The organism is Streptomyces sp. NPDC002403 (genome assembly GCF_053593015.1).
Genome location: NZ_JBSFBQ010000010.1, coordinates 1 through 111,064, shown reverse-complemented (window position 1 = coordinate 111,064; position 111,064 = coordinate 1). Strand labels below are relative to the sequence as shown.

General features: G+C 71.3%; 99 protein-coding genes, 2 tRNA genes and 2 pseudogenes (1 of these 103 cut by a window edge). 56 read left to right on the top strand and 47 right to left on the bottom strand.

What is annotated here, in order from left to right:
- Window positions 1-886, bottom strand: the 5' portion of a protein-coding gene (locus ACWCPY_RS14635; protein ID WP_451264802.1) for a flavin-containing monooxygenase. 638 nt of this gene lie to the left of the window's left edge; only the first 886 of its 1,524 coding nucleotides appear in the window; its start codon is at window positions 884-886; the stop codon falls past the left edge of the window.
- Window positions 887-1,216: 330 nt separating this feature from the next.
- Here ACWCPY_RS14635 and ACWCPY_RS14630 point away from each other — a divergent pair, with 330 nt between their 5' ends.
- Window positions 1,217-1,867 carry a MerR family transcriptional regulator gene (locus ACWCPY_RS14630; RefSeq protein ID WP_451264944.1) on the top strand — a complete coding sequence of 217 codons (651 nt, stop codon included), beginning with the start codon at window positions 1,217-1,219 and terminating at the stop codon, window positions 1,865-1,867.
- 97 nt (window positions 1,868-1,964) lie between these two features.
- On the opposite strand, the gene ACWCPY_RS14625 is transcribed toward ACWCPY_RS14630, so the two are convergent.
- Entirely contained in the window at window positions 1,965-2,780 is an 816-nt protein-coding gene (locus ACWCPY_RS14625; protein ID WP_451264800.1) for an exodeoxyribonuclease III, read from the bottom strand.
- Between the two features lie 50 nt (window positions 2,781-2,830).
- Here ACWCPY_RS14625 and ACWCPY_RS14620 point away from each other — a divergent pair, with 50 nt between their 5' ends.
- On the top strand, window positions 2,831-3,310 hold the full coding sequence (locus tag ACWCPY_RS14620; protein ID WP_451264799.1) for a GNAT family N-acetyltransferase: 480 nt from the start codon (window positions 2,831-2,833) through the stop codon (window positions 3,308-3,310).
- Between the two features lie 12 nt (window positions 3,311-3,322).
- On the opposite strand, the gene ACWCPY_RS14615 is transcribed toward ACWCPY_RS14620, so the two are convergent.
- Complete coding sequence (locus ACWCPY_RS14615; RefSeq protein WP_451264797.1) at window positions 3,323-4,483, bottom strand: serine hydrolase domain-containing protein; 1,161 nt, start codon at window positions 4,481-4,483, stop codon at window positions 3,323-3,325.
- Between the two features lie 70 nt (window positions 4,484-4,553).
- The gene (locus ACWCPY_RS14610) at window positions 4,554-5,369 is read right to left on the bottom strand and encodes an SAM-dependent methyltransferase (protein ID WP_451264942.1); all 816 of its coding nucleotides are present in this window, start codon (window positions 5,367-5,369) and stop codon (window positions 4,554-4,556) included.
- A 169-nt stretch (window positions 5,370-5,538) separates the two neighbouring features.
- On the opposite strand from ACWCPY_RS14610, the gene ACWCPY_RS14605 reads away from it, so the two are divergent.
- Window positions 5,539-8,304 (top strand): BTAD domain-containing putative transcriptional regulator, encoded by a 2,766-nt coding sequence (locus tag ACWCPY_RS14605; protein ID WP_451264795.1) that lies wholly within the window; start codon window positions 5,539-5,541, stop codon window positions 8,302-8,304.
- 115 nt (window positions 8,305-8,419) lie between these two features.
- On the opposite strand, the gene ACWCPY_RS14600 is transcribed toward ACWCPY_RS14605, so the two are convergent.
- Window positions 8,420-9,550, bottom strand: a complete 1,131-nt coding sequence (locus ACWCPY_RS14600; protein ID WP_451264793.1) for a hypothetical protein — start codon at window positions 9,548-9,550, stop codon at window positions 8,420-8,422.
- Window positions 9,551-9,745: 195 nt separating this feature from the next.
- Here ACWCPY_RS14600 and ACWCPY_RS14595 point away from each other — a divergent pair, with 195 nt between their 5' ends.
- The 4 genes from ACWCPY_RS14595 to ACWCPY_RS14580 all read left to right on the top strand — a co-directional run bounded on the left by ACWCPY_RS14595 (window position 9,746) and on the right by ACWCPY_RS14580 (window position 13,603).
- Window positions 9,746-9,919 (top strand): hypothetical protein, encoded by a 174-nt coding sequence (locus tag ACWCPY_RS14595; RefSeq protein WP_451264791.1) that lies wholly within the window; start codon window positions 9,746-9,748, stop codon window positions 9,917-9,919.
- A 50-nt stretch (window positions 9,920-9,969) separates the two neighbouring features.
- A complete protein-coding gene (gene lanL / locus ACWCPY_RS14590) occupies window positions 9,970-12,792 on the top strand; it encodes a class IV lanthionine synthetase LanL (protein WP_451264789.1) in 2,823 nt (940 codons plus the stop codon).
- 76 nt (window positions 12,793-12,868) lie between these two features.
- Window positions 12,869-12,994, top strand: a complete 126-nt coding sequence (locus ACWCPY_RS14585) for an ALQxL family class IV lanthipeptide (RefSeq protein ID WP_218172452.1) — start codon at window positions 12,869-12,871, stop codon at window positions 12,992-12,994.
- A gap of 168 nt (window positions 12,995-13,162) precedes the next feature.
- Window positions 13,163-13,603 carry a hypothetical protein gene (locus tag ACWCPY_RS14580; RefSeq protein ID WP_451264787.1) on the top strand — a complete coding sequence of 147 codons (441 nt, stop codon included), beginning with the start codon at window positions 13,163-13,165 and terminating at the stop codon, window positions 13,601-13,603.
- Window positions 13,604-13,746: 143 nt separating this feature from the next.
- Here the strand turns inward: ACWCPY_RS14580 and ACWCPY_RS14575 are convergent.
- From ACWCPY_RS14575 to galU, 7 genes are all read right to left on the bottom strand, one after another.
- A tRNA-Ala gene (locus ACWCPY_RS14575) sits at window positions 13,747-13,820 on the bottom strand.
- Between the two features lie 97 nt (window positions 13,821-13,917).
- The gene (gene sepX, locus ACWCPY_RS14570) at window positions 13,918-15,072 is read right to left on the bottom strand and encodes a divisome protein SepX/GlpR (RefSeq protein WP_451264786.1); all 1,155 of its coding nucleotides are present in this window, start codon (window positions 15,070-15,072) and stop codon (window positions 13,918-13,920) included.
- Window positions 15,073-15,230: 158 nt separating this feature from the next.
- Complete coding sequence (locus ACWCPY_RS14565; protein WP_451264785.1) at window positions 15,231-15,842, bottom strand: GNAT family N-acetyltransferase; 612 nt, start codon at window positions 15,840-15,842, stop codon at window positions 15,231-15,233.
- 17 nt (window positions 15,843-15,859) lie between these two features.
- Window positions 15,860-16,384: a MogA/MoaB family molybdenum cofactor biosynthesis protein gene (locus ACWCPY_RS14560; RefSeq protein WP_451264783.1), complete on the bottom strand. Its 525-nt coding sequence runs from the start codon at window positions 16,382-16,384 to the stop codon at window positions 15,860-15,862.
- Window positions 16,381-16,881 carry a cyclic pyranopterin monophosphate synthase MoaC gene (moaC, locus tag ACWCPY_RS14555; protein ID WP_451264781.1) on the bottom strand — a complete coding sequence of 167 codons (501 nt, stop codon included), beginning with the start codon at window positions 16,879-16,881 and terminating at the stop codon, window positions 16,381-16,383. The genes ACWCPY_RS14560 and moaC overlap by 4 nt, the downstream gene beginning before the upstream one ends.
- 123 nt (window positions 16,882-17,004) lie before the next feature.
- Entirely contained in the window at window positions 17,005-18,315 is a 1,311-nt protein-coding gene (gene glp / locus ACWCPY_RS14550; protein WP_451264779.1) for a molybdotransferase-like divisome protein Glp, read from the bottom strand.
- A gap of 4 nt (window positions 18,316-18,319) precedes the next feature.
- The gene (gene galU, locus ACWCPY_RS14545; RefSeq protein WP_362453958.1) at window positions 18,320-19,222 is read right to left on the bottom strand and encodes a UTP--glucose-1-phosphate uridylyltransferase GalU; all 903 of its coding nucleotides are present in this window, start codon (window positions 19,220-19,222) and stop codon (window positions 18,320-18,322) included.
- Window positions 19,223-19,328: 106 nt separating this feature from the next.
- On the opposite strand from galU, the gene ACWCPY_RS14540 reads away from it, so the two are divergent.
- The gene (locus tag ACWCPY_RS14540; protein WP_451264940.1) at window positions 19,329-19,913 is read left to right on the top strand and encodes a 5-formyltetrahydrofolate cyclo-ligase; all 585 of its coding nucleotides are present in this window, start codon (window positions 19,329-19,331) and stop codon (window positions 19,911-19,913) included.
- 61 nt (window positions 19,914-19,974) lie between these two features.
- Here ACWCPY_RS14540 and ACWCPY_RS14535 read toward each other — a convergent pair whose 3' ends face one another.
- Window positions 19,975-22,722, bottom strand: a complete 2,748-nt coding sequence (locus tag ACWCPY_RS14535) for a penicillin acylase family protein (protein WP_451264777.1) — start codon at window positions 22,720-22,722, stop codon at window positions 19,975-19,977.
- A gap of 292 nt (window positions 22,723-23,014) precedes the next feature.
- Between ACWCPY_RS14535 and ACWCPY_RS14530 the strand changes: the two genes are divergently transcribed.
- The 6 genes and pseudogenes from ACWCPY_RS14530 to ACWCPY_RS14505 form a co-directional block, all read left to right on the top strand.
- Window positions 23,015-24,568: a potassium/proton antiporter gene (locus ACWCPY_RS14530; RefSeq protein ID WP_451264775.1), complete on the top strand. Its 1,554-nt coding sequence runs from the start codon at window positions 23,015-23,017 to the stop codon at window positions 24,566-24,568.
- Window positions 24,569-24,955: 387 nt separating this feature from the next.
- The gene (locus ACWCPY_RS14525; RefSeq protein WP_451264773.1) at window positions 24,956-26,239 is read left to right on the top strand and encodes an MFS transporter; all 1,284 of its coding nucleotides are present in this window, start codon (window positions 24,956-24,958) and stop codon (window positions 26,237-26,239) included.
- A 66-nt stretch (window positions 26,240-26,305) separates the two neighbouring features.
- Window positions 26,306-26,665, top strand: coding sequence for an FmdB family zinc ribbon protein (locus ACWCPY_RS14520; RefSeq protein WP_451264771.1), 360 nt, complete (start codon window positions 26,306-26,308; stop codon window positions 26,663-26,665).
- Between the two features lie 89 nt (window positions 26,666-26,754).
- Window positions 26,755-27,588 carry an S-methyl-5'-thioadenosine phosphorylase gene (locus tag ACWCPY_RS14515; protein ID WP_451264769.1) on the top strand — a complete coding sequence of 278 codons (834 nt, stop codon included), beginning with the start codon at window positions 26,755-26,757 and terminating at the stop codon, window positions 27,586-27,588.
- Window positions 27,589-27,753: 165 nt separating this feature from the next.
- Window positions 27,754-28,356 (top strand): hypothetical protein, encoded by a 603-nt coding sequence (locus ACWCPY_RS14510; RefSeq protein WP_451264938.1) that lies wholly within the window; start codon window positions 27,754-27,756, stop codon window positions 28,354-28,356.
- Window positions 28,357-28,452: 96 nt separating this feature from the next.
- A pseudogene (locus ACWCPY_RS14505) lies at window positions 28,453-28,860 on the top strand (MscL family protein); the annotation flags it as partial.
- Window positions 28,861-29,048: 188 nt separating this feature from the next.
- Here ACWCPY_RS14505 and ACWCPY_RS14500 read toward each other — a convergent pair.
- Genes ACWCPY_RS14500 through ACWCPY_RS14475 form a run of 6 tightly spaced genes read right to left on the bottom strand, consistent with a single transcriptional unit; the run spans window position 29,049 to window position 34,470 of the window.
- Complete coding sequence (locus ACWCPY_RS14500; RefSeq protein ID WP_072487377.1) at window positions 29,049-29,258, bottom strand: hypothetical protein; 210 nt, start codon at window positions 29,256-29,258, stop codon at window positions 29,049-29,051.
- A 21-nt stretch (window positions 29,259-29,279) separates the two neighbouring features.
- Entirely contained in the window at window positions 29,280-29,675 is a 396-nt protein-coding gene (locus tag ACWCPY_RS14495; protein WP_451264767.1) for a hypothetical protein, read from the bottom strand.
- On the bottom strand, window positions 29,672-30,343 hold the full coding sequence (locus ACWCPY_RS14490; protein WP_451264765.1) for a QcrA and Rieske domain-containing protein: 672 nt from the start codon (window positions 30,341-30,343) through the stop codon (window positions 29,672-29,674). Before ACWCPY_RS14490 ends, ACWCPY_RS14495 begins: the two co-directional genes overlap by 4 nt.
- Complete coding sequence (locus tag ACWCPY_RS14485; protein WP_451264763.1) at window positions 30,340-30,942, bottom strand: 4Fe-4S dicluster domain-containing protein; 603 nt, start codon at window positions 30,940-30,942, stop codon at window positions 30,340-30,342. Before ACWCPY_RS14485 ends, ACWCPY_RS14490 begins: the two co-directional genes overlap by 4 nt.
- Window positions 30,943-30,949: 7 nt before the next feature.
- Complete coding sequence (locus ACWCPY_RS14480; RefSeq protein ID WP_451264761.1) at window positions 30,950-33,319, bottom strand: molybdopterin oxidoreductase family protein; 2,370 nt, start codon at window positions 33,317-33,319, stop codon at window positions 30,950-30,952.
- On the bottom strand, window positions 33,316-34,470 hold the full coding sequence (locus ACWCPY_RS14475; protein WP_451264759.1) for an MFS transporter: 1,155 nt from the start codon (window positions 34,468-34,470) through the stop codon (window positions 33,316-33,318). Before ACWCPY_RS14475 ends, ACWCPY_RS14480 begins: the two co-directional genes overlap by 4 nt.
- A gap of 133 nt (window positions 34,471-34,603) precedes the next feature.
- Here ACWCPY_RS14475 and ACWCPY_RS14470 point away from each other — a divergent pair, with 133 nt between their 5' ends.
- The 3 genes from ACWCPY_RS14470 to ACWCPY_RS14460 all read left to right on the top strand — a co-directional run bounded on the left by ACWCPY_RS14470 (window position 34,604) and on the right by ACWCPY_RS14460 (window position 37,915).
- Complete coding sequence (locus ACWCPY_RS14470) at window positions 34,604-35,752, top strand: low temperature requirement protein A (RefSeq protein WP_451264757.1); 1,149 nt, start codon at window positions 34,604-34,606, stop codon at window positions 35,750-35,752.
- A 46-nt stretch (window positions 35,753-35,798) separates the two neighbouring features.
- Complete coding sequence (locus tag ACWCPY_RS14465) at window positions 35,799-37,010, top strand: P1 family peptidase (protein WP_451264755.1); 1,212 nt, start codon at window positions 35,799-35,801, stop codon at window positions 37,008-37,010.
- Window positions 37,011-37,144: 134 nt separating this feature from the next.
- Entirely contained in the window at window positions 37,145-37,915 is a 771-nt protein-coding gene (locus ACWCPY_RS14460) for a DUF6227 family protein (RefSeq protein ID WP_451264753.1), read from the top strand.
- Window positions 37,916-38,046: 131 nt separating this feature from the next.
- Here ACWCPY_RS14460 and ACWCPY_RS14455 read toward each other — a convergent pair whose 3' ends face one another.
- Window positions 38,047-39,639 carry an MFS transporter gene (locus ACWCPY_RS14455; protein ID WP_451264751.1) on the bottom strand — a complete coding sequence of 531 codons (1,593 nt, stop codon included), beginning with the start codon at window positions 39,637-39,639 and terminating at the stop codon, window positions 38,047-38,049.
- A gap of 91 nt (window positions 39,640-39,730) precedes the next feature.
- On the opposite strand from ACWCPY_RS14455, the gene ACWCPY_RS14450 reads away from it, so the two are divergent.
- Entirely contained in the window at window positions 39,731-40,693 is a 963-nt protein-coding gene (locus tag ACWCPY_RS14450) for a helix-turn-helix transcriptional regulator (protein ID WP_451264749.1), read from the top strand.
- Between the two features lie 163 nt (window positions 40,694-40,856).
- Here the strand turns inward: ACWCPY_RS14450 and ACWCPY_RS14445 are convergent, their stop codons facing one another.
- Window positions 40,857-41,855, bottom strand: a complete 999-nt coding sequence (locus ACWCPY_RS14445) for a sigma-70 family RNA polymerase sigma factor (protein WP_362453973.1) — start codon at window positions 41,853-41,855, stop codon at window positions 40,857-40,859.
- Window positions 41,856-42,003: 148 nt separating this feature from the next.
- On the opposite strand from ACWCPY_RS14445, the gene ACWCPY_RS14440 reads away from it, so the two are divergent.
- Window positions 42,004-42,543, top strand: a complete 540-nt coding sequence (locus tag ACWCPY_RS14440) for an N-acetyltransferase family protein (protein ID WP_451264746.1) — start codon at window positions 42,004-42,006, stop codon at window positions 42,541-42,543.
- Between the two features lie 72 nt (window positions 42,544-42,615).
- Window positions 42,616-43,650 carry a questin oxidase family protein gene (locus tag ACWCPY_RS14435; protein WP_451264744.1) on the top strand — a complete coding sequence of 345 codons (1,035 nt, stop codon included), beginning with the start codon at window positions 42,616-42,618 and terminating at the stop codon, window positions 43,648-43,650.
- Between the two features lie 36 nt (window positions 43,651-43,686).
- Here ACWCPY_RS14435 and ACWCPY_RS14430 read toward each other — a convergent pair whose 3' ends face one another.
- The gene (locus tag ACWCPY_RS14430; protein ID WP_451264742.1) at window positions 43,687-44,469 is read right to left on the bottom strand and encodes a dioxygenase family protein; all 783 of its coding nucleotides are present in this window, start codon (window positions 44,467-44,469) and stop codon (window positions 43,687-43,689) included.
- A gap of 139 nt (window positions 44,470-44,608) precedes the next feature.
- Between ACWCPY_RS14430 and ACWCPY_RS14425 the strand changes: the two genes are divergently transcribed.
- Window positions 44,609-45,121, top strand: coding sequence for a MarR family winged helix-turn-helix transcriptional regulator (locus tag ACWCPY_RS14425; RefSeq protein ID WP_451264740.1), 513 nt, complete (start codon window positions 44,609-44,611; stop codon window positions 45,119-45,121).
- A gap of 135 nt (window positions 45,122-45,256) precedes the next feature.
- Here the strand turns inward: ACWCPY_RS14425 and ACWCPY_RS14420 are convergent, their stop codons facing one another.
- A complete protein-coding gene (locus ACWCPY_RS14420; RefSeq protein ID WP_451264738.1) occupies window positions 45,257-46,789 on the bottom strand; it encodes an MFS transporter in 1,533 nt (510 codons plus the stop codon).
- 219 nt (window positions 46,790-47,008) lie between these two features.
- A complete protein-coding gene (locus ACWCPY_RS14415; RefSeq protein ID WP_451264736.1) occupies window positions 47,009-47,671 on the bottom strand; it encodes a TetR/AcrR family transcriptional regulator in 663 nt (220 codons plus the stop codon).
- A gap of 294 nt (window positions 47,672-47,965) precedes the next feature.
- On the opposite strand from ACWCPY_RS14415, the gene ACWCPY_RS14410 reads away from it, so the two are divergent.
- On the top strand, window positions 47,966-49,243 hold the full coding sequence (locus tag ACWCPY_RS14410) for a M6 family metalloprotease domain-containing protein (protein ID WP_451264734.1): 1,278 nt from the start codon (window positions 47,966-47,968) through the stop codon (window positions 49,241-49,243).
- A 25-nt stretch (window positions 49,244-49,268) separates the two neighbouring features.
- Here ACWCPY_RS14410 and ACWCPY_RS14405 read toward each other — a convergent pair whose 3' ends face one another.
- Both ACWCPY_RS14405 and ACWCPY_RS14400 read right to left on the bottom strand, forming a co-directional pair.
- A complete protein-coding gene (locus ACWCPY_RS14405) occupies window positions 49,269-51,017 on the bottom strand; it encodes a class I adenylate-forming enzyme family protein (RefSeq protein WP_451264732.1) in 1,749 nt (582 codons plus the stop codon).
- 95 nt (window positions 51,018-51,112) lie between these two features.
- Window positions 51,113-51,700 carry a TlpA family protein disulfide reductase gene (locus tag ACWCPY_RS14400; RefSeq protein WP_451264730.1) on the bottom strand — a complete coding sequence of 196 codons (588 nt, stop codon included), beginning with the start codon at window positions 51,698-51,700 and terminating at the stop codon, window positions 51,113-51,115.
- A gap of 444 nt (window positions 51,701-52,144) precedes the next feature.
- On the opposite strand from ACWCPY_RS14400, the gene ACWCPY_RS14395 reads away from it, so the two are divergent.
- Window positions 52,145-52,948, top strand: a complete 804-nt coding sequence (locus ACWCPY_RS14395) for a S1 family peptidase (protein WP_451264728.1) — start codon at window positions 52,145-52,147, stop codon at window positions 52,946-52,948.
- Window positions 52,949-53,279: 331 nt separating this feature from the next.
- On the opposite strand, the gene ACWCPY_RS14390 is transcribed toward ACWCPY_RS14395, so the two are convergent.
- From ACWCPY_RS14390 to ACWCPY_RS14375, 4 genes are all read right to left on the bottom strand, one after another.
- Window positions 53,280-54,932, bottom strand: a complete 1,653-nt coding sequence (locus ACWCPY_RS14390) for an amidase (RefSeq protein WP_451264726.1) — start codon at window positions 54,930-54,932, stop codon at window positions 53,280-53,282.
- Window positions 54,933-55,183: 251 nt separating this feature from the next.
- Complete coding sequence (locus ACWCPY_RS14385; protein ID WP_165484671.1) at window positions 55,184-55,351, bottom strand: hypothetical protein; 168 nt, start codon at window positions 55,349-55,351, stop codon at window positions 55,184-55,186.
- Between the two features lie 191 nt (window positions 55,352-55,542).
- Window positions 55,543-56,178 carry a response regulator transcription factor gene (locus ACWCPY_RS14380; protein ID WP_361178173.1) on the bottom strand — a complete coding sequence of 212 codons (636 nt, stop codon included), beginning with the start codon at window positions 56,176-56,178 and terminating at the stop codon, window positions 55,543-55,545.
- Complete coding sequence (locus tag ACWCPY_RS14375) at window positions 56,166-57,398, bottom strand: sensor histidine kinase (RefSeq protein ID WP_451264723.1); 1,233 nt, start codon at window positions 57,396-57,398, stop codon at window positions 56,166-56,168. The genes ACWCPY_RS14380 and ACWCPY_RS14375 overlap by 13 nt, the downstream gene beginning before the upstream one ends.
- A 169-nt stretch (window positions 57,399-57,567) precedes the next feature.
- Here ACWCPY_RS14375 and ACWCPY_RS14370 point away from each other — a divergent pair, with 169 nt between their 5' ends.
- The 8 genes from ACWCPY_RS14370 to ACWCPY_RS14335 all read left to right on the top strand — a co-directional run bounded on the left by ACWCPY_RS14370 (window position 57,568) and on the right by ACWCPY_RS14335 (window position 65,899).
- The gene (locus ACWCPY_RS14370; RefSeq protein WP_451264721.1) at window positions 57,568-58,299 is read left to right on the top strand and encodes an ABC transporter ATP-binding protein; all 732 of its coding nucleotides are present in this window, start codon (window positions 57,568-57,570) and stop codon (window positions 58,297-58,299) included.
- Window positions 58,296-60,713, top strand: coding sequence for an FtsX-like permease family protein (locus ACWCPY_RS14365; protein WP_451264719.1), 2,418 nt, complete (start codon window positions 58,296-58,298; stop codon window positions 60,711-60,713). The genes ACWCPY_RS14370 and ACWCPY_RS14365 overlap by 4 nt, the downstream gene beginning before the upstream one ends.
- 180 nt (window positions 60,714-60,893) lie before the next feature.
- A complete protein-coding gene (locus ACWCPY_RS14360) occupies window positions 60,894-62,057 on the top strand; it encodes a serine hydrolase domain-containing protein (RefSeq protein ID WP_451264717.1) in 1,164 nt (387 codons plus the stop codon).
- Between the two features lie 330 nt (window positions 62,058-62,387).
- Window positions 62,388-63,563, top strand: coding sequence for a serine hydrolase domain-containing protein (locus tag ACWCPY_RS14355; protein WP_451264715.1), 1,176 nt, complete (start codon window positions 62,388-62,390; stop codon window positions 63,561-63,563).
- Window positions 63,564-64,139: 576 nt separating this feature from the next.
- Window positions 64,140-64,328: a hypothetical protein gene (locus ACWCPY_RS14350; protein WP_451264713.1), complete on the top strand. Its 189-nt coding sequence runs from the start codon at window positions 64,140-64,142 to the stop codon at window positions 64,326-64,328.
- A 525-nt stretch (window positions 64,329-64,853) separates the two neighbouring features.
- Window positions 64,854-64,926: transfer RNA gene (locus ACWCPY_RS14345), tRNA-Arg, on the top strand.
- 108 nt (window positions 64,927-65,034) lie between these two features.
- Window positions 65,035-65,232 (top strand): hypothetical protein, encoded by a 198-nt coding sequence (locus ACWCPY_RS14340; protein ID WP_451264711.1) that lies wholly within the window; start codon window positions 65,035-65,037, stop codon window positions 65,230-65,232.
- 82 nt (window positions 65,233-65,314) lie between these two features.
- Entirely contained in the window at window positions 65,315-65,899 is a 585-nt protein-coding gene (locus ACWCPY_RS14335; protein WP_451264709.1) for a hypothetical protein, read from the top strand.
- Between the two features lie 64 nt (window positions 65,900-65,963).
- On the opposite strand, the gene ACWCPY_RS14330 is transcribed toward ACWCPY_RS14335, so the two are convergent.
- The 3 genes from ACWCPY_RS14330 to ACWCPY_RS14320 are packed head-to-tail and all read right to left on the bottom strand — an operon-like array spanning window position 65,964 to window position 68,847.
- Window positions 65,964-66,785 carry an ABC transporter ATP-binding protein gene (locus ACWCPY_RS14330; protein ID WP_451264707.1) on the bottom strand — a complete coding sequence of 274 codons (822 nt, stop codon included), beginning with the start codon at window positions 66,783-66,785 and terminating at the stop codon, window positions 65,964-65,966.
- A complete protein-coding gene (locus ACWCPY_RS14325) occupies window positions 66,782-67,756 on the bottom strand; it encodes a FecCD family ABC transporter permease (RefSeq protein ID WP_451264936.1) in 975 nt (324 codons plus the stop codon). Before ACWCPY_RS14325 ends, ACWCPY_RS14330 begins: the two co-directional genes overlap by 4 nt.
- A gap of 47 nt (window positions 67,757-67,803) precedes the next feature.
- A complete protein-coding gene (locus ACWCPY_RS14320; RefSeq protein ID WP_451264705.1) occupies window positions 67,804-68,847 on the bottom strand; it encodes an ABC transporter substrate-binding protein in 1,044 nt (347 codons plus the stop codon).
- Between the two features lie 426 nt (window positions 68,848-69,273).
- Between ACWCPY_RS14320 and ACWCPY_RS14315 the strand changes: the two genes are divergently transcribed.
- The 7 genes from ACWCPY_RS14315 to ACWCPY_RS14285 all read left to right on the top strand — a co-directional run bounded on the left by ACWCPY_RS14315 (window position 69,274) and on the right by ACWCPY_RS14285 (window position 76,592).
- The gene (locus ACWCPY_RS14315; RefSeq protein ID WP_451264703.1) at window positions 69,274-70,767 is read left to right on the top strand and encodes a PepSY-associated TM helix domain-containing protein; all 1,494 of its coding nucleotides are present in this window, start codon (window positions 69,274-69,276) and stop codon (window positions 70,765-70,767) included.
- Window positions 70,764-71,441, top strand: coding sequence for a DUF5134 domain-containing protein (locus tag ACWCPY_RS14310; RefSeq protein ID WP_451264701.1), 678 nt, complete (start codon window positions 70,764-70,766; stop codon window positions 71,439-71,441). Before ACWCPY_RS14315 ends, ACWCPY_RS14310 begins: the two co-directional genes overlap by 4 nt.
- Window positions 71,442-71,630: 189 nt before the next feature.
- A complete protein-coding gene (locus tag ACWCPY_RS14305; RefSeq protein ID WP_451264699.1) occupies window positions 71,631-71,852 on the top strand; it encodes a hypothetical protein in 222 nt (73 codons plus the stop codon).
- Window positions 71,852-74,131 carry a heavy metal translocating P-type ATPase gene (locus ACWCPY_RS14300; RefSeq protein ID WP_451264697.1) on the top strand — a complete coding sequence of 760 codons (2,280 nt, stop codon included), beginning with the start codon at window positions 71,852-71,854 and terminating at the stop codon, window positions 74,129-74,131. Before ACWCPY_RS14305 ends, ACWCPY_RS14300 begins: the two co-directional genes overlap by 1 nt.
- Before the next feature lie 91 nt (window positions 74,132-74,222).
- Entirely contained in the window at window positions 74,223-74,726 is a 504-nt protein-coding gene (locus ACWCPY_RS14295; RefSeq protein WP_451264695.1) for a copper chaperone PCu(A)C, read from the top strand.
- Window positions 74,727-74,894: 168 nt separating this feature from the next.
- On the top strand, window positions 74,895-75,698 hold the full coding sequence (locus tag ACWCPY_RS14290) for a hypothetical protein (protein ID WP_451264693.1): 804 nt from the start codon (window positions 74,895-74,897) through the stop codon (window positions 75,696-75,698).
- 255 nt (window positions 75,699-75,953) lie between these two features.
- Complete coding sequence (locus ACWCPY_RS14285) at window positions 75,954-76,592, top strand: sigma-70 family RNA polymerase sigma factor (RefSeq protein WP_451264691.1); 639 nt, start codon at window positions 75,954-75,956, stop codon at window positions 76,590-76,592.
- Window positions 76,593-76,718: 126 nt separating this feature from the next.
- Here ACWCPY_RS14285 and ACWCPY_RS14280 read toward each other — a convergent pair whose 3' ends face one another.
- Entirely contained in the window at window positions 76,719-78,620 is a 1,902-nt protein-coding gene (locus tag ACWCPY_RS14280) for an alkyl/aryl-sulfatase (RefSeq protein WP_451264689.1), read from the bottom strand.
- Between the two features lie 230 nt (window positions 78,621-78,850).
- Here ACWCPY_RS14280 and ACWCPY_RS14275 point away from each other — a divergent pair, with 230 nt between their 5' ends.
- Complete coding sequence (locus ACWCPY_RS14275; RefSeq protein WP_451264687.1) at window positions 78,851-79,681, top strand: YhjD/YihY/BrkB family envelope integrity protein; 831 nt, start codon at window positions 78,851-78,853, stop codon at window positions 79,679-79,681.
- Between the two features lie 53 nt (window positions 79,682-79,734).
- Here the strand turns inward: ACWCPY_RS14275 and ACWCPY_RS14270 are convergent, their stop codons facing one another.
- From ACWCPY_RS14270 to ACWCPY_RS14255, 4 genes are all read right to left on the bottom strand, one after another.
- A complete protein-coding gene (locus ACWCPY_RS14270) occupies window positions 79,735-80,565 on the bottom strand; it encodes a hypothetical protein (protein WP_451264685.1) in 831 nt (276 codons plus the stop codon).
- Between the two features lie 172 nt (window positions 80,566-80,737).
- Window positions 80,738-81,184 carry a hypothetical protein gene (locus tag ACWCPY_RS14265; RefSeq protein ID WP_451264934.1) on the bottom strand — a complete coding sequence of 149 codons (447 nt, stop codon included), beginning with the start codon at window positions 81,182-81,184 and terminating at the stop codon, window positions 80,738-80,740.
- 248 nt (window positions 81,185-81,432) lie between these two features.
- A complete protein-coding gene (locus ACWCPY_RS14260) occupies window positions 81,433-83,304 on the bottom strand; it encodes an MFS transporter (protein WP_451264683.1) in 1,872 nt (623 codons plus the stop codon).
- 195 nt (window positions 83,305-83,499) lie between these two features.
- Window positions 83,500-86,028 (bottom strand): D-alanyl-D-alanine carboxypeptidase, encoded by a 2,529-nt coding sequence (locus ACWCPY_RS14255; protein ID WP_451264681.1) that lies wholly within the window; start codon window positions 86,026-86,028, stop codon window positions 83,500-83,502.
- Between the two features lie 180 nt (window positions 86,029-86,208).
- Between ACWCPY_RS14255 and ACWCPY_RS14250 the strand changes: the two genes are divergently transcribed.
- The 3 genes from ACWCPY_RS14250 (at window position 86,209) to ACWCPY_RS14240 (ending at window position 88,583) form a co-directional block, all read left to right on the top strand.
- Complete coding sequence (locus ACWCPY_RS14250; protein ID WP_362453991.1) at window positions 86,209-86,931, top strand: GOLPH3/VPS74 family protein; 723 nt, start codon at window positions 86,209-86,211, stop codon at window positions 86,929-86,931.
- 279 nt (window positions 86,932-87,210) lie between these two features.
- On the top strand, window positions 87,211-88,080 hold the full coding sequence (locus tag ACWCPY_RS14245; RefSeq protein ID WP_451264679.1) for a helix-turn-helix domain-containing protein: 870 nt from the start codon (window positions 87,211-87,213) through the stop codon (window positions 88,078-88,080).
- A gap of 296 nt (window positions 88,081-88,376) precedes the next feature.
- Entirely contained in the window at window positions 88,377-88,583 is a 207-nt protein-coding gene (locus ACWCPY_RS14240) for a DUF397 domain-containing protein (protein ID WP_451264677.1), read from the top strand.
- Between the two features lie 143 nt (window positions 88,584-88,726).
- Here ACWCPY_RS14240 and ACWCPY_RS14235 read toward each other — a convergent pair whose 3' ends face one another.
- On the bottom strand, window positions 88,727-89,566 hold the full coding sequence (locus ACWCPY_RS14235) for a hypothetical protein (RefSeq protein WP_451264675.1): 840 nt from the start codon (window positions 89,564-89,566) through the stop codon (window positions 88,727-88,729).
- Window positions 89,567-89,646: 80 nt separating this feature from the next.
- Here ACWCPY_RS14235 and ACWCPY_RS14230 point away from each other — a divergent pair, with 80 nt between their 5' ends.
- On the top strand, window positions 89,647-90,429 hold the full coding sequence (locus ACWCPY_RS14230; protein WP_451264673.1) for an SDR family oxidoreductase: 783 nt from the start codon (window positions 89,647-89,649) through the stop codon (window positions 90,427-90,429).
- A gap of 327 nt (window positions 90,430-90,756) precedes the next feature.
- Entirely contained in the window at window positions 90,757-92,364 is a 1,608-nt protein-coding gene (locus ACWCPY_RS14225) for a sodium:solute symporter family protein (protein WP_451264671.1), read from the top strand.
- A gap of 49 nt (window positions 92,365-92,413) precedes the next feature.
- On the opposite strand, the gene ACWCPY_RS14220 is transcribed toward ACWCPY_RS14225, so the two are convergent.
- Window positions 92,414-93,529, bottom strand: a complete 1,116-nt coding sequence (locus ACWCPY_RS14220) for an ADP-ribosylglycohydrolase family protein (RefSeq protein WP_451264669.1) — start codon at window positions 93,527-93,529, stop codon at window positions 92,414-92,416.
- Window positions 93,530-93,742: 213 nt separating this feature from the next.
- Here ACWCPY_RS14220 and ACWCPY_RS14215 point away from each other — a divergent pair, with 213 nt between their 5' ends.
- Entirely contained in the window at window positions 93,743-94,387 is a 645-nt protein-coding gene (locus tag ACWCPY_RS14215) for a dihydrofolate reductase family protein (protein ID WP_451264667.1), read from the top strand.
- 190 nt (window positions 94,388-94,577) lie between these two features.
- Here the strand turns inward: ACWCPY_RS14215 and ACWCPY_RS14210 are convergent, their stop codons facing one another.
- Window positions 94,578-95,870: an MFS transporter gene (locus ACWCPY_RS14210; RefSeq protein WP_451264665.1), complete on the bottom strand. Its 1,293-nt coding sequence runs from the start codon at window positions 95,868-95,870 to the stop codon at window positions 94,578-94,580.
- 93 nt (window positions 95,871-95,963) lie between these two features.
- Here ACWCPY_RS14210 and ACWCPY_RS14205 point away from each other — a divergent pair, with 93 nt between their 5' ends.
- A complete protein-coding gene (locus ACWCPY_RS14205) occupies window positions 95,964-96,530 on the top strand; it encodes a helix-turn-helix domain-containing protein (protein ID WP_451264663.1) in 567 nt (188 codons plus the stop codon).
- On the opposite strand, the gene ACWCPY_RS14200 is transcribed toward ACWCPY_RS14205, so the two are convergent.
- Entirely contained in the window at window positions 96,503-97,606 is a 1,104-nt protein-coding gene (locus tag ACWCPY_RS14200) for an alkene reductase (protein WP_451264661.1), read from the bottom strand. The genes ACWCPY_RS14205 and ACWCPY_RS14200 overlap by 28 nt on opposite strands.
- Before the next feature lie 58 nt (window positions 97,607-97,664).
- Here ACWCPY_RS14200 and ACWCPY_RS14195 point away from each other — a divergent pair, with 58 nt between their 5' ends.
- On the top strand, window positions 97,665-98,039 hold the full coding sequence (locus ACWCPY_RS14195) for a MerR family transcriptional regulator (protein WP_451264659.1): 375 nt from the start codon (window positions 97,665-97,667) through the stop codon (window positions 98,037-98,039).
- A gap of 63 nt (window positions 98,040-98,102) precedes the next feature.
- On the opposite strand, the gene ACWCPY_RS14190 is transcribed toward ACWCPY_RS14195, so the two are convergent.
- Entirely contained in the window at window positions 98,103-100,685 is a 2,583-nt protein-coding gene (locus ACWCPY_RS14190; RefSeq protein WP_451264657.1) for a bifunctional FO biosynthesis protein CofGH, read from the bottom strand.
- Window positions 100,686-100,795: 110 nt separating this feature from the next.
- Window positions 100,796-101,128: a DUF6191 domain-containing protein gene (locus tag ACWCPY_RS14185; protein ID WP_385543721.1), complete on the bottom strand. Its 333-nt coding sequence runs from the start codon at window positions 101,126-101,128 to the stop codon at window positions 100,796-100,798.
- Between the two features lie 113 nt (window positions 101,129-101,241).
- Here ACWCPY_RS14185 and ACWCPY_RS14180 point away from each other — a divergent pair, with 113 nt between their 5' ends.
- From ACWCPY_RS14180 to ACWCPY_RS14170, 3 genes are all read left to right on the top strand, one after another.
- Entirely contained in the window at window positions 101,242-101,778 is a 537-nt protein-coding gene (locus ACWCPY_RS14180; RefSeq protein ID WP_451264655.1) for a VOC family protein, read from the top strand.
- Window positions 101,771-102,574 (top strand): MerR family transcriptional regulator, encoded by an 804-nt coding sequence (locus ACWCPY_RS14175; protein WP_451264653.1) that lies wholly within the window; start codon window positions 101,771-101,773, stop codon window positions 102,572-102,574. Before ACWCPY_RS14180 ends, ACWCPY_RS14175 begins: the two co-directional genes overlap by 8 nt.
- A 238-nt stretch (window positions 102,575-102,812) precedes the next feature.
- Entirely contained in the window at window positions 102,813-104,507 is a 1,695-nt protein-coding gene (locus ACWCPY_RS14170; protein ID WP_451264651.1) for a CocE/NonD family hydrolase, read from the top strand.
- 77 nt (window positions 104,508-104,584) lie between these two features.
- On the opposite strand, the gene aac(6') is transcribed toward ACWCPY_RS14170, so the two are convergent.
- Complete coding sequence (gene aac(6'), locus ACWCPY_RS14165) at window positions 104,585-105,058, bottom strand: aminoglycoside 6'-N-acetyltransferase (protein ID WP_451264932.1); 474 nt, start codon at window positions 105,056-105,058, stop codon at window positions 104,585-104,587.
- Window positions 105,059-105,497: 439 nt separating this feature from the next.
- On the opposite strand from aac(6'), the gene ACWCPY_RS14160 reads away from it, so the two are divergent.
- Together ACWCPY_RS14160 and ACWCPY_RS14155 are read left to right on the top strand one after the other, a co-directional pair.
- Window positions 105,498-106,088: a TlpA family protein disulfide reductase gene (locus tag ACWCPY_RS14160; protein WP_451264650.1), complete on the top strand. Its 591-nt coding sequence runs from the start codon at window positions 105,498-105,500 to the stop codon at window positions 106,086-106,088.
- A gap of 44 nt (window positions 106,089-106,132) precedes the next feature.
- Window positions 106,133-106,285, top strand: a pseudogene (locus ACWCPY_RS14155) (type II toxin-antitoxin system RelE family toxin); the annotation flags it as partial.
- A gap of 26 nt (window positions 106,286-106,311) precedes the next feature.
- Here ACWCPY_RS14155 and ACWCPY_RS14150 read toward each other — a convergent pair.
- A complete protein-coding gene (locus tag ACWCPY_RS14150; protein WP_451264648.1) occupies window positions 106,312-106,731 on the bottom strand; it encodes an ATP-binding protein in 420 nt (139 codons plus the stop codon).
- Between the two features lie 134 nt (window positions 106,732-106,865).
- On the opposite strand from ACWCPY_RS14150, the gene ACWCPY_RS14145 reads away from it, so the two are divergent.
- From ACWCPY_RS14145 to ACWCPY_RS14130, 4 genes are all read left to right on the top strand, one after another.
- Window positions 106,866-107,732 carry a helix-turn-helix domain-containing protein gene (locus ACWCPY_RS14145; RefSeq protein ID WP_451264930.1) on the top strand — a complete coding sequence of 289 codons (867 nt, stop codon included), beginning with the start codon at window positions 106,866-106,868 and terminating at the stop codon, window positions 107,730-107,732.
- Window positions 107,729-107,974, top strand: a complete 246-nt coding sequence (locus tag ACWCPY_RS14140) for a DUF397 domain-containing protein (RefSeq protein ID WP_451264646.1) — start codon at window positions 107,729-107,731, stop codon at window positions 107,972-107,974. Before ACWCPY_RS14145 ends, ACWCPY_RS14140 begins: the two co-directional genes overlap by 4 nt.
- A 335-nt stretch (window positions 107,975-108,309) precedes the next feature.
- Window positions 108,310-109,215: a helix-turn-helix domain-containing protein gene (locus ACWCPY_RS14135; protein ID WP_451264644.1), complete on the top strand. Its 906-nt coding sequence runs from the start codon at window positions 108,310-108,312 to the stop codon at window positions 109,213-109,215.
- A complete protein-coding gene (locus ACWCPY_RS14130) occupies window positions 109,212-109,859 on the top strand; it encodes an HAD family hydrolase (protein WP_451264642.1) in 648 nt (215 codons plus the stop codon). Before ACWCPY_RS14135 ends, ACWCPY_RS14130 begins: the two co-directional genes overlap by 4 nt.
- A 46-nt stretch (window positions 109,860-109,905) precedes the next feature.
- Here ACWCPY_RS14130 and ACWCPY_RS14125 read toward each other — a convergent pair whose 3' ends face one another.
- Window positions 109,906-110,610: a hypothetical protein gene (locus ACWCPY_RS14125; protein ID WP_451264640.1), complete on the bottom strand. Its 705-nt coding sequence runs from the start codon at window positions 110,608-110,610 to the stop codon at window positions 109,906-109,908.
- Window positions 110,611-111,064 lie beyond the last annotated feature (454 nt).

Genomic DNA, 111,064 nt, shown 5'->3' with positions numbered 1-111,064 from the left:
TGCTGGAGAGCAGGATGCGCTTGCAGCCGATGCGGTACGAGGGGGTCAGCTTGGCCCGCAGCACGGGGTCCTTGATCGCCTTCGCCATGTTGGCCTTGGCTATCCTCTCGACCAGGCCCAGTTCGTTCGGGTGCTTGGTGAAGGCACTGACCTGCAACTCCCGTATGCCCCACAGCAGTCCGCGGCGCGCGGTGCCGGTGACGGGCAGGGCGCGGTGCAGCCAGCGCTCGGCGCCGCTGATCTTCCGGTCCATGCGCGGCATGACCCAGGGCGGGGTGCGCTGGAAGAGCGCCAGGGCGGCGACCTTCGGCTGGATCGCGGGCACGATCTGGATGGCGGAGGCGCCGGTGCCGATCACGGCGACGCGCTTGCCGGTCAGGTCGGCGTCGTGGTCCCAGCGGGCCGAGTGGAAGACCTTGCCGGGGAAGCCGGCGAGACCGGGGATGTCCGGCGTCTTCGGGTCGGAGAGCGGACCGGTCGCGGAGACGACGAAGTCGGCGGTGAAGGAAGCCCCGTTGGCGGTCTCGATGGCCCAGTGGAGCTCCTCGCGGTCCCAGCGCATGACCGTCACTTCATGGCCCAGCCTCAGGTGCGGCCGCAGTCCGAAGGTGTCCGCGACATGCTCCAGGTAGGCGCGGATGTGCTCCTGACCGGAGAAGGTGCGCGGCCACTCGGGGTTGGGCGCGAAGGAGAACGAGTAGAGGTGGGACGGTACGTCGCAGGCGCAGCCGGGATAGCTGTTGTCGCGCCAGGTGCCTCCGACGGAATCGGCCCGCTCCAGGACGACGAAGTCCGTGATGCCTTCGCGGCGCAGCCGGACGGCGGCGCCGAGGCCCCCGAATCCGGATCCGATCACCGCCACTCGTACGTGCTTGTGCTGGGCCATGCTGCCGCCTCCCGCGGTACGTCACACGACTCTGCCAGCAATCACTGGCATTGTTGGGAGACTAGAACAGCTCCGTACCGATGGGTAGGGGTACGGCGAGGGAAAGTTACCGGTGGTACAACATGCGGCCTCCCCCGCGGCCTGGAGCGGATGGCGAGCGGCGTCATGCGGCTTCGATCGCAAGGCGGAGGGGGGAGACGACGCGGAGCGTCGCTGACCGACGACAACGCCGCAAGCGGAGTCGCAGGGCGTCGGGAGCCCGCTCCCGGCCTCGGGGGAGGCCGATAGGGTGCGGGTGTGGCTGAAGGACGCGAGCACCGCGAATACCGCATGGAGGAGCTGGCCAAGGAGGCCGGCATCCCCGTGCGGACCGTGCGTTTCTACCGGGAGCGCGGACTGATCTCGCCGCCCCGCCGCGAGGGGCGCATCGCCTGGTACGACGACCACCATCTGGCCCGGCTGCGCACCATCACCGGCCTGCTGGAGCGCGGGCACACCCTCACCGGCATCGCCGATCTCGCCCGCACCTTCGAGAGCGGCCGCGACGTCGCCGAGGTGCTGGGGCTGGGCGAGCCGAGCGAGGAGACCCCGGTCCGCCTCACGCCCGAACAGCTCGCGGACTACTTCGAGGGCGAGACCAGCGCGGAGAATCTGGCCGCCGCCCTCGATCTGGGGTATCTGGCCACCGACGGCGACGAGATCGTCCACATCAGCCGCCGCCTGCTGGAGGTCTCGTCCCAGCTGGTACGGGAGGGAGTGCCGCTCGCCACCGTGCTGGAGACCGGCCGCCGGGTCCGCGAGCACGCCGACGCGCTCGCCGAACTCTTCGTGGGTGCCCTGAAGAGCCACGGCGACGAGGCCGAATCCCCCCGACTGCGGCCGCTGGCCCGCGCGGTGGTGGACGCCGAGCTCTCCATGGCCCTGGACCGCCGCCTGCGCCGCGAGAACACCGGCGGTCCGCCGCGCACCCCCGCCCCCTGACGGGCGGTCGCACGGCGGCCGCCCGGCCGGCACTCTCGATCGCACGCCGGGATCCTGCCCGGCCCCGACCGCCCCGCACTCCCCCCGTTCGCACGCTCTACTGTTCGAAGACCACCGTCACCGGTGCGTGGTCGCTCCACCGCTCGGCGTGCGTCGCGGCCCGCTCGACCCAGCCCTTCACCGCGCGCCCGCCCAGTCCCGGCGTCGCCACCTGGTAGTCGATCCGCCAGCCGGTGTCGTTGTCGAAGGCCCGCCCGCGGTAGGACCACCACGAGTACGGCCCCTCCTCGCCGGGATGCAGCGCCCGTACGACGTCGACGTACTCGGCCTCGTCGAAGACCCGGGTCAGCCACTCCCGCTCCTCGGGGAGGAAGCCGGAGTTCTTCTTGTTGGCCTTCCAGTTCTTCAGGTCGGCCTCCTGGTGGGCGATGTTCCAGTCGCCGCAGACCACGACCTCGCGGCCCTCGGCCGCGGCCCGCTTCTTCAGGCCCTTCAGATACGGGAGGAACGCGGCCATGAACCGCTCCTTCTCGTCCTGCTTCTCGGTCCCCACCTCACCGGAGGGCAGATACAGGCTCGCGACCGTGACACCCGGCAGATCGATCTCGGCGTAGCGCCCGCTCGCGTCGAACTCCTCGCTCCCCGGGTCCCCGAAGGCACCGAACCCGATCTGCACGCGCTCCGGCGCACGCCGCGAGTAGAGGGAGACCCCGGCCCGCCCCTTGGCGGCGGCCGGCGCGTGCACCGTGTGCCAGCCCTCCGGGTCGCGCACCTCCTCGGGCAGCTGCTGCGGCTCGGCCCGCACTTCCTGGAGGCAGATCACATCGGCTTCGGTCCGGGCCAGCCATTCGACGAAGCCCTTCTTGGCGGCGGCACGGAGCCCGTTTACGTTGACGGAGGTCACAGTGAGCATTCCGGCACGATACCGACACCGAATGCCCGCATACATGTACCATTCTCCGCATGAATATCCACTCTCGGCCCTTCGACCACCCCGACGCCGTCGAACTCAACGACCAGGTGCAGCTCGAATACGCCGAGCGGTACGGGGACGAGGGCGATGTCACACCGCTCGCCCCCTCGATGTTCGAGCCGCCGCACGGGCTGTATCTGCTCGCCTACGACGCGCGGGACCGCCCCGTCGCCACCGGCGGCTGGCGCACCCAGGACCGGAACGACGAGGGCTACTCGGACGGCGACGCCGAGCTCAAGCGGATGTTCGTGATACCCGAGGGCCGCGGCAACGGACTGGCCCGCCGCATCCTGGCCGCCCTGGAGGCCGACGCGCGGGCGGCGGGCCGGGTCCGCATGGTGCTGGAGACCGGGGACAGGCAGCCCGAGGCGATCGCGCTCTACGAATCCAGCGGCTACGCCCCGTGCGAGAAGTTCGGCCACTACCGCATGTACGAGAGCAGCCGCTGCTTCGCGAAGCCCCTGCGGTAGCGGTCGCGCACCTCAGGCCCCGGCCGCGTACCGCCAGAACTCCCGCATCAGCGCGGGCGGTGTCGGTCCGGTCATCTCCAGCTGGGTCAGCAGGACGGTGACCGCGCCGGTGGCGGGCGTGAGGTGCCCCGCCGTTCCCGTGCCGCCCACCCAGCCGTAGCGTCCCGGCACGTTCCACGGCTCGATGGCCTCGACGTCGACCGAACCGCCGTAGCCCCAGCCCTGGCCCTCCAGGAACAGCGTGCTGTGCTCCCGCTGCGCCCGCGTCAGATGGTCGGTGGTCATCAGCCGCACCGATTCGGCGGACAGCAGCCGGCGCCCGCCGGGGCTCCCTTCCGGGTTCCCCTCCGCGAGCAGCATCCGGGCGAAGGCGTACCAGTCGTCCGCGGTGGAGACCAGTCCGCCGGTGCCGGAGGGGAAGGCGGGGACGGTGCTCCACTGCCCGTCCGGGGCGTCGACCAGTTGGAGGCCGTCCGCCGGGGTGGTGCGGTAGTAGCTGGTGAACCGGCCGGCCTCGGAGGCCGGTGCGGCGAATCCGGTGTCGGGCATGCCCAGCGGCTCGAACAGCCGCTCCGCCAGGAACTCGGGCAGCGGCCGGTCCGAGACCCGGGCGATCAGCACCCCGAGGATGTCCGAGCAGGTGTTGTACAGCCACTCCTCGCCCGGCTGGTGGAGCAGCGGGATACGGGAGAGCGTGGCCATCCACGCGTCCGGCTCCTCGATGGCCTGCGGTTGCAGCGTTCCCTGCTTCAGCTCGCTGAACAGCAGCCGGACCGCGGGCAGCGAGAAGTCCGACGGGAAGCCGTACCCGGCCCGGAAGGTGAGCAGGTCGGCCACGGTGATGACCTTGTCGGCGGGCACCACGTCGTCGGCCGGGGAGGCCGGCGTACGGACCACCATCGGCGCCGCCAGCTCCGGCAGCCACTGCCGCACCGGTTCGTCCAGCGCGATCCGGCCCTCCTCCACCAGCATCATGGTCGCCGCGGCGGTGACCGGCTTGGTCATCGAGGCGATGCGGAAGATCGAGTCCCGGGCCATCGGGACCGTACCGCCCGCGTCCGCGGAGCCGACCGCCGCCACCTCGACGCGGTCGCCGCGGGCCACCAGGCCCACGGCCCCCGGCGCCGCCCCGTCGCCGACATGCTTCTTCAGGACATCGTTCAGATCGGTCATCGGTCCACCTTCCCGTTCATCCGCTCGGAAAGCCGGACCGCCGCACCGCCCGGAACTCATCGGTCCCGATTCAGCGCACCCGGCCGACGCCCACGTAGAAGCCGCTGCGCTCCCGCACCGGCGCGGGCTCCTCGCGGTACCACTCGGTGGCGAAGACCAGTCCCGGTTCGACGAGGTCCAGCCCGTCGAAGAAGGGCTCGACCTCGCTCCGGGTGCGCATCCGCAGCGGGATCGCCCCCTTCTTGTACGCGCTCTCGGTCTCCTGCTTCAGCTCCGGGTGCTGGTCGGCGGTGCCGTGCGAGAGCACCAGGAAGCTGCCCGGGGGCAACGCGTCGACCAGCGTGCGGGTGAGGCCGTACGGGTCCTGGTCGTCCGGCAGGAAGTGCATCAGCGCGATGAGGGAGAGCGCGACGGGCCGGTCGAAGTCGAGCAGTTCACGGGCGTGGTCGAGGATCGCCCCGGGCCGTCGCACATCCGCGTGGATGTAGTCGGTCATCCCCTCCGGCCTGCTGACCAGCAGCGCCTCCGCGTGCCGCAGCACGATCGGGTCGTTGTCCGCGTAGACGATCCGGGCGGACGGGGTGATCTCCTGGACGACCTGGTGCAGATTGGGCTCGGTGGGGATGCCGGTGCCGATGTCGAGGAACTGATCGACCCCGTTGCGGGCCAGCCAGGCGGAGGCCCGGTGCATGAAGGCCCGGTTCCGCGCGGCGTTGCCCCGCGCCTCCTCGGGCAGCTTCTCCGCCACCTGCTGGTCGACCGGATAGTTGTCCTTGCCACCCAGCAGCCAGTCGTAGACGCGCGCGGGGTGGGGCTTGCTGGTGTCGATCCGGGGCTCGGGCAGGTCGACCGGCACGGGGCGCTCCTCGCGGTACGGAGAATCCATGAGCGTGGAGTCGCGGGGAATCCACGAGCGTGCGAACACGCCCAGCGTAGGCGACGCGGCTCCCGGGGGCGGTGGCAGGGCTCGTAAGATCATCGGTCCGGGGTACGGCCTCCGGGCGCGGCCCGGCGGCCCAGACGCTGAGCGTTCTCGCATCGATGGGGAGGCGGCGATGGATTTCCGGTTGCTCGGCAGAGTGGGCGCTGCCACCGGGACGGGAGAGCTCCAGCTGGGCCCCGCCAAACGCCGCAGTGTGCTCGCCGCGCTGCTCCTCAAGGCCAACTCGGCCGTCCCGGTGGAGCAGTTGATCGACGCGCTCTGGGACGAGGAGCCACCCGCCCACGCCCGTACGGTCGTTCAGGGCCATGTGTCGCGGCTGCGGGCCCTGCTGGCGTCGGCCGGTGCCGGGGAGCACGGGGTGAGCCTGATGACCCGGGGCCGGTCGTACGTGTTCGAGGTGGACCGGACGCTGCTCGACACCTACCGCTTCGACCGGCTCGCCCGGCGCGGCAGGTCCCGGCAGCGGCCCGCCGACGCGGTGGCCGACCTCGGCGAGGCCCTCGCGCTGTGGCACGGCCCGGCCCTCGACGGCACCGCCCCGAGCGCCTCGCTGCGGGCCGCCGCGCAGGCGCTGGAGGAGGCCCGGCTGGAGGTGGTGGAGAGCCTGGCGGGGGCGTACGAGCGGCTCGGGGACCATGCCGGTGCGGTGGCGGTGCTCCAGGCGGAGGCTGCGGCGCACCCGCTGCGCGAGTCGCTGGCCGAGGCGTTGGTCCTGGCGCTGTACCGGGCGGGGCGCCGGTCGGACGCGCTCGACCGGTACCACCGCGTCCGCTGCCTGCTCGCCGACGAACTGGGCGTCGGTCCGGGACCGGGGCTGCGCGGCGCCCACGAGAGGATCCTGCGCGGCGAACGCGTGGATGCGGCCGGTTCCGGCCCGGTGGACCTGCGGCCCGCACCGGGGACCGGGCCCGCTCCCGTGCCGGGGCCGGATACGCCGTACGAGGCAGCCGCTCGGGCCCCCGCGCCGCGGCTGCTGCCGCGCGGGGTGCGGGGATTCCTGGGCCGGGACACGGAACTGGCCGCGCTGGACCGGATCACCGGGGCCGGGGCCGTCGCGCTGGTGACCGGCCCCGCCGGGGTGGGCAAGACCGCGCTCGCGCTCCAGTGGGCGCACAGCAGGCAGGCCCGCTACCCGGACGGCACGCTCTTCGCCGATCTGCGCGGCTTCGGCGGCGTACCGGTCGAACCGGCCGAGACCGTACGGGAGTTCCTGCTCGCGCTGGGAGTGCCGGCGCGCGATCTCCCCGAATCCGCGGCGGCGGCCGCCGCCCTGTACCGCGAGCTGACCGGGGAGCGCGCGCTCCTGGTCGTCCTCGACAACGTGCGCGGCGCCGACCGGGCCCGCTCGCTGCTGCCCTCCGGAACCCACTCGGCCATCCTGGTCACCTCGCGCATCCGGCTCAGCGGGCTGATCGTCGAGGAGCTGGCCCGGCCGGTGCCGCTCGACGTCCTCGGCCCCGTACCCGCCGCCGAACTGCTCGCCGCGGCGGTCGGCGAGGAGCGGGTGGCGGCCGAGCCCGAGGCGGCGGACCGGCTCGCCCGGCTGTGCGACGGCCTGCCCCTCGCGCTGCGCATCACGGCGGCGCAGCTGGCGGCCAGACCGCACTGGCGGCTCGCCGATCTGGCGGCCGAACTCGCCGACGAGCAGCGCAGACTGGCCCTGCTCTCGCTCGACGACGCGGAGGAGTCGGGGGTCGCGGCGGCGCTGCGCATCACGGTGCAGGGGCTGCCGCCGGAGGCGGTGCGGCTCTTCGCCCTGCTCGGGGTGGTTCCCGGGCCGGATCTGGAGCGGTACGCCGCCGCCGCGCTGCTCGGCCGCGATCCCGCCGTGGCGGCCGAGGCGCTGGACCGGCTCGCGGGGGCCCATCTGGTGACCGAGTGCACGCCCGGCCGCTACTCCATGCACGATCTGGTACGGCTGTACGCACGCGGACTCAGCACCGACGAGGGGGCGCTGCTGCGGCTGCTGGACAGCTACACGGCCACCGCGCTCGCCGCGTCCCTCGCCGCCGAGCCGGGCGAGAAACCCTGCTGCGCACTGCCCCGGGAGGCCCCCGCCGACTCCCCGGCACGGAAGTTCACCGACCGCGACGCCGCCCTGCGGTGGTACGCGGCGGAGCGCGAGAACCTGGCCGCCGCGGTCACCGCCGCCCGCGCGGCGGGCCACGACGACCGGGCCTGGCGCCTGGCCGTGCTGCAGTGGCCGTACGTGGTGTGGAGCGTCCGGGACGGCTGGGCGCCGCTGCTCGAACAGGCCCTGGAGGCGAGCCGGCGGCTCGGCGACCCGGACGCGGAGTCCCGGGTTCGGGCGCTGCTCGGCTGGGTGCTGACCCGGGAGGAGCGGCTGTCCGAGGCGCTCGTCCAGCTGGAGCTCGCGCCCGCCCTCGCGGCCCGCGCGCACGACCCGTCGAGCGAGGCCATCGCCCTGGTCAACCTGGCGGTCGCACTGGACGCGGACGGGATCACCGACACCTCGCTGCACCATGTCACCCGCGCGGTCCGGCTCGCCCGAGAGGCGCACGACGTGCTCACCGAACTCCTCGCGCTCCAGCACCGGACGCAGCAGCTCCTGGCCCGGGGCGACATCGCGGCGGCGGAGCGCTGCACGGCGTACGCGCTGGCGCTCGACGACCACGGGGTGACGACGGGCCTGGGCGTACTGCGCAGGGCCGCGCTGCGGCTGAGCCGGGGGGAGGCGCTGCTCGCACTGGGCGAGCGGGACGCGGCGGAGAGCTGCGTCCGCCAGGCGCTCGCGGAGGCCGCGAGCCAGGGCTTCCAGGAGGGCGTGGACCGGGCCAGGTCCCAACTGGATTCCCTGGTGCGGCCGGTGGAGCTCCCGGCGCCGGAGGGCGACGGCCGGTCCGTTCCGTCCCCCTGACCGGACGGGCCGCGCGGCGCACGGGATGGTCGCAGCGGCCACCAACGCTTCGCTGAGCATCGCCTAACGCGCCGGGCCCCCGGCGTTAGGGCCTTTCGTCCGGATCGGGGCGGGGTCAGGGCGCGGCGTGGTCCGCGACGGGCGCGGCGGGCGCACCGTGCTCGTCGGGTGCGTCATCGTGCGAACCGGGTACACCGTCGTGCGGGCCCGGGGCGCCGGGCGCGGCGGGTGCCGTGAGGCCCGCGCGTTCGGCGAGGGCGCCGCCCTGGAAGCGGCTTGTGGCACCCAGCTCCTCCAGCAGCTCCGCGATGTGCCGCCGGCAGGTACGCAGCGACATGCCCATCCGCCGGGCGATCACCTCGTCCTTGGCTCCCTCGGCCAACAGCCCCACCAGCGCGCGGCGCATGCTGCCGCCGACCTCCTTGTAGGCGGCCTCGCTGGTGCCGCGGAACGGCGTCGCGCCGGACCAGTGCTGCTCGAAGGACCGGCAGAGGTACGCCACCACGTCGGGGTCCCTGACCAGCACCGCGCCCTCGCCCGAGCCGCCGTTCGCGCGCCGGGGCAGAAAGGCCACGGAACGGTCGAACACCACGGCCCGGTCCGGGAGTTCGGCGGCCGTGCGGTACTCGGCACCGGCCTCGGTGAGCCGTTCCACGTACCCCTGGGTGGCCAGGCTGGTACGGGCCGAGTGCTGGTAGAGGGTGCGCATCCGCACGCCCCGGCCGAGCATCGCCAGGTCCCGGTCGATGGCGCCCCGGAGACGGTGCGGGGAGCGTCCGCCGCCGGGCTGGACGGTGAACACCTCGTCCCAGCAGCGGGCCGACTCCTCGGTGAGCATCGCCGAGGCGGCCGCCAGGTCGGGCAGCACGGTGACGCCCTCCTCGCCGCTCCGCGCCCGCCGGGCGGCCCGGTACTGCGGCATCAGGGACTGCAACTCGTCGCGCACCGACTGGATGTGCGCCGCCGCCCGCGCCAGCTCCGCCTCCCGGGGGCCGACCACCTCGGCCGCGGCGGCGTCCGGGCTGACCGGGATCAGCTGGTCGGGGTTGCCCGGTGCCGGTCTGAGCAGGCGCAGCGCCAGCAGGGCGCGGCAGGCCCGCTCGACGTCCTTTGGGGCCAGGCCGAGGCCGGGCGGCACGTCGGGCCGCCGCCGCCCGACACTGCCCAGCGACAGCGCGTGCTCGAAGACCGCGACGGCCGTCGGGTCGAGGCGTGGCAGTTCACCGTGATTTGTGCCTGTAGTCATGTTCTTCCCCGCAATGCGGCCCTGCTACTTCCGTGCCATGCAGGGTATTGCCAGCCCGGAGCGCTGGACCAAGAGGGCGTTGGAGGATGAACTTTGGTCGTCCGGCCGAAACCCCCTCAGCCGCGACATCTGGCGGCGAACCCCGTCCCGCGCGGTGCTCGTCGCCCTCCCCACTCCCGACCCAGGAGCTGCGCCATGCCCTCAGCCGTCCGCCGCCTACTCGTCCTCACGGTCCTGCTGTCCGCCGGCGCCGCCGCCGTCGCGGCGGTCCCCGCGGCGTACGGGCCGGGCACGGGCTCGGCCGGCACGGTCGCGGCATCCCTCCTCGACACCAGCTGGGGCGACGACTACACCCCGCACCAGCAGTAGACCCAGCGGCCCCGGAGTTCCCACCCCCACGAGATACGAGGTCGACCAGCGTGTCAGCACTGCCCGAGACCGCCTCACCGTCAGGGCCGCGACGCCCCCGCGCCGAGCGCCCGGCGGACCTCGCGCTGCTGCCCGATCTCGTGCGTGCCGCCATCGCCCGGCACGCACCGGGGGCGGAGCACGAATGGAGCGTCGACCAGGCGGAGTTCTGGTGCCATGTGGCCCCCGAGGGGGCGATCCGGCGGGCCCAGGGCTGGAAGCTCCATGTGTCGGCCACCCCGCTCGCCGCGCCCCTGACCCTGGCCAGGGCCGCCGAGGTGCTGGTCGCCCACCGGTGCCGGTTCAAGTTCGCGGGGAGCCCCGCACGGGTCACCGAGCTGGTCTCGGGGCGCTTCGCGCGGGGCGGGTCCGGCAAGTTCATCACCGTGTACCCGGCGGACGACGACCAGTTCAGGCTGCTCGCCGAGGAGTTGCACCGGGCCACCGCCGGGCTGCCGGGGCCCGCCGTACTCTCCGACCGGCGCTACCGCCCGGACAGCCAGGTCTTCTACCGGTACGGGGTGTTCTCCGGCGTCCGCCGGCTGATGCCCGACGGCGGGTACGTCGCGTCCCTCACCGACCCCGAGGGGCGGCCGGTCCCCGACGAGCGCAACGCCTGGTTCAGCCCGCCCGCCTGGGCGGGCGACCCGTTCCCCGGCCGCCCGGCCGCCCCGGCCCGCAGCACCGCCACGGCCAAGCCCGTGCTGCTGAACGGGCGCTATCTCGTGCGGGGCGCGATCCAGCACTCCAACAAGGGCGGGGTGTTCCGGGCCGAGGACTCCGAGACCGGGCAGCAGGTCGTCGTCAAGCAGGCGCGGGCCCATGTGGGCGCGGGGCCGGAGGGGCTCGACGTACGGGACCTGCTGCGCCGGGAGGCGGCGCTGCTGGGACGCTTCGGCGGGGCCCGCCCGGACCACCCGGTCGTCCCGCGCGTCGTCGAGGTGTTCGAGCAGCAGGGCAGCGTCCTCATGGCCGTGGAGTCGGTGCCCGGCGCCACCCTGCGCCGCACCGTCGCCCAGCGCCTGGCCGAGGACGGCACCGCCTGCCCCGACGAGAGGACGGCCGCGTCCCTGGTCGGGCAGCTCGTCGAACTGGTCGCCGCCGCCCACGGACTGGGCCTCACCCTGCACGACTTCAACCCGAACAACATCATGGTCACCCCGGACGGCCGGCTGCTCCTGATCGACCTGGAGATGGCGGCCCCGCAGGGCGAGCGCTGGGTGCTCGGCGCGACCCCCGGCTACACCGCACCGGAGCTGCGCGCCGCCGACCAGGTGGCGCCCGCGCTGCCGCCCTCCGTCGACCTGTTCGCCCTGGGCGCGACCGTGCTGCACGCGCTGAGCGGCGCCGACCCGCTGTTCGCACCGGACCTGCCGGATGCCGCGGCCCGCCCCGGCGAGGAGCGCCTGGCCCGGCTCGTGGAACTCCTCTCCCGCGACCGGCCCCTGGTACGCGGCTACGCACCGCTGGTCCTGGGGCTGATGCGCGACGAGCCCGCCGGGCGCTGGACCCTGGAGAAGGCCCGGAACTTCCGCCCGGCCGCCGCCGGGACCGACCGCACCGGCCCGGCCGGCCGCGCGGACCGGGCCGGGGACACCCGCGAACGCCTGCTGCACGACGGCATCGCCCACCTGCTCGCCACCATGCGGCCCGGCGACCCGGAACGGCTCTGGCCCTCGGACAGCTTCGGCGAGACCTGCGACCCGGTCACCCTCCAGCACGGCTCGGCGGGCGGGGTGGCGGTGCTCGCGCGGGCGCTGCGCGAGTGGGACGGCCTGTCCGCCGAAGCGCCTTCGTCCCTCTCCGCCGAGGCGCTGCGCGAGGGGCTGCGGGCCGCCGCGCACTGGACCGCCGACCGGCAGGACGCGCTGCCCTGGGACCTGCCGGGCCTGCACTTCGGCCGCTCGGGCACGGCCTGGGCCCTGCTCGACGCCGCTCGGGCGCTGGACGACCCCGACCTCGCCGAACGCGCCGCGAAGACAGCCCTGGAGCTGCCCGTACGGTGGCCCAACCCCGATGTGACGCACGGCGCCGCCGGTTCGGGCCTGACCCAGTTGCACTTCTGGCACGGCACCGGGGACGCCCGCTTCCTCGAACGTGCCGCCGAGGCCGCGGAGGGGCTGCTCACCGCGGCACGGCACACCCCCGAGGGCGTGTTCTGGCCGATACCCGAGGACTTCGGTTCGGCGCTGGCGGGCGCCTGGCACTACGGCTTCGCGCACGGCGTCGCCGGAGTCGGCACCTTCCTGCTGCTGGCTGCCGGGGCCACCGGTGACGAGCGCTTCCGCGCCGCGGCCGTCGCTGCGGGCGAGACCCTGACGACCGCCGCCCGCAGCGGTCCGGCGGGAGCGCTCTGGCCCGTCGACCGCGCCCGCCACCTCTCCGACTCGCCGGACCTGGCACGGCACTGGTGCAGCGGCTCGTCCGGCGCGGGCACCTTCCTGGTCCGGCTGTGGGCGGCCGGCGGCGCCGGGGACTCCGGGGACGACGCCCTGCGTGCCCTGGTGGAGGGCGCGGCCGACGCGGTCAAGGCCGGCCGGGTGACGGACTCGCCCGCCACCTGCCACGGACTGGCCGGCAACGCCGAACTCCTCCTGGACGTGGCCGAACTGACCGGCGACCACCACCGCCGCGCCGACGCGGAACTGCTCGTCGAGCACCTGGCGGCCCAGGCGGTCCTGCGCGACGGCCGTCTCCTGGTGCCGGACGAGAACCGGCGCACCGTCCTCGCCGAATACGCCACCGGTCTCTCCGGAAGCCTCTCGCTGCTGCTGCGCATGCGGTTCGGCGGCCCCCGCGCCTGGCTCCCCGAGGGCGATCGCACCACCCCCTGAGTCGTCCGGTGGCCACCGGCCGCCGGCAGCCGGTCCGCACCCGGACCGGCATCACTTCCGACCGAAGGAGACCGAAATGATGGAGCACGACATCGACGCCCTGCAGCTGCTGCCCGAGGACCTCCGCACCGAGGACGCCCGTGGCGAGGAGCACGCCGCCGCGCTGATCACCGCCTGCCGCTGGACCACCAGCGGCTGCTGACAGCCCGTACACACCGCAGGGGACCGGCGACACCGCCGGTCCCCTGCGGTGTCGTTGCCGGCCCGAGGCGAGGCGTCCGGCACGTCACGCGGCACCTGCGCGAACCACGTACCGAAGGGCAGGCAGACTCTGGATCACCAGGAACCAGAAGCTCGTGAGGAGCAACGTATGGGCCGCCTTCTCAGGCACCGGGTCGCACCGGCACTGCTGATCGCTCAGATCGCCTACATCGCCTTCATCGGGCTGCTGTTGTCCGGCCCGGACACCGCCGAAATCGATCACAACGCGCCCTCCGTCGCGGGTGACGTCCTGTTCACGGCACTTCTGCTCCTGGTGGTACTGGTGATGGGAGGAGGCGCTGCGCTGCGGGGCTGGAAGGAGGCCCGGGCATGGGCTCCGCCCGCCGCACGGGGAGCATGGCTCGGGCTGCTCGGGCTCGGCGAGATCGCCATCGCGGCGGCCTTCCTGAACGCGGCCCGCCAGGAGTCCTTCGGCCCGGACACCGTGGTCGCCGCGCTGGCCGTCACCGTCAGCGCGGCCATCGCAGCGGCCTGCGCCGGTGAGGCCCGGCAGGCGCTCCGCAGCCCGGAGCCCGCGCCGCAGGGCTGAGCACCGAAGCAGCCGCCGCAAAGGCGTCCGGACACGTCCCGCCCGCACCCCGAAGGCGCCGGCGGGACAAGCTCCGCGCCTCACCGGTGAACGACGGAGATCCCGTCCGATCTTTCGATCGGACGGGATCTCCGTGTGTGCGGTGGACCTGTGGGGATTTGAACCCCAGACCCCCTCGATGCGAACGAGGTGCGCTACCAGACTGCGCCACAGGCCCTTGCAACGAGTGAAACTCTAGCACCCCGAACGGGGTGCTCGGAAATCCGGTCCGTGCTGGTCAGCCGAGGCGGCGGCGCGGCGGGCCCGGGGCGGGCTCACTCATTGGCGGCTCTGGGGCGCTCCCCGTCCTCGTACTGGTCGAAGAGCGGGGTCCGGCCCCGGTCGCGGCTGCGGCGGGACTGGTTGGTGCGCTGGCGCGGCGCCGGGTCGACCGGGGGCGCGACGGGGTGCGAGGTGCCGGTGGGCTCGGCGGCGCTGGAGCGGGCCGCGCTCCAGGTCTCCGGGTTGCCGACCTCGACGCCGCCCGTGGCGCGCGGGGCGACCGGGGCGGTGACGTAGGTGGGCAGCGGGACCGGGACCGGCTCCCAGCTGTCGCCCTGGGCCCGGCCGCGCTCGCGCTGCTGGTCGACCCATTCCGCGTGGTCCGTCTGCTCGACCAGGGCGCGGCGGCCGGCCTCCTGCGGGGAGACCGCGGGCGCGGGCTCCGGCTCGGGGCGGCGCGCTTCGGGCTCCTCGTCGGGCTCGGCGGGGGCCGCCGCGGCCGGCTGGTGCCTGCGGGTGCGGCTCTCGCGCAGGTGCTGCGCCGCCACCTCGGCCCGGCGCCGGTCCATGGTGAAGGCGAACCGGCGCCGCTCCTGGGCCCGCAGATGCACGATGTACGTGCTCAGCAGCACGGCCGGAACCGCGGGCGCCCAGAGGAAGTGGAGGCCGCCGACCGCCGCGACGACCGCGCCGAGGGTGAAGGCCAGGAAGAGGACGACGGTGGTACGCCGACGGCGCGCGAGGACCTGCAGGCGCTGGGCCCGCCGGACGCGCTCGGCGTCCGTTCCGCCGGGGCGCTGGCGTGCGCGCCGTGCGGAAGCCGGTGCCTTCGCCCGGGGCTTCGCCTGTGCCTGCGCCTTTGCCTTTGCCGGTTCGGGGCGCCCTTCGGGGGTGCGCGCCGGGTCGTGCACCCGGGCTTCGGTGTGCGCGTCGGGCGCGGCGAAGGCCCGGACGTCCACGGAATCCATTCGGTCCGTGTCGACGTCCGGGTCCGCGTCGGGCTCCGCCTCCTCGCCGATGCGCTCCCGCAGGTCCTTGGCGTACCGACGCTCCATCGCCGCCCGTCCGGACAGCAGCCGGATGGCGGTGCTGAAGCGTTCCGTCGGACGGGCTTCGTTGAGCTCGTCCTGCCTGCGGAGCCACATCGGCACCAAGTAGGCGGCCCAGGCCCCGACGATGACTGCGTAGATGAGGCCGCTGCTGCTCACGCCTCACACCGTAGAGGGGTTTGCACGGGGACATCCGCCAATTGGCCCGGTGTGTCGCACGATCCGGCTGATATCACGGACTTTTTTTGTGATTGTTCAGATCAGCCATGGATGTTTGTACGTTCGACATCGGTCAACTGCCGATCAATATCGAACATTTATTTTATTTCCCGTGGCGTTCCGGGTCGTGACCGGTGCCAGCGCCGGAGCAGCCCGTCGGGCACTTCCTCCGCGGTGAGCGCATAGATGAGGTGGTCCCGCCAGGCGCCGTCGATGTGGAGATAGCGCGGGCGCAGGCCTTCCTCACGGAATCCCAGTTTCTCCACGACCCTTCTGCTGGGCCCGTTCTCCGGCCGAATGCACACCTCGATGCGGTGCAGTCCGACCGTGCGGAAGCAGTGGTCGACGGCGAGCGCGACCGCGGTCGGCATCACTCCCCGGCCGGCCACCGCCTGGTCGACCCAGTAGCCGACATGACCCGAGCACATCGAGCCCCAGGTGATCCCGGCGACCGTCAGCTGACCGACCAGCCGGCCGTCGTACTCGATGGCGAAGGGCAGCATCCGGCCCGCGTTGGCCTCGGCGCGCAGGTGACGGATCATCTGACGGTACGTGGGGCGCTGGGCCACCGGTCCGCCCGGGGCGGGCGGCGGCACGGTCGCCTCCCAGGGGCGCAGCCAGTCGCGGTTGCGCCGGTTGACCTCGCGCCACATGCGCTGGTCGCGCAGTTTGATCGGCCGGAGCACGATCTCGCCGTCGCTGAGGACCACCGGCCAGGTCGAGACGTTCAGCTCGGGCTCCCCGGTCGGGGGTGATCGCCGCCGCGCAACTGGTCGACGGCGTGCACCAGGAGACGGGCGAGGACGGCGAGTCCGTCGCGCACCCCGCCGGTGGAGCCCGGCAGGTTCACGATGAGGGTGCGGCCCGCGACGCCCGCGAGGCCCCTGGAGAGCGCGGCGGTGGGGACCTGGTCGCGGCCCTCGGCGCGGATCGCCTCCGGGATGCCGGGGATCTCGCGGTCCAGGACTCGGCGGGTGGCCTCGGGCGTGCGGTCGGTGGGCGAGATGCCCGTACCGCCGGTCGTGACGATGACGTCGTACCCGGCGGCCGCTCCGGCGCGCAGGGCCTGTTCGACGGGGTCGCCGTCGGGGACGACCTGCGGGCCGTCGACGGCGAAGCCGAGCTGCGTGAGCGCCTCGGAGATCAGGGGGCCGCCCTTGTCGGCGTAGACGCCGGCCGAAGCGCGGTTGGAGGCGGTGACGACCAGGGCACGGTAGGGAGGCGGGGCCGGTGACGCCCCGGGAGCCGTCACGCCCCCGCTCCGTCCGCCTCGGTGCGCCGGTAGTCGCCGGACTTGCCACCGGACTTCGACTCGACCCGTACGTCCGTGATGACCGCCGTCTTGTCGACCGCCTTGACCATGTCGATCACGGTGAGCGCGGCGACGGAGACCGCGGTCAGGGCCTCCATCTCGACGCCGGTGCGGTCCGTGGTCTTCACGGTGGCCGTGATCTCCACCGCGTCGTCGGTGACGCTCAGGTCGACCTCGACGCCGGAGACGGCCAGCGGGTGGCAGAGCGGGATCAGGTCCGGGGTGCGCTTGGCGCCCATGATCCCGGCGATCCGGGCGGTCGCGAGGGCGTCGCCCTTGGGGACTCCCTCGCCGCGGAGCAGCTCGACGACGCGCGGCGAGACGAGGACCCGGCCGCCGGCCCGGGCCACCCGCGCGGTGACGTCCTTCTCCGAGACGTCGACCATGCGGGCCGCGCCCGCCTCGTCGATGTGCGTCAGCCTGTTCTGCGTACTCAACTAACTCCGCCTCGCGGTAGGGCGCCGGTTGCCCGCTCGGCCCGCACCTGGGTGCGGGCCGGGGGCCCGGGGGTGTCCCCGGGAAGGCACAGCGCCAGACACCGTACCGCCACCGCCCGGCAATCAGCGGAGCAGGATCACCTCGGTGTCCGTGCCGGGCTCGGCGCAGGTGACGTCCTCGGGCAGCACGATCAGCGCGTCCGCCCGCGCGAGTGCGCCGATCAGATGCGATCCGGCGCCGCCGACTGGGGTGACCGTGCCGGCCTCCGCGTCGTACGTACCGCGCAGGAACTGGCGTCTGCCGGACGGCGAGGTGAGGGCCTTGTCGGTGTCCAGCACGGCCCGGACGGCGGGGCGGTTCACGTCCGGCAGCCCCATCAGGGCGCGGATCGCCGGCCGTACGAACAGCTCGAAGGAGATGTACGAGGAGACGGGGTTGCCCGGCAGTGCCAGCAGCGGTGTGTGGTCGGGGCCGATCGAGCCGAAGCCCTGCGGCTTGCCCGGCTGCATGGCGAGCTTGCGGAAGTCGATGCCGCTGCCCGGCTCGTCCGCGTCGCCCACCGAGGAGAGGGCTTCCTTCACGACGTCGTACGCGCCGACGCTGACGCCTCCGGTGGTGACGACGATGTCGGCGCGGATCAGCTGGTCCTCGATCGTGGCGCGGAGCGTGTCGGCGTCGTCGGTGACGGCCCCGACGCGGTAGGCGATCGCTCCGGCGTCCTTGGCCGCGGCCGTGAGCGCGAAGCTGTTCGAGTCGTAGATCCGGCCGCCGGTCAGTTCCTCGCCGGGCTGGACCAGTTCGCTGCCGGTGGAGATGACGACGACGCGCGGCCGGGGCCGCACCTTCACCGTCGAGCGGCCGATCGCGGCGAGCAGGCCGATCTGCGGCGGGCCGACGACCGATCCCGCGCTCAGCGCCAGATCGCCCGGCTTGACGTCACTGCCGCGGGCACGGACATGGGCGCGGGCCTCGACGGGGCGGTGCACCCGGACCTCGCCGCCCGCCCCCTCCGGGGCGTCGCTCAGGGAACGCATGGTGTCGGCGGGGCCGCCGCCCGTGCCGCCGTCGGTCCACTCGACCGGGACCACGGCCTCGGCACCGGCCGGCAGCGGGGCACCGGTCATGATCCGGGCGGCCTCGCCGGGGCCGACGGCCCGGTCGCCGGGCAGGCCGTCGCTGCCCGCCGCGACATCACCGATGACCGTGAGTACCGCGGGGAACTCCTCGTCGGCGCCCTCGATGTCGGCGACGCGGACCGCGTAACCGTCCATCGAGCTGTTGTCGAAGGGCGGCAGGGCGATCTCCACCATGACGTCCTCGACGAGGACGCAGCCCTGGGCATCGTGCAGTTGCAGCTCGATGGGTTCGAGCGGGCGCACCGCTTCGAGAATGTCTGCCAGGTGCTCGTCCACCGACCACATCGTGCTGCTCAAAGTGCTACATCTCCTCGGTGACGTAACTGCGGAGCCAGGTCTTGAAGTCCGGGCCCAGGTCTTCACGTTCGCACGCGAGTCTGACAATGGCACGGAGGTAGTCGCTCCGGTCACCGGTGTCATAGCGGCGGCCCTTGAAGACGACACCGTGGACGGGGCCGCCCGCCTTCTCGTCCTCGGCGAGGAGCTGGAGCGCGTCGGTGAGCTGGATCTCGCCGCCGCGGCCCGGTTCGGTCCTGCGCAGTATCCCGAAGACGGCGGGGTCCAGGACGTAGCGGCCGATGATGGCGAGGTTGCTGGGGGCCTCGTCCGCCTCGGGCTTCTCGACGAGGCCGGTGATGCGCACCACATCGCCCTCGGCGGTGGGCTCGACGGCCGCGCAGCCGTACTGGTGGATCTGCTCCGGCGCGACCTCCATCAGCGCGATGACACTGCCGCCCTCGCGCTCCTGGATCTCGACCATGCGGGCCAGCAGCGGGTCGCGCGGGTCGATCAGGTCGTCGCCGAGGAGGACCGCGAAGGGCTGGTCGCCGACGTGCGGCGCGGCGCACAGCACGGCGTGGCCGAGGCCGCGCGGGTCGCCCTGCCGGACGTAGTGCATGGTGGCCAGGTCGCTCGACTCCTGGACCTTCTTGAGCCGTGCGGCGTCTCCCTTGCGGGTGAGCGCGGACTCCAGCTCGTAATTGCGGTCGAAGTGGTCCTCCAGCGGACGCTTGTTGCGCCCGGTGATCATCAGTACGTCGGAGAGGCCGGCGGTCACCGCCTCCTCGACGACGTACTGGATCGCGGGCTTGTCGACCACAGGCAGCATCTCCTTGGGAGTGGCTTTGGTGGCCGGCAGGAAGCGGGTACCGAGCCCCGCGGCCGGGATGACAGCCTTGCTGATCCTGGGGTGCGACTGAGTCATGCGCAGAACCATAACCGGTGCGTATGTGAGGAAGATGAGGCTCCGGTTAACTTTGTACGGCTATACGCAGATATGAGAGATCCAGGGGTGCCCGTTGAGCACTGAGATGTCCCGAAAGGCGCTGCTCCGGCGTGAACTGCTGGCCGCGCGGCGCCTTCTGACCAGGGAAGACGTGGAAAACGCCGCGGTGGTTCTGTCCCGGGGCGCACTGGATCTCCCGGAGCTGTCCGGAGCCCGTACCGTCGCCGCGTACGTCTCGGTGGGCAGCGAGCCAGGCACCCGGGTGCTGCTGGAGGCCCTGCGCGCCCGGGGCGTGCGGGTGCTGCTGCCGGTGCTCCTCGCGGACAACGATCTGGACTGGGCGCCGTACGAGGGGGCGGACCGTCTCGTCCGGGCCGGCCGCGGGCTGCTGGAGCCGGACGGCGCGCGGCTCGGCCCCGAAGCGGTCCTGGAGGCCGACGCGGTGCTGCTGCCGGGCCTCGCGGTGGACGGGCGCGGGATGCGGCTCGGCCGGGGCGGCGGCAGCTACGACCGGGTGCTGGCCAGGCTCGCCGCGGCCGGGGCGCATCCCGCGCTGATCGTCCTGCTCTACGACGACGAGGTGGTCGCGCGGGTCCCGGAGGAACCGCACGACCACCCCGTGGACGTGGTGGTGACACCGGCCGCGAGCCGCCGGACGGACAGACCCTGAGGGCCTCCCGTCCGGATCGTGCCGGGCTCGCGTGCCCCGGCCCGATCCGGACGGAAAGACCCTAGGGCTTGAGGGTCAGCGTGTCGGTCGTCGACTTGGCGACGGCGTTCGTACCGAAGGACCAGTCGAGCAGATCACCGTTGACCCACTTGTCAGTCTGATCGGTGTAGTGCGCGCTGAACGCGTGCCCGGAGGCGCCGGTGAGGTTGATCCAGCGGGACTTGTCCCAGTCCCCCACGTTGACCACCATCCGCATCGACGGGACCCAGACGACGTCGTAGCCGCCCGCCGCGTTCCAGCCGGTGGCGTTGACCGCGGCCTCGCCGCCGCCGAGGTTCCACGGGCCGCGGTTGAGGGCCCGCTGGAGCAGTCCGGGGCCCTCGGTGCCGAGGGTCTGGTTCTTCAGGGTCAGCTGGTGCAGCCGGCCCCAGCTCCAGGTGGTGATGTCCTTGCCGAGCTTGGCGGTCAGCTCCCAGCGGGCGTCCTCCATGGCGCGGGCGAAGAGCTGGTCGCGGTTCTCGGTCGGCTCGTCCCGGCCGCTCCTCGGCGCCTTCCACCAGTCGCTGTTCCGGTCGTCCATCAGCTGGGCGACCACCTGGTACCAGCGGTCACCGCCGTCGGGCTGGGCGGAGTCCGCGTCGCGCCGGCCGCACTCGCGCACCAGCCTGTCCTGCTCGTCGACCGGGCCCGAACCGCCGGCCCGGGGCACGTTGAGGCACTCGCCCTCGACCCGCAGCTCCTTGGGCAGCTTGTTGCCGAAGGCCAGCTTGAGGATGTTGCGCCAGACCGCGTTGAAGTACGCGGCCGCGGCCGAGTCGGGCTCCTGGGTGTAGTCCCAGCCCTCCAGGAGCTTCTGTGCCTCGCGGACGCTCTTGTCCGAGACATTGATCTTCATCAGCTCGGGCACCAGCAGCGCGGCGATCTCGCTGGTGTTGTCCATCTGCATCTTCTGCATGTCTTCGGTCGAGATCTTCCCGCCGCCCTTGATCTTCGACTGGATGAGGTCGTCGATCCGCTGACTGCGGCTGCCGTAGCCCCAGTCCTTGGTCAGCAGGTGCGGGTACTTCTCGTCGACGACGGCCTGGTTGGCGGTGACGATGTAGCCGCGCTTCGGGTTGTACTCGTAGGGCAGCTCGCCGAACGGGATCGGGTCCTTCTCCCAGCCGTACTTCGAGGACCAGCCGGGGCTGGGCATCGTGCCGTCGCCCTTGAGGCGGACCGGGATCTTCCCGGGCGCCTGGTAGCCGATGTTGCCCTCGGTGTCGGCGTAGATCAGGTTCTGCGAGGGGACCTCGAAGTGCTCGGCCGCCGCCTGGAAGGTCTTGAAGTCCTTGGCCCGGTTCAGCTCGAAGACGGCGTCCATGGACTTGCCGGGGTCCAGCGCGGTCCACTTCAGGGCGACCGCGTAGCCGTCGGCCCGGTCCGGGGCCGCGTTGGTGACGGGCGCCTTCTGGCCGACCGTCTCCAGTTCGCTGCTGCGGTCGGAGACCAGCGGACCGTTGTTGGTCTCGCGGACAGTGATCTTCCGGTCCTTGCCGCCCGCGACCTTGATGGTCTCCTCACGGGTGGTGAAGGGCTTGACCTTGCCGTCGTACAGGTAGCCGTCGCCGGAGACCTTCTCCAGGAAGAGGTCGGTGACGTCCGCGCCGAGGTTGGTGAAGCCCCAGGCGATGTCCTGGTTGTGACCGATTATCACGCCCGGCATGCCGGCGAAGGTGTAGCCCGCGGTGTCGTACTGGCACTTCGCCGTGATCTCGCGGCAGTGCAGGCCCATCTGGTACCAGAGCGAGGGCAGCTGCGGCGCCAGGTGCGGGTCGTTGGCGAGCAGCGGCTTGCCGGTCGTCGTGTAGTCGCCGGAGACCACCCAGGAGTTGGACCCGATGCCGTTGCCGTTCGGGCCGAGCAGCGCCGGGATCTGGTCGAGGGTGTCGGAGAGCGCGGAGAGCTGGGTGTTCAGGCCCTCGGTGGCGCCCTGCGCGGTGTTCGAGCCGGTGGTGTCGGACGGGGTCGCGTCCGGGTCGAACTTCCCGGTGACCGGGGAGACCGCCCCCTGGTCGACGATCGGCCGGTGCTTCTCGTACGGGTACGCCGGGTAGAGGTCCTCGATCTGCTTCGCGTCGAGCCTGCTGGTCATCAGCGAGCGGTCGATCTCGTCCTGCATGTTGCCGCGCAGGTCCCAGGCCATGGCCTTGAGCCAGGCGACCGAGTCGACCGGGGTCCACTCGGCGGGCTTGTAGTCGTTGGTGAAGCCGAGGGCCGCGTACTCGACGGAGATGTCCTTGCCGTCGCGGCCCTTGAGGTAGGCGTTGACGCCGTCCGCGTACGCCTGGAGGTTCTTCTTGGTGTCCTCGGACAGGACGTTGTCGTACTCCTCCTGCGCGACCTTGCGCCAGCCGAGCGTGCGCAGGAAGGAGTCCGTCTCGACCTGTCCGGAGCCGAACATCTCGGAGAGCCGGCCGGCCGTCATGTGACGGCGGACGTCCATCTCCCAGAAGCGGTCCTGCGCCTGGACGAAGCCCTGGGCGCGGAAGAGATCGGTATCGGAGTCCGCGTACAGCTGCGGGATCCCGTAGCTGTCGCGTTTGACGTCGACGCTGCCGTCGAGGCCGTCGAGCTTCGTCGACCCGGTCGTCTGCGGGTACGAGGCCCGCACGGTGGATACGGACCAGAACGTCCCGTAACCGATACCCGCGACGAGCGCCAGCACCAGAACGATCACGATCAGGCGGGCACGTCGCCCCTTCTTCCTGCCGGTCTTCGCACCGGGGGCACCGGAGGAGGCGGAAGAGGCGGTTGAGTTGGCGGGCATCGCTGTCCTTCGAGGGGCAGGTGGTCCTGGGAGTGCAGGAGCAACCATAGGCGCAGCGCCGGGACAGCTCTGACGCGGTATCGGGATGATTCGAATTGCGTAGCGATCGTACGAATGCTCGAACGCGTCAAGAAAGCGTTAAAGATTAGGTAAGGTAACGAAGTACCGGCCGCCATCGGTCGATGCCGAAGGTCGATCGACCCGGCAGGCGTACGCGGGGAAGGAACGGCCACTGTCTGTCCACACGCTCAACGAACTCCTGCTCGTCTGCTCGCTCGTACTGCTCGTCGCGGTGGCGGCGGTACGCATCTCGTCGCGCAGCGGGCTCCCCAGCCTGCTCCTGTACCTCGGCATCGGGATCGCCATAGGGCAGGACGGCATCTTCGACGTCAAGTTCAACAACGCGGAACTGACCCAGGTCATCGGCTACGCCGCACTGGTCGTGATCCTCGCCGAGGGCGGCCTGGGCACGAAGTGGAAAGAGATCAGACCGGCGCTGCCCGCCGCGGTGATGCTCTCGCTGGTCGGTGTCGCGGTGAGCGTGGGCGTCACGGCGGCCGGGGCGCACTACCTGGTCGGCCTGGACTGGCGGCAGTCGCTGATCATCGGCGCGGTCGTCTCGTCGACGGACGCAGCCGCCGTCTTCTCCGTGCTGCGCAAGGTGCCGCTGCCCGCCCGGGTCACCGGCGTGCTGGAGGCCGAGTCCGGCTTCAACGACGCCCCCGTGGTGATCCTGGTGGTCGCCTTCTCGACCACGGGAGCGGTGGACAGCTGGTACGTACTGATCGGCGAAATAGCCCTGGAGCTCGCCATCGGTGCGGCCATGGGGATCGCCGTCGGCTGGCTCGGCTCGTTCGGACTGCGTCGTGTGGCGCTGCCCGCCTCCGGCCTCTACCCGATCGCCGTGATGGCGATCGCGGTGTCCGCGTACGCGGCCGGCGCCCTGGTCCACGGCAGTGGTTTCCTCGCCGTGTATCTGGCCGCGATGATCCTCGGCAACGCCAAGCTGCCGCACTGGCCCGCCACCCGCGGCTTCGCCGACGGGCTCGGCTGGCTGGCCCAGATCGGCATGTTCGTGCTGCTCGGGCTCCTGGTCACCCCGCACGACCTGCTCGACGACTTCTGGCCCGCGGTCGTGGTGGGCCTGGTGCTGACCGTGGTGGCGCGTCCGCTGGAGGTCTTCATCTCGCTGGCGCCGTTCCGGCTGCCCTGGCAGGAGAAGGCACTGATGTCCTGGGCGGGGCTGCGCGGCGCCGTGCCCATCATCCTGGCGACCATCCCGATGGTCGCCGGGGTCGAGGGCTCCACCCGTGTCTTCAACATCGTCTTCGTACTCGTGATCGTCTACACCCTCATCCAGGGGCCCACGCTGCCCTGGCTGGCGAAGGCCCTGAAGATCGCCGACGACCCGGCCGAGGCCGCCGACCTGGGGATCGAGTCGGCACCGCTGGAGCGGCTGCGCGGGCATCTGCTCTCGGTGGCGATCCCGGCCCGCTCGAAGATGCACGGCGTGGAGGTCGGGGAGCTTCGGCTGCCCGCCGGGGCCGCCGTCACCCTCGTCGTACGGGACGGCAAGAGCTTCGTACCGGCGCCCTCGACGGTGCTGCGGCGCGGCGACGAGCTGCTGGTGGTCGCCACCGATCCGGTGCGCGACGCGGCGGAGGAACGGCTGCGCGCGGTCGGCGAGAACGGCAAGCTCGCGGGCTGGCTGGGGTCCGGCGGCAGAAGCGGTGGCGAGAGTCCTGCGGGGTCCCATCCGGGGCACGACGTGGTGCACGACGTGACACATGCGCTGAAGGCCGTGAAGCGGCTGGGGAAGACCGACGGACCGAAGACGCACCACTGAGGGCGTCGATGTCCGGTGCGGTTCCGGCCTCTGCGGCTTCTGCGCCCTTGTGGTCGCGTGGCCTTGCGGGTGCAGGCCTGGCAGGGTTCCTTGCGCACAATCACAGGGGCGCGAGGAACCCTGCCTGTATCATGAAGGGAATCGACCGCCCCCGCGACGGGGCCGGTCGACCCGATCGACCGATCAGAACGACCAACTCTGCCTGATGCAGAGCTGGCGCGACCGTATGGCGGTCGTGGCGTCCTCCGCCTCTGCTGAGCGCCCGGCATCTACCGCAGTCCCGCGCGAAGAGGACAGCTCTCGGCAGCACCCGCACGAACGGCCCGCACCCCACGGTGCCGGCCGCCCGCGGGAGCCCGGCCACCAGGCGGCAGAAAGGCATGGACCGTGGCGTCCACGGTCACCGACCGCCCCGGATACGGGCAGTTGCTGCGCACCCCGGGTGCGTGGACATTTCTCCTCCCGGGCTTCGCCGCACGGCAGCCCTTCGCGATGCTGACCATCGGCATCGTGCTCCTGGTCCAGCACACCACCGGTTCGTACGGCAGCGCGGGCGCCGTCGCCGCCGTGACCGGTGTCTCCATGGCCCTGTTCGCCCCGCAGACTGGCAAGCTCGCCGACCGCTTCGGCCAGCGTGCCGTGCTGCTGCCCGGGGTCCTGGTGCACGCCGCGTCCGTATCGGTGCTGACGGCGCTCGCACTGGCGGACGCGCCCCTGTGGGCGCTGTTCGTTGCGGCCGTGCCGACGGGTGCGTCCGTCCCGCAGGTCGGGCCGATGGTGCGGGCCCGCTGGGCGGCCGTGCTCGGCGCGACACCGGACCGCGAGGCCTCGCCGCTGATGTCCACCGCGGCCGCCTTCGAATCGGTGACGGACGAGTTCACCTTCGTCATCGGCCCGGTGCTCGCCACCGCGCTGTGCACAGGGGTCCACCCGGCGGCCGGCCTGATCACGGAGGCCGCGCTGACCCTGGTCGGCGGGCTGCTCTTCGCCGCGCAGAGCCGCACCCAGCCCGCGGTCCGCAACGCCGCCTCCGGCACCTCCCGGCGGCACGCCTCCGCGCTGTCCGTACCGGGCGTACGGGTGCTCGCGATCTCCTTCCTCGGGATCGGCGCGGTCTTCGGCGGCATGCAGGTCTCGCTGACCGCCTTCGCCGAGGAAATCGGCCGCCCGGGAGCCAACGGCCTGATGTACGGCGTCTTCGCGGCGGGCAACATGCTCGCCGGGATCGCCTGCGGTGCCATCGCCTGGAAGAGCGGTCCCCGACGGCGGCTGATCGTCGGGTACGCGGCACTGACCCTGACCGCGTCCGGACTGTGGGCGGTGCACTCGGTGCCTCTGCTGGCCGGGCTCGGGCTCCTGGTCGGCCTCTCCATCGCCCCGGCCCTGATCAGCGGCTACACACTGGTCGAGGCCCTGGTGCCGGGGTCCGCCCGGACCGAGGCGTTCACCTGGCTGACGGGTTCGGTCGCGCTCGGCCAGGCCGCGGCGGTGACGGTCGCCGGACGGCTCGCGGACGCCCACGGGGCCAGCACCGGATTCCTGGTGCCGTTGGCCGGGACCGTACTGGCCCTGATCACCCTGGTGGGACTGCGTTCGAGGCTCGTGCCCGCCGCCCCGGGACGGACCGTGGCACGTGGTGTCGGTCACCGGAAGCCGGTCACGGTGGACTGATGCTGCGGAATACGTCAGTATGGAGCGTCGTTAGCACTCATTGAGTCAGAGTGCCAGGAGGAGCAAGTGCCGACCTATCAGTACCAGTGCACCGAATGTGGCGAGGGCCTCGAGGCGGTGCAGAAGTTCACCGATGACGCACTCACCGTGTGCCCGAGCTGCGACGGACGCCTGAAGAAGGTGTTCTCGGCGGTCGGCATCGTCTTCAAGGGTTCCGGTTTCTACCGGAACGACAGCCGAGGCTCCTCGTCGAGCAGCACGCCGGCTTCGTCCTCGGCGAAGACGTCCGGTTCCGCTTCGGCGTCCGACTCCTCGTCGTCCGCGTCCTCGGCGTCGGCTTCGACGGGATCCGACTCGAAGTCGTCCGCGTCCTCTTCCCCGGCCTCCGCCTCCTCTTCCTCGAAGAGCGGCTCGTCGGCCGCCTGAGTCGCACACCGCACCGCGCTTCCGCCGGGAGCCCCGTCGATACGTTCGGCGGGGCTCCCGGCGTTTTTCCGCGCCGCTACTGTGATCACATGGTGAACGCAGAGATCGGTGTCATCGGCGGCTCGGGCTTGTACTCCTTCCTGGAGGACGTCACGGAGGTGCGTGTGGACACCCCGTACGGACCGCCGAGCGACTCCCTCTTCCTCGGCGAGGTCGGCGGCCGCCGGGTCGCCTTCCTCCCCCGCCACGGACGCGGCCACCACCTGCCGCCGCACCGCATCAACTACCGGGCCAACCTGTGGGCGCTGCGCTCCGTCGGCGTACGTCAGGTGCTCGGCCCGTGCGCGGTGGGCGGCCTGCGCCCGGAGTACGGACCGGGCACCCTGCTCGTGCCCGACCAGCTGGTGGACCGCACCAAGGCCCGGACGCAGACGTACTACGACGGGGAGGTCCGGGCCGACGGGGCGGAGCCGAACGTCCTGCATCTGGGCTTCGCCGATCCGTACTGCCCCGAGGGGCGCCGGGCCGCGCTGGCGGCGGCGCGGGCGAAGGGCTGGGAGCCGGTGGACGGCGGGACGCTGGTGGTCGTCGAGGGGCCGCGCTTCTCGACCCGGGCGGAGTCGCGGTGGCATGCGGCCATGGGGTGGTCGGTGGTCGGGATGACCGGTCACCCGGAGGCCGTCCTCGCCCGTGAACTGGGCCTCTGCTACACGACGACGACCCTGGTGACGGACCTGGACGCGGGTGCGGAGGCCGGCGAGGGCGTCTCGCACGGCGAGGTACTGAAGGTGTTCGCCGCCAATGTGGACCGGCTGCGCTCGGTGCTCTTCGACGTGGTGGCCGCACTGCCGGCGGAGGCGGACCGGGACTGCCCGTGCTCGCATGCGCTGGACGGTCTGGAGACGGGGATCGAGCTGCCTTAGCGCGTGGGGGCGGGATGGTTGTGGCGTGTGTGGGTGACGGAGTTGTCCACAACGCCGTGGCCGTCCACAGGCTTCGGCGGGGATCTCGCGGACGGTGGATCGTGAGGGGTGTTCGTCCGGAACTCCTCATGTCAGGTGGTGTCGGCCATGTTCCCGTCGTCCGTCATGCCGTCCGTGTCGTCCGCTTCATCCGCGTTCCCGTCGTCCTTGTCCTCCTCGTCGTCCCCGTTGCCGTCCGCGTCACCGGCGCCGCCGCCCTGTGGGGTGCCCGTTTTCGAACCCTTGCGGGTGCGCGGGGGTGGTGGGCGCCGGCTGCGGCGGGCGCTGTGGCGGCAGCGCCGCGCCCTGGCCGCCGGGCTGGCCCTGACGGCCGCCGCGCTCGCCGTCACGGGGCTGGGCGGTGGCGGCGCGGGCGGTGGCGGCGATGCGGCCTACGGGGCGGGGGCCGGGGGTGAGGCAGGCCCGGCGCCGTCCGAGGCCCGGCGAACGGCTCGGCCGGTGTCCGCTCCGGTCCGGATCGCGGATGCGGGGGCGGTTCGTTTATTGCGGCCGGGTGACCGCGTCGACGTGATCGCCTCCGGGGAGGGCGGAACCGGGGCCGGGGCCCGGGTGCTGGCGAGGGGCGCGCGGGTGGCGGAGGTGCCGCAGGGCCCGGCAGAGGTTTCCGCCCAGGACGGAGCGCTGATCGTGCTCTCCGTTCCCCGGGACACGGCCACCGCGCTGGCCGGCGCGGGCATCTCGTCCCAACTGGCGGTGACCCTGTGCTGATTCGCACGGCCGATCGGTCAAGCCGCCTTGCCAAACGCTCGGATCGGGCGGTTCTCATGCGTACTGCCGCAATTTGCGGAGGAGTTCGCTCCGCCTATGGCACATGCGAAGGAAGGCTCATTCCCGAGCGGGAAGAAGGTCGGTCTGCGGGAAGGGTTCAGAGCCTTCCTGACGCGCCGCAATGGCATCGATCCGGCGGTCGCCGTCGTCATCGGCGCAGCGCTCACCCGGATCGTGAACTCGATCGTCAAGGGAGTCATCGACCCGCTGGTCGGTGCTTTCGGCACCGAGGACCTGGAGGGTCACAGCTCCTGCCTCAAGGGCCCCTGCGTCACGGACCCGAAGACGGGCGAGGCGACCGAGGGCATCCGGGTCCGGTGGGGTTCGGTGCCCGGCGCCACCCTCAGCTTTCTGATCACGGCCGCCGTCGTCCACTTCCTGACGGTCCTGCCGATGGCCAAGTACCTCGCCAGGCGGGCTGCGATGCAGGCCGCGAAGGAAGGGGGGCGGGAGAAGCTGGAGGTGAGCGAGCTGGAGGTGCTGAAGGAGATCCGCTACGCCCTCGTCCCGCAACGCGGCGGCCCGGCGGGCAAAACCCCCGGCCGGCACCCGGGCCGGGGTCACGACCAGGAGCACGACACGCGACTCAAGAACCGGCGGCACCGCCGCCGGACCACCACGGAGCAGGGGGATCAGATGTGGTGGGGCGGCTTCTCGTCGAGGAAGCGCGCCAGATCGGCGGCGCTGCCACCGGCCGGGGCCCGCTCGCCCCACCCTCGGTCCGTATCGTCCGAGGACTGCTGGTCCAGCGGATCGTCGAAGATCAGAGCCGGTTTCGGTTTCGGCCGCTCCGACTGGGAGGGCTTCGAATCGCGCGGGCCGGGGGCGGGGGCGGTGCTCATACGTCAAGGGTACGGCGGTGGTCAGCGGTCCCTCGGGTCGATCAGCCAGAGCCCGAGGACGACGAGGAACGACAGGCAGAGGAAGCCGGCACCCCACCAGGCCGTGCCGGTGTGCCCCTCCATCCATGCGTCGATGACGACGGTCAGACCCCAGAGCTGTCCGACGACCACCGTCATGGCGAGGGCCAGCCGGGCCGTCAGCTTCGAGGACCGCTCGGGCTCCTGGTCGGTGCCCGCCCCCGGTCCGGGGCCGGTGTGGCGGACCCGGGGGTCGCCGTAGCCGCTGGTGGCACGGATCTGCGGATAGCGCTCGTGGACGGGGCGATTGAGTTCGGGGCGAGCACTTCCCGGGCGGTACTCCGGGTATGCCCCGGACTCCGGGGGCTCCTGGTTCCCGGACTGCCGGGCGCCGGTCATGGCCGCCTGCCGGAGGTTTCGGCCCCGGCCCCGTGCGACGGGGCCTCCGCGCCGCCGCCCTTGACGGCGGGACAGCCGATACGGGAGGCGAGGTCCGGGCGGTCCCGGTCGAGCTGTCGGCACAGGCCGTGCTCGATGCTCTCGCCCGAGCGTGTCGTGCCGACCGCCCAGATGCTGCCGTCGGACTGTTCGGTGAGCACCACCCTGGGCAGCGCGCGGGGCGGTGGCCCGGCGGTGACCTCACCGGTGCGGGCGTCGAAGACGCCCTCGTGGCAGGGGCAGTACAGCTCCCCCTCGGCACCTCGGTCCTTGCGCCAGAGCACGGCACAGGCGAGATGGGTGCAGATCGCGGAGTAGCCGACGAGGGTGCCGTCGTCCAGCCGTACGGCTACCGCCCGGTCCTCTTCGTCCGGGTAGTGGAAGGCGAGGGACTCTCCGGGCAGGAGCTGAGCGGCGATCCGCTTCGGCGCCGGTGCCTTGGCGTCGTCGGGCTCGCCGTGGCGCGGCAGGATTCCGCCCGCCACCCCGAGGCCGCCGACGGCGAGCCCGCCGGAGACGGTCGCCACGATCCGGAGGTAGTCGCGCCGGGTGGTGAGGGAGTCGGCGGCGATCCGGTCGTGCAGGGCTTCGCGCGGATCGCCGGAGGGCGGCTGGTCGGTGACGCTCATCGGCGGACGTCCTTCCCGTTGATCTCGACGACAGGAAGGCCGCCGGGCACCGGCCACCGCACCCGGTCGGCGGGGACGACCATGGCCACGCCGGTGCGTACCTCGCTCCGGCCGAAGGTGAAGGTGTCGGCGACCTGGACGCCGGGGCGCTCGGCCTGGAGTTCCTCGACGGTCCCGTAGAACAGCGCCCCGGTCGGGCAGACGGTCGCGCACATGGGGGCGAGGCCGTAGGCGGTGCGGTCGTAGCAGAGGTTGCATTTCATCTGCAGCTTCGCCCGGAGGTCGATCTTCGGGACACCGAAGGGGCAGGCGTTGACGCAGTTGGCGCAGCCGATGCAGCGGGTGGTGTCGGCCTGCTGCACCACACCGTCGGCGGTCACCAGGATCGCGTCGGCGGGACAGACCTCGGCGCACGGGGCGACCGGGTCCTCGCAGTGCATGCAGACCGTGGGAAGGGAGGCCACGGACTGGCCCTCGTCGGTGTAGTCGAGGTGGATCATCGACTTGCCGCGGTGCGAGTCGCACTCCCGGCAGGCGGAGACGCAGGCCTGGCAGCCGATGCAGCGACCCGGATCGATGAAGATCGTTCTGCCCATCATGCGGCGGTCAGCTCCTCTCCGAGGTGCCACGCCCCTGGGGGGCCGTGGGCGGCAGGGGGTCGGTACGGGAGACCTGGGTCTCCGGGTAAGCGACGTGGCCGGGTGCGACGGGAGGCGCGGGGACTTCGTCGATCGTCCCGGCGTGCTCGATACGGCAGGCGCACACCTTGTACTCAGGGATCTTGGAGCGGGGATCGAGGGCATCGATGGTGAGGGCGTTGGCCGAGGTGGGGACGGGCCAGTGGTACGGGATGAAGACGGTGTCGGGTCGGATCGCCTCGGTGACCAGCGCGGGGAAGACCGCGCTGCCGCGCCGGGTGACGACGCGGACCGGTTCACCGTTGCGGAAGCCGTGGGAGGGATGGAGCTCGGCCCAGGGGCGCGGGGTCTGTTCGACGAGGGCGCCCAGACGGCGGGTCTGGTTGCCGGAGAGGAAGTGGGCGACGGTCCGTCCGGTGGTGAGCGACATGGGGTGCTCGTCGTCGTACGGGTCCATCGGCGGGTGCCACTCGACGACCTGCAGATGGATCTTGCCGTCGGGGTGGTAGGTCCTGCCGTCCTCGAAGAGCCGCGGGGTGCCGGGGTGGTCGGTGGAGGGGCAGGGCCAGGCGATCCCGCCGGTCTCCTCCAGCCGTTCGTAGGTGATGCCGTAGTAGTCGTTGACGGTGCCGGCGGAGGCGGTCCGCAGTTCGTCGAAGACGGCCCGGGAGTCGGCGAAGGCGAATTTGTCGCCGGCGCCGAGGCGCCTGGCCAGTTCGCACATCACCCAGGTGTCGGTCCGTACGCCGGGCGGCGGGTCCTGCGCCTTGTTGTGCTTGACGACCCGGGCCTCGGCGTTGGCCATCACCCCCTCGTCCTCGGCCCAGGTGGTGACGGGAAAGACGACATGTGCGTTGGCGGCGGTCTCGGAAAGGAAGAAGTCGAATTGGGCGTGGAACTCTGTGGCGTCGTACCCCTCCTTGACCACCTTGTAGTGGGGAAGGGAGACGAAGGGGTTGTTGCAGATGCCGATGAGGCCGCGGATCTCGCGGCGCTGCATCTGCCAGACCATTTCCATCATCGAGGTTCCGGCGGGCGGGAGTTCGGACTCCTCGATGCCCCAGATCTCGCAGATCTGCCTACGGTGCTCCTCGTTCGTGATCGAGCGGCCGCCGGGCAGGAGGTCGGACTTCTGGCCGTGCTCGCGGCCGCCCTGCCCGTTGCCCTGCCCGGTGATGGTGCCGTAGCCGGCACCGGGCCTGCCGATGTGGCCGGTGGCGGTGCAGAGGTTGATCACGCTGAGGCAGTTCTCGACGCCCTGCGAGTGGTGCTCGATGCCCCGGGCGTGCCAGGCCATGGCCCTGGGCGCGCGGGCGAAGGCGCGGGCGACCTGGACGATCTGTTCGGCGGGGACACCGCAGATCCCGGCGGCCCTGGCCGGCGGGTACTCGGCGACCTTGGCCTTCACCTCCTCCCAGCCGGTGGCATGGGCGGCGAGATAGGCCTCGTCGGTCAGTCCCTCCTCGACGACCACGTTCAGCACGGAGTTGAAGAAGGCCGAATCGGTGCCGGGCTTGAGGGCGACGTGGATGTCGGCGGTCCGGGCGATGGCCGTCTCGCGCGGGTCGACGACGATCAGGCTCGCGCCGCGATCCCGGGCTCCCCACACGTACTGGGTCATCACGGGGAAGCATTCGCCGACGTTGGAGCCCGCGATCAGCAGGCAGTCGGTGAGCAGGATGTCGGAGAAGGGGTTGCCGGCGCGGTCGATGCCGAAGGCGAGTTTGTTGGCGCCCGCGGCGCTGACCATGCAGAGCCGGCCGTTGTAGTCGACGTGCCGGGACTTGAGGGCGACCCGGGCGAACTTGCCGACCAGATAGGTCTTTTCGGAGAAGAGACTGGCCCCGCCGAGCAGCCCGAAGGCGTCGTTCCCGTAGCTCTGCTGGATACGGTTGATCTCGGCGACGGTGAAGTCGAGGGCCTCGTCCCAGGAAACCTCGCGGAAGTCCTCGTCACGGGAACGGCGCATCAGCGGGGCGGTGAGCCGGTCGGGGTGGTTGACCTGCTGGTACGCGTTGATTCCCTTGGGGCACAGCCGCATCCGGTTGATGTCGTGGTTGCGGGGCTCGACGCCGAAGACCTTGCCGCCGCGGTCGACGCGCAGATACATCCCGCACTGGACCCCGCAGAAGCAGCAGTGGGTGGGGACGAGCGTCTCGCCCTCCTGGTCGGCGCGCCACCGGTCGGCGGGGATACCGCCCGCGTCCCGGAAGGCCCGGGTGCCGGGCGGAGCGAGGGAGGGGTCGAGAGGAACGGTCGCACGGGGGTCGGTCGCACGGGGGTCGGCCGTACGGGGGGCGGTCCTGCCGGGGTCGGCCGCACGCGGGTCCGCGGTCACTTGAAGCCCTTCTTCACCTGGGAGAGATAGGCGCTGCCGCGCAGTACCCGCTTGCAGCGCGGGCAGTATTCGGCCCACTCGTCGAAGCCGAGGCCGAGGTCGCGCATGGTGCCCCGGAGGTTCTCGACGTACGGGCCGGTGTCGATGGGCTCCTCGCAGCGGCGGCAGCCGAGCACCTCCTGGTCCTGCCGGGCGGTGTACTTGAACAGCTGCATGCCGACCGCGGCCGGGCGCTGGACGATGTGGAAGAACTTCCCGAACGGGATGTAGATGAGGGTGAAGACCACCGACACCATGTGGAGGACCGCCAGGAACTCGTATCCGCCGCCGTGCAGGAAGATCGACGAGAAGGTGAGCAGCAGACCGGTCACCGAGATGACGATGAGAGCGATCAGCGGCACCAGGTCGTAGGCGAAGCGCTGGCCGGTGATGGCTCCGCGGTCCTTCATCCGGCGCCACAGGAAGTACGCGGCGCCGGGGATGACGAGCACGGCGGCGATGTCCAGGCCGTGGAACATCAGCCAGCCCAGGATGTCCAGGGAGTCGAAGCCGATGATCCTGAAGCCCCAGATACGCATCTCGTAGCCGGGCCCCGAGCCGCTGTTCGAGGTGAAGGTGAACCAGCCCCAGGTCAGCGGGAAGGTGATCAGGGCGGCGAGGACGCAGCCCCAGAAGATCAGCTGGTGGGCGGCCCAGCGGGCGTGCGAGCGGGCGCCGAGGAATTTCTGGAAGCCCAGGTACGTGGCGATCATCCGGGGCAGTGCGGTGGGGGCCTTGCGGAAGTTGGCCATCGAGAAGAAGCTCCGCCACCCCTGCTTGAACAGCCGCCGGGCGCCGGGCGCGGAGACCCAGACCGTGTAGCGGTAGGCGACGCCGAAGGCGAGGAAGACGGTGGCGACGGCGTACGGGAGGAGGGCGGAGTCGAAGTTCTCCAGCAGCCGGCTGCCGAATACGATCGCGAGGATCAGCAGGGCGGAGACGATGACACCGGCCGCGGTCGCGCGGCCGGTGACGGAGCGGCGCCCGGCGACCGGCCCCGCGGCGGTCCGGGGTCCGGCGGGCGGTGGCGTGCCCGGTGCTCCCGCGGAGCCGGTGCGGGCAACGGGGGCGGGCTGCGCGGCTGCGGCGGAGGGCTCGGGCGGCTCTGTCACCCCGTCACCGTAGGGGCGTACATGACGGTTGGTCCTGTTTTACGGCTCAGCCGGGTGAGCCCCGCCGCTCGTCCGGGGCGTGCCCCCTCCGGCATGGCCGAGCCCGTCTGGTGTGCTGGCTCCCATGCCCGTAATGACGGCTCGCAGCCGCACCGAGAAACATCGCGCCTCGACCCCGCTGGAACTCTTCTTCGACCTCTGTTTCGTGGTCGCCGTGGCCCAGGCGGGCGCGCGGCTGGTCCATGCCGTCGCCGAAGGGCACGCCCTCACCGGAATCGGCAGCTACGCGGCCGTCTTCTTCGCGATCTGGTGGGCCTGGGTCAACTTCAGCTGGTTCGCCTCGGCCTACGACACCGACGACCCGCTGTACCGCGTCGTCACGCTCGTCCAGATCACCGGTGTGCTCGTCCTCGCCGCCGGGGTGCCGCGCGCCTTCGACGCGGGCGACTGGACGATCGTCGTCATCGGGTACGTGGTGATGCGGCTCGCGCTGACCAGCCAGTGGCTGCGCGCCGCGCACTGCACCCGGGACGGGGAGCGGCGCGTCGCGCTGCGGTACGCCGTCGGGATCTCGGTGGTGCAGCTGGGCTGGATCGCCATGCTGCTGGTACCCGCCGAGTCGCGCGGAGCCCGTACCGCCGTCTTCGTCGTGCTGGTGCTGGCGGAGCTGGCCGTTCCGGCGCTCGCCGAGCGCGTCCGCTCCACGAGCTGGCATCCGCACCACATCGGTGAGCGGTACGGGCTGTTCACGATCATCGTGCTGGGCGAGACCATCGCGGCGGCCACGGTCGCGGTCCAGGAGGCGGTGTACGAGCACGACGCGCTCGGCGAACTGCTGCCGATCGCCGCGGGCGGGCTGCTGATCGTCTTCTCCGCGTGGTGGATCTATTTCGCCGTGCCGATCCATGACTACCTGCGCGGCAGCAGGGAAGCGTTCATCTGGGGATACGGGCACTTCCTGATCTTCGGTTCCGCGGCCGCCATCGGCGCGGGCATCGAAGTCGCGGTGGAGGAGGCCGTGGGCAAGGCCCATGTCCCGGACACCGTGGCCGCCGCCGCGGTGACCATTCCCTCCGCGCTCTTCCTGCTCACGGTGTGGGCGCTGCACGCCCGCCACTTCAAGCGCGACCTCGCGGAGCAACTGCCCCTCCCCGTGGCCGCGCTGGCGATCCTGGCCTGCACGTTCGCCGGCGGGTGGGCGGTGTTCGCCGCCGGTCTGGTGGCCGCGACGACCGTGGCCGCGGGGGAGCTGCTGTCCCGGCGGCCCGCCGCGGCCGGGTGAGCACACATGGACGGCCGGCGACGGCTCACGCAGTGAGGAGCACGCGATGACGGAAGAACCCCGAAGGCCGACGACCCCCATCGCCCCGCAGAACACGTCCGGTCCGGACGCGTCGGGCCCGGACGCGTCCGGTCCGCTCGCCGCCACGGGCCCGGACGCCGCCGGTCCGCTCGACGCGCTGACCGATGTCGCGGGGCTGCGCGTCGGCCACGCGCAGGTGCCGGGCGAGGGCGCGCTGAGCGGCACCACCGTGGTCCTCGCCCCCGAGGGCGGTGCGGTCGCGGCCGTCGACGTACGCGGTGGCGGCCCCGGCACCCGGGAGACCGATGCGCTCGATCCCCGCAATCTGGTGCAGCGCATCGACGCCGTGGTGCTGACGGGCGGCAGCGCGTACGGCCTGGACGCGGCGTCCGGTGTGATGGCCTGGCTGGAGGAGCGGGGGCGCGGCGTGCGGGTCGGCCCCGATCCGGCGCAGGTGGTGCCGGTGGTCCCCGCCGCCTGCGTCTTCGACCTGGGGCGCGGCGGCGACTGGCGGGCCCGCCCCGACGCCTCGACGGGCCGCGCGGCGGTGGAGGACGCGGCGGCCTCGGAGCCGGGGGCTCCGGTGGCCGAGGGGGCCGTGGGCGCCGGCACGGGCGCGGTCGCCGGCCGGCTCAAGGGCGGCGTGGGCACCGCGAGCATCCGGCTCGCCTCCGGGATCACGGTGGGCGCGCTCGTCGTGGTGAACGCGGCGGGCTCGGTGGTCGATCCGCGTACCGGGGTGCTGTACGGGGAGTACGGCGCCGCGGAACCTCCCGTGCGCCCGGCGCCCGAGGTCCTGCGCGCGGCGGAGCGGCGCCTCGCCGAGGCGCGGGAGGCGGAGGCACGGCCCCCGCTCAACACCACGCTCGCCGTCGTCGCCACGGACGCCGAACTCACGCGGGCCCAGGCGCAGAAGCTCGCGGGTACGGCGCACGACGGACTGGCGCGCGCCGTCCGTCCCGTACATCTGCTCACCGACGGGGACACGGTTTTCGCGCTGGCCACCGGCGCCCGGCCGCTCGATCCGCAGAATCCGATCGCGCTCAACGAGCTGCTGGCAGCCGGCGCGGACGTGCTCACGCGCGCCATCGTGAAGGCCGTCCGGGCAGCTCGGAGCGTGGACGGCCGCCCCGAAGGCGGCTGCTACCCCTCGTACGGCGACCTCTACGGCAGCCGCCCCGACCCCCAGGAGCCGTCGGCGGACGATCACCCGGATCCCGACTCGCCCGCGGGGTAGGGAAGTTCGGACGAATCAACAGGAACCATCTGCGTGCGTCATACGTTTTCCTGAACCCCGGTCACGATGTCGGACCCAGGGACTACGTTATGCACGCAGCAAGTAACACGCGGCAACGGCCTGGAGACAGCACCTTGAGCGATCCGTACGAGACAACCGAGCAGCACCTCGAGCGACTCCTGCGACGGGCACTCAACTCTTTCGACCTGCCCGACAGCACGGTCGAGAGACTCGGTACCGCGCTCGCCCACAGCAGTTCCCTGCACTCCTCGCACCACAGTTCCGTGCTCCACCGCGAGACCTACCAGCACACGTATCTGCTGTCCGACGGCACCCCTCTCATCCTGTGGGAGCTGGTGTACGGAGGTCCGCGGAGTGCGACGGACCCGCGGTTCCGCACGGAACCCGACCTCATGCACCACGAGTTGTACGACGACGAGACCGATGCCCATGTCGCGGCCGCCCGGCTGACCGGCAGCTTCGGCGAGGTCCCGGTGTTCGGGGACGACGGGCCCCAGGCCGACCTGGAGATACTGACGGTCCTGATGGCGGCTCCCCCGGCCCCGCTGCCCCGGATGTACGCCCCGGACAACTCCGCCGACCACGCCCGCCGCGTCCTGCGCCGCGCGGAGAACAGCGACGGTCCCGGCGAGGAGACCGCCCGGCTGCTGCGCGCCGCCTTCGCCCACCACATCACCCAGGTCTTCGGACGGCAGTGCCGGGTGGACGGGCGGGACGCCGGATTCACCCTGTACGAGCACGCCTTCCTGCTCCTGGACGGCAGCGAGACGAGCCTGTGGGAGGTCGAGCACACGGCCACGCCGGACGGCCGCCACATGTGCGAGGTGTACGGCGACGAGGACACCGCACGCGGAGCCATGGAGAGCCGTACGCGCATCTGCTGACCCCGAGGATCCGGGGCTCCGGGCTCCGGGCCCCTGAGCCGGCACAGACGCGGAAACGGCGGTGCCCGCACCCTCCCGGGGTGCGGGCACCGTCCTGCTCATCCCTCGTCGCTCATCCCGGCGGAGGTCGGTCAGGGCGTCAGCGCGGGCTCCTTGGCACTCCCGGAGCCGCCCGTCGGGTCCTCGGCACCCGCCGTGTCCGCCGCGTCCACGACACCCGCCGCGTCCACGGCCCCGTCGCCGCCCTCCACGTGCTGCCGCGACCGCGCGGGCAGCGCGAACATCACCAGGAAGATCACCGCGAGCACACCGGCCACCCACCACAGCGAGTGCCGGAACGCCTCCGCGAACGCCGGGCCCACGTCCTGCGGCGCCAGCCGGTCACCGATCGCGCCGAGGAAGACCACCGAGACCAGTCCGAGCCCGAGCGCATTGCCCATCTGCTGCACGGTGTTGATCAGCCCGGAGGCCGAACCGGAGTGCTCCTTGGGCACCTCGGAGAGCACCGCGTCCGTCAGCGGCGCCACGATCAGCCCCATCCCGAGGCCCATGACCACCAGCGGCAGCGCCATCTGCCAGGACGTGATGCCCATGCCGTACCGGTCGGACTCCCAGATGTAGAGGAGCAGGCCGGCGATCATCAGCAGCGCGCCCGTCTGGAGGACCTTGCGGCCGAAGCGGGGCACCAGCTTCTGTACGGAGATCCCGGCGGCGAGCGACACGGCGATCGAGAACGGGATACCCGTCGTACCGGCCCGCAGCGCGCTCCAGCCGAGGCCCATCTGCATGTAGAGCGTCCAGACCAGGAAGAAGATGCCGAGCCCGATACCGAAGGTCAGCTGCACGGCGATGCCCGCCGCGAAGCTCTTGACCCGGAACAGCGACAGCTCGACCAGCGGCGAACCGTCCCTGCGCGCCTTCGCCCGCTCGAACAGCACCAGGAACAGGAACACCAGCAGGCTGCCCACCATGGACATGTGGCCCCACAGCGGCCAGCCCAGCTCGTGGCCCCGGGTCAGCGGGTAGATCAGCATCAGCATCCCCAGGGTCACCAGGGCGACGCCGACCAGGTCGAGCCGGAGTGCCTTCGGGGCCTTGGACTCCGTGATGAACTTCCGGCCGAGGATCAGCCCCGCGATGCCGACGGGCAGGTTGATCAGGAAGATCGGGCGCCATTCGAGACCGGCGATGTTCCACTCGGTGAGCAGCGCACCCAGCAGCGGCCCGAGCACGGCGCCGAGGCCGACGATCGCGCCGAAGAGACCGAAGACCTTGCCCCGCTCGTGCGCCGGGAAGGTGGCGTGCACGATCGACAGCACCTGCGGAACCATCAGCGCGGCGGTGCCGCCCTGGAGGATCCGGGAGGCGACCAGCATCTCCGGACTCGCGGCGAAGCCGCAGAGCGCGGAGGCCAGGGTGAAGCCGCCTATACCGATGAGGAACAGCCGCTTGCGGCCGTAGATGTCACCCAGCCGGCCACCGGTGATCAGACCGGCCGCGAACGCCAGCGAGTAGCCGGCGGTGATCCACTGGATCGAGCTGAACGAGGCGCCGGTGTCCTCGCGGATGCTCGGGATGGCGATATTGACGATCGTGACGTCGACCAGGTCCATGAAGGCCGCGGTCATCACGATGGCGAGCGCGAACCAGCGTCGCCGGTCCGACGGGTCCGAGGACACCGCGGGCCCGGATGCCGTGGACGGCAGAGATGAGGAAGAAGTCATGGGAAGAAGTTAGACAGTCATTAGGTCGGTCCATGACCTAATAGGTGCGCATCCTGGTGAGACGACCGACACCCCGGCAGAAGGCGAGTCCATGACCGACACCCCGGCACGACTGCTGAATCTGCTGTCGCTCCTCCAGACCCCCCGCGAATGGCCGGGCAGCGAGCTCGCCGAGCGGCTCGACGTCAGCCCGCGCACCATCCGCCGCGACATCGACCGGCTCCGCGAGCTGGGCTATCCGGTCGAGGCCTCGCGCGGGTCCGTCGGCGGCTACCGGCTCGTCGCGGGCACCGCGATGCCGCCGCTGCTCCTCGACGACGAGGAGGCGGTGGCCATCGCCGTGGGCCTGCGGGCGGGGGCCGGGCATGCCATCGAGGGGGTGGACGAGGCGTCCGTAAGGGCGTTGGCGAAGCTGGAGCAGGTGCTGCCCTCGCGGCTGCGGCACCGGGTCTCGACCCTGCAGAACGCGACGATGCCGCTGACCCGGGGCGACGGCTCGACCATCGACCCGCGGACGCTGACCGTGATCGCGTCGGCGGTCACCGGACAGGAGCGGCTGCGCTTCGCCTACCGCGCGGGCGACGGAGCCGAGACCAGGCGGGAGGCCGAGCCGTACCGGCTGGTGAGCACGGGATGGCGCTGGTATCTCGTCGCGTACGACCTGGGGCGCGGGGCCTGGCGTACGTTCCGGGTCGACCGGGTGAGCGAGCCGTTCGCGACCGGGGCCCGGTTCGCACCGCGCGAGCTGCCCGCGGGTGACGCGTCGCAGTTCCTCGCCGGCTCCATCGCCCGGCGGCAGCCGGAGCTGGCGGTCGACGTGAGCTTCGCGGCCCCGGCGGACTTCGTGTCCGCGCGGCTGCCCGCGTCGATCGGCCCGTTGGAGCCGACCGGCGAGAACAGCTGCCGGCTGCGGGCGGTGCTCGCGGACTCGCTGGAGTGGGTGGCGCTCAGGCTGGCGCTGGTGGACTGCGAGTTCACCGCGCACGAGCCGCCGCAGCTGGTGGACTACCTGGGCGATCTGGGAGCCCGCCTGTCCCGCGCGGCAGCCGGCTGACCCGACCTCCGGGGCGCACCGGTCCTGACAGCAGCACACCGGTCAGCAGCACACCGTCGGTCCTGAAAAGGATGAGCCCCGGCGCCAGGGGGGGGTGGGCGCCGGGACTCAGCTCAGGGGGGTCACGCGAAGCGACCCAATTCGGATGTTACTGGACGAAGGCTCACGCCGCAGCGTCAAAACCCGTGTCGTGGGCCATTCGCTTCAGTTCGAGCAGCGCGTGCTTCTCGATCTGGCGGATCCGCTCCCGGGTCAGGCCGTGCTGCTTGCCGACCTCCGTGAGGGTCCGCTCGCGGCCGTCCTCGATGCCGTACCTCATACGGATGATGGAGGCGGTGCGGTTGTCGAGCTTGCCGATCAGGTCCTCGAGCTCCTCGCTGCGCAGCAGCGTCATCACCGACTGCTCGGGCGACACCGCGGAGGTGTCCTCCAGCAGATCGCCGAACTGGGTCTCGCCCTCGTCGTCCACGGACATGTTGAGGCTGACCGGGTCACGGGCCCAGTCCAGGACGTCGCCCACACGCTCCGGCGTGGAGTCCAGCTCGGCCGCGATCTCCGTGTGCTCCGGCTCACGGCCGTGCTCACGGTTGAACTCGCGCTGCACCCGGCGGATCCGGCCGAGCTCCTCCACCAGGTGGACGGGGAGCCGGATCGTACGGGACTGGTCGGCTATGGAGCGGGTGATGGCCTGACGGATCCACCACGTCGCGTACGTGGAGAACTTGAAGCCCTTGGCGTAGTCGAACTTCTCGACCGCGCGCACCAGGCCCGCGTTGCCCTCCTGGATCAGGTCGAGCAGGGGCAGCCCGGCCCGCGGGTAGCGGCGGGCGACGGCAACGACGAGCCGGAGGTTGGAGCGGATGAATATGTCCTTGGCGCGCTCGCCCTCGGCGACCAGCGCCTCCAGCTCCTCGCGCGTGGCTCCGCCGGCTTCGCTGTCCACCGAGCCGTCGAGTACCTGCCGGGCGTAGACACCCGCCTCGACGGTCTGCGACAGCTCGACCTCCTTGGCGGCGTCGAGCAGCGGCGTACGCGCGATCTCGTCCAGGTACATGCCGACCAGGTCGCGATCGGCGATCTCTCCGCCCGAGGCGCGAACACTGCTTGCCCGGCTGGTCCCACCGGTGGCGGACGAACGACGGGCGACGGCACGGGTTGCCATGCGTGCTCCCTTGCTGAGTAGGTCGCGACACCCTTCCGGGTGCCCTGCATCCGATGGAAACAACGACTGGAATCCGGACAGAATTCCCACGCCTGGCATTCATTTTCTCGATCATGCAGTACCCTGTGCCGCCGCGAAGGAGGTGCGCATGCCGGAGGGGCCCACAGAAGTGCAGGTCAGGCCGGGCGTCGAGGGTGATTTGGTGGCGCTCGCGGACATCTACAACCATTACGTGCGTGAGACCGCGCTCACATTCGACACGACCCCCTTCACCCCCGAACAGCGGCTGCCCTGGTTGCGTTCCCACCCTGAAGACGGCCCGCACCGTCTTCTGGTTGCTCAGGATGTCCGGGTTGTCGGCCCCGCTTCGGTCCTGGGGTACGCCACCAGCAGCGCTTTCCGCCCCAAGGCGGCCTACGCGACCTCGGTCGAGGTGAGCGTGTACTGCGCCCCGTGGGCCACCGGCCGCGGCATCGGCACACTGCTCTACACGTCCCTGTTCGAGGCGCTCGCGGGCGAGGACCTGCATCGGGCGTACGCGGGCGTCGCCCAGCCCAACGACGCCTCCGGCCGGCTCCACGAGCGCTTCGGTTTCCGCCATGTCGGTACCTACGCGGAAGTGGGCCTGAAGTTCGGCAGGTACTGGGACGTGGCCTGGTACGAGAAGCGACTGGGGCCACAGCCCTAGTCCCCGGGCAGGTGCCGATCCGGGTCCCCGGTCCGTTACGCCGCACGGGTCCCGCGCCTAGCGTGCTCGCGTATGGACGACACGAGGAACACCGCGGACGACACCACCGGAACGCTCGACGAGGCGCTGGAGCGCCTCCACTCCTCGGGCCCCGAACGCGACGGCTGGCTGAGCAATCACGCCCCGATGGCCGTCGAGGCGCTGGTCCGGCACGGCCAGGCGCCGACCGTGCACCGCTGGCTCGACCACTACCGCCACAAGCTGGAGGACATGCCGGACACCTCGGCCCGGGTGACGGCGGAGAACTGGCGCGAGGCCCTCGGCGACCCGCGCCGGATCGCCGACTGGACGGCGTACTTCGAGCGGGAGACCACCGAGCGCCCCTGGCGGGGCGTCCTCGCCGAGTGGTGGCCGCGGCTGCTGCCCGGCATCGCGGCGGGCGCGACCCACCCCGTGATCCGGGTCGGCCACTCCGTACGCACCCTGCTCGTCGGCGAGGCGACCGCGCCCCGGATCGCCGAGCTGGCCCACGGCCTCGGCTACTGGGCCGCCCGCCACCAGCCGCTGCCCGCACTGGCCCCGCTGGCGCCCGCGTCCACCGCCGCGGCCGCGCTGGACGCCGTACCGCCGGTGCCCGAGCAGGACGGCGGCATCCGGGACCGGCTGGCGCAGCTCACCGCGTTCCCGGTGTGGCCGCCGCGGTTCACCGGCGACCCGGACGAGGCGCGGGCCCGGCTGACGGAGCTGGTGCGGGCCGCGACCCACCGGTTCGCCACGCACGGGCACGGCGAGCCGATCATGCTGGTGCACGCCGCGACCGCGCCCAATGCCGTGCTGCGTGCCCTGCCCGCGCTGCCCCGCGCGCTGTGGGCGCCGAGCCTGGAGGCCGCGTGGGCGGCGAGCGCCGCGGTCACCGCCGCGTACAGCCCGGCCGAGGCCGCCCCTTACGCACCGGCGGGCGCGTCCGCCGGTGAACTGTTCGCGCGGGCGGCGGCGCACGGCGACGACCACACCATCAAGTTCACCGACACCGCGCTGGACGTCGGCGACGAGACAGCCCTCGCCGCCGCACTCCGCTCGATCGAACTGAACCCGCCGGCCCTGTGACCGGGGCCTGAACCGGCGCCCGGGCAGGGACCGGGCTCAGCCGAACTGCACGGACCGCTTCGCGAGTCCCATCCAGAACCCGTCGATGACGCTGCGCCCCCGGTCCAGCTCGCCCTCCGAGGCGCCGAGCGTCACGAAGAGCGGCGCGAAGTGCTCGGTGCGCGGGTGGGCCAGGCGGCCGGCCGGGGACTTGTGCTCGAAGTCGAGGAGCGCGTCGATGTCCTGCGCCTGGAGCGCCCGGCTCCCCCAGTCGTCGAACTCCGCCGACCAGCCGGGGACGCCGCCGCCCGCGTGCCGCAGGGCGGCCAGGTTGTGGGTGAAGAAGCCGCTGCCGACGATCAGCACGCCCTCGTCGCGCAGCGGCGCGAGCCTGCGCCCGATGTCCATCAGCTTCTGCGGGTCCAGCGTCGGCATGGAGATCTGGAGTACGGGGATGTCGGCGTCCGGGAACATCTCCACGAGCGGGACGTACGCCCCGTGGTCGAGCCCGCGGTCCGGGATGTCCTGGACCGGCGTACCGGCGCCGCGCAGCAGCTTGCGCACGTTCTCCGCCAGTTCCGGCGCGCCCGGGGCGGCGTACCGCACCCGGTAGTAGTGCTCGGGGAAGCCCCAGAAGTCGTAGACGAGCGGGACCGTCTCCGTGGCCCCGAGGGCCAGCGGGGCCTCCTCCCAGTGCGCGGAGACCATCAGGATCGCGCGGGGGCGGGGCAGCCCGGCGGACCAGGCGGCCAGTTCACCGGGCCAGAGCGGGTCGTCGGCCAGCGGCGGGGCGCCGTGGGAGAGATAGAGGGCGGGCATGCGCTCCGCGGTGACTGTCATGGCACTCCCCATCCACTGCTGATCCGGGTAAGTCTTCTACAGGCGTCTTTTTGAGAAGGAAGGGTTCTTTAATGTTCAAGCTTCCCTCTTCCGGAGACCTTAGCTCTATCTAGTTCAACTTTCAAGAAAAGGTCGTACAGTGGAGTACATGACCACGGCATCCACCGGTGAGCCCCACTGGCTCTCCGACGAAGAGCAGAGCGTCTGGCGCGCGTACCTCCACGCCACCACGCTCATGGAGGACCACCTCGACCGCCAGTTGCAGCGCGATGCCGGCATGCCGCACATCTATTACGGACTGCTCGTCCAGCTCTCCCAGGCCCCCCGCCGCCAGAAGCGGATGACGGAGCTGGCCAAGGACGCCAAGATCACCCGCTCGCGGCTCTCGCACGCCGTCGCGCGGCTGGAGAAGAGCGGGTGGGTGCGTCGCGAGGACTGCCCCTCCGACAAGCGGGGCCAGAACGCGGTCCTGACCGACGAAGGCTTCGAGATGCTGCGCCGGTCCGCTCCGGGCCATGTCGACGCCGTACGCCAGGCGATGTTCGACCGGCTCACGCCCGAGCAGGTGCGCTCGCTGGGCGAGATCATGCAGGTCGTCGCCGCCGGGCTGCAGCCGGAGGGCACGGACGCGGATCTGCCCTGGCTGCGCTGAGCCGGACACGTACCGACACGGCTGTGCCCCGGTTCCGTCCGAGCCTTCGAACAGGAGCCGGGGCACAGCCGCGTTCACTTCACCTTCGTGTCACATCGCACCCCATGTGTCACGTCGCGCGTCACGCGTCGGCGCTCAGTGGGCGACGACCGGGACCCTGAACTCGTCCTCGACGCCGTCCGCGCTCCCCGAACCGGAGGCTCCGGTCGCCGGGCCCGCCGAGGGACGCCCGGCGTTGATGAAGGTCACCGCGATCGCGGAGGCCACCACCAGGATGCCGACGGCCCACCAGATGGCGCCGGTGAAGCCGTGCACCATCGACTGGAGCTTCAGCAGTTCCGGGTTCCTGGCGCCGAGCGCGGCGTGCGAGGAGGCGTACGCCGTCGCGGCCGACGCGGCGATGGTGTTCAGCAGCGCCGTACCGATCGCACCGCCCACCTGCTGCGAGGTGTTGACCATCGCGGACGCGACGCCCGAGTCCCGGGGCTCGACACCGTGCGTGGCCAGCGACATCGCCGGCATGAACGCCGTGCCCATGCCCAGACCCAGCAGCAGCTGCGCGGGCAGGATGAGCCCGGCGTAGGAGGTGTCGATCTCCAGCTGCGTCAGCAGCAGCATGCCGACGGCCGCGGTCAGGAAGCCGGGGCCCATGAGCTTGCGCGCCGGGACCCGGGTCATCAGCCGGGCACCGATCTGCGTCGAGCCCGTGATCATGCCCGCGATCATGGGCAGGAAGGCGAAGCCGGTCCTGATCGGCGAGTAGCCCTTCACGACCTGGAGGTAGTACGTCAGGAAGAGGAACAGCCCGAACATCGCGATGACGGCCAGCCCCAGCGAGAGGTAGACACCACCGCGGTTGCGGTCCAGCACCACGCGCAGCGGCAGCAGCGGCGACTTGACCCTGGACTCGGTCAGGACGAAGGACAGCAGCAGCACACCGGAGGCGACGAACATGCCGATGGTCAGCGCGTCCGACCAGCCGGCGGACTCGGCCCGGGTGAATCCGTACACCAGCGAGACCAGACCCAGCGCGGACAGGACGACACCCGGGACGTCGAGCGGCGAGCGGTTGCGGCTGCCGGCCGGCTCACGGATCACGAAGTACGCGCCCGCGGCCGCGATGACGGCGAAGGGGATGTTGACGAAGAAGGTCCAGCGCCAGTTCAGCGCCTGGGTCAGGAAGCCGCCGAGGATCAGACCGACGGCGCCGCCGCCACCGGCGATCGCGCCGTAGATGCCGAAGGCCTTGGCGCGCTCCTTGGCATCGGTGAACATCACGGCGAGCAGCGACAGGGCCGCCGGGGCGAGCAACGCCCCGAAGACACCCTGGAGCGCGCGGGAGCCGAAGAGCATGCCCTGGTTCTGCGCCGCGCCGCCGAGCGCGGAGGCCAGCGCGAAGCCGATCAGACCGACGACGAAGGTCCGCTTACGGCCCCAGAGGTCGGCTATCCGGCCGCCGAAGAGCAGCAGCCCGCCGAAGGCGAGGGCGTACGCCGTGATGACCCACTGCTTGTTGGCATCGGAAATCCCCAGGGCCGTCTGGGCGTGCGGCAGCGCGATGTTCACGATCGTGGCGTCGAGCACGACCATCAGCTGCGCGAGGGCGATGAACGCCAGCGCTTTCCAGCGACTGGGGTCCGGGAGTCGGATATCGGCTGTTTTTGACATGGAGGTATCCACCTAAGGACGCACATGCACGCGCACGCACGCGAAGAGTCGTGTACCGAGAAGTCGGTGAAGGGTCGAGTGGTGAAAGGGATGGTGAAGGGTCGGGTGGTGAAAGGAAGGAATGGTCAAGGCGCGGCTGACGCGTCACCGGGCGCCCGGTCCTGGAGACCTGTGCCGGAGACCGGCCCTGGAGCCCGGCTCACAAGCCCGGTGCGGATGTCATGGCCGGCGCCGCAGATCCTCCAGGGTCGCCGCCGTTCCTGGCAGTCGGGACCGGGCCGGGGCCTGAAGTCCGTCCAGGAACAGCTGTAGATGACGGTGCGTGAACCGGTCGATGTCCAGGCAGCCGATGCCGGGCAGCGGCCGGGTGAGCTGGGAGAGGGCGACGAGTACGTCACCGACGGCGATGTCGGTGCGCAGCCGCCCCGCTGACATGGCGCGCGACACGAGCCCCTCGACGGCCTCTTCGAGGCGCCGGCGCTCGGCGAGCAATTCGGGATGGTCCTTGTCGAAGCCGCCGGAGAGCATCGGGCACAGCGCCCCGATCCGCTCGTCGGCCGCCGCGTGCACGAAGCGGCTGAGCGCGGCGAAGGGGTCGGCCTCCGCGGCCGCCGCCTCCTCCGCGCGGTCGGTGGTCCGGGAGGTGACCGCGAGCACGACCTCGTGCACCAGTGCGGCCCGGTCGGGGAAGTTCCGGTAGAGGGTGGCGTTGCCGACGCCGGCACGCCTGGCGACCTCGTCGAGCGGCACATCGGGCCCGAACTCGACGAACATCTCGCGCGCGGCCGTCACGATCCGCTCCCGGTTGCGCAGCGCATCGGCCCGCGGACGCGGTGTCCGGGTGTGCGGCGCTCCGGTGGCGGTGCGGCTGACGGTGTCCACGACGGCTGTCCTCTTCTCCTACGACGATCCCCGTTCTCCACGGCGACCGCACATCGACCCCTTGGCGCCCCTGTCCCGTAACCGGGGAACGCCTCCCCGTTTCACCGGGACACGAGTTCAAACGGGGAAACAGTCCCCGGTTATTTCCCCACTCGATGTGACCTGAGTCACGTCTCAAAAGGGGAAGGTCAGCCGAACGGCGCACCCAACGAGCGACCCCGCACCACCCGCAACAGGCTGATCCGCAGAGCGCAGTCAGGGTCGGCCGACTGCCGCGGACCCCGAGGCGCCTGTATGCAAAAGCCCCGCCACCGGATACGCAACCGCCGCCGCCCGATCGCACTCGCCTCCACAACCGTCCTGGTCATAGCCACAATGGCCACGGCCAGCAACACTCTTCCGATAGCCAGCAGAGCCTCGGCGGGCCCGGTGGCCACCGCCCGTTCGGCAGGCGTGGCCCCCTGCCGGATACCCGCGACCATGGGCGTGCAGATGTCGGAAGGCATGCCGACACCGGAGGGCTACGCCCGCTCCACGGGCAAGGTCCGCGCCCTCAATCTGATGATCGACTTCCCGGACGAACCGGGCGCCGGATCCGCGATGGACCGGTACGCCGAATTCTTCCCGCAGACCACCGACTGGTTCCGGACCGCGTCGTACGGACGACTCACCTACGTCCCCGAGACCCCGCTGAAGTCCTGGCTGCGGATGCCACTGCCGTTCTCGGAGTACGGGGTGGACCGGGGCTCACCGTACGAACCGGGCTACCGCCACCTCGTCGAGGACATCGTCTCCGCCACCGACCACAAGGTGGACTTCGCCAAGTACGACCTGGTCAACATCCTGGTCACGCCGAACGCCGGGCCCTCCGCCCTGGACACCGTCCTGTCCGTGACCTTCTCGGGCAACGACGACGCCCCACGGGCGGACGGCGTCCCGCTCTCCAACACGTCGTTCATCTACAGCCGCCAGGACGACGGCTCGGGGTCGTTCAAACAGACCGGGTTCCGCGTCCTGCCGCACGAGAACGGCCATGTCTTCGGCCTCCCCGACCTGTACACGATCGAGGGCGGCGGCTCGGTCGGGCACTGGGACATCATGTCCGAGGACTGGGGGGCCGACAACGACCTGCTGGGCTGGCACAAGTGGAAGCTCGGCTGGCTGGACAACAGCCAGATCAGCTGCGCCGCCCGGTCCGGCACCAGCGACCACGTGCTCGGCCCGCTGGCCACCCGCGGCGGCACCAAGCTGGCGTTCGTGCCGCTGAGCGGCAAGTCCGGTTACGCGGTGGAGGTACGCACCAAGGCCGGCAACGACCAGGCGATCTGCAAGCCGGGCGTGCTGATCTACAAGGTGAGCTCGGACGTCGACACCGGACAGGGCCCGGTGTCCGTCACCGACAGCACCAAGGGCAGCACCGGCTGCACCCGGCTGCCCAATGTGCACGCCGAGCTCTCCGACGCCACCTTCCGGCCCGGCGAGACCTTCACCGACCGGGCCAAGGGGATACGCATATCCGTGGTCGACAAGGACGAGAAGGGCAACTACCGGATCCGCATAACCCGCCCCTGACAACGCCTCCGCCCGACCGCGCCGCTCACCCGCCCCGGACCTCCGCCTCGACGGTCCCGCGCAGCTCACGCTTGAGGATCTTCCCGGTCGGATTCCGGGGCAGCGGCTCCTCCCGCACGAGCACATGGGCCGGAACCTTGAACGCGGCCAGACTGCGCCCGACGTGCGCCCTCAGCTCCTCGGCCGTGACGGTGGCGCCGTCCCGCAGCCGGACGACGGCGGCGACCTCCTCGCCCAGGACCGGGTGCGCCACCCCCAGCACCGCCGCGTCCTCGACGTCCGGGTGGTCGTGCAGCACCGCCTCGACCTCCACGCAGTACACGTTCTCCCCGCCGCGGATCACCATGTCCTTGATCCGGTCGACGACGTTGACCCGCCCCTCCCGCACCACGGCGAGATCACCGGTACGGAACCATCCGCCGGCGAACGCCCGCGTGGTCGCCGCCTCGTCGCGCCAGTAGCCGCGGACCAGGGACTGACCACGCAGCCACAGCTCACCGACCTCGCCCTCGGGAAGTGCCTCGCCCTCGGGCCCGGCGATCCGCACCTCGGTGGTGGGGGTCGGACGGCCGACGCTGTCCGGGTGGAGCCGGTACTCGGCGCCGAAGTTCGCCAGGACACCGCCGCTGGTCTCGGTCAGTCCGTAGCCGTTGCGGGGTTCGATGCGGTCGCCGTGCCGGGCGGTCAGCCGGGCGACCAGATCGGGCGGGGCGGCGGCCCCGCCGGTGTTCAGCATCTGCAGGCTCTCCAGGCCGTCGCCCGCCCGCTCGGCCGCGGCGAGCAGCTGGAGCGCGGTCGCCGGGACACCGGCGTAGTGCGTGACGCCGTGCTCGCGGATCAGCCGCAGCGCCTCCTCGGCGTCCCACTTCCGCATCAGGACGAGGGTGCCGCCCGCCGCCATCGCCGCGTAGAAGCCGGTGAACGCGGCGACGTGGAAGAACGGGAACGTCAGCAGCGTCACGGGGGCGGGCCCCTGCCCCGGGATGATCCCGCGCCCGAGCGCGGAGGCGGCCGCGTGGTAGCGCGGGTTGAGCACGGCCCCCACCTGGGCGAGATGGGTGGCGACGGCGCCCTTGGGGCGGCCGGTGGTGCCGGAGGTGTAGATGATCGTCGCGTCGTCCTCGGGCCGGATCCCGGCCTCGGGGGGCGCGGCGAGCGGATCGGGCGCGGGCAGGTCCTCGTACCGCTCGACCCCGTCCGGGACGGTCTCCTCCCCGTGGAAGACGAGCACGCGCGCCCCGTTCTCCGCCGCCCACCCGGCGACCCTGGGCAGCCGCTCCCCGTCCACCAGGAGCAGCCGGGGCCCGCTGTCGTCCAGCGCGTACGTGAACTCGTCCTCGGTCCACCAGGCATTGAGCGGTACGGCGACCAGGCCGGCCAGCTGCGCCGCCCAGAAGGCGATCTGCCACTCGGGGTGGTTGCGCATCGCGACGACGGCCCGATCGCCCCGGCGCAGCCCGTACGTCCCGGTCATCCGGCACGCCAGCGCGGAGGCGGCGGCGAAGAACTCGGCGTACGAGTAGCTGCGCTCCCCCGAGATCAGGAACGGCCGGTCCCCGAAGGCCCAGGTGGTCTCCACGAACTCACGAAGCGTCCTCGGCCCGTCCGCGTACACGAGCGAGCCGGTGGGCGTCCCGTCCTCCACCCGCACCACGGCGAACGGGGCTCCCGGCCCGGTCAGCGCGGCCTCGATCGCCTCGATACGCCCGGCGTCCGTCGGGGCGGGGGCGGGGGCCCGGTCGGGGGCGGCGGGGTCGGGGTCAGTGTGCGGCACGAACGGCCTCTCCAGCATCTGAGCGCTTGCTCAGTCATCGGGACATTCGCGACGCTATGCCCGCACCCCTCCCCCGTCAAGACACCCCGTCCCGCTCAGCGCGCGGCAGGGGAACCGGCCCGCGCGGCGGCGACGAGGCCCTCCAGCTTCCCTTCGCCAAGGGCCCCGGACACCGTGGCGGCGACCCGCCCGCGCTCGTCCACGACAAGGGTGACGGGCAGCCCCTGGGTGTTCAGCACGCCCTTGGGCAGCGAGAGGAGGTGCTTGCCGCCGGGGTCGAGAATGCTGGGGTAGGGCATGTGGAACTCACGGGCGAAGGCGCGCGCCGCGTTGGCGGAACCGTCCCGGTTGAGCCCCAGGACGACGACGCCCCGGTCCTTCATCTTCTCGTGGTAGCGCACCAGGGCCGGGGTCTCCTTGCGGCAGGGTTCGCACCAGGAGGCCCACGCGTTGACCACGACGGTCTTCCCCGCGTAGTCGGCGAGCCGCACCGGGTGTCCGTCGGCATCCATCCCGATGAAGTCCGGCGCGGCGGGACGCTGCGCGCTGTCTATCGTCAGCGTGCCGTCCTTGCCGCGGTGGAAGCCCGCGGGCGTCCCCGGACTGCCTCCGATCGTGATCCCGACGATGAGCGCGACGGCGCAGGCAAGAGCAGCCAGAAAAGGAACAAGAGGGCGTTTCATGGGGGGTCCTTCGGGGCGGCGTCGGTCAGGCGCCACCCGACGTCCGGGCCCGGGGGCTCCCGACCCCGCACCACGCCGCTTCCCCCGGCCGCCCGTACGGCAACACCCGGCACCCCGAGGGGCCCCGGTTCCACGGTGCGGCGCGGACACGGCATGCGGGCATGCGGGAACACCCCCGCGCATGCTGAACAACGGATCTTGCTGGTCAGTCAGAACGGTACGCCCACCCCCAACTCGCCTCGTGAACAGCCCCCTTACGACCCCCTCCCCGCGCCGCCCTCCCCCCGGCCCTCTACCGGCCTCCCGCCGGACGGGCATGTTCTCCCCAGCACAGGCCGGGGGCTGGCCACACCCTCGACCGGCCCGCTGCCCGGATGGTCCGGCAGGCCCCGGACAACAAGGCTGAACCCGTACGGATCCACCAGGCGAAAAAGGAAACTCCCTGTGTTCAGCTACAAGCCGCTGCCCCGCCGAACCGCCCGCACCGCTGCCGTCGGCGCTCTCGCCGCCGCGGTCTGCGCCACCCTCATGGCCGGCAGCGCCGGAGCCATCGTCAATGGGTCGGACTCCACCGAGAGGTACCCGTTCATGGCGACCATCCCGGAGTCGGCCCCCGAGCACGGCCTGAACGACGGGACCTGTGGGGCGTCGCTGATCGATCAGCGGTGGGTGCTGACGGCGGCCCACTGCGTGAAGGGCGACGGCCTCGAACTGGACGGCATCGTCCGCGTCGGCAGCGACCACCGCAAGTCCGGCGGCACTGTCCGAAAGATCGACCGGACGTTCATCCACCCCGGCTACGCGAACGGCGACGGCAAGGCCGCCAACAAGAACGACGTCGCGCTGATACGCCTGGACCGCCCGGTCACCCAGCGCCCCATCAAGATCGCCGAGCGGCCCGGACGGCCCGGCACACCGACCCGGCTCCTGGGCTTCGGCACCACCGTCGACACCGAGTTCAAGTTCCCGGACCGGCTGCAGGAGCTGAACACCCGCAGGGGTGCCGAGTCCGAGTGCGCGCCCGGCTACGCGGACCGGACCCGGCTGTGCACCATCACCACCGTGCCCGACGCCATGGCGTGCTTCGGCGACTCCGGCGGACCGCAGATCCAGAAGGGCCGGGACGGCCGCTGGGAACTGATCGGCGTCACCTCGGGCCCCGGCGCCCCGGACGTGCCGTGTGCTCGCAGGGCCCCGGCCTCTACAGCAGCGCGCCCGCCTACGCGGGCTGGATCGCCAGGACCATGAAGACCGACAGCGCCCGGCCGGCCGCGGCCAAGTCATCCGTCCACGCGACTTCCTGAACAGCCTTCAGAACACGCGGAGGTCCGGCCTCCGGCCCATGAACGCATCCCCGTCCTGGCAGCGGCATTCGCCGAGGTCTCCGTAGCCCCCGCACGTCGTCGCCACCCCGCAAGGGGGCCGCGCACCGCCCGGACCGAACAAACCGCCCGCCCCCACCCCGCACCGCACCTCCCCCAGCACCCCGGAACCGCAGAGAACCGCAGGCCAGAGGGCCACCATGCCCATTCCCGCGGACCCACGCCGATACGGAAAGGGGCCCTAAGGACTCAGGACCCTAGGACCGGCCGGGCAGGGTGGGGAGGTAGGTGGGCGCCTTGCGGACCGGGGTGGCCTTCTCGAAGGCGTACGCGTAGCTGAGCAGGTTCGCGTCGCTGTAGCGCGTTCCGAGGAAAGAGACGCCCAGTGGCAGCTTGTCCCGTGCGTAGCCGGCGGGCACGGTGATGTGGGGGTAGCCGGCCACTGCGGAGTTGCGGGTGGAACTTTCGAAGGGGGTGGGGTCGAGCGCTTCGACGGCAGGAGCGGGGATGCCGGTCGGGGTGACGATGGCATCGAGCCGGTGCTCGGCGAGAACGCCGTCGATGGCCTGACGGGCCTGACGGGTCGCGGCGCTGCGGTGCTGACGGTAGACCGGGGCGTTGACATCGCCGTCGGTCTTGTCGGCCATCTCGAAGAGTTCCTGGCCGAACTTCGGCATCTCGACGGTGGAGTTCCGCTTGTTGAACGCGATGAGTTCGGTGAGGTTCTTGGGGTGGGGACCTGGGGTGGCGGCCAGGTAGGCGTTGAGGTCGTGCTTGAACTCGGTCAGCACGGCGGGAAGCATGTCCTTCTGCATCATGTCCTTGGAGTCGGCCACGTCCGCGCCCTCGACGACGATCGCGCCGAGCGCTCGGAGCCGCTGGACAGCCGCGTCGAAGGCACGGTCCACGTCCGGGTCGATGCCGATGTGTCCCTTGCGCCACACGCCGATGCGCTTGCCGCGCAGGGCGTTTGGGTCGAGCACCTCGCGGTAGTCGGAGGGGAGGGCAGTGTCGGCCTCGGAGGTAGCCGTGTCGGCGGTGTCCGATCCATGGATGGCCCAGAGCGCCAGGGCGGCGTCCGTCGTGTTGCGGGCGATCGGGCCGGCGGTGTCGTGGCGGCTGGTGATAGGGATCATGCCGCTGCGGCTGACCATGCCGAGGGTGGGCTTGATGCCGACGGTGGAGGTGACACTCGCGGGGCACACGATGGAGCCGTCGGTCTCGGAGCCGATGGTCACAGCGGCCAGGGCGGCCGCGGCGGCGACTGCGGAGCCGCTGGACGATCCGCAGGGGCTCCGGTCGAGTACGTAAGGGTTACGGGTCTGGCCGCCAGTGGCACTCCAGCCGGCCGTCTGCTCGGGGGACCTGAAGTTGGCCCATTCCGACATGTTGGCCTTGCCCAGGATCACCGCACCCGCGTCGCGCAGTTTCTTTACCAGGAAGGCGTCCTGTGCCGGCTTGGAGTGCAACAGGGCCGTGGAGCCGGCGGTGGTGGGCTGGCGGTCCGCGGTGTCGATGTTGTCCTTGATGAGAACGGGGATGCCTTCCAGTGGCCCCCGCACTTCACCGGTGCGGCGCATTTCGTCGCTCTTGCGTGCAAGGTCCAGTGCGTCCGGGTTCACGGTGACGACGGCATTGAGGCGGGGGTTGAGGCGATGGATCCGGTCCAGGTATGCCTGGGTCAGTTCTTTGGACGTCAGCCGCTTGCCCTTCATGTCCTCCTGAAGTTCCGGGATCGTGGCGCGGTCCAGCCGCTCGTCCAATCGTCCGTCGCGCTTCCCGTCGTTCTTCGGAGCGTACGGGGCTGCTCCGCCGGTCGAGGTGGCGGAAGCGGCCGGTCGCGGTCCGTCGTCCGGTGTGCAGGCCGCCAGGGGAACGAGCAGGCAGGCTGCCGATACTGCGATCACCATGTGCCGTCGCGTGGTTCGAGTGAGTGAGCGCATCAGTTGCTTCTCCGTAGAGGCGAGGAAAGGAAGGCCCTGTGTCCGTACAAAAGAGCCTATGAACGGCGTCTTTTCGGAACGACAGGGATGGCTCCCCGTTCGGGAGTGGTGCGGACTACACCTCCTGAGGTGGTGTCCGTTTTCCGCATCACGCATGAGGAGGGGGTGTCCGGCTCGCTGCCGGACACCCCCTCCTCAGGTGCTCTCGCCGCTACGGGTCACTTCTTGCCGCTGGTCAGCCACAGTCCCAGCGCCGATCCGACGAAGACGACGCCGGTGCCGACCCCGGCCAGGACCCTCATGGTGCCGGTGTAGTGGGCGAAGGTGCTGACGTAGACCGCCGCCACCGTGGAGACGAAGAGCAGCAGCCAGAGCACGGGCTTCATCAGGGGGTTCCTCCTGTTGTGCGCCCCCGGCGGCCCGATGGGCGGCAGGGGTGGGATCTCTTACGCCGTTCACCTTCTCCCCGCACCCCCGGTCGGCACATCGGACCGTCCCCCCGAACCTGAGGTGTAGCCCGCTACACCCATGCGGTGACGGACACGTCGCCGTACGGGACGGCCGTCCGGGACGCGGGTCAGGCGTTCAGGTAGGCAAGCACCGCGAGGACCCGGCGGTGACCGCTGTCGCTCGGCGGCAGGTTCAGCTTGGCGAGGATGCTGCCGATGTGCTTGCTGACGGAACGTTCGGTGATGAACAGGGTCGTGGCGATCGTGGGATTGTCCAGGCCCTGCGCCATCAGCCCGAGAACCTCCCGTTCCCGGGGGGACAGCGCGTCGAGCGGGTCCCGGCGGCTCATCAGCTGGGAGACGACCTCGGGGTCCAGCGCCGTTCCGCCCGCAGCGACGCGCTCCAACGCGTCCTGGAATTCCTCGATGTGCCCCACACGGTCCTTGAGCAGGTAGCCGATCCCCGAGGCGCCCTGTCCGAGCAGTTCAGCGGCGTAGCTCTCCTCGACGTACTGGGAGAGCACCAGGAGCGGCAGGCCGGGGATGAGTTTCCGGGCCTCGATGGCGGCACGCAGCCCCTCGTCGCGGAATCCGGGCGGCAGCCGGACGTCCAGGACCGCCACGTCCGGCCGGTGTTCGAGCAGGGCGGGGACAATCTCGGGCCCGCTTCCCACGACGGCCACGATCTCGTGCCCGACATCCTCCAGGAGCAGAATCAGGCCCTCGCGGAGAAGGACGTTGTCCTCCGCGATCACGATCCGCACGGCAGCACCACCTCAATCGTCGTTCCGGAACCGACAGGGCTGTCGATCCTCGTCGTACCGTCCAGGGCGGCGACCCGTCGGCGCACCCCGGCGAGTCCGCTGCCGGAGGCGGAGCCGGGTGCGGCCCCGCCGCACCCGTCGTCCCGCACGACGACGCGCAGCGTGGGCCCGTCGTACCGGAGCGACACCTGAGCACGGCTCGCGTCGCTGTGCCGGGCGATGTTGGTCAGCGCCTCGGCAACCACGAAGTAGGCGGCCGCCTCGACGGCGGCGGGGGGACGGCGGTCGGTCTCGGGCAGATCCAGGGTGGTGGGGATCGGCCGGCCCGCGGCCAGGGAGCGGATGGCTCCGTTCAGTCCCCGGTCGGAAAGGATCGGCGGGTGGATACCTCGGATGACGGTGCGCAGCTGGACAAGTGCTTCGTCCACGGTGGTCCTGGCGTCGAGCATCATTCTCCTGGAACTCTGCGGGTCCTTGTCGAACCGGCGCTCGGCCAGGGCCAGGCGCATGGCCACCGCCACGAGCTGCGCCTGGGTGCCGTCGTGGAGGTCGCGTTCGATCCGTCGGAGTTCCGCCTCGTGGGCCTGGAGGGCGCCCGCGCGCGAGGCGGTCAGTTCCTCGATCCGCCGGCCGGCGCCGGTCCAAGTGCCGAGCATGATCTCTGCGATCCACGTCTCCAGCTTCACCGCGGCGGGGGCCAGCCACAAGAAGAGGGCAGCGAAGAGCCAGGCACACACCGCGGACAGGACGATCGCCTGCATCCAGGTGGTGAGGGGGGCCGCGAGGAGGGTGAGGGTTCCGCCGGGAACGGTCCACCACCACAGCGGGATGGAGATCGTCAGCAGCAGACTGAGCAGCACTCCCAGGACGAGGACGGGAAGGACGAGCCCCACGACGCCGTGAACCAGCATCCACGCCGTGTCCTTGCGGGTACCCGGGAACCGCAGCAGTTGCAGCGTCCGCTGGTAGGCGTTGCCTTCGGGCGTCGGGTAGGGCCGGCGCACAGGGCGGCCGAGAACGCGTTCGGCGCGTCGGCGTTCGGCATCGGTCAAGGCGCGCAACGGCCGCACCGCCCACGGCAGGACCGGGGCGAAGATCAGCGAGAAGCAGACGAGCGGCAACAGAACGTAACCGGCCAGCGAAGGCAGAGCGGTGGTGAGCCCACCCAGCAGATATCTCGCGGATCGTAGGCTGTGGAGCGCCCTTGCCTTCAGGTCCATGGGGCAAGACGGTACGTCACGGGTGTTCCCCTGTCATAAGTGCGCGCTACACCTTGCAGGTGGAGCGTGCTACACCCCCGGTTCGGGAGAGGGACCGCTGCCGTCTGCTCGGCTTGCGCGATTACGTTCGGTACCCGTTCTGACCGATCGAGGAACCGAAGGACCCATCATGCAACCGATGACGACCCGGGCCACGCCGTTCGCCGTGTCCCTGGAGGAGGTCTCCCAGTCCTACGGCGAGGTGACCGCGCTGGACCGGGTCAGCTGGGGGTTCCGCAAGGGCAGTCTCACCGCGATCATGGGTCCGTCCGGATCGGGCAAGAGCACCTTCCTGCACTGCGCCTCCGGTCTCGACCGGCCCAGCGGCGGAACGGTACGGCTCGGTGATGTGGACATGGGAGGGCTCAGCGAGACGGAGCTGACCCGGCTGCGCCGCGAACGGATCGGGTTCGTCTTCCAGGGCTACAACCTCATGCCCTCGATGGACGTCGAGCGCAACATCACCCTCCCGCTGTCCCTCGGTGGCCGCCAGGCGGACAGGCTTTGGCTGGACGAAGTGGTCCACCGCGTGGGGATGGCCGGCCACCTGGACCGGCTCCCGGCACGTCTGTCCGGCGGCCAGCAGCAGCGTGTGGCGGTCGCCCGAGCGCTCGTCACCCGCCCGGAGATCGTCTTCGCCGACGAGCCGACGGCCGCGCTGGATCCGAGGTCGGCCGAGCACGTCCTGAAGCTGCTGCGTGACGCGGTCGACGAGATGGGGCAGACGGTCGTGCTGGTCACCCACGACCCGGTGGCCGCCGCCTGGGCCGACAATGTCGTCTTCCTGAGCGAGGGCAGGATCGTCGACGAGCTGACGGCTCCCTCCGCCGCAACCGTCCTGGCCCACTGGGGGACGCTGTGAGGCGCGGTATCGCCGCCGGAGTGGCGGTGGCACTGGTGTGCGCGGCTGCGTTGACGGGCGCGTTCGGGGTCCTGCTGGAGTCCGCGCTACGGGCGCACGGCTCGGCCGACCGCTATGAGCGCGCCGTGGCCGTCGTCGCCGCGAGCCAGCGCGTCGAGGTCGTCAAGGACGACCAGACCGATGTCAGGCCGCTGGTGGAACGGGCCCGGGTACCGGTATCGGTGGCGGACCGGGTACGCACGGCACCGGGGGTCACCGAGGTGGTCGCGGACGTCTCTTTGCCGGTGGTCACCGCGGACGGGGCCGTGCGGACCGGCCGCGGCTGGGACGCGACCGCGCTCACCGCTGTCGAACTGCGCGCCGGCCGGGCCCCGCGGGCCGAACACGAAGTCGCGGTGGACTCCGGCAGCGGCAGGGCCGTCGGGGACACCGTCCGTCTCCAGGTCGGCGGCAGGGCGCCGGAACCCTACCGCGTCAGCGGTCTGGTGGCCGGCGGGTCCGGCGCAGGCCGCGATGTCTGGTTCGGCCAGCACACGGCACAGGTCCTCAGCGGCCGTCCCGGGCGCGCGGACGCGCTGGTCGTGCTCGGCACGAAGGAGACGTCCGCCCAGTCGCTGCGGGCAGCCGCCCCCGGTCTCGTCGTCGCGACCGGCGCGGACCGTGGCGACGTCGAGAACCCGGAGGTGGCGGCGGCACGACTCGACCTGATCGGCGTCTGTGCGTCGATCGGCGGAGTCGCCCTCCTGGTGGTGCTGCTGATCTTGACCGGTCTCCTGGACACGTCCGTACGGGACCGGACCCGCGAGCTCGCCGTCCTGCGCGCCATCGGTGCCACCCCCCGGCAGGTCCGCAGGGTGATCGTCCGCGAGACGCTCAAGGTCGCGGTACCGGCGTCGCTCCTGGGCGGTCTGCTGTCGCTCGGGCTCGGCACCCTGCTGCACCGCTTCATGGCCGAGCAGGGGGTCCTGCCCCAGGGGCTGGGGCTCGCTCTGGGACCGTTGCCCGTCGTCGGTGCCCTGGCGCTCACGGTGCTCACCGCGGTCGGTTCCGCCTGGCTCGCGGCACGACGCGTATCCCGGATCCGGCCGGCCCAGGCCGTGAGCGAGACCTCCGCCGAACCGACCCGGCTACCGCGCTGGCGCGTGATCACCGGCCTGGTGCTCCTGGTCGTCGGTCTCGCTTCGGCCGCCACCGCGTTCGCGTTCGGCGGGCAGGTGGCGACCGCGGCCATGGGCGGACTCGTACTCTCCCTCATCTGGGCGGCGGCCCTCCTGGGTCCCTCGATCGCCCGAGGGGGAATCGTCGTCCTCAGCCCCGTCATGCGCCTCCTGTTCCCGGTCCCGGGCCGGCTCGCCACCGACACGGCCACCGCCGCGGCCGTGCGACTCGCGTCGGTGATCACGCCGATCGCGCTCGCGCTCTCCTTCGGCGCCAGCCAGCTGTTCGTGCAGACCACCGCGGTCAACGCCACCCGGACGCAGGCAGCCGCGGGGCTGCACGCGGACCAGGTCCTCGTCTCGAACGGGCCGGGCGTGCCCCGGGCCATGTACCGGGCGGTGGAAAGGACGGCCGGACCGGAGACCGTGACCGCGGTGAAACGCACCACCGTGGTGATGTCGGTCGCGGCCCAGCTCCAGTCCCTGCCCACCCAAGGCGTGAAGGGCGCACTGCCCAATCTGGACCCGGGCGTGAAGGCGGGCTCGCTGAAGGGTCTGCGCGGCAAGAACACGGTCGCGCTCAGTTCGAACGTGGCCAGCGCGGCCAAGGTCGGTTCGACCGTGTCTCTCTGGCTCGGGGACGGCACCGTGATCCGCCCCGAGGTGGTGGCCGTCTACGACCGGGGACAGGGCTTCGGGGACGTCCTGCTGCCTCACGACGTGGTCGCCGCCCACGTCACCGACGCGGGCCACGACGACTACCTCCTGGTGAAGGGAGCGGCCGACCTGCGACCGGTGCTCGACCGTTTCCCCGGGACCCGTGCCACGTCCGCCGGACAGTACAGTGCGGCCCTCACCGAGAAGGCACGCCAACAGGCCCTGCCCGGACTGCTCGCAGTCGCGGCGATCTCCCTGTTCACCCTGATCGGCGTGGTGACCACGCTGGCCGTCGCCACCGCGTCCCGCCGTCGTGAACTGGCGCTGCTCCGGCTCATCGGCGCGACCCGCGGCCAGGTTCTGGCGATGCTGCGGCTGGAGACCTGCCTCGTACTCGGCACGGGGGCCGCCGTCGGCTCCCTGGTCGCGGCGGTGACGCTGCTGACCTTCGGCGGCGCGGTGACCGGTCTGTCCGCGCTGTCGGTGTCCCCCTCGGTCTGCGCGGCCGTACTCGGCACGGTGTTCCTGTCGGGCACGGCGGCTGTCATGCTGCCCGCCCACCGGCTGCTGCGCCGCCGAAGGTCTCCTCGAATCACGTAGCGGAACCAGGTCCCGCCTCACCCATACTCCCCGTCCTCGGGCGGGGGCACGGGAGGAGGGCCGTTCCTTCATGCGCCGCGACCATCACAGGACCAGGCCGAGCCACCGGCAGGCCCGTCGCACCACGACCACCTCTCCCTGACCCACTGACGTTGTTCCCCTACCGACAGGAGTTGTTCCATGCACGCACGTGTATCGCCGAGGTTCCGCCCCACTCTTTCGCGAGGCGGCCGGCGCAAGACCTTGCTCGCCGTGACCATGCTCACCGGGGCCGTCATGACCACCGGTGCACTGTTCCCGTCCGCGGCCTCCGCCGCCAAGCCGGACCCCGTTCAGAAAAGCCTGAACACCTTGGTGGTCGACGACCAGATACCCTCCGCGTCGGCGAGCGTCGCGGACCGCAAGGGCCGGACGCATCACTACACCGCAGGTGTCGGCGACCTCAGGACCGGCGCGAAGGTACCCAGGGACGGGCAGGTACGGGCGGCCAGCAACACCAAGGCCTTCACGGCCGTGGTCACGCTGCAGCTGGTCGCCGAGAAAAAGCTCGCCCTGGACGCCCCCGTCGACACCTACCTGCCCGGCCTGCTGCGCGGCGAAGGCATCGACGGACGCCACATCACCGTCCGCCAACTCCTCCAGCACACCAGCGGCCTGCCCGAATACCTGGACAAGCGCGCGGTCCTCGAGGATCCGCAGAGGTACTACGAGCCGCGCGAGCTCCTCGACAGCGCCCTCGCGCAGAAGGCCCACTTCTCCCCGGGCGCGAAGTGGGAGTACAACAACACGAACTACCTGGTCGCGGGCCTGATCATCCAGAAGGTCACCGGCCGCCCGCTGGGTGAGGAGATCAACCGGCGCATCGTCGACCGCATCGGCCTGCGCCACACCTACTTCCCCGCCCCCGGAGACATGACCATCCGCGAGCCCCACGCCAAGGGCTACCACCGGGACACAGCCGACTCGCCCTGGCGCGATGTCACCGAACTCGACCCGTCCTGGGGCTGGGCCGCGGGTGCGGTGATCACCACCAACAGCGACCTCAATCGCTTCTACACCGCACTCCTCGGCGGCAAACTCCTGCCCCCGGCCCAGCTCGCCCAGATGCGCACCACCGTCCCCGCAGGCGCCCCGGGTGTCCGTTATGGACTGGGCCTGACCAGCACGCCGCTGCCGTGCGGCGGCGTCTACTGGGGCCACGGCGGAACCATTCCGGGATACGCCACCTTGGGAGGTGTCACGGAGGACGGCCGTGCGGTCAACATCGCACTGACCGCCATGCCGGGCGACAGCGCCACCGAACAGCACGCACAGGCCGCCGTCGAAACGACCCTGTGCCGCTGAAACCCTCACTGATCCAACCGAAAAGCCGCCGCTCCCGCACCGCGGCCGCAGACGCCCGATGAGGGCGGGTCAGGCCGGTGGGCGGGCCCCTGCCGCCACCGGCGCTTGACGGTATCGGTCGCCGCTCCCGCTCGCGGGAACGGCGACCGATACCCCGGCGGGCCCGTGCCCACGAGCGTCGCCGGGCCACCGGAGCGACGGGCCGTCCGGCATGGCCCCACATCCTGCAAGAGCCCTTATCCGGTCCGGAGTCGAAATCCGCCACTGTCACCGGGGCGCGTACCGACTCGCTCTTCGCTTGCTCTCCACTGTCACGACAGGAGTTGTTCCATGCACGCACGTGTATCGCCGAGGTTCCGCCCCACTCTTTCGCGAGGCGGCCGGCGTAAGGCCTTGCTCGCCGTGACCGTGCTCACCGGGGCCGTCATGACCACCGGTGCACTGTTCCCGTCCGCGGCCTCCGCCGCCAGGCCGGACCCCGTTCAAAGCAGCCTGAACGCCTTGGTGGACGACGACCGGATGCCCGCTGCGCTGGCAAGCGTCGTGGACCGCGAAGGCCGGACGCGTAACTACACCGCGGGTGTCGGCGACCTCAGGACCGGGGCGAAGGTACCCAAGGACGGGCAGGTGCGCGCGGGCAGCAACACCAAGGCATTCACGGCCGTGGTCGCGCTGCAGCTGGTCGCCGAGAAGAAGATCGCCCTGGACGCCCCCGTCGACACCTACCTGCCCGGCCTGCTGCGCGGTGAGGGGATCGACGGACGCCACATCACCGTCCGCCAACTCCTCCAGCACACCAGCGGCCTGCCCGAATACATGGAGTCCCCCGTCTTCGCGGACTTCCCCGCCGTCCGGTACCGGTACTTCGAGCCACGCGACCTGCTTGATGGCGCCCTCGCGCAGAAGGCCCACTTCTCCCCGGGCGCGAAGTGGGAGTACAGCAACACGAACTACCTGGTCGCAGGCCTGATCATCCAGAAGGTCACCGGCCGCCCCATGGGCGAGGAGATCAACCGGCGCATCATCGACCGCATCGGACTGCGCCACACCTACTTCCCCGCCCCCGGAGAGACGACCCTCCACGAGCCCCACCCCAAGGGCTACGAACGGGAAGCGGCCGACGGACCTCTGATCGACTACACCACCATGGACATGTCCATGGGGTGGGCTGCGGGTGCTCTGGTTTCCACCAACAGCGACCTCAACCGCTTCTACACCGCCCTCCTCGACGGCAAACTCCTGCCCCCGGCCCAGCTCACCCAGATGCGCACCACCGTCCCCGCAGAGGCACGCGGCCCCGGCGTCCGCTACGGACTGGGCCTGACCAGCACGCCGCTGTCATGCGGCGGCGTCTACTGGGGTCACGGCGGAACCGCCCTGGGATACCGGACACGAGGAGGCGTCACAGAGGACGGACGTGCCGCCGGCATCGCGGTAACCACCGCCCCGACGGGTGCAGCCTCCCAGCGGGTGGAGGCTGCCGTCGACACGGCGCTGTGCCGCTGATCCAGGCAGAGACAGGCGGGAAGACGACCCGCGGGGTCGCCGACGCGTTCCGGCGGCCCCGGCCCCGGCCCCGTTCCGTGGAAATGTTCAGGTGCCGGCCAGCACGCAGGGCGGACGCCGGCACGCCGGATGTACGCCTCCCTCGGACCTGGCGGGGAGCCCCGGGTGATCGAGCCGCGCCGTTCTGTCCTCGCCCGGATACCGGGCCCCGGCAGCAGCGACCGGACCACGGCCCACTCCGCGCCCGTCATGTCCGATGGATACCGCCGGACACGCTCCGGGCGATCGGCCGCATTCCCGAACCGGTGAGCGACACAATCACACGCCGGAGCAACCGAGTTGAACTCTACCGGCACGAGCACGGACAACCGCGGCAACAGGGTCTCCTGGATCTCGGTCGGCTTCGCACCCCCGAGCCACCGAGAGACCCATCCTTCATGCCCGCAGCCGGCGGCAACCACCCAAGCGAAACTCCCCTTCGAGACACACCCCTCAAGATCGGAACGACAGCGGCTACTCAAAGCGTTCGGACACGGAAAGCAGGCCGGCAAGTGGCTTGCCGACAACCATCCGCGCATGGCCACCGTTCTCTGCGACCGCGTCAAGGAAAGCCTGACCGGACTGTCCGCGGCAGGCCAGCCGGTGACCATCACCCCCGACGACCGGGTCACGCCCGATGGCAGCACACCGGCTGACGAACCCGACGTGCCCGAAACCCCGACCGAACCCGACGAAGAGGCCGAGGGCGAGGACAAGAAGGAGTAACTGCGAAGGCGGTCTCCACCGGCAACTCCTACTGACAAATGCTCCGTGCCTCCGCACCCAAGGGGCGCCCGGGCAAACCGGCCGCCCCTTGGCGAAACCCGGCCCATGGGCTCCAGGAAGCAGCAAGCAAGCCGTCGCGGCACCCCGTTCGCGCCCATACTCCCGTTCGGCGCATGGCAGGACACGGTCGCGCACCGCCCCCACCGCCCCTCGCCAGCAACCGACAGAACACCCGGAACGGATAGATCACCAGCGCCGATCACGCATCCTTTCCCCTCCGGCCACCCGCGTGCCAAAGAATCAGCAGGTCAGAAGCCTGCCGGGAGCGCCCTGCCCAACCAACCCGATACAGGACCTCCCCATCAACCCGCATCCGCTAGGCTGTCCCTGGTTGGCCACTGGTACGCCGCACCGCCCGTCCAGGCAAGAACACGGGAGGTGCCACACCTCGTCCGACCAGCGGGCTTGTACGCCTAGCGGAAGATCCACTCTCTGGGTTTTCTTCAAGGATTCCTACAAGCCCCCGCCTTCGTAGCTCAGGGGATAGAGCACCGCTCTCCTAAAGCGGGTGTCGCAGGTTCGAATCCTGCCGGGGGCACAGCAAAGCAGCAGGTCAGGAGCCCTTCCGCCCGCAAGGGCGGGAGGGCTCCTGACCTGCTGCGGCACACCTGCAGCGCGCGTACTCGTATGCTCCGGGATGGAGAGGGTGGGCCTCACGACTGCGAAGGACGAACCGGCCCGGCGCCGCGACGAGTACCTCGTCGACCGCTTGGACAGGCTCCTGCGGCCCGGTCCGAGGCCGGAGTGCCGGGGGTATTGCGGGCAGCGGGTTGTGCTCGACGGGCGAGGGGTCCCCGAGGAGATCGAGCAGTCAGTGGCGCTGCTCGGATCGCTGGCCAAGTAGCGGAGCTCTCCGGGGTTCCGATCCGCCGGACTCTGCGGAGAATGGCCGCGACGGTTCTTGCGGGTCCTGTCGGTGTGGGGGTGTGACGAAGATCGAGACGGCAGATGGGTTCGTGACCGGACGCCGCGGTGGAGGCGGGAGTCTCTATGCGTACCGGGTGCGTGGGCGCGGGCGCAGTGCGGTGGTTCTGTGGATCGGTGGGCGGGGCGACGAACCCGACCGGGTGTTGGTGGTGCAGGACAACGGCCGGCGGCAAGTGCCGGTGTTTGTGACTGTTCGGCAGGCGCGGGTGCATGTGCGCCGACGAGGCAGGGAGCTCGCCGCTTCCGAGGCCGGCACGCTGGAGCTCTGCCGCGTCCAGCACTGGCTGGAGGATCCGGTGCGCCGAAAGGTACCGCCGGGCGCGGTGCTGGAGGCTTGGAACTTCTTCGAGGATCTGGCCCGGGGTCTCGACGCGGTCCACCAGCTGCCGGAGCAGGGAACAGTGCAGAACAGCGCCTACGAGAAGCTGTTCGAGGGTGAGTGCGCCGCGTGGACGCCCGGCGAGCAACGCGCGGTACTGGAGTTGATCAGGGCCGGGGTGGAGCTGTGGAACTCCTGCCCGGTGATCGTTGCTCCCTGCTCGGGGGTCGTGCCGGACGGTGGACCGGCTCCCCGGGTCTTGTGATCCGTGCCCCGGTCGACGCCCCGAGCAGCCTGCCGTACCCCCTGCCGTGCCACCGGACGGGCGATCAATTACGCGGGTCGGTGGCCGGGATGGGGCACCGGCCGCCCCCGGTACTCGGGGCGAGCGGATCCGCCTCGTAGGTGATCCGGACGACTCCGTCCGGGTGGCGTCCGGTATGGGCTCGGACGCCGAAGACTTCCCGGAAGAGGGCGGGGGTGAGGACGTCGAGTACCAGTCCGGCGGCGACGGCACGGCCCTGGTGGAGGACTACGAGACGGTCGCAGAGGCGGGCGGCGAGGTCGAGGTCGTGCAGGACGGCGAGGGTGGTGATCCCGGTGCTCCTGATCAGGTCCAGGAGTGCGAAGCGGGCCCGGATGTCGAGGTGGTTGGTCAGCTCGTCGAGCACGAGGACCTCGGGAGTCTGAGCGAGCGCGCGGGCCAGGAGGACGCGTTGGCGCTCGCCGCCGGAGAGGGAGGTGAGGTCGCGTGCGGCGAGGTGCGCGATGCCGCAGCTCTCCATGGACTCCACGACCGCGAGCCGGTCGCGCCCGCCGTCGCGTCCCAGCATCCCGTGGTGCGGGGTGCGGCCGAGGGCCACCGTCTCGGCGACCGTCAGTCCGCCCGCGCCCGCCCCGTCCTGGAGGACCGCCGCGGTGTGCCGGGCGGCGGCGCGGGAGGACAGTCGCCACACGTCCTGGCCGCCCACCTCCACCACACCGGCGACCGGGCGCAGCGAGCGGTAGACGGCCCGCAGGAGGGTCGATTTGCCGCTGCCGTTGGGGCCGACCAGGCCGACGATCTGCCCGGGGGTCACTTCCAGGCTCACGTCCCGCAGGATCGGGGTGTCGTCGAGGGCGACGTGGAGGCCGTTCACGGTGAGTCTCATGCGGAGTCCAGCCCCTTGTTGCGGCGCAGCAGCCAGAGGAAGAACGGTGCGCCGAGCAGTGCGGTGAGGATGCCCAGCGGCAGTTCGTTGGGTCGGTCGACGGTACGGGACAGCAGATCGACGAGGACGAGGTAGACCGCCCCGAGGAGCGCGGCCAGCGGGAGCAGTCTGCGGTGGTCGGCGCCGAGGCCGAGGCGTACGAGGTGCGGGATCATGAGGCCGACGAAGCCGATACCGCCCGCGACGGCGATGACCGTCCCGGTGAGGAGCGCGCTCACCACGAGCAGTACGGCGCGGGTGCGGTGGACGTCGACGCCGAGCGCGGTCGCCGACTCGTCCCCGGCGAGCAGCGCATTGAGTCGTCTGCCGAAGAGGGCGAGCAGGGCGGTGCCCAGGACCACCGCGGTGGTGACGGTGGGCAGTTGTTCCCAGCGGGCGCCGGAGACGCTGCCCAGCATCCAGAACATGACGGTCCGCAGCTCGGTCGGCGTGGCCCTCAGTTGCACAAAGCTCGTCGCCGAGAGCAGCACGTAGCCGACGGCGACCCCGGCGAGCACGAGCCGGGTGGGCGCGAGCCTCCCCGCACGCCGGCCGAGTGCGAAGACCAGCACCCCCGCCACCAGCGCCCCGACGAAGGCCGCCCCCGAGACGCCGAGGCCGCCGAGTCCGGCCCCGCCGAGCGTGATCACAAGGACCGCGCCCAGCGATGCCCCGTGGGAGAAGCCGAGCACCGTGGGATCGGCGAGCGGATTGGAGACGAGGGTCTGGAGGACCGCGCCCGAGACGGCGAGACCTGCCCCGGCGACCGCCGCGAGGACGACGCGCGGGGTGCGGAACTGCCAGACGATCTGGTCCAGTGCCACGTCGTCGACCGGCCCCTGGCCGGTGATGTGGTGGACGACGACCGTCCAGACGTCGCCGACCGGGACGCCGACCGCGCCGATGCCGATGGCGAGCAGCGTCGACAGCATCAACGCGGCCGTCAGCAGGAGGACGCCCGCCCACAGCGGGAGGCGGCTCAAAAGGCGTCGGGATGGAGCATCCTGGCGATCTTCCGGACGGCCACGTCGTTGCTGGGGCCGAGGTAGATCGAGTCGGACAGCACGACGAACTTGTTCTTCTTGGCCGCGGGCCACTGGGGGAACTCCTTGAACAGCTTCTTCGCGTACGCCGTCGGATTCGGGTCGTTGTAGCTGACGACGACGAGGGCGTCCACGTCGGTGGCGGCCACCTTCTCCTTGCTGAGGTCGGCGAAGGAGCCCTTCGAGGCGTTCTCGAAGGCGTTGCTTCCGCCCGCCTTGGCGAGGATGTCGTTGTAGATGCCTTTGGCGGCGATCGAACTGAAGTCGTTGCTGCCCATGGTCATGTTGGAGAAGATCACCATGACCTTCGGCTTCTTCGCGTCGCCGACCTTCTCCACCACGTCGGCGATGTTCTGCCGTTCGGTGTCGATCAGTCTCCCGGCCTTGTCCTCGACGCCGAAGATCTTGCCCATGTCTCTCAGCAGGAGGTAGCTGTCGTCGATCGTCATGTTCGAGTTGTCCTGGCCGCAGCCCTGCGGCGAGACGTAGGTCCGCGCGCCCACCTCGTCGAGCTGTGCTCGTGTGGCGAACCCGTTCTTGGCGTCGAAGCCGTACGAGGTGTTGGAGAGCACGAAGTCGGGTCGCAGTCCGAGCATGGCCTCGCGCGGGATGTCGACGACATCATTCGGCTCCACCCCGCCCGTGGGCAGCTTTCTTATCTCCTCGGCACGGCCCGGGACTTCGGACATGCCGTACATCTGCTGGTTGGAGACGATCCGGTCCCCCAGGCCGAGGGCGAGCAGGGTGGAGACCTCGGCGACCGAGGCTCCGTTCATGACGACGATGCGGCCGGGCGCTTCGGTGAACCTCTGGGTGGATCCACAGTTCTTGAGGGTGACGGGGTGGTGGCCCTCGGAGGCGGGGGACAGCTTGTCGGCGGTGCTCGTTTCCGATGTGCCGGAGGACGGGGTGGAACAGGCGGCCGCGGTGAGGAACAGGGCGGTCGTGAGAACGATCGTTGCCGGCGCGCGTGTCGGCATGGAGGTCTCCTCGGAATGAAGTGCGGTGCTTCGAGGCACCGTTGCAGTGGTCGGGGGCGGGTGCGGGAAAGTTCCCGGGACATGCCGCGCGGACATGTCGAGGGGTGCCGAGCGGCGGGGCGGCTTCGGAGCGCGGGAGGACGCGCAGCCCGTTCGTGAGGATCGCCCGCATGTCGCCGGGAACCAGCCGCACCCCGGGCACGACTTCCTGGCACAGCACCCCTCCGCAGGAAGGGGAACTCACCGCCGGACACGCTTGCCCGCCACCTCCCTCCGGACGCGCTTGCCCGCCGTCTCCGTCCGGACACGCAGCAGAACCGCACACGCCATACGTCCTGCGTCACACCGCACTCGGGGAACTCGCGCCTCTCTCGCACCGACTCCTGTACGTACCGCCCCCGCCGGTCCACGCCCGAGGAAGCTTCGATGACCGAGACCACGCCTGCCGCGTCGCCGTCCGTTCCGCCACCCCGCCGACGCTCCCCCGAACAGGCGGCGCCGGCTGAGGAATTCAGCACCCTCACGCCCCTCACGCCCCTCACATCGAAGAACGGCGGCAGTGCGTGGAGCGGGCTGCGGCCGCTCCTGCTGCGGCTGCATTTCTACGCGGGCATCCTCGTGGGCCCGTTCCTGCTGGTCGCCGCCGTGACGGGGCTCCTCTACACGGCGACCCCGCAGATCGAGTCCGTCGTGTACCGGCACGAGCTCAAGGTCACGCCGGGCGGGCGGCAGAAGCCGCTCGCCACCCAGGTCGAGGCGGCGCGCCAGGCGGTACCCGGCGGGCGGCTCGTGTCCGTGACCAAGGGTGCGGGGGACGCCGACACCACCCGGGTCACCTTCGATGTCGAGGGACTCCCCGAGGGCTACACACGGACCGCGTTCGTCGATCCGTATGACGCCGAGGTGCGCGGCACGCTGCGTACGTTCGGTGAGTGGCTGCCGGTGCGGTCCTGGTTCGACGGCCTGCACCGCACCCTCCACCTGGGCGAAGCCGGTCGCAACTACAGTGAAATGGCAGCCAGTTGGCTGTGGGTCGAGGTGCTGGGCGGGCTCGCGCTGTGGCTCGGTGCTCCCCGTGGCCGCGCGCGGCTGCGGAAGTTCTTGCCGCGTCGCGCCCCCGGGGGACGCAGGCGGACCCTGTCCTGGCACGGGTCGATCGGGCTGTGGGTGTCGATCGGTCTCCTCGGCCTGTCGGCGACGGGTCTGACGTGGTCCGCGCACGCGGGTGCCGAGATCGGCAGGATCCAGGACGCGCTCGGAGGAGCCGGCCCGTCGCTCTCCGGCACACTTCACCACGGCGGCGTCGGTGGGTCCTCGTCGCACGCGACACAGGACATCGGGCTCGATGACGCGGTACGTGTCGCCCGTGCGGAGGGACTGCGCGGCAAGCTCGTCATCACCCCGCCCGCCGATGCGAAGAGCGCGTACGTCGTGCGCGAGAACACCCGGCACTGGCCGGAGCAGCAGGACTCGGTCGCCATCGATCCCGCCACCGGCGAGGTCACCGCGAAGCTGGCCTTCGACGACTACCCCCTTCTCGCGAAGCTCACCCGCTGGGGCATCGACGCACACATGGGTCTGCTCTTCGGCCCGGCGAACCAGATCGTGCTCGCGCTCATCGCGATCGCGCTGATCGGAATGATCTTGTGGGGCTACCGCATGTGGTGGCTGCGCAGGCCCGGCCGTACGGCCGGGCCCCGGCTCGGACGCCCGCCCGCGCGCGGGGCCTGGCGACGGGTGCCGGGCAAGGTCATGGCACCGCTCGTCGTCGTGGCCGCCGTCCTCGCCTACTACCTGCCCCTGTTCGGACTGCCCCTCGTCTGTTTCCTGCTCGTGGACCTCGTGGTGGCGGCCCTGCGTCGCCGCGAGTACACGCGCACCGAAGCGCGCGGGGAAGCGGCAAAGGAGATGGCCCGATGATCGCTGCCACCGGGCTGCGCTGGATTCTGACGATGCTGTTCTGCGCACTGGCCGCCCACGCCCTGCGGCGTACGTTCGCGGCCCGCGCCCATGTGTGGACCGCGTGGCTCGCACACGGACTGCACGCCGTCATGGCCCTGGCCATGTTCGCCATGGTGTGGCCCTGGGGGATGGACCTGCCGGCCGTCCCGCAGGTGGTGTTCTTCTCGGCCGCCGCCGCCTGGTTCCCGCTGGCCGCCCCGGCCCCGTCGAGCGGACCGGGGCCCCGGCGGCGCGCGGTGATGAACGCGCTGCCGCACACCGTGATGACGGGGGCGATGGCCTGGATGGTCGCCGTGATGTCCTGGGGCACCTCGATGGGCCCGATGGGTGGCGGGAACGCTCACGACATGCCCGGGATGGACATGCCCGGTCCCGGCGCGACCGCGACGATGACGCTCAGCGGCACGGGTGACCGCTGGGGTGCGGGGGCCCTCGCCCTCGTGCTGCTGGTGCTCGGGCTGTGGTGGCTGGCCAAGGGTTTCGACACGGGCCGCCTGACGCCTCGTCCGACCGATGGCGCGGTCCCGGCCGATGGCGCGGTCCCGGCCGATGGCGCGCAGGCCGCGTGGGACCTGGGCTGCCACGGGGTGATGGCCCTGGGCATGGCGGTCATGTTCGTCGTGATGATCTGACACGGGAGCGCGCTGCGAGCCCTCTCCGTGCGCATCTCCTCCCTCCTCGTACCGGCCCCGCTGGTACGACAAAGGCGCGTGGAGCAGGTGTTGACCATGTGGCGCACGCCACTCATGTGCCGGGGAACTCACGGGCGGGCGTGGCCGACCTCTGGACCGCAAAGCCCGCACTCTCGCCGGAGCCTCTTCATGGACCACTCGGTGACGCCCTCCGCCGGCCGGCGTTCCGCCTCCTCGCTGCCATACGTGCTGTTCGGCGGCTTTCTGCTGCTGCTCGTGGCCCTCTTCGCCGTCTCGTACGGCGTGGGCGGACTCGCCGGGCCGGTCGCTCCCGGCATGCGCGGGGTATCGCACGACGACGACCCCGGCACGGGCGACATGGGCGGCATGGGGCATGGAGGAGGTCACTGATGCCCCAGGAGACCGCGCCGCAGCCGCTCGCCACGACCGAACTCGTCGTGGGCGGCATGACCTGCGCGGCCTGCGTGCGCCGGGTGGAGAAGAAGCTCGGGGCGCTGGAGGGCGTGACCGCCTCCGTCGACCTCGCCACCGGCACGGCCCGGGTCCGGCACCCGGTCCGCCTCGGTACGGGGCCGCTGGTCGAGGCTGTCGAGAAGGCCGGCTACTCGGCCCGCCTGCCGGAGCCGCCCTCGAAGGAGGCGGCGCGGAAGGAGGAGGACGCCGAACCGGGCGTCCCGCAACGACTCGTCGTGACCGCGCTCCTCGCCGTCCCCGTCCTGGTGCTGTCGATGGTGCCCGCGCTCCAGTTCCGGAACTGGCAGTGGCTGTGCTTCGTGCTCGCCGCTCCCGTGGCCTTCTGGAGCGCGTGGCCCTTCCACCGGCGTGCGCTGCGCGGACTGCGCCACGGGGCGGCCACGATGGACACGCTCGTCTCGCTCGGCGTGCTCGCCTCCTTCTGCTGGTCGGCCTACGCGCTGTTCCTCGGTGGTGCGGGCCGTCCGGGGATGCGGATGCCGTTCACACTGCTGCCGGCCGCCTCGAACGGGGTCGCGCACGTCTACCTGGAAGCGGCGGTCGGCGTCACGCTCTTCGTGTTGCTCGGCCGCCACCTGGAGGCGCGCGCCCTGCGCGGCACCTCGGCCGCGCTGCGCGCACTCGCCGAGCTGAGTGTGAAGGAGGTGACCGTACGGAGCGGGGCCGTCGAACGCACCGTCCCCGCCGCCCGCCTCGCGGCGGGCCAGGTCTTCCTCGTACGGCCCGGGGAGCGCGTCGCCACGGACGGCGAGGTCGTCGAGGGCACGTCCGCCGTGGACCTGTCCCTGGTGACCGGCGAGACCCGACCGGTCGAGGTGGCAGCCGGTTCGGCCGTCATCGGGGGCGCCGTCAACGCGGGCGGGCTCCTCCTCGTGCGGGCCACCGCCGTCGGCGCCGACACCCGGCTCGCCCGTATCACCGCACTCGTCGCCGAGGCCCGGTCCGGAAAGGCGCGCGCGCAGCGGCTCGCCGACTCCGTCGCCGGGGTCTTCGTACCCGTCGTCCTCACCCTCGCCGTCACGGTCCTCGGCTTCTGGCTCGGCGCGGGTGCCGACCCGCAGCCCGCCCTCACGGCCTGCGTCGCGGTCCTCGTCGTCGCCTGCCCCTGCGCCCTCGGTCTCGCCACGCCCACCGCCCTCATGGCCGCGACCGGACGCGGCGCCCAGCTCGGCGTCCTTGTCAAAGGGCCGCAGGCACTCGAATCGCTGCGCCGGATCGACACCGTCGTCCTCGACAAGACCGGCACCCTCACTTCGGGCCACCTCACCGTCACCGCCGTCACCTCGCGCGAGAACGGCATCGGGGCCGAGGAAGCCCTGCGTCTGGCCGCGACCGTCGAGACGGGCTCCGAACACCCCCTGGGCCGTGCCGTCGTGCTCCACGCCCGGCGCGTCCTCGCCGAGGGCACCGTGCGGTCCGAGGCGCTCACCGGCTTCGCCGCGACCCCGGGAAACGGCGTGCACGGCCGCGTGGACGGGAAGCCGGTCGAGGTCTGCGCCCCGGAGGGCGAGCTGCCCGGGGAACTGGACTCGGGGCTGGCCGCGGCGCTGAGCGCGGCGCACACCCCGGTCGTCGTGCACGTCGACGGACGGCCCGAGGCCGTACTCGCGCTCGGGGACGTGGTGCGCCCCGGCAGCTACCACGCGGTCGACCGCCTGCGCCGTCTCGGCGTGCGCCCCGTCCTCGCCACCGGCGACCAGGGGGAACCCGCGCGCGCCGTCGCCTCCGTGCTGGGCATCCAGGAGGTACACGCACGGTGCACCCCCGAGCGCAAGGCGGAACTCGTCCGGGAGCTGCGGGAGAAGGGCCTCCGGGTCGCCGTCGTGGGTGACGGGGTCAACGACGCGGCAGCGCTCGCCGAGGCCGACCTCGGCATCGCGATGGGCACCGGCACCGATGTCGCCATCGGTGCCGCCGACATCACCCTGGTCCGCGACGACATCGAGGTCCTCGCCGATGCCGTACGCCTCGCCCGCCGCACCCTCGTCACCATCCGCGGCAACCTTCTGTGGGCCTTCGGCTACAACGCCGTGACGATCCCACTCGCGATGGTCGGCCTGCTCGACCCGATGCTCGCCGCCGCCGCGATGTCCCTCAGCTCCGTCCTCGTCGTCCTCGGCAGCCTCCGCCTGAGCCGCTGGCAGCCCTCCACCGCCGCCGCCGGGCGTCGTCCTTCGTCCGGGGCCGCGTTCTGATGCCACGCTGTTCGCCGCCGACGACCGCTGACACCTGCCGCCGTGCACCGGCGGACCCCACCGCGTACCGCCACGAGGGAGAACGGTGAGAATGGCTCCGCCGCCCACCCGGCTCCGCGCCTCCGTCGCCGCTGTCGGCGTTCCCCTCCTCGCCTGCGGTCTCGCGCTCGCGGGACTCGTCGCCTGGACGGCGGGCGGGCGCGCGGGCACCCCGCCGGACGTCGCCGTCACCGAGGCGTACGTCTTCCAGCCGCTCGGCACGACCCCGGAGACCGCCGCCTTCTTCACCCTCACCAACGACGGCGGCTCCGCCGACCGGCTCATCGCGGTCACCTCTCCGGACACTGCCGTACAACCCGTCCTGAGCCGGCACCACATGACGTCCTCGGGCGCCGCGTACCGACGGCCGGTGGACTCCGCTGCCGTCCCGGCCCGGGGCGGGCTGACCATGGCACCGCACGGGATCGACGTGACCGTTCGGCCCCTGGAGACATGGCGGCCCGGCGAACGCGTCGCCTTCACCCTGCACTTCGCGCACCGCGCCCCCGTGACCGTCGAGGCGACCGTCGTCCGGCCCGGCACGGTGACGGCGTGAGAGCACGGTCCAGGCGCGGTTAGTGCCATGCGCCCCTCGGCAGTCAGCGTCTCCCGCATCTCCCGCATATGCCGGATTCCGCTACCGGCAGGGGCTTTCCCGGCATCGGCGATGATTCGGACGCCGCGCCATGTCCACCGGCGCCCCGCGATGGGAGGATGAGTCGCCATGGAGGCGGGACCGGTCGGACGTGCGGTGAGAGCGGCGATGTTCGCCATCGCCTCCGTCACGCTCGCCGCGACAGGACACGTCCTCATGTCCGAGAGCCCCCTTCCGTTCTGGGTGCTCGCCGCCGCTTTCCTGGCGATCGCGGTCCCCGGCTGGTGGTTCGCCGCCCGGGAGCGCGGCCCCTGGCTCGTCACCGGTCTCGCCGTGGCGACACAGTCCGTGCTGCACAGTGCCTTCACCGCCGCGCAGACCGCTCTCGGCTCCCTCGCCACGTCTTCGCCCGCGCGCGTCCTCGCCGACAACCTCTGCCCGGCGGACGGCAGTACGTACGCCTCTCGGGCGGGCACCTGCGTCGTGGCGACAGGCGATACGGGCGGGACGGACGCGGCCGGGATGGACCACTCCGCTGCCATGGACCACATGGCCGGGATGGACCACATGGCCGGCATGGACCACTCCGGCGCCATGGAACACATGGGCTCGATGGGCCACATGGGCTCGATGGGTCATCTGAGCCACGACATGGCCGGGATGTCCTCGACCGGAATGCTCGCCGCACACCTCCTCGCCGCGCTCGTCTGCGGTCTGTGGCTCGCCCAGGGCGAACGGGCCACCTTCCAGGTCCTGCGCGCCGTCGCGGCCCGGCTCCTGCGCCCCCTCCGCCCTCTGCTCACCGCGCCTCTCCCTCCCCCGCGCCGCCGCCTGCGCCCCAGCCGGGGTCTCAGCGACCGGCTGCCGCAGGGGCTCCGGTGTGCCCGCGCGCTCGACCGGCGCGGGCCTCCGGCGGTGCTCGCCGCGTTCTGACCACGCGGCAGGCATTCCGGAGGACGTACTTCCATGGCACGCGGCCCGTCGACGACCGGCCGCCGGCCGCCATGCCCCCGCGAAGCGGGCGTCCTCCGGCACATCCGGCCCCGAAGGGTGCGGATGCCCCCATTCACCGGAGACCCCGGGGCCGTTCCGCGCGGTGTGGCGTGCCCGAACCGGGTACGGCGTCCGCACGCGCGCCATGACCGGATGCCCGGGTGCCGGACAGATCCGTGAAGGACACACCTGGCGATGAACACCATGCTGCCCGCCCGCCGCGGGCCACAACGCGCTTCCGCCCCCGGAGACAGGACCCAGGAGGACACGGTCTCCACAGGCTGGGCGCTCGCCGCCCGCGCCGGGGACACGGAGGCGGCCGAGGCTTTCGTACGGGCGCTGCACCGCGACGTCGTGCGCTACGTCGCGCACCTCTCCGCCGATCCGCAGAGGGCCGAGGACCTGGCGCAGGACACGTTCCTGCGGGCCCTGCGGAGCCTGCACCGTTTCGAGGGCCGTTCCTCGGCCCGTACCTGGCTGCTCGCCATCGCGCGCCGCGCCGTCGTCGACGACTTCCGCAGAGCTGCCGCACGCCCCCTGCTCGCCGACACCGACGACTGGCGCGTGACCGTCGAGCGCACGCAGCCGCTCGCCCTGCCCGGTTTCGAGGAGGGGGTGGCGCTGGAGGAACTCCTCGCCGCTCTCCCCGACGACCGTCGGCAGGCGTTCGTGCTCACCCAGGTCCTCGGACTCTCCTACGCCGAGGCCGCCCGCGCGGCGGGCTGCCCGGTGGGGACGGTGCGCTCGCGAGTAGCTCGCGCCCGGACCGCGCTGACCGCGCAACTGGCCGAGGCGGACCTTCCCGGCGGGACGGGCCTCGCACCGGCGGCCTAGTCCGAATCCTGCCGGGACACAGCGCGTCACCACTCCGGCCCGGGGTTCCTCTCCCCCGGGGAGGCGTTCCGTACGGCCCCGGACTCCTCGTCCGGGGCCGTGCGCGTGCGCGGCCCGGCCGTCGGGTCATGGTGTGACGATGGCGAAGTCCGGGTCCGGAGCGCCGAGGTGGCCGAGCAGTTCGGTGAGTCTCCCGGTGTCGCCGACGACCTTGACGGTGTCCCGGGCCGCCAGTTCCGCCGGGGTCATGGTGCCGAGCAGGACGGCGCGCAGGTCCGCCTCGTCGAGGGTGAACTCGACGTCCGGGTCGGCCGCGGCGGGGCCGGTGCCGGTGACGCGGACGAGGACGCCGTTGCGCAGGCGCAGGGTGACCGGGTCGCCGCCCCTCGGGTTCCAGCGCACGGCGATGTCCGCGTCCCAGCTGCGCGGGCCGTCGACCCGGATGGCGAGGGCGTCGAAGAGCTGGTCCAGGGTCAGCGCGGCCAGGAGGTCGGGCGAGGCGGTGTCGGTGGGAGTGCCGACCGGGCCGTGGCGCAGTTCCAGGGCTCCCATGAGGAAGAAGTTGCGCCAGGTGCCGTTCTCGCTGCCGTATCCGAGCTGTTCCAGCGCGTCGGCCTGGAGGGCGCGGGCTTCCGCGTGGTCCGGGTCGGCGAACACGACGTGGTTGACGACCTGGGTCACCCAGCGGAAGTCCCCGTCGGCGAAGGACTGCCGTGCGCGGCGCAGCACTTCGTCGGCGCCGCCCATGAACTCCACGTACCGGCGGGCGGACTCGGCCGGCGGGTGCTCCCACAGATGCGCCGGGTTGCCGTCGAACCAGCCCAGGTAACGCTGGTAGACGGCCTTGGTGTTGTGGTTGACGGAACCGTAGTAGCCGTGGGTGTGCCAGGCCCGCTCCAGGGCCGGGGGCATCTGCATGTGTTCGGCGATCTCGACCGCGGTCAGGCCCTGGTTGAGCATGCGCAGGGTCTGGTCGTGGAGGTAGGAGTAGAGGTCGCGCTGCTCGGACAGGAACGTGACGATGCGCTCGCGGCCCCACACAGGCCAGTGGTGCGAGGCGAAGGCGACGTCGCTGGATCCGGTGAACAGGTCGATCGCCTCGGTGAGGTAGCGGGCCCACACGCGCGGGTCACGGACCTGGGCGCCGCGCAGGGTCAGGAGGTTGTGCAGGTTGTGGGTGGCGTTCTCCGCCATGCACAGCGCCGCGTGGTCGGGGAAGTGGATGTTCAGCTCCGCCGGCGCCTCGGTGCCGGGGGTCAGCTGGAAGACCATCCGGATGCCGTCGACGGTCTCCGTCTGCCCGGTGCGGGTGATGTCCACCGTCGGCGGGATCAGGCCGGCCGTGCCGGTGGAGGTGGTCTGCCCTAGCCCCGCACCGATCTGCCCGCGCTCCCCCTTCGGCAGCGCCGCGCCGTACATGTAGGCGGCGCGGCGGCCCATGGCCGTACCTGCGTAGACGTTCTCGCTGACGGCGTGTTCCAGGAAGCCGTGCGGGGCGAGGACCGGTACGCCGCCCGCGATGTCCTCGTCGGTGACCACACCGCGTACGCCGCCGAAGTGGTCGATGTGGCTGTGGGTGTACAGCACGCCCGTCACGGGCCGGTCCCCTCGGTGGCCCCGGTACAGGGCCAGGCCCGCGGCGGCCGTCTCGGCGCACAGCAGCGGGTCGATGACGAGGACGCCGCGCTCGCCCTCGACGATCGTCATGTTCGACAGGTCGAAGCCGCGCACCTGGTAGATGCCCTCCACCACCTCGAACAGGCCGTGGTCGGAACACAGTCTGCTCTGCCGCCACAGGCTCGGGTTGGCCGTGTCCGGGCAGTCCTGCGCCAGGAAGCCGTAGGCGTCCAGGTCCCACACCGCACGCCCCTCGGCGTCGCGGACCACGCTCTCGGACGCCGTGCCCATGAAGCCGCGCCGCGCGTCCTGGAGGTCCTGGTCGTCGTCGAAGGGGAATCGCCGCCACACCGACCGGTTGGCCTCCGCGATCCCCGGCTCCGCGTGCTTGGTCTCGGTGGTCCGGGGCATGTCGATCTCCCTCTCAGAGGACGCCTGGGCCGGTGGGCCCGGCCAGTTGCCACCCTCGCCCGGGCCTGCCGGTCCCACGACCGGGTGTACTCCGTACGGGGGAACGGCGGCCCGACCTGTACGCGGGCCGACGCGTCCGGGGGCGGCGGGGCCCGGTGGACCGCATGCTCGGCGGTGGACCGGGGCGACCACCGGCAGGAGGACGAAGGGGAGGGGGAGGCGGAGGCGGCATGGTGTTCCCGGCGTGGCTGGAGCGACTGCGCGCCCGTGTCGAGCGGCACTTCCCCGTCGTGAGCGAGCTGACGGCCCGGCTGCTGTCGGCGAACCTCCTGGACGCGGCGACCCGGCTCGCCGCCCAGGCGTTCCTGGCCTCCGTTCCCCTGCTGTTCGCGTTCGCCGCCTTCACACCGCTCGGCGTCCGCGAGCAGTTGCTGCAGTCGCTGCGCGCCATGTTCGGCCTGACCGGCCAGGCGAACGCCGAACTGAGCCAGGTGCTGAAGGGCTCGGCCGACGACAGCCTGCGCGAGACCAGCGGCATCATCGGTCTGCTGGTGACGCTGCTCTCCGCCACGAGCTTCAGCCGCGCCATGGCCCGGGTCTGCGAGCGGGCGTGGCAGCTCCCGAAGGCGGGCACGAGGATCGCCGCCTGGCGCTGGATCGTATGGCTGCTCGCACTGGTGCTGGTCATCCTGCTGCAGGGCCCCGTACGCGATGGATTCGGCGTCGGTGCGTGGCTGGGCATCCCGTTGCTCGTCCTCGTGAGCACGGGGGTGTGGCTGTGGACGCAGCACCTGCTGCTGGCCGGCCGCGTCTCCTGGCTTCCGCTGCTGCCCGGCGCGGTGCTGGCCGCGGCCGCCACCGGCGCCCTCGCGCTGACCGCCCCCCTCTACATGCCGACCGCGGTCGATCGCGCCCTGCACGAGTACGGCTCCCTCGGCCTGGTGCTCACGCTGCTGTCCTGGCTGATCGTCGTGTGCGCCGCGGTCACCTTCGCGGTGACGATCGGTGCCGTACTGGCGGGGGCACCGCCGCTGAACCGGTTTCTGGCCCGTCGGCCGTGACGGCTTCGGTGACGGCCTGAGCGAAGTCCTCGGCGACGGCCTCAGTGGCGTCCTCAGTGGCGTCGGCCCTGCCGTCGGCAGTGGTCGTGGCCGAGGGTTTCGAGGTTCGCCCACTTGGGGTTGGGGACGGTGCGCTCCGCGGTGCGCACCAGTCGTTCGACGCGGTATCCGCCGAGGGCCTTGCACCGGTCGCAGTGGAGGACGTAGCTGCCCACCGCCTTCGCCACATGACTCAGGACCATCTCGCCGCCGCACTGCTCGCACGGCTCGTACGGACCTGCGGGGGCGTCGGCGTACTCGTGCCGGGGCAGCTCGCGGGGTTCGCAGAACACGCCGGGCAGGGTGCTGTTCTCGATGGCGGAACGCGGCAGGCCCCCCACGCCGAGGAGATTGCCGAGGGCTTCGTACACGAGCTCGTAGTCCGGGGCGTGCGGGAGGGCGTTGTCCAGGAGATCGGGTCTTGAGCCGTCGAAGCCGCCGTCGAAGAAACCCCAGACGAACTGCCCGTCCTGCATGAGCTCGATCCGGGCCGGGTCCATGCCGGTGCAGACAGCGCTCAGCGTGCGGATGCCGTACGAGGGGTGGTGCCCGAAGGCGCTCTCGGGGCCGGTGCGGCCGGACTCCCAGTACGCGGTGCAGGGCAGCAGCACGAACGACCAGCCGTTGCCCGCGTCGCCGATCCGGCCGATGTCGGGGACGGACCCGTTCTCCGGGGGCGCGGCCCGGCCGATCGTCGCGATGGTCTCCGCGTCCAGCACCGGTGCCCCTTCGGGGGCCCCGAGCCGCACCGCCAGTTCCTCGGCCGGTATGCCCTCCGCCAGGGTCAGGTAGTGACCCTCCAGGCCTCGGCCGAGCCAGGCGAGCCCCTCTCCGTGTCCCGTCATGCGTGCGAGCCTAGGGTCTTTCGTTCGGATCAGGCCGGATCAGGGAGCGGGACCCGGTGCGTGCGATCGCAAGGCGAAGGAGGGAGCCAGGGCGGAGCCCCGGCGAGTGACGACAACGCGGCGAGTGTGCGTGCCAGGTCCCGCGAGCCCGGCATGATCCGAACGAGAGGCCCTAGGCGCGGGCACCGACATGCCGGTCCCGCCGCGGCCCCAGGTCGCCCACGGAGTCCGCGTAGTAGACCGACTCGGCCAGATGGAAGGCGAGTTGGCGGAAGGTCCAGCCCGATCCGGCCGAGCGGTCGAGCTCGTCGGGCGTCAGGGTGTCCAGGCGGTTCGCCCAGATCCTGGCCAGGCGGGTGAGCCGACTGCGTGCCTCGTCCAGGTCGGCCGCGGTGAACGGGGCGAGGTCGGCCCCGGTGGTGGTCGCCGAGGCGTGCCAGTGGTCGGGCTGCGTCTCCTCGCCCACGAGCCGCGCCTCCATCTCGGCGAGATGGTCGACCATGTGGTCGGCGACGCGGCGGATCGCCTTGTGCGGGGTGTAGAGCCGGTCGCCGGCGGGGACGGGGCGGCCGTCCCAGGCGGTCCAGGTCTCGGCGAGGTCCAGGACGCGGTCGACCATGGCCGTCAGGAGCCGCGCGGGGTCGCGGTCGTCGGTCGCCGGTACCTCGTCGACGGCGTCGGGGGTGCTGCCCGGTGCGGTGAGGGCGTTCGGCGTGGCCGGGGTGCCGGGTGCGTGCTCGGTGTTCGTCATGGCTCGACGCTAGATCCGGGACGCTTCGGCCCCCGCCGAACCGTCCCGGTCCGGAAGGCCGTCCCGGATCAGGAGGGCGCGTGGTCCCCCGACCGCGGATGCCGGGCCGAGGGCCGTCAGCGCAGTTCCTCCGGGCACGGTGTGCCGGGCGACAGTTGGTACGGGGCGGCCAGCCGGTACACGCCCGGCCGCGGTGCGAGCAGCTCCGTCCACTCGTCGCCGTCCGCGTCCTCGTCGACCTTGAACAGACAGCCGTTGGTGTTGACGAAGGTCCGCGGAGTGCTCTCGTCCGTACGCTGCTTGGACTCCTCGGTCTCCTGCGGCCGCTCGACGCCCTTGCCCTCCTCGTCGACCACGGCGAGCCAGCGCGAGTACGGGATACGGATCAGGATCCGGCCCGGCGTCTTCACATGGATGGTCAGCTCGCCCGCTTCGGCCCGGTCCACCGTGGCCGGCGGATCGGCCAGCGGCACCGGGCTGTCCACCTCGAAGAGCCGCCAGTTGGCGTCGGACCACACCGGCTTCAGATACGGCAGCCCCCCGTCGACCAGCTCCGCCTCCTGCACCGCGCCGTTGGAGTCCGGCGTCCCCTTGGGCAGCACCACGTAGTGAACGGCCCAGCGGTCGAGCCACTCGTGGTAGTTGGCGCTGTCCAGGGTGTCGTCGTAGAAGAGCGGGTTGCGCTCCATGTCCGCCTGCCGGTTCCAGCCCCGGGCCAGGTTGACGTACGGCGCGAGCGCGGAGGCCTCCCGGTGGCTGCTCGCGGGCACGACCTCGACCCTGCCCCGCTCGGCGCCGACCTGTTGCAGCTCATTGACCAGCGGGGCCAGCTCACGCGCCCAGGAGGCGGTGGGGGCGGTGCGGACGATGTCGTCGACACCCTTGAAACCGATCCAGAAGTTCAGCCCGGCGAACGCGATGATCAGCGCGTACCAGCGCCGGGAGCGCGGCGTGGTGTACGGCAGCGCGGCGAGCAGCACCACCCCGGCGAACAGCATCGCCATCCTGGTGACGTTCGAGCCGATCTGCGAGTCGATCACATAGGTCAGCAGCGTCCCGACGCCGTACACGGCGGCCGCGGTGCGGACCGTCTTCCAGTCGCGCGGTACGAGGACGAAGACGAGGACCGAGAAGAGGAACGGCAGCGAGAGCGTCGCGATGGACATGGGCTGCGTACCGGAGAACGGGAACAGCCACGCGGACAGCGCCACCACCGCGACCGGGGCCAGCCCGATGGCGTACGCGCCGGGGCGCCGCTTGTTCAGGAACAGCGCGGCGGCGACCACACCCAGGAACAGCCCGGCCACGGGGCTGCTCGCCGTCGCGAGCCCGGCGAGCGGCGCGGCGACGGCGGCCTTCGCCCAGCGCTTGTAACGCCAGCGGTACGGCCAGCAGAACACCGCGGCCGTCGCACCCACCGCGAACATCATGCCGAGCCCGAAGGTCACCCGCCCCGACAGCGCGTTGCACAGATACGCGAACGCCCCGGCGAGCGAGCAGGCCAGCGGGTTGCGGACGGCCCGGACCCGGACCAGGATCAGCGCGGTCAGCGCCGCCGACACGGTCCCGGCGACCATCATCGTCGTACGCACGCCGAGCACCGACATCAGATACGGCGAGACGACGCTGTACGAGACGGGGTGCATGCCCCCGTACCAGGCCAGGTTGTACGCCGTACCGGGGTGCCGGCCGACGAATTCGGCCCAGGCGTCCTGGGCCGCGAGGTCGCCGCCGCTGTTCGCGAAGAAGAAGAACCAGAGCAGGTGGGTGACGGCGGCGACGGCCGTCGCGATCGTCACCGGATGCCGCACCAGCTGTTTGGCGCGGGCCTTGCGCGACGGGTCGGTGCGCGGGATCGCGAGGGCGTTCCCGGCTTCCGCGTCCGGCCGGGCAGTCGTGGCCGTTCGCGTGCGTCCGCCGGTGCTGCTGTCCCTCGTGCCTGCGCTGTCGGCCGCCTCATGGCCGGGCCTCGGCTCCGCGGTGGTCACTACGGCTCTCCCCGTCTCCCCGAATCCGCCCTGCCCCGTGCCCCCGGTACCCCGTGCACCTGTGAGGACGCCGTCCCTGCGTCATCGAGTTGCCCCGGGACGCTAACACGTACGCAGTACGGAAGGGGGTGCCGGGATCGGCACCCCCTTCCGTCATCGGGTCGTTCCGGCCATCGGGCCGTCCCCGTCGGCCGGTCAGCCGATCCGGGTCAGCTTGTCCTTGAAGGCCGGCTCGGACAGATCGCTCTGCAGCGCGACGGGCACCTTGACCTGGCTGGTGCCCTCGCCCACGGTGAGCGTGCCGACGTGGGTGCCGGCGACTGCCGAGTGCGGGATCGTCTTCCCACCGTCGGTCAGCTCGATCCTGACAGTGAGGCCGGCCCAGCCGACCGCTGAGACGTCCTTGGTCGCGACCACGGGGACGCTGCCGCCGAGGCCGTCCGAGACGGTGCCGACGACGTCGCCCTTCTTCACCACCTTGGCGCTCTCCAGCAGCCCCTGCGTCGCGACCATCACTTCCTTGCTCACCGCGTTCACGGTGTCGATGATGGCCGGCTTGTGCTGACCCAACACGGCGCCGACGATCAACTGGTCGGTGTCGCCGACCATCTTGTGGGCGGCGAAGAGCAGGTTCCCGCCGGCCTTGCTGGTGGAGCCGGTCTTGATGCCGAGCGCGCCGTTGTAGGGCACGAGGGTGTTGTAGTTGCGCCAGGTCTTGCCCGACGGGTCGGTCCACGACGGCAGCTTGGTGATTTCCATCAGCGCCGGGATCTCCACCAGCTTCTGTCCCAGCTTCACCTGGTCCTCGGCCGAGCTCACGGTGGTTGCGTTGAGTCCGGACGGGTCGGTGTAGGTGGTGTTCTTCATGCCGAGCGATTTGGCGGTGTCGTTCATCTTCTTGACGAACGCCGCCTCGGACCCGGCGTCCCAGCGCGCCAGCAGCCTCGCGATGTTGTTCGCGGACGGGATCATTATGGCCGAGAGGGCCTCCTGCTCGGTGAGCTTGTCACCGGTCGTCACGGTGTTGAGGGTCGACTCGCCCTCCGCGTCCAGCTTGCCGTCGGACTCCGCCTTGGCATCGATCTCGATCGAAGGACCCTTCTCGCCCTTCTTCAGCGGGTGGTCCTTGAGCACGATGTACGCGGTCATCGCCTTGGCCACGGAACCGATCGGCACAGCCTTCTGCTCGCCGAACGAGCCCACCGGGCCCAGCCCGGTCGCCGCCATATAACCCTGGCCCTCGTCGGGCCACGGCAGGGACGGCTTGTCGCCCTTGAAGGTGTACGTATCCTTCGCCGACATCTGGAGCTCGGGTTCCGGGAGCGGGCGCACCATCTGCACGATCGCAAAGACGATCAGCAGGAGCAGGGCCAGCGGGGTCCAGATCTTGACCCTGCGGACGGCGGTGCGGACCGGCGTCTCCGGCGGCGGAGGCGTGTTCGTCAGCTCGGCCAGCAGGTCGAGCGGCGGCTTCGGCGGCATCGGCTGCTGCGTGGTCCGCTCGGCGGTGGTCAGCGCGGCGGCCGGGGCAGGGGCGGCGGGTGTCTCGGGCTTACGGGGCTCGGGCGCCGTCGCCGGACGCACGTCGTCCCCGCGCAGCGGTACGAACTTGCTGGTCCGCTCAGCGGCGGACTCTGCCTCGGAGTCGGCCTTCGGCTTCGGCTTCGACGGGGGCGGGGTGATCTTCAGCGCGGTGGTCGGCTGGTCGCCCCGGGGCGCGGTGGGTGCCCGGAAGATGGCGGTCGGCTGATCGACACCCTGCTTGTCGTCGGCGCCCTTGGCCTCGTCGGCAGCCTTGGCGTCCTTGGCAGCCTTGACTTCGTCGGCCTCGTCGGCCTCGTCGGCGTCCTCGGTCTTCTCCTCCTTGCCGGAGGAGGCCTTGTCGCCGGACGGCTCGCCATCGGACGGTTCGTCCGCGTTCTTGCCCTTGTCCGTGCCCTTGTCCGTGCCCTTGTCCGCGACATCGGCATCGACATCGCTCGACGCGGCCGCCGCGTCCTTCGAGGCATCGGCCTTCGCGACCTCGGCCTTCGCGTCGCCCTCGTCCGCGTCGCCGTCCTTCTCGTCCGCGTCGCCGTCCTTCGACACCCAGGCGGCAACGGCCGCACGCAGCCGCGCGTCGCCTTCCCCGGAGCCGCCGGCGCCCTCAGCCGCCTCAGCGCCCTCCGCGGGCTCCGCCGCCTTCTCCTCGTCCGCTGCGGCATCCGCGGGCTCAACCGCATCCACGCTCTCCGAGGCCTCAGGCGCCTTCTCCGGACGCTCCGCGCCCTTCGTGCCCCCCTCGGTCTCCGCGGCCTCCTCGGCGCCCACAGCGCCGCCAGAGCCCTCGGTCCCCGACTCCGCGCCCGCGTCCGCGTCCGCCGACGACTCCGCGTCGTCACCGCGCTCCGAGTCGTCACGGTCCTCGGCGCCCTCGGCACCCTCGGCGCTGTCGCCGCCCTCGCCGTCCCCGGCACTCCCGCCGTCCCCGGACGGCTTGGTGCGGAAGACAGCCGTCGCCGTGTCCGCCTTCGCGCCCTCGGCGCCCTCGGCGCTCTCGCCGTCCTCGGACGGCTTCGTGCGGAAGACAGCCGTCGCCGTGTCCGTCTTGGTGCCGCCCGCGTCTCCGGCGGACGGTTCACGGAAGACGGCAAGCCGCGGATCGCTTTCGCTCGATGCCGTCCCCGACGACTTCTGCTGCTCCGACTTGTCGGGGGACTCGCCCGCCACCGATGCCTCCTCCATGCGGCACGGGGGACACCCCCGCGCTGTCCGAACCATCTACCAGTGTCCCGTGTGAACCACCGGTCCGGCTGCTAGACGAGAACGACATACCTACTGGTTCCCGTACAAAGCACCCAGGCACCCTCGACAGACCAATGTGAGAGGGGTCACCCTGTCATTCATCCACGCGGGGAGGCATGGATGGGCAGGAGCCGCAGAACAATTCCGGAGGAGCTTCTGCTGCTCGCTCTGGACCCGACCACGGGTACCACAGCGCAGCCGCAGTCGCTCGACCTCGGCCTCGCCGGGGCTCAGCTAGTGGAGCTGGCCCTGGCAGGACGGATAGCCCCTGACGGGGATCGTATCGCCGTGGTGATGCCACGGCCGACAGGAGATCCGACTCTGGACTCCGCACTGGAACTGCTGCGGCGACGCGGCAGCCCGGTTCGGGCGGTCCACTGGATCGGCGGGCCCCGGCTGGGGCTGCGTCAGATCTACCTCGCTCATCTGGAGCGGTGCGGCATGGTGCATGCCGTGGCGGGCCAGATGTGCGGAGTGCTGCCGACGACTCGCTACCAGGCGACGGACACGGCAATCAGCCGGGACATCAGAGCCAGGCTGGACAGTGCGATCCGCACCGGCGTACCGCCGGACCCGCGGACCGCGGCGCTCGCCGCGCTGGCCCACGCGGTCGGACTCGGCAAGCACCTGTACCCCGGGAACGAGGGGCGTTCATCACGCTCCAGGCTCCGGGACCTGATCAGACACGACCCCATGGGCGGACTCGTGGCGCACGCCGTGATGGACGTCCAGAACGGGGCGGTCGCACAGCCGCGCCGCAACCAGGCGGCCGGAGTTCCGTTGCAACCGCAAGTGCAGTCGCAGTCACGCCGCGGCAGCATGGCGCAGACCGCGGTCCACTAGACGCATCAAGCCCCCGGGGCCGTACACACCGCAGCACCGCCACACCGCCACACCACAGCACCGCCGCGCGACCGCACGGACGCACGGCAGCACCAACCGGATACCACCGCACCGTCGTCCCCAAGACCCGGTTCGGGAGCCGCACCACGCGCGGGGCAGCCACAATCATGGCTGCCCCGCGCGCTTGCGTGTGGCCGTTTTCCAGCGCGGCCGGGGGAAGTGGTGGCAATCTGCTCAGCAGTAGATACGCACAGCTACACAGCCGGAGGTGCCGTTTCCGTGCCGTCCAACGTCAATCCCACCGTCAGGCGACGCCGGTTGGGCCAGGAATTGCGCCGACTGCGCGAGCTCAAGGGCATGACGGCCGAAGAGGTGGCGGAGCGACTGCTGGTCTCGCAGTCGAAGATCAGCCGCCTGGAGAACGGCCGCCGCTCCATCAGCCAGCGCGACGTCCGCGACCTCTGCGGGGTCTACGAGGTCAACGACCAGCGGATCGTCGACTCGCTCATGCAGATGGCCAAGGACTCCCGCCAGCAGGGCTGGTGGCACGCCTTCGGCGACATCCCGTACAGCGTCTACATCGGTCTGGAGACCGACGCCGAGTCACTGCGGGTGTACGAACCCCAGGTGGTCCCGGGCCTGTTGCAGACCCGGAGTTACGCCGAGGCGCTGATCAACGGAGCGCTGCCGGAGGCCCCGCCGTCCGACATCGACAAGCGCGTCAGCGTCCGGGCCCGCCGCCAGGACCGCATCACCGACCCCGAGCACCCGCTGCGACTGTGGGCGGTCATCGACGAGTCCGCGCTGCGCCGGATGGTCGGCGGCAGACAGGTGATGATCGAGCAGCTGGAGCAGTTGGTCGAGCTGTCCCATCTGCCGCACGTGACCGTGCAGGTGCTGCCGTTCGAGATGGGCGCGCACCCCGGAATCAACGGGCAGTACGCCATTCTCGAATTCCCGGACGCCGCCGACTCCAGCGTCGTCTATATCGAAGGCGTCACCAGCGACCTCTATCTGGAGAAAGCCCACGATGTGCAGCGGTACAGCGTCATGTACGAGCATCTGCGGGCGCAGGCGCTGAATGTGGAGCAGACGCGCCACTTCATCACCGAGATCGCGAAGGGGTACACCGGACTCAGCGCCGACTGAGCGTCGGCCGCGCGCCGGCCGAGCACTGCCCGGACGTCGGCCGGGTACTGGCCGACTCTCGGCCGGGCAACGCGACAACTCGGCCCGCAAAGTCCGGATTGCGGAAAATGAAGTGATGTTACGGGAGGGGCGGCGGTAAGGTACACCGCCGCCCGCCCCGAGCGGAAGAACTACCTGGTATATACCACTCGGTCGAGTGAACGCCCCCTTCGGCAAAAGAGCTTGGCGAGTAGCGTCGATCACACCAACCGGAACTCGTTGGTGTCATTCACGCGACTCTCTGAACCGGAGTGAACATGGCCATTCGTCAGGGTGCTACGGACAAGTGGACGAAGTCCTCGTATTCCGGGGGCAACGGCGCCTGCGTCGAAGTCAAGTCCCCCCTCGCGCGGGCAATTGACGTACGCGACTCGAAGGCCCCCGAGGGCCCCTCGATCACGTTCGTCCCCGCCGCATGGAACGCATTCGTGCGCGATGTCGGCACGAGTGCCGTCGACGCCTGATCAATCGTTTTTCCCGTTCGCATCGCGGCGCCCGTTCCGGTGTCGCCGTAAGCCCTCTCGACTGGTCCGCCGTCCTGGCCGAGGGGGCTCGATGCCCGACCCGACGGACAGCCGGGCACCCGGACCATCGGATTGCCCCGCGCTCAGCGCAGCCGGTCGACGTACAGATCGGTGCCCGGCACCGTCGGGATGAACGGCGCCACCAACTCCACCCGTCCCAGGCCGGATTCCTCGACCGCCGCGTCGAGTCCGCCGAAGTGCTCCGCCCAGCACTCCCCCGGGTCCTCCTGGAGGAACCACAGCAGGGTCAGCCGGGTGTCGACGCCCTCGACCTGCTTCACATAGCTCATCCGGTCACCGGGCAGCGGCGTGGGACGGAAGACGGTCACCATCGCCGCCGGAGAGCCGGCCAGCCGTTTCGGCAGATGCCGCGAGCGCAGCCACTCCAGCAACTCGGCCCGCTCCGCGGCGCCTTCGGCGTCGATCACTTCGAGGACCAGCCCCCGGTAGGGGTGGTCGAGGGCGTGGAAGTCCCGGGGCCCCGCCGCACCGTCCCGGTAGACCGTCGCCTCGTGGTCCTGGAACGCGGTGAACACATGGGTCCGGCCCTGGTGGACCCGGCCGTCCCGGTTGAGCCTCTTGTTGATGCCGACGGTCCACCTCATGTGGTCGTCGTAGCGCCCCTCCGTCACCCAGTACGTGGACAGGTAGCAGCCGGCCGTGACGGGCTGCGCGACGGCGGACGTCTCCGGGTAACGCAGTTCCTGGAGCTCCCGGGTGGCCACCCAGCGCCGCCCGGCGAACATCCAGGGCATCGCCATCGCGCCCGCGTAGTAGTGGTCGTCCTCGTACCAGCGGTTGTACGCGTACTCCTGGCCCGGGTGCGGTTCCACCATGGTGATCAGCGCATGGCCGGGATGGACGCCGTACGGCCCCAGCGCGGCCAGTTCGGCGTAGGTGTCGCTCCGTGTCTCGTCGCTCATGCCGTTCCCCTTCCGTACTCCGCAGCGGCGTCCTACTCTGACGCCCCGTCAGAAGAACTGCCAGAGCCGGGAGGCCGCCGATGTTGCTCGCGGGGAAGACCGTCATCGTGTCCGGGGTGGGCGCGGGCCTCGGGCACCGGGTCGCGGCGGCGGTCGTGCGGGACGGCGGCAACGCCGTGCTCGGCGCGCGTACCGCCGAGAATCTCGCCCGGACCGCCGCGGAGATCGACCCGGACGGCCGGCACACGGCCAGGCTGGCCACCGACATCACTGACGAGGCACAGTGCGGGGCGCTCGCCGCGCTGGCGCTGGAGCGGTTCGGGCGGATCGACGCGGTGGTCCATGTCGCCGCCTGGGACAGCTACTTCGGCGGGATCGAGAACGCCGACTTCACCACCTGGCAGTCGGTGATCGACGTCAATCTGCTCGGCACACTGCGGATGACCCGCGCCTGCCTGCCCGGCCTCAAGGAGCGCGGCGGCTCGGTGGTGATCATAGGTACGCAGTCCTCGGTGGCCGCGCCGTCCCAGGTCCAGCAGGCGGCGTACGCGGCCTCGAAGGGGGCGCTCACCTCGGCCATGTACTCCATGGCGCAGGAGCTGGGCCCGCACCGGATCAGGGTCAACACGGTGCTGCCGGGCTGGATGTGGGGGCCACCGGTGCAGGCGTACGTGCGGTTCACGGCGGACAGCGAGGGCGTGCCGGAGGCCGAGGTGCTGGGCAGGCTCACCGAGCGCATGGCGCTCCCGGAGCCGGCCACCGACGGCGATGTCGCCGAGGCCGCCGCGTTCCTGGCCTCGGACCGGGCGCGGGCGATCACCGGGCAGTCGCTCCTGGTCAACGCGGGCGAGCTGATGCGGTAGGCCTGATGCGATGAGCCTCCCCTTCTCCGCCGCACGGGACCCGCATCCCGTGCGGCGTTCCTCGTCGTCCTCTGCACAGCCTGACGAAGTGCCCGCTCATCGTGTGTCCGCCGTCACGCCGGCGACAACGACCGCGTAAGTCAAGAGCAAGCAAAATCGTTCGACTTACTGATCTGCGTTCACATCCCTGACCGCGAAACCTTGACCCCGGTACCGGGCAGACGGTTCAATCCCCGATGTCCCCGCTCCCGCACGGGGCCCCGCTGAACGGCGCCGTACTGACGAAGCGCGCACCCCGTTCACAAGGCGGACCCCTGGAGGGGGCACATGAACAGTCTCGACTGGGTCGTGCTCATCGGCTACTTCGGCGTGATGATCGCGATCGGGATCTGGTCCCACAAGCGCGTGGACGACGTCAGTGACTTCTTCACGGCGGGCGGCAGGATGCCGTGGTGGCTCTCCGGAATCTCGCACCACATGTCCGGCTACAGCGCGGTGATGTTCACCGGGTACGCGGGCATCGCGTACCAGTACGGCGTCACCTCCTTCGTCACCTGGTCGCTGCCGATCGCCATCGGCATCGGCATCGGTGCCCAGCTCTTCGCTCCGCGGCTCAACCGGCTGCGCTCGCGGCTGCATGTCGCCTCGCCGCTCGAATACCTGAAGAACCGCTACAACATCCCGACCCAGCAGGCGCTCGCCTGGTCCGGGCTGCTGCTGAAGATCGTGGACGTCGGTGCCAAGTGGGCGGCCATCGCCACCCTCCTGTCCGTCTTCACGGGCATCTCGATCACCCAGGGCATCTTCATCACCGGCTGCATCACCGCCGTCTACTGCACGGTCGGCGGTCTGTGGGCGGACGCGCTGACGGAGCTGGGCCAGTTCGTCATCCAGCTCCTCGCCGGTGTCGCGATGCTCGTCACCGCCATGAGCGAGCTCGACGGTGTCAGCACCCTGTGGACGGTCTGGGACAAGCTGCCCGAGGGTCACACCGACCCGACGGCCGGTCCGTACACGGTGACCTTCCTGCTGGCCTATCTCTTCATCAAGACCTTCGAGTACAACGGCGGCATGTGGAACCAGGCCCAGCGCTACATGGCCACGGACTCCGCCGCCGCCGCGAAGCGTTCGGCCCGGCTCTCCGCCGCGCTGTGGCTGGTCTGGCCCACGGTCCTGTTCTTCCCGATGTGGTGCGCCCCGCTGCTGGTCCACGCGCAGAAGCCGGACGCCTCGGACAGCTACGCGCTGATGACCGAACAGCTGCTGCCGCACGGCCTGCTGGGCCTGGTCGTCGTCGGTTTCTTCTCGCACACGATGGCCATGTGCTCCTCGGACGCCAACGCCATCTCGGCGGTCTTCACCCGGGACATCGCCCCGGTCCTCTCCAAGTCGGCGCGCGCCTGGGGCAGCCGGGCCGGGCTGCTGGCGGCGCGGCTGTCCACGCTGGGCTTCCTCGGTCTGTCGATGGCACTGGCCACCCAGATCAACTCGCCGACGTTCAAGGACATCATCTCCGTCGTCATCAAGTGGGTCGCCGGTCTGATGGGGCCGATCGCGATCCCGTTCATGCTCGGTCTGCTGCGCGGCTTCCGCAGGTCGGGTCCGACGGCGGCACTGGTCAGCTGGGCGGCGGGGCTGCTGGCGTTCTACTTCACCAACTACGACTTCGACGGCTCGGCGAAGACGGATGTCGCGCTCCAGTACCAGGTGGCGCTGCCGCTGGCGATCTCACTGGTCCTCTACGTCGTGATCGGCTTCATCAGGCCCGAGGACACCCCGGAGCGCGACGCGGTCATCGAACTGATCAACTCGGACGGGGACGGCGCGGCGGCCGGTGCGGCGGGCGCGGCCGGAACGACGGTGCCGGCTCAGGCCGGTCCGGGGGGAGCGGCGGTCACGGGGGACCTGAAGGACGTCAAGGACGTGAAGGACTGACGCCCGCCGCTCGACGGGGCGAGGAGGGGGCCGGCGTGTGCCGTACGTGTCAGGCGCGCGGGTAGCGGGCCAGCCAGCCCGGTGCGGCGGCCGACGGGCTGTGCAGGGCCGGTCCCTGCGTCATCTCCATGGCGAAGTCGTCCGCCAGCTCCAACACCGTTGCTCTGCCCTCCAGTTCGGTGAGCCAGGCGGGCGGCAGCGCGGTCTCGCCGTGCAGCGCGCCGAGCAGCGCCCCGCACAGCGCCCCGGTGGCCGCGGAGGGCCCGCCGTGGTTGACGGCGAGCCGCAGCCCGTGCCGTATGTCCTCGCCGACCAGCGCGCAGTACACGGCGACGGCGAGGACCTCCTCCGCGGCTTCCGTGGCCCCCAGCGACTCGATCAGGGCGGGCCCCGGAATGCCCTGGCGCACGGTGCCGAGGGCCTGCTTCAGCGCCTCGGTGACCGGTTCGTGCCCCGGGCGCTCGGCGAGCAGGCCCAGCGCGTGCTGTACGGAGCCGTCCAGGGTCTCGCCCCGGGCCAGGCCGTGCACCATGACGGCGAGGGCGCCCGCGGAGAGCAGGGCTGCGGGGTGGCCGTGGGTCTGGGCGGCGCACTCGACGGCGAGTTGGAGGACGAGCTGGGGCTCCCAGCCGACGAGCAGCCCGAACGGCACCGACCGGGTGAGGGCCGCCGAGTCCCGCGCCTGGGGGTTCTTGGGCGTGTCGAGGGTGCCCATGGTGGCGTCGCCGAATCCGGTCAGGCACTCCCGGGTCGGGCCCCGGCGGGCGTACAGCCACTCCTGCTGGGCGAGCCAGCCGTTGTCCTCGCGGCGTTCGTCGGGCCCCCAGTCGTGCTGGGTGGCCGCCCACCGCCGATGGGCCCGGTGCACATCGGTGGGCGGGTGCCAGGCCCCGGTGTCGCGCCGGACCTGGGCGCGTATCAGCCCGTCGACGGTGAAGAGGGTGAGCTGGGTGAGGGCGGTGACGGTGCCGCGTCCGCCGTGCACGGGGACCAGGTCGGTCAGGGCGTCGGCGCCGTGGGCCGTCCGGATCTCTTCGAGCGTGAGCCCGTCGACCCCCGCACCGAGCGTGTCGCCGATGGCCCCGCCCAGCAGTGCGCCGCGCACCCGGCTGCGGAAGTCCTGCTGCTCGGCCCGGCCCCACACAGCCGTGGTCCCTGTGCTCACCGTGCCCCTCCCCCGTCGGCAGGCCCGAGATCCGGCCCGCCTGCGACTGCGCAGCACTGTAATCGAACAGGAACCGTCGGTAGAGGCCCGGGAATCGGGTACGCGTGGGTATGTGCGCAGTTGGCCGACAGAAAAATACTGGCGGGTTCCGGCGATGAGTTCGCGGGGTCCTGGGAGTCTCTCCTCCGTACCGACAAGCACAGGAGGAGACCCGTGACTCAGCTGCTGAGAGTCCAGAACTTCAACGTTTCCAGCGATGGATTCGGCGCCGGCGAGAACCCGAGCGTGGAACGGCCGTTCGGCGACGCCGATCCCGGGGCGATGTTCTCCTGGGCCGGGGCCACGGCGAGCTGGCCCATGCGTACCGACCCCGGTGGCAGCCGCGGCCTGGACGATTACCTCACGCGGGACTACGCACGCAATATCGGCGCCGAGATCATGGGCCGCGGCAAGTTCGGCCCCCAGCGCGGCCCTTGGGAGAACCTCGACTGGCAGGGCTGGTGGGGCGACAAGCCTCCGTTCCGCACCCCGGTGTTCGTGATGACCCACCACGAGCGCCCTTCGATCACGCTCTCCGACACCACGTTCCACTTCGTCGACGCCGACCCGGCCACGGTCCTCGGACGGGCGCGGGAGGCGGCGCGGGGCAAGGACGTCCGGCTCGGCGGCGGGGCCACCGTCATCCGGGAGTTCCTGGACGCCGACCTCGTCGACACCCTGCATGTGGCGGTCTCCCCGGTGGAGCTGGGCTCCGGGTCACGGCTGTGGAAGTCGCCCGACGAGCTGCTCGACCGTTTCCACCTGGATGTCGTGCCCAGCGCGAGCGGTGTGACGCACCACCTGTTCTGGCGGAAGTGACCCGGACCCGACCGCCGCGGACGGCTGTCTAGGGTCTTTCGTTTGGATCAGGCCGGATCGGGGAGCGGGACCTGGTGCGTGCGATCGCAAGGCGGAGGAGGGAGTCAGGGCGGAGCCCTGGCGAGTGACGACAACGCGGCGAGTGTGTGTGCCAGGCCCCGCGAGCCCGGCATGATCCAAACGAAAGACCCTAGCGCCTGTCCGCGGCGGCCGGGCGGGCCGGCCGGTCGTGGCCCGCGCGCAGGCTCGCCGCGGCGCTCAGCAGCAGCACGCCCACGAAGGCGAGCAGGGGTACGGTCCAGGTGTCCGTGACGGCGTGCAGTACGGACGCGGTGACCGGCCCGGCGGCGGCGACGAGGTAGCCGCCCGTCTGCGCCACCGTGGACAGCGCGGCGACGTGGTCGTGGTCCCGGCCCCGCTTCACGTACAGCACTCCGGCCACCGCCTGGCCGCCCCCGAGGCCGGTGCCGAGCACGAGCGCCCAGAGCGCGGGGGCGCTCGCGGGGGCGGCGAGCAGTCCGGCGTACCCGAGCGCGCAGATCAGGACGACCGCGAAGAGGTGCGGGCGCTGGTCGGCGCGGGCGGCGGCCAGGACCGGGGTGAGGAAGCCGCCGATCGCGACGCCGAGGATGAACAGGGACTGCATGCCCCCCGCCGTCCCCTTGGCGACCCCGGCGTCCACGAGGATCGCGGGCAGCCAGGCGAGGGTGGTGTAGAAGAGCAGGGTCTGCAGCCCGAAGAAGGCGATCAGGCTCCAGGCCAGCCCCCTGTCGCTGCCCGCGTTGCCGCCCCTGCCGGTGCCCCTGCGGAGGACACCCACACGCACCGGGTCCGGCCCCGTACCCCGCCCCACGCCACGCTCGGCATACCGCAGTCGGGGCGCCATGCCGAGCGCCGCCAGGGCCGCGGGGACGACGGCGATCCCGATCGCGGTCCGCCAGGAGTGCCCGGACGCCTCCCAGACCGGCACCATCAGGGCGGCGACGAGCGCGGAACCGGCCCCCATGGACAGGGCGTAGACCCCCATCATCACGCCGACCCTGCGGGGGTCGAACCGGCTGCGCACGAAGACCGGGATCAGCACGTTCACGACGGCCGTCGCGATGCTGACGAGCACCGTTCCGACGAACAGGCCGGGCAGGCCGAGTATCCGGACGACCGCCCCGACGAGCAGCAGCGCGCTCGCCCAGAACAGGCCGCGCTCCTCGCCGAGCCGTCGCCGCGCGGTGGCCGCGAGCGGGGCGAACAGGCCCATGCAGAGCGGCGGCAGCAGACCGAGCAGGGTGAGCGCCCCGGTCCCGAACCCGGCCACCGGGGCGAGCGGCCCCAACTGCCCGAAGGCCACCCGGGTGTTGAGGCTGAGCAGGACGAAACCGGTGACCAGCATCACGGCCGCGGCGGGCCCCTCGCGGGCGGGGCGCGGCGAAGCCGACTCGGCGACGGGCACGGGAACAGGTGCGGGAACAGGGGCGGGCACGGGCACGGGAGCCTTCCTGAGGTGGTGGACGACCTACCCCTTCAGCCTTCACGCTCAAGTAAGCTTGAGCGCAAGTGGGGGCGTCGGCCGGAGGTGCCCATGAAGGACCTGTACTCGATCAGCGAGGTCGCGGAGGCGTTCGGTATCTCGGTGGCCGCCCTCCGCTTCTACGAGGAACGCGGCCTCGTCCGGCACAGCGAGCGCCGGGGCCGCGTCCGCCACTACACCCGCGAGGATCTGGCCGCTCTCGCGTACGCACAGCTGTGGCACGAGGACGGTCTGCTCACGCTCGCGGAGACGAGCGCGATCGTCGACAGCGAGCACATCGCGGACCGGCTCGCCCTCATCGCCTCCCAGCGGGATGCGATGCTGGACCGGATGGCGAAGCTCGAACGCGCCGTGGCCGTCCTCACCCACATGCTCGGCTGCCGCACCGACAGGGCGCTGGACTGCCCGATGACCGGGGCGTACATCCGGGGCCGGGTCGACGCGGCCCTCGACGGCACGCCGCACACGACGGACTTCTGGCCCCCGTCCGGCCCGGACACCTCTCCCGGACCGGACGCCCCCGCCCCTGCCCCTGCCCCTGCCCCTGCCCCTGCCCCTGCCCGGACCCTGCACGTGGAGGGGCGGCCCCCTCACGCACCGTCGGACAGCGTCGGGTAGTCCGTGTAGCCCGTCGCTCCGCCCACGTACATCAGGTATGCGTCCCGGACCTGGTTCACCGGGGCGCCGGTGCGCATACGACGGATCAGGTCGGGGTTGGCGAGGAAGGGACGGCCCAGGGCGATCAGGTCGGCGCCGGCGGCCAGCAGTCGCTCACCGTGGGCGAGACCGCCGTCGTCGGGGATGCGGTCCTGTGGCAGTACCGGGTTGGCGATCAGGGTGCCCGGCCAGTCCGTCCGGATGCGCTGGTGGACGGCGTCGTCCGGGTCGGCGTGCACCACGTGCAGATAGGCGAGCCCCCGACCGGCCAGGGCCGTGACGAGCGCGGGGTAGATCTCCTCGGTGTCGCCCTCCTCGATGCCGTTGACCGTGTTCCCCGGTGAGACGCGCACGCCCACCCGCTCGGCGCCGATGGCCTCCGTGACCGCCTCGACCACCTCGACGACGAAGCGGATGCGGCCGGTCACGGAGCCACCGTAGGCATCGGTTCGCCGGTTGGTCCCCTGCGAGAGGAACTGGTGGAGCAGGTGGCCGTTGGCGCTGTGCACCTCGACCCCTTCGAAGCCCGCCCCGATCGCGTTGCGAGCCGCTGTGGCGAAGTCGGCCACTGTCCTCCCGATGTCCTCGGCGGTCATCTCGCGGGGGACGACCGAGGGCCGGCGTCCGTCCGGCGTGTGGATCATCTCGGGCAGCGCGATCGGCGAGGGAGCGACGGGCATCAGACCGCTGGTGTCCGGATGGCCGACCCGCCCGCCGTGCTGGAGCTGGAGGAACATCCGGCCGCCCTCCGCCCGGACCGCCTCGGTGACCCGGCGCCAGCCCTCGACATGAGCCGGGCTGTGGATCGCGGTGATGTCCGGGTACGTCTGCCCCTCGGCGTTCGGTGTGGACGCCTCCGCGATGATCAGCCCCGCCGAGGCGCGCTGGGCGTAGTACGTGGCCATGAGTGGGGTCGGCACGCCGTCGGAGGTGGCACGGTTCCGGGTCAGCGGAGCCATCACGAGACGGTGGGGAAGGGTGAGGGGGCCGAGTCCGACCGGTTCGAAGATCTTCCGGGAAGCCGCTGTGTTCGTCATGCCGGAACGGTAAGAATTGACACGGGTGTCAGGTTCAAGCCCGGAAGCGAGGAATCCCATGCGGATCGGCGAGCTGGCCCGGCGTACGGGCGTGAGCGAGCGCTCCCTGCGCTACTACGAGACCCAGGGGCTGCTGACCGCCGACCGTACCCCGGGCGGCCACCGCGACTACCCGGCCTGGGCAGTCGACCGGGTGATCCGTATCCAGGAGTTCTACGCGGCCGGACTGTGCAGCACGAAGATCGCCAAGCTGCTGCCGTGCGTGCGTGACGCGGACGGCGGCCCGTCCGCGATCGCCACCCCGCGTCTGGTCGGCGACCTCACCGTGGAACGCGACCGGATCGACCGGAAGATCAGCGAGCTGCTGCGCTCCCGGGACGTACTGGACGACGTGATCGCCACGGCAGCGGAGCGTGACGCGGAGGAAGGCTGAGCGGTGCCGCCACGGGGCCCGGACACCTCTCCCGGACCGGACGCCCCCGTCTCCTGAGCCGCCTCAGTCCGGCAGTACGGGAAGCAGCTCCGGAAGGTGCCCGTCGGACGCCTCGGCCGCCGCCACCCGCTCCGCCGGGACCTCCCCGTACAGCGTCGTACGCGGCTTCGCCGGGCGCCCCGCGAGTTCCGCGATGGCCACCAGGTCCCGCACGGAGCGGTACGAGCCGTAGCCGGAGCCGGCCATCCGGGAGATGGTCTCCTCCATCAGCGTGCCGCCCAGGTCGTTGGCGCCCGAGCGCAGCATTTCGGCCGCGCCCTCCGTGCCGAGCTTGACCCAGCTGGTCTGGATGTTGGTGATGTGCGGGTGGAGCAGCAGCCGGGCCATGGCGGTGACGGCCCGGTTGTCGCGGTCGGTCGGGCCGGGGCGGGCGATGCCCGCGAGGTAGACCGGTGCGTTGGTGTGGATGAACGGCAGTGTCACGAACTCCGTGAAGCCGCCGGTCTCCTGCTGGAGCCGGGCCAGGGTCCGCAGGTGGCCGAGCCAGTGGCGCGGCTGGTCGACGTGCCCGTACATCATCGTCGAGGACGAGCGCAGGCCCACCTCGTGGGCGGTCCTGATGACTTCCAGCCAGGTCGCGGTCGGCAGCTTGCCCTTGGTGAGGACCCAGCGGACCTCGTCGTCCAGGATCTCGGCCGCCGTGCCGGGGATCGAGCCGAGCCCGGCCTCCTTGGCGGCGATCAGCCAGTCACGGATGGACATCCCGGTGCGGGTGGCGCCGTTGACGACCTCCATGGGCGAGAAGGCGTGCACATGGATGCCGGGCACGCGCTCGCGCACCGCCCGCGCGATGTCGAAGTACGCGGTGCCGGGCAGGTCCGGGTGGATGCCGCCCTGCATGCACACCTCGACCGCGCCGACGTCCCACGCCTGCGCTGCCCGGTCGGCGACCTGGTCCAGGGAGAGCGTGTACGCGTCGGCGTCGGTGCGCCGCTGGGCGAAGGCGCAGAACCGGCAGCCGGTGTAGCAGACGTTGGTGAAGTTGATGTTCCTGGTGACGATGTACGTGACGTCGTCGCCGACCACGTCGCGGCGCAGGGTGTCCGCGATCCGGCACAGTTCGTCGAGGGCCGGGCCGTCCGCGTGGAGCAGGGCCAGCGCCTGCCCGTCGGTGAGCTTCGTCGGGTCGTCGGCCGCCCGGCTCAGCGCCTCGCGCACATCGGTGTCGATCCGGGACGGCACCATGCCGGGCGCGGCGGCCTCGCGGAGCGCCTCCCAGTCCCCGTACACCTCGTCGAAGTCCTCGCGGCGGTCGCCGGTGCGGCCCTCGGTGTCGATGGTGCGGTGCAGGTCGGTGCGGCCCGAGGCGCCGAACTCCGCGTCGGGTTCCTGCCAGGGCAGCCCGGCCGGGACGGCGTCCTCGCGGGCGAGCCCCGTCTCCGGGTCGGCGAGCGCGCGGACGTGCGGGAGGAGACGGGGGTCGAGCCACGGTTCGCCGCGCTGGATGAACTCCGGGTAGATGGTGAGCCGTTCACGCAGCTCGAACCCCGACTCGGCGGTCCGCGCGGCGAGTTCGTCGATGTGCGGCCAGGGGCGCTCGGGGTTCACATGGTCCGGGGTGAGCGGCGAGACGCCGCCCCAGTCGTCGATCCCGGCGCCGACGATCAGCGCGTACTCGGCGTCGACGAGGTTCGGCGGGGCCTGGATGCGGGCGGACGGGCCGAGGATGTGCCGGGCCACGGCGATGGCGGCGGCCAGCTCCTCCAGCTCGGCGTCCGGCATGCCGCGCATCGCGGTGTCCGGCTTGGCGCGGAAGTTCTGGACGATGACTTCCTGGATGCCGTGGTAGGCGCGGGCGGTCCTGCGCAGCTCGAAGAGGGAGTCCGCGCGTTCCTCGTAGGACTCGCCGATGCCGATCAGGATGCCGGTGGTGAACGGGACGTTGGAGCGCCCCGCGTCCTCCAGCACCCGCAGCCGCACGGCCGGCTCCTTGTCCGGGGACCCGTGGTGCGGGCCGCCGGGCTCGGACCACAGACGGGTCGCCGTCGTCTCCAGCATCATGCCCATGGACGGCGCGACGGGCTTGAGCCGCTGGAGGTCGGTCCAGCTCAGCACGCCCGGGTTGAGGTGCGGGAGCAGCCCGGTCTCTTCGAGCACCCGGATCGCCATGGCGCGTACGTAGGCGAGGGTGTCGTCGTACCCCTCGGCCTCCAGCCACTCCCGCGCCTCGGGCCACCGGTCCTCGGGCCGGTCGCCGAGCGTGAAGAGCGCTTCCTTGCACCCCATGGCCGCGCCCTCGCGGGCGATGTCCAGCACCTCGTCGGGCGAGAGGAACATCCCGTGCCCCGCGCGCCGCAGCTTGCCGGGCACGGTGACGAAGGTGCAGTAGTGGCACTTGTCGCGGCAGAGCCGGGTCAGCGGGATGAAGACCTTGCGGGAGTACGTGATCACACCCGGCCGCCCCGCGGCATCGAGACCGGCGTCACGCACCCGGGCGGCCGAGGCGGCGAGGTCGGTCAGGTCCTCCCCCCGCGCCTGGAGCAGAACGGCGGCCTCGGCCACATCGAGAGCGACACCGTCACGGGCCCGCTTGAGGGCACGCCGCATGGAATTGGTCGTCGGACGTCCGCGCTGAGGATCGGTCATGAACCCGAGCATACGAGCGGGGCCCGCGCCCCGGACCAGGGCATCTGACGCTGGGCCCGGGCAGCTCCGGCGAACCGGCCGAGCCGTGCGCCTGCCGGGGGCGAGCTGCGTCAGGCCGCCGGGCCCCCGGGCCGGATCACGGCCGTGCCTGCGTCCAGATCAACGCCCATGCGCGGCGGTGCCCCGTCCAGCGTGTCGTCCTTGAGGACCTGCTCCTCCACCCGGTGTTCGATCTGCACACGCTTGGCCGAGTTCAGGAACGCGTGCAGTTCGTCGGCGACCGAGGCCCCGACGCCGAGCCCCTCGCGCGGAGTGCGGCCGGCCAGGACGCGGCCCAGCCAGGCGGGGTGGCCCGTGCGGATCACCGCATAGCGGGCCGACGCCAGCAGGAACGGCACCATCACCAGCACGGCCATGATCAGCAGGCTCGACAGCATCAGCATGCATACCCAACGCCCCTGGGGAGTCGGAGAGTTCCTCTGCTCCGCCCCGTCCGCGCGGGCACTTCGGACTTCGGCTTGACCCTCACGTTGCGTGAGGCCGGAGGGTGGCGTGCATGAGCGACCACTTCAACGCGTTCGAGATGAGTCCCGTGCCCACCCCCGGCCCGGATGCGGTTCCGCCGGAGCTGTTCCGTGGCATCTATGGAATGCCCGCTTTCGCGACGATCCCCACGACCGATCTGGCGGCGTCGGTGGACTTCTGGATTCGAGGGCTCGGGTTCTTCGAGCTGTTCGGCATCCCCGGCACGCTCGTGCATCTGCGCCGGTGGGCGTTCCAGGACGTGCTCCTTCTCCAGGCGGCGAGCGTTCCGGAGCAGGCACCGGCGATGAGCCTCAGCTTCTCGTGCGTGCTCAGCCAGGTCGACTCCCTCGCGGAGGCCTGTCGTGCGCTGCGCCCGGGCTCGGTCGACGGTCCACGGGACACTCCCTGGAACACCCGCGACGTGGAGGTGGTCACCCCCGAGAACGCACGGATCGTTCTCACCGCGGCGAAGCCGTTCGATCCGGCCGGTCAGGAGGCACGGAACCTTGAGGCCATCGGGATCACCCCGCCCGACACCGGTCGCGGCGACAATCAGGAGCATGCCTGATTCCACTGACGCCGACGGCCTGCCGGTCGGTCAGGTCTCGGCGCGCCTGGGCGTGACGGTCCGCGCGCTGCACCACTGGGACGAGATCGGTCTCGCGCGACCGTCGCTGCGCACGGCTGCCGGATACCGGCTCTACACCGCCGGCGACCTGGAACGCCTGCACCGCATCGTCGTCTACCGCGAGATCGGTCTCGGCCTGGACAGGATTCGGGCCGTCCTGGACGACTCGACCGCGGACGTACCCGGTGCGCTGCGCGCGCAGCGCGCCCAGGTCGCGGAACGGATCGACCGCCTCCAGCAGCTCGGCGCCGGACTGGACCGGATGATCGACGCCCACGAGCGCGGCCTGCTGCTGACCGCGGAGCAGCAGGCCGCGATCTTCGGCCCCCAGTGGGACCCGGAAGGGCCCGCCCGAGCCCGTCGGCGCTGGGGGGACACGACGCAATGGCGGCAGTACGCCGAGCGCTCCGCCTCTCGTGGCCCGGAGGAATGGCAGGCCATCGCCGACGCCGTCGCCGCCCTCGACCGCGCCCTCGGCGATGCGATGGACGCCGGCGTCACCCCCGGCAGCCCGGAGGCGAATCGGCTCGTCGAGCGGCACCGCGAAGTCTTCGCCTCGTACTTTCCCCTCACCAGGCAGATGCAGGTCTGCCTCGGCCGCATGTACGAGGCCGATCCGGCGTTCGCCGCCCACTACGACGGCATCCGCGCCGGCCTTGCCACGTGGTTCCGCCGAGCCGTCGACGCCGAAGCGCGCGCCCACGGCATCGACCCCGACACCGCGACCTGGGAGTAGAGCGCGGACCGGAAGCGTCGGTCGACGGGCTCGCGTGCGGGAGGCTCCCGGCCGGTGTCTTCGGCTGTGCCCGGCTGTTCTCGGTCAAGCTCCGGCCTGTTGCCTGCCTGGAGGTTTGGGCGGCGCCGTCCACCCGTACGAGTGGACGATGCGAAACGTTTCCCCGGGGTGATCCCGGCGGGGTGAGCATGTGTCCGACTCTTCGTCATCACCTCTGCCACGGAAGGCGGGCACAGTCGTGTCGTTCGACAGCACCCAGGGAAACCCGTTCGAGATCAGCGCCGACGATCTCGCCAGGCTTGAGGCGATCCGCGAGGGGATGCTTGACCCGTCGCCGCGCCGGATCGGCCGCCTGGACCAGTGGGGCCTGGCCGACACGTACGAGACGTACGCGGAGGTCTCCCGGTACACGGAGCTCTCGATCGCCATGGCGGACGGGACGATGCTCGACGCGTCGCTGAGCGTCCCGCGCGATCTCGCACCCGGGCAGACCTGCCCCGCGGTCGTCCTGCCCGCCCCGCTGATCAACATCGGGCACCGGGCGTACCTCGGCATGTTCCCGCGCTGGGCCCTGGGCGGATACGTCGTGCTGGCCTACAGCCAGCGCGGCCTGGCCAAGTCCACGGGCGAGATCCACGTCGCCGGACCGCAGGACGTCGCCGACGCCACCGCGATCACCGACGCACTGGTCCAGATCGACGGTGTCGACCCGGGCCGGATCGGCTTCTTCGGCTCCTCCTACGGCGCCGGGACGAGCCTGCTGGCCGCCGCGAACGACCAGCGGGTCAAGGCCGTGGCCGGTACCAGCGCCTGGGGAGACCTCTTCGCCTCGCTGTACGAGAACGGCACCCGGCACCTGGCGGCCTTCGAGGCGCTCGTGAAGCTGTTCGACGAGGACCGGTGCTCGGAGGAGTTCCGCGGCATCATCCAGAAGATCCGCAGCAACACCATCGACGACGAGGTCCGGGAGTTCGCCCGGGTCCGCTCGCCCAAGCACTGCCTGAACGCGTACAACGACGCCAACACGCCGATCCTGCTGACCACCGCCTGGCACGAGACGATCTTCTCGGTGCCCGCCGTCGTGGACCTCTTCACCGACCTGACGGGGCCCAAGTCGCTCCTCGTCCAGGTCGGCGACCACGGCAACGGCGAACTCTCCGGCCTGGCCGGCCTGTTCTCCAAGCCCACCGAGATGGCCTACCGGTGGATGGACCACCACCTCGGTGGCAGCGCCGGCGACGGACGCGAGCCGCGGTTCGGCATTCGCTCGGAGTACATGCACAACCTCCTGTCCGACCTCCACCACGACGACTGGGAGAGCTACGCCCTGCCCCGGAAGCGGTTCCACCTCGCGGACGCCGCCGCCGGTGCGTCCGACGGGCAGATGTCCGAAGGCGACCCGCAGCCGGGCTGGACCCGTTCCGTGAAGGCCACCGGCCAGGGCACCGAGGCCGTCGTCGCCCCGAAGCTGGTCCAGACCGGCCTGGCCGAACGCATGGGCCTGCCGCACGTCTACAGGACGGCAGAGATCGACCGGGGCCTCGCCGCGATCTGGACCACCGCGCCGATGGTGCAGGCCATGCGTGTCCAGGGCGACCTGGAGCTGCGGGTGACCGTGAAGCCGCAGCAGGCGGACGCCACGATCGTGGCCTACCTGATGGACTGCGACCCGGCGACCGGCAAGGCCGCCATCATCACCCACGCCCCCTACACGTTCACCGACGAGCAGGCCGGCCGGGCCACCACGGTGGCCTTCCCCCTCCAGCCCGCCCACTACGTCCTGGCCAGGGGGCACCAGCTCCAGCTCGTCATCGACACCCACGACCCGTTCTTCGCCTACGCCAACACCACCACACCGGTGTTCACCGTCGAACTCACCTCTCCCCAGGGTGCCGAGTCCTACATCGACATCCCCCTCGACACCGTGGACTGACCCCCACGCCCGGCATGTCGGTGCGGCCGGCCCGATCACGAACGGGCCGGCCGCACAGGCACCGCCGGTCGGCCGCGTCAGACCAGTTCGTCCGCGAGCAGATCCATCAGCAGACCGTCCCGCCAGGCGCCTGTCCGGTGGTCGCGCCAGTACGCCCGCATGATTCCCACGGGCTTGAACCCGACCTTGCCGTAGCAGCGGATCGCCGCGGAGTTGGCCGCGGCGGGATCGATGGTCAGCCGGTGATGGCCGCGCTCCCGCACCAGCCACCGGGCCAGCGTGCGCACCGTGTCGGTACCGAGGCCCTTCCCGTGGTGCCTCGCCGTCAGGAAGATGTCGATGCCCGCGCGACGGAACTCGGGATCGGTCTCCTCGTCGAACTGGACGGCGCCGATGACCTCACCCTCGAAGACGACGGCCAGCATGCCCTCGTAGCCGTCCGGGGGCGACCACCACGCCGCGACTTCCGGTTCCCTCACGACCCCTTCGAGAATCTCGGCATCTCCATCGGCCACCGGCCGCAGCACGATCTTGTCCCCACGCAGCTCCATGCCCTCATTCTCCCCGAGGGGTACGGAGAACACCGGGGCGTTGCTGTCCCGCTCCCGCGGCGCGCCGCCCTGTTCGCGTCGCGGGAAATGGAGGGGGTGGGGGACGGTGGCGGTGTACTTGCCAGAGCAGTTGGAGTTGGTGTCCTTCACCACGCAGACCCACATGGTGTACTTGTTCCCCTCGGGCAGATCGCCAGTTGCCCAGTCCGTGTACAGGACGCTTCTCCCCCGAGTCGTGGCCACACGACCGCTGCTGAGGTGTGCTTCGGTCCGGTAGCCGTCGGTTGCGGTGTCGGTGGCTGCGAGCGCGTCACCGGGCTGGCTGCTTTTTAGAATTCAGCGACCTACGTCACTACATTAATCGGCACAGGAGCGCCTCCGCGTGGGCATGCCGGGGATGGCGCCCGGCCCCCCGAAGTGGGTATGTCAAACTCGGTAGATGAGCGTCTCCAGCCGCAGCCGATCCCTTCTGTTCGCCGCAGGAACCCCAGTCGCAGCGATTGCCCTGGCCGCGTGTGGTGCGGGTGAGACTTCGAGTTCGAGTGGTACCGATCTCGCCAATGCTGGCGCCGGCGCCAGCATTGAGAAGGAGGGCGACCGACTCGTGGCCCCGAGACTTACCGGCGAGACCATCGATGGCAAGAAACTGGATACTGCCGACTATCAGGGAAAGGTCATAGTCCTCAATGTTTGGGGTTCTTGGTGCGGTCCGTGCCGCGCTGAGGCTGATCACCTCGCCAGGGTTTCCAATGATCTGGCCGATGACGGTGTGCAGTTCATCGGCATCAACACGCGCGACGCACGGACAGGCCCGGCTCTGGCTTTCGAGAAGAACTACAAAATCCCGTACCCGAGCCTGCACGATCCTGCAGGCAAGCTCCTTCTGAGGTTCCCCAAGGGAACGTTGAACGCACAAACCATTCCAACCACCCTCTTCGTCGACAGGAAAGGGAAGATTGCCGGGCGGATCATCGGAGGAGCCAGCGAAGAACGCTTGAGGGAGATGCTCAAGCCGATTCTCGCTGAGTGACCTGCCTGCCCGTATGGGATGCAGCGCCAGTCGACCAGTCCGGGATGCTCTTCTGTTTACCGGCCGTCGACCTGCTCGCCGACGAGCCCCTGCCCCAAGGGCCGGCGCCGTATGGTTCTCCCACCCTGCGGCTCGTGCACGTGGGCCGCTATCGCGTGCTGTACGAGATCAAAGAAGACCAGGCCACCGTCATCGTGATCCACGTCAGCCGCCCCGGCCGACTTCACCGGGCCGTGGCCAGTTCCGCCCAGACCGTCTTGCCGACGTCCCGGTCCTTCACGCCCCACGACATCGCCAGCGCCCCGACCAGGTGCAGGCCGAAACCCGATTCCGCGCCGGGGCGGGAGGGCCTCACCTCCGGCTCGCGTTCCCCTCTCGCGTCCGACACCTCGATACGGAGCGTGTCCGCGAGAACGACGAGCCTCAGCTCGAAGTCCCGCCCCGGTACCAGCCCGTGCAGCACCGCGTTGGCCGCCAGCTCCGACACGATCACGGCGGCGTCCCCGGACAGCTCGCTCCCGTACGGCACGCCCCATGCTTCGAGCTGGTGGAGAGCGAGCCTGCGGGCGAGCCGGGCGCCCCGACGGGTGGCGCTGAAGCGTTGGACGAACTCGGCGCCCACAAGGGTGATTTCGGCGTTCATGTGACTCAGCGTGTCCGGTTGCTCGTACGCTGACCAGGAGTGACACCTCGACGCCGAGCAGCTGTACGGGCACGTCCTGTCGGCCGTACGGGGCGTCGGCCGTGACCGGGCGAACAGAGAGCGGTGCGGGGCGGATGGCGAACGCGGAACGCGAGGAAAGGCCGGAGCGGCCGGCCGAATCGGATGGAACGGCGCACCTTTTCAAAGCGCTGGGCAAACAGATCAAGGTGCTGCGTGAACGCGCGGGCATGAGCCAGAAGGACCTGGGCCTCGCCGCGCACTGCGGGGAGGACCTGATCTCGGCGATGGAGCGGGGGGTGCGTACGCCGCAGCCGGAGTTCCTGATCCGCGTGGACCCGCTCCTCGGCGGGTGCGGGGTGCTGTGTGCCGCCGTCGACGAGGTACGGGAGGCGCTGGCGCGGGCGCGGACCCGTCATCCGGACTGGTTCCGGAACTACGCGCGGGTGGAGGCGGATGCGGCCGCGTTGCATGAGTACAGCGCCCAGGTCGTACCCGGCCTGCTGCAGACGGAGGCGTACGCGCGGGCCGTCTTCACGCAGCGCCGCCCGTTGCTGGACGAGGCAACCATCGAGAAACGGGTCGCAGACCGACTGGCTCGACAACTGATCTTCGAGCGCTGGCCTGCGCCGACCTTCAGTTATGTACTGGAGGAGGCCATGTTGCGGCGCCCGATCGGAGGCGGAGCCGTCCAAGCAGATCAGTTGCAACGGCTCATGCACATCGGAAGGCTGCGGACGGTGGAGATCCAGGTCATGCCGACGCATCGCGAGGAACACGCCGCGATTGGCGGCACGTTCACCCTGATCACCCCCAAGGGGCGACAGCAAGCGGTCTACACGGAGCTCTACGGGCATCCGCGGCTGATCACAGACTCCGAGGAGGTCCGGGTCTTCAGCGAACGCTATGGGATCATCCGAGCGCAGGCTCTCACCCCGAGGGAGTCCCTGATGCTGATCGAGAAGATGCTGGGAGAGCTATGAACACCGAGCAACTGCACTGGTTCAAGAGCAGCCACAGCGACGGCGAGGGCGGCAACTGCATCGAGGTCGCCTACGACTGGCGCAAGTCGAGCTACAGCAGCGGCGAGGGTGGCGAGTGCGTCGAGGTAGCAGCCTGCCCCACCACCATCCACATCCGCGACTCCAAGAACGCCCAGGGCCCCCACCTCGACGTCGCCCCCGGCGCCTGGTCCGCGTTCGTCACGTACGCGCGTCAGGGCTGATCGCACCAGGTCAGCCCGCGTTCGCCCGGTCCCGCACCGGATCGCGACAGCCGCGACCCGGTGCGCCGCGACCCGGGGGACCGCGACGCGGCGGGCCCCGACGTAAAGAAGCTTTTAAAGGCTTTGGGAAGAAGGAACTTCCCCAACCCAACCCCTCCCCCAGCCACGCACAGGGGCCCGTCACTCACACGGGTGAGGTTCGCCAACTGAGCTGGATTTCGCAGGGGTTCGCTGGCATATGCTCGCCGCGACAACCCCCAGACATGCGTCGGCCCCCGGCCGGGAGTCACGATCCCGAACGAGGGCCTGACCACCGAGGAAGTAAAGGCTTCCCGATGGATACACAGCAGGTTAGCGCGCCCATGCGCGCCCCGTCTCCCGTTCGCGGAGGCGCCACGCCGACATCCGGTGTCAGGCACATCAACACCCGCCACACCAGCCGCTTCACCGTCATCGGCAACCACCTAGCCCAGCACCGCCAGCTCTCCCTGCTCGCGATCGGGCTCTCGACGTACATCCAGTCACTTCCCGCCGGGGCGCGGATCGGCATCAAGACGCTCGCCGAACGCTTCCCGGACAGCGAGGCCCGTATCGCCGCCGCGTTACGCGAACTTGAGGCCCACGGCTACCTGAGCCGTACCCGCGAGCGGCTGCCCAACGGCCGTGTCGTCACGCGCACTTGCTCCTACAACCAGCCGACCGGCACCGCGCAACGCCACTCCACTCCGCCCCCGGCACCCAAGCCACGCCGCCAGGCACCCGCACCCGTGGCCGTGGCCGGGGCCGCAACACCCCCGCCGACGCCTCCACCCGCTCCCACGCCTCCGCCCCCGCCGCTCCCCCAACCCCGCAACCCGCTCCCCCAGTACCTCCGCGCCGCCACCGCGCTGCTCACCGATCTGCACCGGCACGCGGCCGAGATCACCCTCACCGAGAAGGATGTCGTCCTGCTCGCCCCCGCCGCCGCCACCTGGTTCGAGCGCGGTGCCACGGCCGCCGTCCTCCGCAAGGCCCTCACCGACGACCTTCCCCGGCCCCTCAAGCGCCCCGCGAAGCTCCTCCGGTACCGCCTCACCGCTCTCCTCCCGCCCCCGCCGACCCCGGAGCACCCCACCGTCCTGCTCCAGAACTGCGACCGCTGCGACCGGGCCTTCCGCTCCCCCACCCCGGGCAACTGCGGCGACTGCCGGGAAGAAGCGGCCGACGATCCGCACGCCCCGTTCCCTATCCTGAGCGGATGATCACTGCTCCTGAACTCGTCATATTCGACTGTGACGGCGTACTCGTCGACAGCGAGCGCATCGCCGTACGCATCCAGGTCCAGGTGGGCGCCGAGCTGGGGTGGCCGCTGACGGCGGAGGAGGTCGTCGAGCAGTTCGTGGGGCGGTCGAACAAGTCCATCGGCGAGCTGGTCGATGCCCGGCTGCCCGGCGCGTCCGCCGCTTGGCAGCAGCGCTTCGAGGACCTCCACCGCGACGCGGTCGGGACCGAACTCGTCGCGGTGGAGGGCATCCACGAAGCGCTGGCCGCCCTCGCGCTCCCCACCTGCGTGGCATCCAGCGGCAGCCACGACAAGATGCGTCACACCCTGGGCCACACCGGGCTCTACGCGCACTTCGAGGGACGCATCTTCAGCGCCACCGAGGTCGCACACGGAAAGCCCGCCCCCGATCTCTTTCTTCACGCGGCCCGGCGGATGGGGGTCGACCCCGCCGCCTGTGTCGTCGTCGAGGACAGCAAGTACGGGGTGCAGGCGGCCCGTTCGGCCGGGATGCGGGCCTTCGGCTTCGCGGGCGGGCTGACCCCGGCGCACTGGCTGGAAGGCCCGGACACCGTGGTCTTCGACGACATGCGCAAGCTGCCGACACTGCTGTCCGGGAGCTGAGAGTTCCCGGACAGCCGCTTCCCGTGTCCCGCGGCGCTCCGGCCCGTCACCACTCCTCGTAGCGTCCGATCACCCGGAAGCTGCCCACGACGCCGTTGTCGATGAACCCGCCGCCCCGGACGTTGGGGGTCACGACACCGTAGGTGCTGCCGTAGGGGCCGACCGTGGCGACCGGAGAACCGCCGTCACAGGCGAATCCCCGGAAGACCTCGACCGCATGGCGGCTGTCGTTGTAGATGCTGAAGCTGCTCGATCCCAGCCCGCTGGCCGCGGGGACGCAGCCCCCCGGATAGGCGCCGTACTCCCGCTCGTTGAAGTAGATCCGCTCCTCCCTCTTCCGGTCGTGGCCGCGCCCGCCCCGGCCGCCGCCCTCGTCACCGCGGTCGCCCCGGCCGCCGCCCTCGTCGCCGCGATCACCGCGGCCGCCGCCCTCGTCTCCGCCGTCGCCCCGGCCACCGCCCTCGTCGTCGCCGCCGCCCCGACCACCACCCTCGTCGCCGCGCCCGCCGCGGTCGGAGCCCTCGTTGTCGCCCTTGTTCCCCTTGTCCCCCTTGGCCCCCGTTCCGCTCTCGCTGCCGACGGGGGCCGGTGCGGGAGCGGCCTGCCTGGCGGGCGGGGCGGCCCGGTGGACGGGCTGCTCGGCGGCCGGTTCGGCCTGGGTGGATCTGTCGGTCGAGGCATAGGTGATGCCGGTGGCAAGGACCGCTGTGCTGGCTACGGCGGCGGCCACCGTGAAGGTACGCGAGGGCATGGCACTTCTCTCCGTCTCAGAGACGCCGGCCGGACGGCCGACCTGCGGCGAACGTACCGATGTGCCACATACCTGTCATTTCGGGCAAGTCCAGGGCGTGACGCCACAGGACCGGTCGGGTACAAAGAAGCCATTCCACGCATATCCACACGGCTGCCGATGCCGCTACCGATGCCGCTGCCGCTGTCCGGGGGGGGCGAGCGTTCCGGCTCCTGGCCGGGCATCAGCAGTTGCAGGCCGACCGGACGGGGCTCCGCGAGACCGGCGCCCGCTCGCGGGCCGCGCTCGGTGGACGGGGTGAGGGAGCCCGGGAAGTGGCCGGCACGACCGGCCGCAGCGCAGCCCGGGAGATTCCTTCCGCCCTGCAATTCGCGCGGTGGGACCCGGTCGGCCGGGTCCCGGCGGACGTAGACCCCGTCCGGACCGAAAGTGCCGTACACCGCGCGGAATCCGC

Excerpts from the sequence above, each read along its gene's own strand:
- ACWCPY_RS14160 (WP_451264650.1), top strand. The coding sequence starts at position 105,498 with ATGAGCGTCTCCAGCCGCAGCCGATCCCTTCTGTTCGCCGCAGGAACC.
- ACWCPY_RS14300 (WP_451264697.1), top strand. The coding sequence starts at position 71,852 with ATGCCCCAGGAGACCGCGCCGCAGCCGCTCGCCACGACCGAACTCGTC.
- ACWCPY_RS14305 (WP_451264699.1), top strand. The coding sequence starts at position 71,631 with ATGGACCACTCGGTGACGCCCTCCGCCGGCCGGCGTTCCGCCTCCTCG.
- ACWCPY_RS14605 (WP_451264795.1), top strand. The coding sequence starts at position 5,539 with ATGGATTTCCGGTTGCTCGGCAGAGTGGGCGCTGCCACCGGGACGGGA.
- ACWCPY_RS14285 (WP_451264691.1), top strand. The coding sequence starts at position 75,954 with ATGAACACCATGCTGCCCGCCCGCCGCGGGCCACAACGCGCTTCCGCC.
- ACWCPY_RS14180 (WP_451264655.1), top strand. The coding sequence starts at position 101,242 with ATGAGCGACCACTTCAACGCGTTCGAGATGAGTCCCGTGCCCACCCCC.
- ACWCPY_RS14200 (WP_451264661.1), bottom strand. The coding sequence starts at position 97,606 with ATGACGAACACAGCGGCTTCCCGGAAGATCTTCGAACCGGTCGGACTC.
- ACWCPY_RS14250 (WP_362453991.1), top strand. The coding sequence starts at position 86,209 with ATGGGCAGGAGCCGCAGAACAATTCCGGAGGAGCTTCTGCTGCTCGCT.
- ACWCPY_RS14275 (WP_451264687.1), top strand. The coding sequence starts at position 78,851 with ATGGTGTTCCCGGCGTGGCTGGAGCGACTGCGCGCCCGTGTCGAGCGG.
- ACWCPY_RS14185 (WP_385543721.1), bottom strand. The coding sequence starts at position 101,128 with ATGCTGATGCTGTCGAGCCTGCTGATCATGGCCGTGCTGGTGATGGTG.
- ACWCPY_RS14600 (WP_451264793.1), bottom strand. The coding sequence starts at position 9,550 with ATGACTACAGGCACAAATCACGGTGAACTGCCACGCCTCGACCCGACG.
- ACWCPY_RS14315 (WP_451264703.1), top strand. The coding sequence starts at position 69,274 with ATGACCGAGACCACGCCTGCCGCGTCGCCGTCCGTTCCGCCACCCCGC.
- ACWCPY_RS14490 (WP_451264765.1), bottom strand. The coding sequence starts at position 30,343 with ATGAGCGTCACCGACCAGCCGCCCTCCGGCGATCCGCGCGAAGCCCTG.
- ACWCPY_RS14515 (WP_451264769.1), top strand. The coding sequence starts at position 26,755 with ATGGTGAACGCAGAGATCGGTGTCATCGGCGGCTCGGGCTTGTACTCC.
- ACWCPY_RS14125 (WP_451264640.1), bottom strand. The coding sequence starts at position 110,610 with ATGCCCTCGCGTACCTTCACGGTGGCCGCCGCCGTAGCCAGCACAGCG.
- ACWCPY_RS14130 (WP_451264642.1), top strand. The coding sequence starts at position 109,212 with ATGATCACTGCTCCTGAACTCGTCATATTCGACTGTGACGGCGTACTC.
- ACWCPY_RS14465 (WP_451264755.1), top strand. The coding sequence starts at position 35,799 with ATGACGGAAGAACCCCGAAGGCCGACGACCCCCATCGCCCCGCAGAAC.
- ACWCPY_RS14535 (WP_451264777.1), bottom strand. The coding sequence starts at position 22,722 with ATGCCCGCCAACTCAACCGCCTCTTCCGCCTCCTCCGGTGCCCCCGGT.
- ACWCPY_RS14630 (WP_451264944.1), top strand. The coding sequence starts at position 1,217 with ATGGAGGAGCTGGCCAAGGAGGCCGGCATCCCCGTGCGGACCGTGCGT.
- ACWCPY_RS14290 (WP_451264693.1), top strand. The coding sequence starts at position 74,895 with ATGGAGGCGGGACCGGTCGGACGTGCGGTGAGAGCGGCGATGTTCGCC.
- ACWCPY_RS14135 (WP_451264644.1), top strand. The coding sequence starts at position 108,310 with ATGGATACACAGCAGGTTAGCGCGCCCATGCGCGCCCCGTCTCCCGTT.
- ACWCPY_RS14320 (WP_451264705.1), bottom strand. The coding sequence starts at position 68,847 with ATGCCGACACGCGCGCCGGCAACGATCGTTCTCACGACCGCCCTGTTC.
- ACWCPY_RS14150 (WP_451264648.1), bottom strand. The coding sequence starts at position 106,731 with ATGAACGCCGAAATCACCCTTGTGGGCGCCGAGTTCGTCCAACGCTTC.
- ACWCPY_RS14400 (WP_451264730.1), bottom strand. The coding sequence starts at position 51,700 with ATGAAACGCCCTCTTGTTCCTTTTCTGGCTGCTCTTGCCTGCGCCGTC.
- ACWCPY_RS14325 (WP_451264936.1), bottom strand. The coding sequence starts at position 67,756 with ATGCTGTCGACGCTGCTCGCCATCGGCATCGGCGCGGTCGGCGTCCCG.
- ACWCPY_RS14580 (WP_451264787.1), top strand. The coding sequence starts at position 13,163 with ATGGGCCGCCTTCTCAGGCACCGGGTCGCACCGGCACTGCTGATCGCT.
- ACWCPY_RS14190 (WP_451264657.1), bottom strand. The coding sequence starts at position 100,685 with ATGACCGATCCTCAGCGCGGACGTCCGACGACCAATTCCATGCGGCGT.
- ACWCPY_RS14470 (WP_451264757.1), top strand. The coding sequence starts at position 34,604 with ATGACGGCTCGCAGCCGCACCGAGAAACATCGCGCCTCGACCCCGCTG.
- ACWCPY_RS14140 (WP_451264646.1), top strand. The coding sequence starts at position 107,729 with ATGAACACCGAGCAACTGCACTGGTTCAAGAGCAGCCACAGCGACGGC.
- ACWCPY_RS14500 (WP_072487377.1), bottom strand. The coding sequence starts at position 29,258 with ATGAGCACCGCCCCCGCCCCCGGCCCGCGCGATTCGAAGCCCTCCCAG.
- ACWCPY_RS14620 (WP_451264799.1), top strand. The coding sequence starts at position 2,831 with ATGAATATCCACTCTCGGCCCTTCGACCACCCCGACGCCGTCGAACTC.
- ACWCPY_RS14625 (WP_451264800.1), bottom strand. The coding sequence starts at position 2,780 with ATGCTCACTGTGACCTCCGTCAACGTAAACGGGCTCCGTGCCGCCGCC.
- ACWCPY_RS14310 (WP_451264701.1), top strand. The coding sequence starts at position 70,764 with ATGATCGCTGCCACCGGGCTGCGCTGGATTCTGACGATGCTGTTCTGC.
- ACWCPY_RS14280 (WP_451264689.1), bottom strand. The coding sequence starts at position 78,620 with ATGCCCCGGACCACCGAGACCAAGCACGCGGAGCCGGGGATCGCGGAG.
- ACWCPY_RS14255 (WP_451264681.1), bottom strand. The coding sequence starts at position 86,028 with ATGGAGGAGGCATCGGTGGCGGGCGAGTCCCCCGACAAGTCGGAGCAG.
- ACWCPY_RS14410 (WP_451264734.1), top strand. The coding sequence starts at position 47,966 with ATGCAAAAGCCCCGCCACCGGATACGCAACCGCCGCCGCCCGATCGCA.
- ACWCPY_RS14610 (WP_451264942.1), bottom strand. The coding sequence starts at position 5,369 with ATGGATTCTCCGTACCGCGAGGAGCGCCCCGTGCCGGTCGACCTGCCC.
- ACWCPY_RS14510 (WP_451264938.1), top strand. The coding sequence starts at position 27,754 with ATGCCGTCCGTGTCGTCCGCTTCATCCGCGTTCCCGTCGTCCTTGTCC.
- ACWCPY_RS14235 (WP_451264675.1), bottom strand. The coding sequence starts at position 89,566 with ATGAGCGACGAGACACGGAGCGACACCTACGCCGAACTGGCCGCGCTG.
- galU (WP_362453958.1), bottom strand. The coding sequence starts at position 19,222 with ATGACTCAGTCGCACCCCAGGATCAGCAAGGCTGTCATCCCGGCCGCG.
- ACWCPY_RS14485 (WP_451264763.1), bottom strand. The coding sequence starts at position 30,942 with ATGATGGGCAGAACGATCTTCATCGATCCGGGTCGCTGCATCGGCTGC.
- ACWCPY_RS14375 (WP_451264723.1), bottom strand. The coding sequence starts at position 57,398 with ATGGACCTGAAGGCAAGGGCGCTCCACAGCCTACGATCCGCGAGATAT.
- ACWCPY_RS14450 (WP_451264749.1), top strand. The coding sequence starts at position 39,731 with ATGACCGACACCCCGGCACGACTGCTGAATCTGCTGTCGCTCCTCCAG.
- ACWCPY_RS14435 (WP_451264744.1), top strand. The coding sequence starts at position 42,616 with ATGGACGACACGAGGAACACCGCGGACGACACCACCGGAACGCTCGAC.
- ACWCPY_RS14420 (WP_451264738.1), bottom strand. The coding sequence starts at position 46,789 with ATGTCAAAAACAGCCGATATCCGACTCCCGGACCCCAGTCGCTGGAAA.
- ACWCPY_RS14430 (WP_451264742.1), bottom strand. The coding sequence starts at position 44,469 with ATGACAGTCACCGCGGAGCGCATGCCCGCCCTCTATCTCTCCCACGGC.
- ACWCPY_RS14445 (WP_362453973.1), bottom strand. The coding sequence starts at position 41,855 with ATGGCAACCCGTGCCGTCGCCCGTCGTTCGTCCGCCACCGGTGGGACC.
- ACWCPY_RS14175 (WP_451264653.1), top strand. The coding sequence starts at position 101,771 with ATGCCTGATTCCACTGACGCCGACGGCCTGCCGGTCGGTCAGGTCTCG.
- ACWCPY_RS14585 (WP_218172452.1), top strand. The coding sequence starts at position 12,869 with ATGATGGAGCACGACATCGACGCCCTGCAGCTGCTGCCCGAGGACCTC.
- ACWCPY_RS14495 (WP_451264767.1), bottom strand. The coding sequence starts at position 29,675 with ATGACCGGCGCCCGGCAGTCCGGGAACCAGGAGCCCCCGGAGTCCGGG.
- ACWCPY_RS14205 (WP_451264663.1), top strand. The coding sequence starts at position 95,964 with ATGAAGGACCTGTACTCGATCAGCGAGGTCGCGGAGGCGTTCGGTATC.
- ACWCPY_RS14330 (WP_451264707.1), bottom strand. The coding sequence starts at position 66,785 with ATGAGACTCACCGTGAACGGCCTCCACGTCGCCCTCGACGACACCCCG.
- ACWCPY_RS14225 (WP_451264671.1), top strand. The coding sequence starts at position 90,757 with ATGAACAGTCTCGACTGGGTCGTGCTCATCGGCTACTTCGGCGTGATG.
- ACWCPY_RS14595 (WP_451264791.1), top strand. The coding sequence starts at position 9,746 with ATGCCCTCAGCCGTCCGCCGCCTACTCGTCCTCACGGTCCTGCTGTCC.
- ACWCPY_RS14270 (WP_451264685.1), bottom strand. The coding sequence starts at position 80,565 with ATGACGGGACACGGAGAGGGGCTCGCCTGGCTCGGCCGAGGCCTGGAG.
- ACWCPY_RS14455 (WP_451264751.1), bottom strand. The coding sequence starts at position 39,639 with ATGACTTCTTCCTCATCTCTGCCGTCCACGGCATCCGGGCCCGCGGTG.
- ACWCPY_RS14615 (WP_451264797.1), bottom strand. The coding sequence starts at position 4,483 with ATGACCGATCTGAACGATGTCCTGAAGAAGCATGTCGGCGACGGGGCG.
- ACWCPY_RS14355 (WP_451264715.1), top strand. The coding sequence starts at position 62,388 with ATGCACGCACGTGTATCGCCGAGGTTCCGCCCCACTCTTTCGCGAGGC.
- ACWCPY_RS14360 (WP_451264717.1), top strand. The coding sequence starts at position 60,894 with ATGCACGCACGTGTATCGCCGAGGTTCCGCCCCACTCTTTCGCGAGGC.
- ACWCPY_RS14295 (WP_451264695.1), top strand. The coding sequence starts at position 74,223 with ATGGCTCCGCCGCCCACCCGGCTCCGCGCCTCCGTCGCCGCTGTCGGC.
- ACWCPY_RS14390 (WP_451264726.1), bottom strand. The coding sequence starts at position 54,932 with ATGGTGATCGCAGTATCGGCAGCCTGCCTGCTCGTTCCCCTGGCGGCC.
- ACWCPY_RS14540 (WP_451264940.1), top strand. The coding sequence starts at position 19,329 with ATGTCCCGAAAGGCGCTGCTCCGGCGTGAACTGCTGGCCGCGCGGCGC.
- ACWCPY_RS14350 (WP_451264713.1), top strand. The coding sequence starts at position 64,140 with ATGGCCACCGTTCTCTGCGACCGCGTCAAGGAAAGCCTGACCGGACTG.
- ACWCPY_RS14145 (WP_451264930.1), top strand. The coding sequence starts at position 106,866 with ATGGCGAACGCGGAACGCGAGGAAAGGCCGGAGCGGCCGGCCGAATCG.
- ACWCPY_RS14385 (WP_165484671.1), bottom strand. The coding sequence starts at position 55,351 with ATGAAGCCCGTGCTCTGGCTGCTGCTCTTCGTCTCCACGGTGGCGGCG.
- ACWCPY_RS14195 (WP_451264659.1), top strand. The coding sequence starts at position 97,665 with ATGCGGATCGGCGAGCTGGCCCGGCGTACGGGCGTGAGCGAGCGCTCC.
- ACWCPY_RS14440 (WP_451264746.1), top strand. The coding sequence starts at position 42,004 with ATGCCGGAGGGGCCCACAGAAGTGCAGGTCAGGCCGGGCGTCGAGGGT.
- ACWCPY_RS14240 (WP_451264677.1), top strand. The coding sequence starts at position 88,377 with ATGGCCATTCGTCAGGGTGCTACGGACAAGTGGACGAAGTCCTCGTAT.
- ACWCPY_RS14265 (WP_451264934.1), bottom strand. The coding sequence starts at position 81,184 with ATGGTCGACCGCGTCCTGGACCTCGCCGAGACCTGGACCGCCTGGGAC.
- ACWCPY_RS14370 (WP_451264721.1), top strand. The coding sequence starts at position 57,568 with ATGCAACCGATGACGACCCGGGCCACGCCGTTCGCCGTGTCCCTGGAG.
- ACWCPY_RS14230 (WP_451264673.1), top strand. The coding sequence starts at position 89,647 with ATGTTGCTCGCGGGGAAGACCGTCATCGTGTCCGGGGTGGGCGCGGGC.